Source organism: Stenotrophomonas sp. YJH_SMC_120, from assembly GCF_059368675.1.
The window spans coordinates 55,657-170,021 of the sequence record NZ_JCAFRY010000006.1 but is presented as its reverse complement, the minus strand read 5'-3'; the positions used below and the strand labels follow the sequence as shown (position 1 = coordinate 170,021).

Sequence of the window (114,365 nt, the reverse complement as noted above, 5' to 3'; positions counted from 1 at the left end):
TGTTGACCGCATCGGTGGCGGTGGTACCGGCTGCCACGTTGGTGACCTGGCGTTCGTTGCCTTCGCTGCCCACCGAGACCGTGTTGGCACGATCAGCGACCGAGCCCTGGCCCAGCGCCACCGCGTTCGCAGCGGTGGCATTGGCACCCTGGCCGATGGCGGTGGACGAGGCGCCGCTGGCCACTGCGCCGTCGCCCATGGCGACCGCGTTGAGGCCCGATGCCGGGGTGCCCACCGGGATGCCCGCGCCCGCCGCAGCAGCGGTCGGCGTGCCCTGCACGCGTGCGCTGCTGGCCGGTGCTGCATCGGCCGCAGCCGGTGCTTCGGCAACGCTGGCCAGTGCGCTTTCATCCAGGGAGGCACTCATTGCGCGCAGGCTGGCAGCACCTGCACGCGTGCCACCTGCAGTACGGCGGTCAATCTCACTGACCTTGCGGTCCAGCGCACCCAATGCATCGCCGACGTTGCTGTAGGTGGCGCCCTGGATCACATAGTTCGGTGCCACGAATACGCCCTGCATGCCGACGCTGGCACCGCCGCCGAGGAAGCTGGCGGCATCGCTGAGCGACTGGAACAGCTGGCCGCCATTGATCGCCTGGCGGCTGCCGGCGGCGATGCTGCCGGCACCGACGTTGTCTATGGTGGTGCCCTGGAAGCCGGACAGGGTCAGGCGGTCACGGCTGGCGTCGTCGTAGCCGACCGCACTGGCCGCCGTGGTCTCCACCGTGGCGATGCGCGAATCGAAATCACCGACGCGGGTTTCCACTGCGCCCACGCGCTGGTTGGTGACATTGAGCTGGGAGCCGGTCACTGCGTCACTGCTGCCGGCAGCGATGCGGCCATCGGCCACGTTGACGATGCGCCGGGTGGCCGGGCCATCGGTGGGGTTGCCACTGCCCACCGACACAACATTGGCATCCAGCGCACGCGCTCCAGCACCGATTGCAACCGAGTTGACGCCGACCGCTCCCGCACCGGCGCCAACGGCCAGTGCACCGGAGGCAGACACCGTGGCATTGGCACCCAGCGCGATGCTGCGTGCGCCCGCCGCATTGGCCACCGAGCCCATCGCTACCGAATCGGTACCGATGGCGTTCGCGGTTCCCGTGCCATTGGCGCGGAAATATCGGTTGGTGGTGTTGGCGGTGAACGCAACGGCGTCCAGCTGCCCGCGATTCACTGCGTCATTGATTTCGGTACCGTTGGCGACATTGGTGACCTGCCGGTTGTTGACGGCACTGCCGACGGACACGGTATTGGCACGATCGGCCACCGAGCCTCCACCCAGTGCGACACTGCCGGCAGCCGAAGCGTTGGCACTGACACCCACCGCCGTGGCATTCAAACCGGTGGCCTTGCTGCCGTAACCGACCGCAGTACCCAGGCGGCCGCTGGCTTCGGCATAGCTGCCCAGCGCCGAAGCGCCATCGGCCGAGGCACTGGCGCGGAAACCACTGGCCTGCGACTGCGTGCCGGTAGCCGTGGACTGCGCACCGTTGGCCGTGCTGTAGGGCCCCTTGGCCTGGGCCCCGGCGCCAGTGGCGCTGGCGCCGGTTTCGCTGGCGCTGGCGCCGCTGCCCAGCGCAACGCTGTCGACACCGCTGGCCTGCGCAGCATTGCCCAGTGCGGCAGCGTTGTTGCCGGTGGCCAGTGCATCGAAGCCGACCGCGGTGGCGTTGGCGGCCATGGCGTTGGCGCCGCTGCCCAGCGCAGTCGCACCGTTGCCGATCGCATTGGCCGCATTGCCTGCCGCCAGCGCATTTTCACCATCGACCAGTGCACCGGCCTCGCCATCGGCATTGCCGCTGGCCTGGAACTGGCGGCTGGTCTTGTCGGCCACGCTGGCAACGGCGTCGAGCTGGCCCTTGTTCACCGCATCGGTGGCTTCGGTACCGGCTGCAACGTGGGTGACCTGGCGTTCGCTGCCGGCCTTGCCAACGGCCACCGTGTTGTCACGGTCAGCCTTGGAACCGGCACCGAGCGCAACGCTGTTGCTGCCATTGGCGGTGGCATTGGCACCGAGCGCCGTGGCGTTGGCGCCTGCCGACCAGGCATTCCAGCCGATGGCGGTAGCGTAATCCTCGGTGGCCCATGCACCGGCACCGAATGCTGCCGCACCGGTGCCACTGGCGCGCGACGGAATCAGGCCGAAGAAGGTGCTGCCGCCGATCGCCACGCTTTCCGCACCGCTGGCTTCACTCGACTGACCCACCGCAACCGCGCCGGTGCCCGCCGCCGCGGCCCCGAAGCCCACCGCCGTGGTGTTGGCACCGCTGGCAGCCGAGCCGTAGCCGAGTGCGGTGCCAAGGCGACCGGTTGCTTCGGCATAGCCACCCACCGCTGTGGTGCCATCGGCGGAGGCCGCACTGCGGAAGCCGCTGGCAAGGGACTGTGCGCCACTGGCGTTGGATTCGGTACCGTTGGCGGTGCTGTAGACACCGCTTGCCTGTGCACGCGCGCCCGCCGCGCTTGTCCCCACTTCGCTGGCGCTGGCGCCGCTGCCCAGGGCCAGGCTGTCCTCGCCGGTGGCCTGTGCGGTGTTGCCCAGTGCCGCCGCGTTGGTGCCGGTCGCCAGCGCATCGATGCCGACGGCGGTGGCGTTGGCGGCCAGCGCATTGGCACCACTGCCGAGCGCAGTGGCACCGTTGCCGATCGCGTTGGCCGCATCACCTGCTGCCAGCGCATTGTCACCCTCCACCAGCGCGCCGGTTTCACCATCGGCATTGCCACTGGCCTGGAACTGCCTGCTGGTCTTCTCCGCAGCGGCGGCTACGGCATCGAGCTGGTTCTTGTTGACCGCATCGTTGCCCTGCGTGCCATCGGCCACGTTGGTGATCTGGCGGGTGTTGCCGCCGCCGCCCACCGATACGGTGTTGTCGCGGTCCGCAATCGAATCCGCACCGAGCGCCACGCTGTTGGCCGCGCGCGATTCCGCCGCGTTGCCCAGCGCGGTGCTGTTGATGCCCCCCGACCAGGCGCCACCGCCCACCGCCGTGGAGTAGTTGCCCGAGGCTTCGGTAGCCAGCACGCCGAACAGCGAGCCGCCGACGGCGACGCTGTTGGTGCCGGTGGCCATGCTCCCCTGGCCGGTGGCGGTGCTGTAGGCGCCGGACGCTTGCGAATCACCGCCCAGCGCCACGCTGTTGGAACCCGAGGCGTTGGCGAAGTTGCCGAAGGCGGTGGCATTGAAGGCCGAGGCCTGTGCGTAGCCGCCGATGGCGGTGCTGTAACCACCGGAGGCTTCGGCACCGATACCGAATGCTGCCGCAGCCGTGCCGCTGGCCACGCTCTCGCTGCCGACCGCGGTGGCACCACTGCCACTGGCATTGCTGAAGTAGCCCACGGCTACGGCTTCTTCGCCGGAGGCTTCGGACAAGGCACCGCTGGCGGTGCTGCCTGCGCCGCTGGCGATGCTGGCCGCGCCGAACGCTGCACTCTGCTCACCGCTGGCTTCGCTTTCCGCACCCTGCGCGGTGGCGTATTCGCCGGTGGCCTGTGCATTGGCGCCTACGGCACTGGCATTGGCGGCGGTCGCCAGCGCGTTGAAGCCGATCGCCTGCGCGTTGCCGGCCAGCGCATTGGCACCGCTGCCAAGCGCGGTGGCACCATTGCCGATGGCGTTGGCTGCATCACCTGCGGCCAGTGCGTTGTCGCCCTCCACCAGCGCACCCGCCACATCGTCGCCGTTGCCGCTGGCCTGGAAGAAGCGGCTGGTGGTTGTGGCGGTGCTTGCCACCGCGTCCAGCTGTGCCTTGTTCACCGCATCGGTGGCCTGGGTACCGGCGGCGACGTTGGTGACCTGGCGCTCGTTGCCACTGCTGCCCACCGACACCGTGCGTGCGCGGTTGGCGACCGAGCCTGCGCCGAGTGCAACGGCGTTGCTGGCACTGGCATTGCTGCCCGCACCCAGCGCGATCGCACTTTCGCCGCCGGCCACCGTGTTGGTGCCGATGGCGATGCTGTTGATGCTGTTGCCCAGCGCCTGGAAGCCCAGCGCCACGCTGTTGTCGCCATAGCCGAAGGCACCACGGCCGACTGCGGTGGCGCTGGTTCCGTTGGCCCAGCTGTTGTAACCGATCGACGTGGCGCCAGCGCCGCTGGCCCACGCCGCGTTGCCGAACGCCGAGGCATTGGTGGCGGTCGCCCACGCACCGGAACCAAAGGCGCTGGCGCCGCTGGCGGTGGCCCAGCTGTAGCCGCCCACCGCGGTACTGTCATCGCTGCTGGCAAACGCACTGTCACCCACCGCCACCGCATACGCGCCGGTGGCGCGCGACTTGCCGCCGGCGGCGAAGCTGTTGTCACCACTGGCCTTGGCCGCATTGCCGAAGGCGCTGCTGGCTGCACCGCTGGCCTGCGCAGCGCTGCCGACCGCCGTGGCATCGGCCACGGCCGTGGTACCCACCTGCTGCGCCTTGCCATCTGCACCGATGATGGGTTGGTTGAACTCGTCGTAGGCCTGGCCCAGGCCACCGATGGCGACACCGCCATTGCCGGTGGCCGTGCTGTTGCGGCCCACCGCCACGCTGTCATCGCCGATGGCCGACGCGGCCGCGCCATGTGCAACCGCGCCGGCACCGATCGCATTGCTCGACGAACCGGCCGCGATGGCACCCTCGCCTTCCACCAGCGCACCGGCATCACTGCCAGCTTCAGGCTGTGCCTGGAAGAAGCGCGCGGTGCTGTCGGCAGTGCTGGCCACCGCATCCAGCTGCGCCTTGTTCACCGCATCGGTGGCTTCACTGCCGGCTGCAACGCTGGTGATCTGCCGCTCGTTGCCGGCACTGCCGACGGCCACGCTGTTGGCACGCACCGCTTCGGAGTTCGCGCCCAGCGCGACGCTGTTGGCGCCGCGTGCCGTAGCGTAGTAGCCCACTGCGGTGCTCTGCGCACCACTGGCCCAGGTCTGCGCGCCAAGCGCGCTGGCGTTCTCGCCCGGCGCATAGGCGAAGTAGCCCACCGCGGTGGCTTCGGCGCCGGAGGCTTCGCTGAGGCTGCCGTTGGCCACGGCACGGTCGCCGCTGGCGATGGCGCCGGCACCCACCGCGGTCGCGGCTCCACCACTGGCCTGTGTCTGTACGAAGAAGCCCAGGCCGGGAATCAGGTCGGCCGGGCCACCAATGGCGACGCTGCTGGTGCCCGTGGCATTGCTCTGCGTACCCAATGCCGTGGAGTAATCACCGATGGCATTGGAGACCGCACCGAACGCCGACGCCTGCGCGCCGGACGCATAGGCCCCCACGCCATAGGACGACGCGGCAAAACCGCTGGCATCGGCACTGGCGCCGACGGCCGTGCCACCCACGCCGGCACTGATGGCGCCGGTGACCACCGGCACGCCACCACTGGTGATCAGCGGGTTGCCGTTGGCATCCACCGCAGCGCCACCGACGGCCACGCTGCCCGGTCCGTTGGCCTGCGCGTTGTTGCCGAATGCTGCGCTGTTCTGGCCCGAGGCCAACGCGTTGTTGCCCACCGCAGTCGCGTTCTGCGCAACGGCAGTGGCACCGGCACCGACCGCCGTGGTGCCAGTGCCGATGGCATTGGCGGCCTCGCCTGCGGCCAGCGCGTCGTCACCTTCAGCCAGCGCACCGGCATCGCTGTTGCTGCTGCCGGTGGCCTGGAAGCGCTTGGCGGTGGCATCGGCCACTGCGGCAACATCCTTCAACTGGCCAACGTTGACCGCATCGGTATCTTCGGTGCCGGCGGCAACGCTGGTGATCTGGCGGGTCAGGCCATATCCGGCGGCACCGACGGACACGGTATCGACACGGTCAGCCAGCGAACCGGCGCCCAACGCCACGCTGCCGGTAGCGACCGCGGCCGAATTGGAGCCCAGCGCGGTGCTGTATTCACCGACGGCCGTGCTGAACGCACCTACTGCAATCGAGGCTTCGTTGGCAGCCGTGGCGCCGCGGCCCAATGCGGTACTGCCGGGGCCCATCGCTACGGCACCGCCACCGACGGCGGTCGCGCCATCGGCGGTGGCTTCGGACAGTGCACCCAGTGCCGTTGCTGCACCGTTTTCGCTGGCGGCGTAGGCGCTGGCACCGACGGCGGTATCGCCAAGGCCGAACGCTGCTGCGCTTTGCCCGACCACCACGCTGGCATCGCCGATCGCTAGCGCGCCCTGGCCGAATGCGCTGGCGCCGATGCCTGCAGCAATGGCCTGGGTACCGATGGCAGTGGTGGCGTTGGCCAGCGACTGCGCACCGGCACCGGCGGCCAGTGCGCCCTCGCCCTCGATCTTCGCCGCGTCGCTGTCATCGCCTGCGCCGTCGGCCTTGAAGTAGCGGTTGCCGTCGGCGGCAACGTCGGCCAGCGCGGCCTGCGTGGCACGCGCCTGCGCGTCCAGCTGCGCCTTGTTCACTGCGTCGGTCGCCTGCGTGCCTGCGGCGACATTGGTGACCTGCCGTTCCTTGCCGGCATCGCCGACGGAGACGGTGTTGGCACGCGTGGCTTTGGAGCCGGCGCCCAGCGCCACGCTGTTGGCCGCACTGGCACTGCTGTTGCTGCCGATCGCCACCGCATTGCTGCCCTTGGCCGTGGCCGAGCCTTCGATCAGGCACTTTTCGAGCAGCTTGCCGCTGAATGCCACGCAGGTGGCGCTACCGCCGATCTGCACCGACTGTGCGGTGGCAGAGCCACTCATGCCCAATCCCAATACCAGGCCCAGTGCCACCGCCAGCAGTGCGGGCGTGGCCTGTGTCGCACCGCGGCGCTGGTCGACGACCCCACCGCTGCTGCTGTCGGAGGAAGCCAGTTCCGAGGCCACCACCAACTGACCCAATGCTTTGTTCCAGACCTTGCGATAAATCCGATTCATCGGTACGGCTCCTGATTGGACTGGTTTTGGGCAAAGCAACGCCACCGCTGGGCTTTCCGGCCCAACGTCCCCTGGGGGCGTTTATTCGCGTGATTTACTGCGGGGTATTGCCGAACGGCGCGCAGCGACAGAAAACCGAGCGCGTGCGCCAACCGGTTACTGCGAAATGAATGATTCTGAAACGGGGTTCAAGTGTTAACGGCAACTTTGCAGATCGTCAAGACTTTGACACGACAAATCCTATTGCCGTGAAGCAGTTCACTCTTTTCCCTGTTTATGAAAGGATTTTGTTAGCGACGCGTGACGCAACCCTGTAGCCTGAAAATCCATGTAACTCGCGGGTACATCAGGATTTTCACACGCGCAAAGAAAAAACCCGCCGATCAACGGCGGGTTTTTCCATACGCGACGGCATTGATGCCTGCGCGGTGTGGTGCGATCAGCCGCACCACACCCGCGCGTTGCGGAACATGCGCATCCACGGCGAATCACCCTGCCACTCCGCCGGGGCCCAGCTCATGTTGAGCGCGCGCGGGGTGCGTTCCGGGTGCGGCATCATGATGGTCACGCGGCCGTCGCTGCTGGTCAGGCCGGTGATGCCGTCCGGCGAACCGTTCGGATTCAGCGGGTACTGGCTGGCCACGTTGCCGTGGCCATCGATGTAGCGCAGCGAAACACGGGCCGCGGCCTGGTCGACCGCGTTGTCGAACACCGCCTGGCCTTCGCCATGCGCCACTGCCACCTGCAGGCGCGAACCGGCCATGCCACGCAGCAGGATCGACGGAGATTCCACCACTTCCAGCAGCGCGGTACGGGCTTCGAACTGCTCGCTGGCATTGCGGCGGAACTGCGGCCAGTGTTCGGCACCGGGAATGATGTCCTTCAGCTGGCTCATCATCTGGCAGCCGTTGCACACGCCCAGGGCGAAGCTGTCCTCGCGCGCGAAGAACGCGGCGAAGGCATCACGCAGCGCGCTGCGCTCCAGGATCGAGGTGGCCCAGCCACGGCCAGCGCCAAGCACGTCGCCGTAACTGAAGCCGCCGCAGGCGACCAGGCCGGTGAAGTCCTGCAGGGCGACGCGGCCTTCGATCAGGTCGCTCATGTGCACATCGAAGGGCCGGAAGCCGGCACGTTCGAAGATGTTCGCCATTTCGATCTGGCCGTTGACGCCCTGCTCGCGCAGCACGGCCACGCGCGGACGCGCACCGGTGCTGATGAACGGGGCGGCCACGTCTTCATTGATGTCGAAGCTGAGCTTGGGCTTCAGGCCCGGTGCGTTGAAGGCACGGGCGATCTCACGCTCGGCGTCGGCGTTGGCCGGGTTGTCGCGGCGCTTCTGCATCGCGTGGGTGACCGACCACCATGCGTCGAACAGCGACTCCCAGCGCCATTCAGCCAGGTTCTCGCCAGCCAGCGACACACGCACCACCGGTGCGGTGGTCGGCTTGGCGATGCGCTGCGCGCACTCGGTCAGTGCATGGCGCTCGACCAGGTCGGCGAACGCTGCGCGGTCTTCGCGTGCGATCTGCACCACCGCGCCCAGCTCTTCGTTGAACAGGCTGCGGAATGGATCGTCGCCCCAGGCATCGAGGGTGATGTCCAGCCCCAGGCGCGACGTGAAGGCCATTTCGCACAGCGCGGCGAAGGCACCGCCGTCGCTGCGGTCGTGGTAGGCCAGCAGCAGGCCGGCCTGGCGCGCATCGCGGATCAGCTCGAAGAAGCCACGCAGGCGCTGCGGGTCGTCCAGATCCGGGGCAGCGCCGGCGAACGCCGGCAGGTCACCGTGGTCGGCATGCACCTGGGCCAGGATGGAACCGCCCAGGCGCTGCTTGCCGGCGCCAAGGCCAATCAGCCACAGCTCGCTTTCCACGTCGCGGTCGAGCAGCGGGGTCAGCTGCTGGCGCACATCGGCGACCGGTGCGAACGCAGAGATCACCAGCGACACCGGCGACACGCTCTTGTGCGCTTGGCCCTGGTCGTGCCACTGCGCCTGCATCGACAGCGAGTCCTTGCCCACCGGAATGCTGATGTCCAGCTGCGGGCACAGTTCCATGCCCACGGCCTTCACCGCGTCGTACAGCAGCGCGTCTTCGCCGGGGGGGCCGGCCGCGGCCATCCAGTTCGCCGACAGTTTGATCTCATCCAGCGCATCGACCGGGGCCGCGCACAGGTTGGTCAACGCTTCGCCCACGGCCATACGTGCCGAAGCCGCCGCATCGAGCAGGGCCAGCGGGGTGCGCTCGCCGATCGACATCGCCTCGCCGGCCACGCCGTCGAAGTCGGCCACGGTGATGGCCACATCGGCCACCGGCAGCTGCCACGGGCCAACCATCTGTTCGCGTGCGGTCAGACCACCGACGCTGCGGTCACCGATGGTGACCAGGAAGTTCTTCGAGGCCACCGTCGGGTGCGCAAGCACGCGCAGGCCCGCTTCCTGCAGGTCCAGGCCCGCGGTCTTCAGCGCCGGCCAGCGCGGTGCCGGCGGGTGTGCGGTATCGCGGTGCATCTTCGGCGGCTTGCCGAACAGCACGTCCATCGGCAGGTCGATCGGCGCATCGGCCGGGGTGTGGCCCGGCACGGCGCCATAGGCCACCACCAGGTGTTCCTCGGCGGTGGCCACGCCGACCGCAGCGAACGGGCAGCGCTCGCGGGCGCACAGCGCGGCGAACTCGGCCAGGCGCTCCTGGGCGACGCCGAGCACGTAGCGTTCCTGCGATTCGTTGCACCACAGCTGCATCGGCGACAGCGACGGATCATCGGTGGGCACCTTGCCCAGATCGATCACGCCACCGACCTTGGAGTCGTGCAGCAGCTCGGGGATGGCATTGGACAGGCCACCGGCACCGACGTCGTGGAAGAACTTGATCGGGTTGTTGCTGCCCATCGCCACGCAGCGGTCGATGACCTCCTGGCAGCGGCGCTCCATCTCCGGGTTGTCGCGCTGCACGCTGGCGAAATCCAGGTCCTCGGCGCTTTCGCCGGAGGCCACCGAACTGGCGGCACCGCCACCCAGGCCGATCAGCATTGCCGGGCCACCGAGCACGATGACCGCATCACCCGCCTGCAGCTGGATCTTGTCGACCTGGATACGGTCGATGGCGCCGAGGCCGCCGGCCAGCATGATCGGCTTGTCGTAGGCGCGCACCAGGTCGGCGCCTTCAGGCAGCTCGAAGCTGCGGAAGTAGCCGAGCAGGTTCGGGCGGCCGAACTCGTTGTTGAACGCGGCGCCACCGAGCGGACCATCGGTCATGATTTCCAGCGCGGGCGCCATGCGCGGGTTCAGCGCGCGCGGCGCTTCCCACGGCTGCGGCAGCTCGGGAATGCGCAGGTGCGAGACCGAGAAACCGGTCAGGCCGGCCTTCGGCTTGCCGCCGCGGCCGGTCGCGCCTTCGTCGCGGATTTCACCACCGGCGCCGGTCGAGGCGCCCGGGAACGGTGCGATGGCGGTCGGGTGGTTGTGGGTCTCCACCTTGATCTGGAACGCGCTGGGCACCTGCGGTTCACGACGGTACTCGCCGCTGGCCGGATCCGGGCGGTAGCGCGACGCCGGATGGCCTTCGATCACCGCGGCGTTGTCGCTGTACGCGCTGAGCGTGTGCTGCGGGGTCTGCTGGTGGGTGTTCTTGATCATCCGGAACAGCGAGCGGTCCTGCTCCTGGCCGTCGATGGTCCAGCTGGCGTTGAAGATCTTGTGGCGGCAGTGCTCGGAATTGGCCTGCGCGAACATCATCAGTTCGACGTCCGACGGCGAGCGGCCCAGCGCGGTGAAGCGTTCGCGCAGGTAATCGATCTCGTCCTGGGCCATGGCCAGTCCGAGGCGCTCGTTGGCGGCCTCCAGCTGGTCCACCGGCACGCGTTCCAGTTCGCCGCGGGCGGGCGCCGAGAACAGCGCCTGGCCCTGCTTCACGGTCTCCAGCACTGACTGCGTCATCGGGTCGTGCAGTGCCTTGACCAGCGCCTGCTGCACGTCGGCATCGGCCGGCCAGCCCTGCACGTCGATGCGCAGGCCCCGCTCGACCCGGCTTACCGGCTGGCCGGCACCGCGCACCAGTTCGGTGGCCTTGCTCGACCACGGCGACAGCGTACCCAGGCGCGGCACCACGATGCGGCTGACCGCGCCGTCGGCCACGGCTTCTGCCTGCGGCGCAGCTTCGAGGATGCGGCACAGGGTGGCGAGGTCGGGAGCGGCGCTGCCTTCGGGCTGCACGAAGTAGACGTGCCAGGCACCGCTGATGCGCAGGGAGGGAGCGATGGACTGCAGGCGGGATTCAAGACGTTCGCGGCGGAACGGCGACAGGGCGGGCGCGCCCTCGAGGACCATCATGTCCGGGGAACCGTGGTTGGGAAACGGGCCCGACATTGTACCGGAAGCGGGGGAAGGGCTTTGGCCGGGCGGCGCCCGGCACCCGCCGAGGCCAGGGCAACAGCAACAGCAACGGCCAAAGCAAAAGCGGGGTTCCCGTGGGATGGCGGGGTGGGTCCGGTGGCGGGGGACGCCGTAAACCCGCCCCTGGGGGCTTGGCCGCGGCATCCATGCCGCGGACTGATCTGGCCGCCCGCCACCGGACCCACCCCGCCTCCGACAGATTTCCGCGATCTGCGGTAGATCCACGCCATGCGTGGATGCTCCCCGGTAGTGCCGGCCGCTGGCCGGCAATAAGGGGACGTCGGAAGTCAGGCATTTAAGAGCGCAGCGACCGGCTTCTGCTTTTGATTTTTTGTTCTGCCTTTCGTGGCTGACTGCGCAGGAACCTGTCCGTGGCCGGGCGGGTGGGCTGCGCAGGGGCGTGAGCCGCATGGATGCGGCGACCGAGCTTACATGGACGTACTTGCAGCGTCCCCTGCGCAGCCCACCCGCCCGGCCAACCCCCAGAAATCCGCTGTAAGCGACCCACCCCAGCCACGAGGGGCTCCGCCGATGGCCGCCGACCGCGCGCAGCGCCGCTCTCCATCCGAATCCCGGAACCATGCGCTTGCTCACGGATTGACCACGCGATTGATGACAACGTTGTCCCCACCTGGCGCCGGACTCTCTCCCCGGCCTCCCAGGTACCTCCGTCCGGCCCCACCCGTCGCCTTCCCGGGCGACGCCCGGACCTGCGTCACGCGCGGCGCCATCGGGGCCCGCGCGCCCTTTGATCGGAGACTTACCCATGTACGACCCGATTGTGCGCAGTGCCGAACGTGCGACCCGAAACTGTCGTCCCCGCCGCCTGGCCTGGCTGCTTGCCGTGGCCGCCGGTGCCGCTGCCCTGCCCGGCCTGGCGCAGGCCGCCAGCTGTGCCGGCGTGGCCCAGTGGGACCAGGCCAAGATCTACCGGGCCGGCGATACCCTGCAGAAAGGAGGTGTCCTCTATCGGGCGAACCAGGACATCTGGAACGCACCGCCGGACCATCCGGCCGGTGCGCCCTACTACACCAACCTCGGCGCCTGTGATGGCGGCGGCGCCAACCAGCCGCCGGTGGTCAGCCTGACCTCGCCGGCCAACGGCGCCACCTTCAGCGCCGGCAGCACGGTCAACGTGACCGCCACCGCCAGTGATCCGGACGGCAGCGTCGCCAAGGTCGAGTTCTTCCGCGATGGCAGCACGCTGGGCGTGGCCACCAGTGCGCCGTATGCGGCCAGCTGGACCAATGCCAGCGCCGGCAGCCACACCCTGCGCGCGGTAGCCACCGACAACAACAACGCCACCAGCAGCACCGCGACCATCACCATCACCGTCAACGCCGCCGGTGGCGATACCACCGCACCGAGCGTGCCGGGCGGACTGGCGGTCGGCACGCGTACCGCTAACAGCATCGCGCTCAGCTGGAGCCCGTCCACCGACAACACCGGGGGCAGCGGCGTGGCCGGCTATGACGTGTACCGCAATGGCAGCCTGGTCGGTTCACCATCCAGTGCCAGCTACGTCGATGGCGGCCTGACTGCATCGACCACTTACCGCTACCGTGTGCGTGCCCGCGACAACGCCGGCAACGCGTCCGCGCAGGGCACCGAGATCAGCGCCACCACGCTGGCCGGCGACGGCGGCACCAACGGCAAGCGGGTCATCGGCTACTTCACCCAGTGGGGCATCTACGGCCGCAACTACCGGGTCAAGAACATCGACAGCAGCGGTTCGGCCGCGCGCCTGACCCACATCAACTACGCCTTCGGCAACGTGCGCAACAACCGCTGCGAAGTGGGCGTCACACAGCCATCGGATCCGAACAGCGGTGCCGGTGGTGATGCCTTCGCCGACTACACCAAGGCCTTCAGTGCCGCCGAGAGTGTCAGCGGCAGCGCCGATACCTGGGACCAGCCGCTGCGCGGCAACTGGAACCAGCTCAAGCAGCTCAAGGCCAAGTACCCCGGCATGAAGGTGCTGATCTCGCTGGGTGGCTGGACCTGGTCGCGCGGCTTCTCCAGCGCGGCGCGCCCGGAAAACCGCCAGGCCTTCGTCGCCTCGTGCATCGATGCCTACATCAAGGGCAACCTACCGGTAACCGACGGTGCCGGTGGTGCCGGTGCCGCGCTGGGCGTGTTCGACGGCATCGACATCGACTGGGAATACCCGGTTGCGTGCGGCATCGAATGCGGCAAGCCGGAAGACAACGCCAACTTCACCGCGCTGATGGCCGAGTTCCGCCGCCAGCTCGATGCAGTGCGTCCGGGCCTGCTGCTGACGGTGGCGGTGGGTGCCGGCATCGACAAGATCCGCGTCACCGACCCGGCCGCGTACCACCCGTACCTGGACTACATCAACGTGATGACCTACGACTTCCACGGCGCGTGGGATGCGAAGACCAATCACCAGTCGGCGCTGTTTGATTCGCCGAATGATCCGTCCACCGGCGACCAGAAGCTGTACAACAGCAACGACGCCATCGAGGCCTTCATCAGCCGTGGCGTGCCTGCCGCCAAGCTCAACCTGGGCATCGGCTACTACGGGCGTGGCTGGACCGGTGTGGCCAACGCCAACAACGGCCTGTACCAGACCGCGACCGGCGCTGCCCCGGGCACGTATGAAGCCGGCATCGAGGACTGGAAGGTGCTGAAGAACCTGGCGTGGCCGGGCTACACCGACAACACCGCCGGTGCCACCTGGATCTACAACGGCAGCACGCTGTGGAGCTTCGACACCCCGGCCAACATCACCCGCAAGATGGGTTACGTGAAGACCCAGGGCCTGGGCGGCGCGTTCGTCTGGGAGTTCAGTGGTGATGATGCGCAGGGCACGCTGACCAAGGCGGTCAGTGATGGCCTGAAGTAAGAAAAAAGCCGGGGATGCGACACGCATCCCCGGCTCTACAGGAAAAGGTCGGCGCCGATCAGCGCTTGGCCGACAGTTTTTCCAGCGCCGCGCGCAGCTGCGCCGGCGGCAGGTAGCCCCCCAGCTGGGTGCCGTCCGGCGCGAAGATCGCCGGCGTGCCGTTCACGCCCAGCTGCTGGCCCAGTGCGTACTGCATCGCCACCGGGTTGGTGCAGTTCTTTGCCGGCACGTTGCCACCGCGCTTGGCGTTGGTCAGTGCCTGGCGGCGATCGGCCGCACACCAGACCGAGATCATGTCGGTGTAGTCCTTGCTGCCGAGGCCCATGCGCGGGAATGCCAGATACTCGACGGAGATACCGTTGCGGTTGAGCTCGGCGATGTCCTGGTGCAGCTTGCGGCAATAGCCGCACTCGATGTCGGTGAACACGCTGATGGTGTACTTGGCATTCGGCGCGGCGAACACGATGCGGTCGCCATGGTTGGCCTTGGCCAGCAGATCGCGGCGGTAGCCGAGCAGGCCTTCGCTGTTGGCCGGGCCCTTGGCACGGGTGTCGTAAGGCTGCGACTGGAACAGGTAGCGACCGTCGTCGGACACGTACAGCAGCTGGCCGGAAACGACCACCTCGCGGAAGCCGGGGAACGGCGCGGCACCGATGTAGTCCACCTTGAAACCGGGGTTCAGGGCAGTCAACGCGGCGCGCACGGCCTGGTCGGCTGGCGCGTTGGCGGCCGGGCCGGGCTTGGCAGCAGCGGCAGGCGCCTTGGCGGCTGGCGGGGCCGGCTGGGCGCAGGCAGTCAGGCTGAGCGCACCGAACACGGCGGCGATGGCAAATCGGAGCATGGAGCAGTCCGCGACAGAAGAAGACCCCGGATTCTGACACAGCCACCGGCACCGGGCCGCGACGCCGCGCACCGCCCGGGGCCGGGGTTCAGGACACGGCTCAGCCGCGCGGATGATGCCGGGCGTGCAGTTTCTGCAGGTGCTCGCGCGCCACCAGGGTATAGATCTGGGTGGTCGACAACGAGCTGTGGCCAAGCAGCATCTGCAGCGCGCGCAGGTCGGCACCGCGGTTGAGCAGATGGGTGGCGAAGCTGTGGCGCAGGCCGTGCGGGCTGATCCGCGCCGGGTCGATGCCGGCCACCTGCGCGTGGCGCTTGACCAGGTGCCAGAACGCCTGCCGGGTCAGCGCATGCAGCATCGGCTCGACAAACAACGGGGTCTGCCCATCGGCCAGCGCCTGCACCTTGCCCTTGCCGACCAGCAGCGGGCGCGATGCCTGTAGATAGCGCTCCAGCCAGTGCTGCGATTCCTCACCCAGCGGCACCAGCCGTTCCTTGCTGCCCTTGCCGGTGACCCGCAGCACGCCCTGGCGCAGGTTGACCGCGGTGGCCGGCAGCAGCACCAGCTCGCTCACGCGCAGGCCGGCGGCGTACATCAACTCCAGCATGGCGCGGTCGCGCAGGCCCAGCGGGCTGTCGATATCCGGCGCTGCCAACAGCGCGTCGATCTGGCTTTCGGCCAGCGCCTTGGGCAGCAATCGTGGCAGCTTGGGCGGATCCAGCAGCGCGCTGGGGTCCTCGCCGCGCTCGCCACGGCGCACGCCATCGGCGAAGAACGCCCGCAGCGCCGACAGCAACCGCGCATTGCTGCGCGGCGACCAGCCATGACGGGTGCGCCAGGCCAGGTAGTCGAACAACCCCGGGCGCTCGATGCCGGCCAGGCCACCATCGCGCCCATCCATCCAGCGAGCCAGCCCTTCCAGGTCGCGCCGGTAGCTGTCGAGGGTGGCGCGGGCCAGACCGTTCTCGGCCCAGATCGCATCGAGGAAGCGCTGGATGCGCATGCTGTCGTCGGCGCGCAGTTCAGGCAGTTGCTGGACCAGCTGGCGGCGTTCGGCGGGGGTGGAAACAAGGGCCATGCGTGCAGGATACGAGGGCCACTGCGGATGCGGCCAGCATTGCGTATGCTCGGCGCATGTCCCGCCCCGCCATTGATACGGCCCCTGCGGCCACTACCGAGCTGCCCCGCCCGCGTGCATTGCTGCTGTGGCGCGTGCTGGCGATGGTCTACGACGCGCTGCCGGTGCTGGCGCTGTGGATGTTGGCCGGCACCCTGTTCACCCTTGCCTACACCTTCAGCGGCCACGCCCAGCGCGAGAACATCGCACCGTTCAGCGCCTGGCAGTGGCTGCTGTGGGCGGTGTGCTGGCTGGTCACGGGGTGGTATGCCACGGCCAGCTGGCGCCGCGGTGGGCAGACGCTGGGCATGCGGCCGTGGCGCTTGAAGCTGGAATCGAGTGATGGCGCGCCCCTGCGACGCACGCAGCTTTGGCTGCGCTTCGTGGTGGGCACGCTGTCGCTGCTGCTGGGCGGCCTGGGATTCTGGTGGGCATGGGCTGACCGCCAGCGGCTGACCTGGCACGACCGCGCCAGCGGCACCCGCCTGCTGCGCATGCCGAAGCGGTAACGCATCACCTTTCAATCCGATCCTGCGCGGCGCTTGTGTAGAGTCGAGCCGAAGCTCGGTTGGCGGGCGGTGCGCGCAAAGCAGCCGAGCGTGGGCTATGCCTGCCGTCCCGGCCGGCACCCTTCAGGCCGTCGCCAGCGACGTTGGCAGCGGCTCCTGCCGCTACCTTCGGCTCTACAACAACGATGATCAGCCCGACTTGCGCCGGAACAGCAATCCCGATATCGCCAGCATCACGATCGGCGGCAACGCATAGGCAATGCGGTAATCGAACTTCAACGCGCCGGCCATGCGACCGAAGAACAGCTGCAGCAGCCAGAAGCCCAGCGCGAACAGGATGCCGAGGAACAGGCGCTTGCCCATGCCACCACTGCGCAGCGAGCCGAACGCGAACGGCACCGCCGCCAGGCACAGCGCCAGCACGTTCACCGGGTAGAACCAGCGGCTCCAGTACACATCCTCGTAGTCGCGCGCATCCAGACCGTTGCGCTCGCGGTATTCGATGCTGGTGCGCAGTTCGGCCACGCTGAGGTTGCGCGGCTTGGCGATGCCGGTGGCCAGCGCGCCGGCGTCCAGCTTGGAGTTCCACGGCTCGCGCGCCACTTCCTCGCGCGTGGCCGAACGTTCAGCGAAGGTATCGCGGCGCACGCCGGTCAGCACCCAGCCGTCACGGTCATGCTCGGCCGTGTCCGCATGGGTCAGCGAGGCGATCCGACCATCCTCGGCGATGCGATACAGGCGCACGTCACGCAGGATCAGCCGCGTGCCCTTGTCGCCCACCAGCTGCTCTTCGCCACCGGCGGCGCTGAGGAAGGTATCGCCCTCGCGCGCCCACAGGCCGGAATAGCGGGTGGTGGAGATGTCCCGCCCCCATTTGGCACTGGACTTCAGCGCATCGGCACGGTCCTGGCCCCAGGGGCCCAGCGTCTCGGCGCTGAGCACCATCACTGCGGTAAGCAACGACAGGGCGATGGCCACCGATACGCTCAGGCGCTTGCGCGACAGGCCCAGCGCACGCAGCGCGGTCAGCTCGGAGGTCGCGGCCAGCTGGCCCAGGCCCATCAGCGCACCGATCACCGCAGCGGTGGGGAACATGGTGTAGGCACGGCGTGGCACCGTATACAGCACCCAGGCGGCCGCATGCCCCAGGGTGTAGCCGTTCTTGCCGATGTCCTTGAACTCGCCGGAAAACGCCATCACCACGTCCAGGCCCACCAGTACGGCCCAGGTCAGCAGCACCGTGGTGAACACCGACTGGCCGAGATACAGGTCGAAACGCATCGGGCGCAGTCTCATGCGCGGGCTCCCTTCGGGCGGCCCAGGCGGCCATCACGTGCATACATCCAGATCGCCAGCGCCAGCAGCGGCAGGGTCAGCCACCACAGGCCAAGCGCAGGCGGAATCTTGCCATTGGCGATCCAGCCACTGCCGATGAACATCAGGTTGGTGCCCACCATGTAGGCCATCAGCGCCAGCATCATCCGCCCGTAGCGCTGCTGGCGCGGCGAGCTGCGGCCCAGCGGCACGGTCAGCAGCGCAAACGCCAGCGCGATCAACGGCGGGGCAAGGCGGCGATGCAGCTGTGCCTGCGCCTCGGGCCGGTCATCGCCGAACAGCTGCGTGGTCGGCATCAGTTCCGGATCATCGCCGGTACGGGTCTGCGCACCGTCGGGCAGGGCCACATCGTTGCGGGCGAAGGTGGCCAGACGGTAATCCAGCCCCCCGGCCACCGGTCCTTCCACCTGGTGGCCATCATCCAGCTCCAGGAAGCGCTGGCGGGCGCCTTCGAAGAACATGCGCCCCCCTGCGGCGGACACCACTTCCAGACGATCGTCCTTCTGCCGCTGCAGGAAGACCCGGCCCAGCTGGGTACCATCGGGCGAGATCGAGGACAGGTAGACCACGCCACCATTGGGCAGCTGGGTGAAGCGGCCCGGCTCCAGGCCCGCCATCAGCACGCTTCGATTGGCCTCGATGATCATCTGCTCGGCCACCCGGCCGGCCCACGGGCCCAGCCACAAGGAGCAGGCGCCGACCAGCGCCACCACCGGCACCACCAGCATCAGCAGCGGCCGCAGCAGGCGTTTGGGGCCCACGCCAATGGCAGTGATGACGGCCATTTCCGAGTCGCGGTAGAGACGGGCCACCGCCAGCAGCAGGCCCAGCATCAACGCCAGCGGCAGGATCAGTGGCAGGTAGGCGATGAACTGCAGGCCCAGTTGGGAGAACAGCAGCTTGGCCGGCAGGCGCCCGTCGGCGATGTTGCCGAGGATGTCCACCAGCACGCCGCCCACGCTGACCACCAGCAGGACGATCAGGGTAGCCAGGAAACTCTGGACGAAATCGCCCAGCAGGTATCGGTCGAGCTTCAGCATGGGGCGGTGGTTTAAACTCTGGGGTTCGTTCGCGGTGCCGCCCAGTCTACTGTCTGGGCGTAAACGGCCTGCGATTGTACGGACTCGCCAATGGAATCTGCTCAATGGCCCTCGAATTCACCCTGAACCACGTTGCTCCGGCCGCCGCCGCCGTTGATTGCCTGGTGGTCGGCGCGTATGCCGACCATACCCTGACCCCGGCCGCACAGGCCCTGGACGCCGCCAGCGGCGGCCGCCTGGCCTCGCTGGCCCAGCGCGGCGACCTGTCCGGCAAGACCGGCGCCACCACCCTGCTGCACGACCTGCCGGGCGTGTCCGCCCCGCGCGTGCTGGTGGTCGGTCTCGGCGACGCCGCCCGCTTCGGTGTACCGCAGTACCTGAAGGCCGTTGGCGACGCCGTGCGCGCGCTGAAGGCGGGCGCTACCCGCAGCGCACTGTTCACCCTGTCCGAAGTGGCCATCAAGGACCGCGACGCGGCCTGGGCGATCCGCCAGGCGGTGATCGCCGCCGATCACGCTGCCTACCGCTACACCGCCACCCTGGGCAAGAAGAAGGCCGACGACGCCGGCCTGGCCCAGCTGGCCATCGCCGGTGACGACGCCCAGGCCCTGGCCCAGGGCCAGGCCATCGCCGCCGGTGTCGAGTTCGCCCGCGAGCTGGGCAACCTGCCGCCGAACTACTGCACCCCGGCCTACCTGGCCGAGGTGGGCGTGAAGTTCGCCGGTGAGCATGACGGTGCCGAGGCCGAGATCCTCGACGAGCACCAGATGGAAGCGCTGGGCATGGGCTCGCTGCTGGCCGTGGCCCGTGGTTCGGCCAACCGCCCGCGCCTGGTGGTGCTGAAGTGGACCGGCGGCGGCGACGCCAAGCCGTACGTGCTGGTCGGCAAGGGCATCACCTTCGATACCGGTGGCGTCAACCTGAAGACCCAGGGCGGCATCGAAGAGATGAAGTACGACATGTGCGGTGGCGCCAACGTCATCGGCACCTTCGTCGCCGCGGTCAAGGCCAAGCTGCCGCTGAACCTGGTGGTGGTGGTGCCGGCGGTGGAAAACGCCATCGACGGCAACGCCTACCGCCCGTCCGACGTGATCACCTCGATGTCGGGCAAGACCATCGAAGTGGGCAACACCGACGCCGAAGGCCGCCTGATCCTGTGCGATGCGCTGACCTATGCGCAGCGCTTCGAACCGGCCGCGCTGGTCGACGTCGCCACCCTGACCGGTGCCTGCATGGTCGCCCTGGGCCACCAGACCGCCGGCCTGATGAGCAAGCACGACGACCTGGCCAATGAACTGCTGGCCGCCGGCGAGCATGTGTTCGACCGCGCCTGGCGCCTGCCGTTGTGGGACGAGTACCAGCCGATGCTGGATTCGACCTTCGCCGACGTCTACAACATCGGCGGCCGCTGGGCCGGCGCGATCACCGCGGGCTGCTTCCTGTCGCGCTTCACCGAAGGCCAGCGCTGGGCCCATCTGGACATCGCCGGCGTGGCCAGCGATGAAGGCAAGCGTGGCATGGCCACCGGCCGCCCGGTCGGCCTGCTGAGCCAGTGGCTGCTGGACCAGGCCGCCCGCGCCTGATGCCGTACCCGACCCTGGCCGGCCCCCGCTGGCCAGGGCCTCGCCCGGCACCGCCGGGCCCCTGCCTGACCCGGATCCTGCCATGCCCCGCGCCGACTTCTACCTGATCGCCAAGCCCCGCTTCCTGACCGAGCCGCTGCGCCTGGTCTGCGAACTGGCGCGCAAGGCCAACGACGCCGGGTTGTTCACCCTGGTGCTGGCCCGCGACCAGGCCCAGGCCGAGGAGCTGGACGAGCTGCTGTGGGCGTTCGACAACGATGCCTACATCCCGCACCAGATCGCCGGCGAAGACATGGACGAGGAAGAGGCCCTGGTGCTGATCGCAGTACCCGGCACCGACGCGCCGGCACGCCCGCTGGTGATCAACCTGCGCGATGAACCCTGGCTGGGCCAGTGCGAACGCGTGCTGGAAGTGGTCCCGGCCGATCCGGAAGCGCGCGAACCGCTGCGCGAACGCTGGCGCCAGTACAAGGCCGCCGGTTACGAGCTGAACAAGCACGACATGTAAGCGCGCCCCGGCCCCCTTGATGGGCCGCCGCCGCGCCCTGATCCTTCAACGATTACCTCCTGGTTCCCCCGCATGACCCAACTCGCCTCCAGCTACGACCCGAAGTCCTTCGAGACCGACCTCTACGAGGCCTGGGAGAAGGCCGGCCACTTCAAGCCGTCCGGCACGGGCGAGCCGTACACCATCCTGCTGCCGCCGCCGAACGTGACCGGCACGCTGCACATGGGCCATGCGTTCCAGCAGACCCTGATGGACGCGCTGGTGCGCTACCACCGCATGCGCGGCTACGACACGCTGTGGCAGGTCGGTACCGACCACGCCGGCATCGCCACCGAAATGGTGGTCAGCCGCAACCTGGCGCTGGAAGGCAAGGGCGAGACCCGTGATTCGCTGGGCCGCGAAGGCTTCATCGGCAAGGTCTGGGAGTGGAAGCAGCAGTCCGGCGATACCATCGAGCGCCAGATGCGCCGCCTCGGCACCTCCGCCGACTGGTCGCGCAGCACCTTCACCATGGACCCGCAGCCGTCGGCGGCAGTGAACGAAGCCTTCGTGCGCTGGTACGAGCAGGGCCTGATCTACCGCGGCCAGCGCCTGGTCAACTGGGACCCGGTGCTGAAGACCGCCATTTCCGACCTGGAAGTGGAGAGCGCCGAGGAAGACGGCTTCCTGTGGTCGATCGCCTACACGCTGGATGAGGGCCTGAGCTACGAGCACGTCGAGCGCGATGCCGACGGCGTGGAAACCCTGCGCGAAACCCGCGACTACCTGGTGGTCGCCACCACCCGCCCGGAAACCCTGCTGGGCGATACCGCGGTGATGGTGCACCCGGAAGACGAGCGCTACGCGCACCTGATCGGCAAGAGCGTGGTGCTGCCGCTGACCGGCCGCCGCGTGCCGGTGATCGCCGACGACTACGTGGACCGCGCGTTCGGCACCGGCGTGGTCAAGGTCACCCCAGCGCATGATTTCAACGACTACGAAGTGGGCGTGCGCCACAGCCTGCCGATGATCAACCTGTTCACCCCGGTGGCAGCGCTGAACGAAAACGCGCCGGAGCGTTTCCAGGGTCTGGACCGCTACGCCGCGCGCAAGGCCGTGCTGGCCGAACTGGAAGACCTGGGCATCCTGGTCGAGACCAAGGCGCACAAGCTGCAGGTGCCGCGCGGTGACCGCACCGGCCAGGTGATCGAGCCGTACCTGACCGACCAGTGGTTCGTGAAGATGGACGACCTGGCCAAGCGCGGCCTGGAACTGGTCGAGAATGGAAGCATTTCCTTCGTGCCGCCGAACTGGATCAACACTTACCGCCACTGGATGAACAACATCCAGGACTGGTGCATCAGTCGCCAGCTGTGGTGGGGCCACCGCATTCCGGCGTGGTTCGACGAAGCCACCGGCAGCTGCTACGTCGGTCGCAGCGAAGAGGAAGTGCGGGCGAAGCACAACCTGGCCAGCGACGTGGTGCTGAACCAGGAAAGCGACGTGCTGGAGACCTGGTTCTCCTCGCAGCTGTGGCCGTTCTCCACCCTGGGCTGGCCCAACGAGCAGGCCATGGCCGAGCGCGGCTTCGACCGCTACCTGCCGTCGTCGGTGCTGATCACCGGCTTCGACATCATCTTCTTCTGGGTGGCGCGCATGATCATGGCCACCGACAACCTGGTCGGGAAGATCCCGTTCAAGGACGTCTACTTCACCGGCCTGATCCGCGACGGCCAGGGCCAGAAGATGTCCAAGAGCAAGGGCAACGTGCTCGACCCGCTGGACATCATCGACGGCATCACCATCGACGACCTGGTCGCCAAGCGCACCGGCGGCCTGATGCAGCCGAAGATGGTTGAGAAGATCGAGAAGGCCACCCGCAAGGAATTCCCGGACGGCATCGCCGCCCACGGTGCCGATGCGCTGCGCTTCACCATCGCGGCACTGGCCACCCACGGCCGCGACATCAAGTTCGACATGAACCGCGCCGAGGGCTACAAGAACTTCTGCAACAAGCTGTGGAATGCCAGCCGCTTCGCGCTGATGAACACCGAGGGCGCGGCGTTCACCGGCGTGCCCAGGCCGCGTACCGATGCCGAGCGCTGGATCCTCGCGCGCCTGGCCGCCACCACCGCCGAAGCGCAGGGCCATTTCGCCGCCTACCGCTTCGACCTGCTGGCGCAGTGCCTGTACGAGTTCGCCTGGAACGCGTTCTGCGACTGGTTCCTGGAACTGAGCAAGCCGGCACTGAACGGTGCAGACGCCGCCGACGCCGAAAGCACCCGCCACACCCTGCTGTACGTGCTGGAAGCGCTGCTGCGCCTGCTGCACCCGCTCACGCCGTTCATCACCGAACAGCTGTGGCAGCAGCTGGCCCCGCGCCTGGGCCTGACCGAAACCACGCTGTCGCTGCGCCCGTACCCGACCGCCGCCGAGTTCGAAGGCGATTTCGCCCAGGCCGAGGCCGACGTGGAATGGCTGAAGGCGGTGATCAGTGCCGTGCGCCGCGTGCGCAGTGAGCTGAACGTCGCGCCGTCCAAGCTGGTGCCGCTGCGCCTGCAGGCCGGGCTGGAGCAGGACCGCGTGCGCATCGAACGCTTCAGCGCCTCGCTGTCGTTCCTGCTGAAGCTGGACAGCATCCAGTGGCTGGCCGAAGGCGAAAGCGCACCGCCGGCCGCCGCCGCGATCGTGGGCGAGCTGAAGCTGCTGGTGCCGCTGGAAGGCCTGGTCGATCTCGATGCCGAGCGCGTGCGCCTGGACAAGGAAATCGCCCGCGTCGAAGCGGAGAAGGAAAAGAGCGAGACCAAGCTGGCCAAGTTCACCGACAAGGTGCCGCCGGCCGTGGTCGAGCAGGAGCGCGTGCGACTGGCCGACTGGAACACCCAGCTGGCCGGCCTGCGCGAGCAGCGCGCGAAGCTGTAAGCGCCGCGCTCTGGTGCGTGCCAACCGGGGTTGGCACCTGCCCTGCCCCGCTCTGGTGGGTGCGGACCTTGGTCCGCACTGAGCGATGTGCCAACCAAGGTTGGCACCCACCAAACCCGGAACATTTGCCCCGCATGGCATCATCGCCCGATGCCTCTTTCCATTTTCCTGCTGGTCCTCGCGGCTGCGGCCCTGCATGCCAGCTGGAATGCGATCGTCAAACGCGGGCCGGACAAATTCCTCGGCACCGTGCTGGTCACCGGCAGCGCCGCGCTGCTGTCGGCGGCCGCCCTGCCCTTCCTGCCGTTCCCGGCCGCGCACAGCTGGCCCTGGCTGGCTGCATCCGTGCTGCTGCAGGTGACCTACTACGGACTGGTGGCACGCTGCTACCAGCAGGTCGACATGAGCCTGGCCTATCCGCTGATGCGTGGCAGCGCGCCGATCCTGGTTGCGCTGGCCGGCACCCTGCTGGGCGAGCAACTGCCCCCGGCGGCGTGGCTGGGCGTGGTGCTGGTGAGCACCGGCATCCTGTGCATGGCACTGGGCACACGTGGCGGCCAGCTGCGGCTGCCGCTGCTGACCGCGGCGATGATCGCCACCTACACCTTGGTCGATGCGCAGGGCGCGCGCCAGTCCGGCAGCGCGCTCAGTTACACGCTGTGGCTGTTCCTGCTGTCAGGCATCCCACTACCGCTGTGGGCGTTGTACACCCGCGGCGGCGCGGTGCTGGACTATGCGCGCCAGCACTGGCCGCTGGGACTGGCCGGTGGCGTCGGCACCACCGCCTCCTATGCGATGGCGTTGTGGGCCATGACCCAGGCGCCAGTGGCGATGGTCTCGGCGCTGCGTGAATCCTCGATCCTGTTCGCGTTGCTGATCTCGGTGTTCGTGCTGCGCGAGCGGATTCCGCGTGCGCGCTGGCTGGCGGCCGCGCTGATCGTCGGCGGTGTGTTGGCACTGCGGCTGGCGTGAGAAAAGCGTGCCAACCAAGGTTGGCACCTACCACGGCAGGTGACGTGTCGATGACAGCGGAGATCCACCGGTAGTGCCGGCCGCTGGCCGGCAACCCTTCTCCGTTACAGCGGCGGCATCGTCTGCAGGTCGCCGTCGACCAGTTCGATCGCCATCACCACCGCGTCTTCGCGGCCCTGTGCGGCCGGATAGTAGCGCGGACGACGGCCGATCTCGTTGAAGCCTTCGCTGTGGTACAGCGCCAGCGCCGGCGTGTTGGACGGACGCACTTCCAGGAACACACGCTGCGCACCGCGGTTGCCTGCCAGCTGCACCAGTGCGCGCAGCAGTTGGCGACCCAGCCCACGCGACTGCGCCAGCGGATCGATGCAGATGTTCAATACATGTGCCTCATCGGCGGCAATGCTGAGCACGCCGTAGCCGATCAGCTGGCCATCGCGCTCCATCGCCAGGCCGGGATAACCGGCACGCAGGCAATCAACGAAGATGCCGCGGGTCCATGGGAATGGATACCCACGCACTTCAATCGCCATCACCGCATTGAGGTCGCTCTCGCGCAATGCGCGCAGGCTGACCGGGCCGGGCTGGCTGACCGCACTCATGGTGCGCCCCGCTTGCGCAGGGCGCGCAGCTGCGGCCACAACGCGCGCTTGGCGGCCGGGTCCTGACGCAGCTGGTCCAGCGGCCAGCTGTCCATCAGCGCCTGCGTGGCAGGGTCGTTGGGATTACAGCCGGAGGCACGCAGCAATGCGATCTGCAGGCGATCCGGGAGCCGCACCACCGGCTGCCGCGCATTGCCACCCGGTAGCGGGCGGGCCGTTGCCGGTGCGGTATCCGGTGCGGTGACGGGGGTCTCGCGACGCGTAGGTGCCGGGCGTTCCTGGTGAGGAGCGGGTGCGGCTTCGGCAGGGTGTTCCCGCATGGAGGCCGAACCCGCCCGCACTTGTTCCGCCGAAGCCGCGGCAGCCGCATCGGCTTCGGCCACGCTCAACTGCAGCGCGGCATCCAGCTCCGCAGCCAACTGGCCGTCGTGATAGACGGTGTAGCCCATGGCCTGCAGCCAGGCCTGCTGGGCCGGTGACCACAGCACGGGCAGTTCCTGGCTCACGCGGCCTCGGGCTTCTTGCGCAGGCGCTGCACGGCCCACATCACCGGGCCGGACAAGGCGTACAGGATGCCGACCGCGAACAGCACGCGCGGCAGATCAATGACCGCGATGGCGATGGCGACCGGCACCAGGGCCAGCACCAGGAACGGCACGCGGTCGGAACGGGTGCCCTTGGCGCCGCCACCCTTGAAGCTCCAGAAACGGATACGGCTGACCATCAACAGCGCCGCGACGATCGTCACCGCCAACGCCACGTAGCGCAGCTGGTTGCCGTCCCAGCCCAGGTTGCCATCGGCGAAGGCCCAGACGAAGGACATCATCAGCCCGGCCGCGGCCGGGCTGGCCAGGCCGACGAACCAGCGTTTGTCGACCACCGCGACCTGGGTGTTGAAGCGGGCCAGGCGCAGCGCCGCGCAGGCGGCATACAGGAAGGCCACGGCCCAGCCGACGCGGCCGAGCAGCGGGTCATCGAACTTCAGCCACGACAGCGACCAGTGGTACATCACCAGCGCCGGGGCCATGCCGAAGCTGACCAAGTCGGCCAGCGAGTCGTACTGGACGCCGAACTCGCTACTGGTACCGGTCAGGCGCGCCACGCGCCCGTCCAGGCCATCCATCACCGCCGCCACGAACACGGCGATGCTGGCATTGACGAAATCCCCGTTGGCCGCGGCGATGATCGCGTAGAAGCCGGCGAACAGGCCGGCGGTGGTGAACAGGTTGGGCAGCAGGTAAATCGTGCGCGAACGCGGCGGCGGTGTGATCGGGTCCATGGAATCCAGTTTAATCGACTTGCCAGTGCTCGGCGCCAATGCTGCAATCGGCGTTCTACGCCCATTCCGCGGAGTTTGCCATGCGTGCCCTGTCCTGCCTTGGATGCCTGCTGCTGTTGGCCAGTGCCAACGCCGTGGCCGGCCCGGTCTATAAATGGAAGGACGCCCATGGCGTGACCCAGTATTCGGAGACCCCGCCGGCGGGCAAGAAGTTCGAGACCCGCGAACAGGCCCGCACCCCGCAGGCCGCGGCCAGCGCCGAAACCCCGGCCGCGCCGGTGCCGGAGCAGTGCAGCACCGCCCGTGCCAACCTGGCCCTGCTGGAAGGCTCCGGCCAGGTGATGCAGGACACCAATGGCGACGGCAAGGCCGATACCGCGTTGACCGCGGAACAGCGCAGCGCGCAGAAGGGATTGGCGGAGGCCGCCATCAAGGCTTACTGCCCGGCAGAGTGAGGGTTATCGGCAGGGCTTGCAGCCCTGCACCTGCTTCAAGCAACGGCAACGTCAAATGCCAAAGCGGCTCTGGTTTTCTACTGGTTTGGCGGGGCGGTGTGGGCTGGCAGGACACGCCGTAAACCCATCCCTGGGGGCTCGATGGCGCCATCCATGGCGCCAACGGTCCTGCCAACCCACACCGCCCCACCCCCGACAGGTTCCTGGTGACGGTGGTAGATCCACGCCATGCGTGGATGAAATCTGTCAGATCTCGAATTGAATCCGGGGTCAGATCCGTTTTCCTGCGGAAAACGGATCTGACCCCATCCGCATGTCCAACAGATCGCGGGGCCTGTCAATGGCGGGGTGGGTCCGGTTGCGGGAGTGTCCGCGGCATGGATGCCGCGGCCAAGCCCCCATGGATGGGTTTACGGCGTCTCCCGCAACCGGACCCACCCCGCCATCCCACGGGAAGCCCGCTGTTGCTTCGGCAGTTGCTTCTGAGGTTGCCGGCCAGCGGCCGGCACTACCGCGGGTGCAGGGCGCAGCCCTGCCGATACCCCTCTCCCCGGCCGGGCTGGCAGAATAGGCGTCTCTGCCGTTATCCGAAGCCGACGATGCGCCTCTCCCAGTTCCACCTGCACACCACCAAGGAAACCCCCAGCGACGCCGAGCTCACCAGCCACCGGCTGATGCTGCGCGCGGGCATGATCCGCAAGCTGGCATCGGGCCTGTACACCTGGTCGCCGCTGGGCCTGCGCGTGCTGCGCAAGGTTGAACGCATCGTGCGCGAGGAAATGGACCGCGCCGGTGCCGTGGAATTCCAGATCCCGACCATCCAGCCGAAGGAACTGTGGGAGCAGACCGGCCGCTGGCAGAAGTTCGGCCCGCAGCTGCTGAAGATCAAGGACCGCAAGGACCAGGTGTTCTGCTACAGCCCGACTGCCGAAGAAGCCGCCTGCGACTTCGCGCGCAGCGAGCTGTCCAGCTACAAGCAGCTGCCGGTGAATTTCTACCAGGTACAGACCAAGTTCCGCGACGAGATCCGCCCGCGCTTCGGCGTGATGCGTTCGCGCGAGTTCCTGATGAAGGACGCCTATTCGTTCCACCTGCACGATGAGTGCCTGGTGCGCGAATACGAGAACATGAAGTCGGCCTACAGCCGCATCTTCACCCGCCTCGGCCTGGACTTCCGCATGGTGCAGGCCGACTCCGGTGCGATCGGTGGCGATGCCTCGCAGGAATTCCACGTCATCGCCGATTCCGGCGAGGACGCGCTGGTGTTCTCCACCGGTTCGGACTACGCCGCGAACATGGAAGCGGCGATCGCCGCCGATCCGGCACCGCGTGCGGCTGCCAGTGAAGCCATGCGCAAGGTCGACACCCCTACCCAGAAAACCTGCGAGGACGTCGCGGCGCTGCTCGGCATCGAGCTGCAGCGCACGGTGAAGTCGGTGGCGCTGATCGCCGGTGAAGGCGAAGCACAGCAGTTCGTGCTGGTGCTGGTGCGCGGCGACCATGAGGTCAACGAGATCAAGCTGGCCAAGGTCGCCGGCCTGGACGAACAGCGCTTCGCCAGCGAGGCGGAAATCGCCGAGTACCTGGGCAGCGTGCCGGGCTTCCTCGGCCCGGTCGCCCCGGCCAAGGCCATCCGCGTGGTCGCCGACCGCGAAGTGGCCGCGATGTCCGACTTCGTCGTCGGCGCCAACGAGGCCGGTTTCCACCTGGCCGGGGTCAACTGGGGCCGCGACCTTCCGGAACCGGAAGTGGCCGACATCCGCAACGTGCGTGCCGGTGACCGCGCGCTGGACGGTGGCGAACTGAAGATCGCCCGTGGCATCGAAGTCGGCCACGTGTTCCAGCTCGGCCGCAAATATGCCGAAGCGCTGGATGCCACCGTGCTGGACGAGAACGGCAAGGCGGCGGTGATGGCGATGGGCTGCTACGGCATCGGTATCTCGCGCGTGGTGGCTGCCGCGATCGAACAGAACCATGACGATGCCGGCATCATCTGGCCGGACGCGATGGCGCCGTGGCAGGTGGTGGTGTGCGTGATCAACCCGAAGGGCGACGCCGCCGTGGCCGATGCTGCTGCCAGCCTGCTGCAGGAACTCCGCGACGCCGGCCTGGACGCGGCACTCGACGACCGCGGCCTGCGCCCGGGCGCGATGTTCGCCGACATGGAACTGATCGGCATTCCGCACCGCGTGGTGGTGAGCGAGCGCGGCCTGGCCGCCGGTACCTACGAGTACCGCTCGCGCCGCGCCAGCGAAGCGGAAAGCCTGGACAAGGCCACCCTGCTGCAGCGACTGCAGGGCTGATCAGGAGAAGACCGGGGCATGCCCCGGTCTTTTTTTTGCCTGTCGCCCAGTTGAGCAATATTGCAGCGGACATAATCCGGTCAAAATCGACGCAATGCAGCCGGGATGCTGCCAGGCCATGACCCGCCTGCATTTGTGCTGTGATTAATTCATCTCTATTCTGTCCCGCGACGCCATGGACTGGCTCGTCCCGTCCACATTTTAGTTTCCGGAGTAACCGTAAATGAGCATTGACCTGACCGGCCTGTCGGCACGCGAGCTGGGCGCCCTGATCCGTACCGCCAAGAAGCAGCAGACCATCGTCGCCAAGCGCCGGCCAATCACCAAGGTCCGGGCCCAGCTGACCAAGCTGGCCAAGACCGAGGGTTACACCATCGAAGAACTGTTCGGCGGCGCCCCGGCACCGCGCGCGCGCAAAGCCGCCCCGGCAGCCAAGGCACCGTCCAAGACCGCCGGCCGCAAGCTGGGCAAGGTTGCCCCGAAGTACCGCAACCCGGCCAACCCCAAGGAAACCTGGACCGGTCGTGGCAAGCAGCCGCGCTGGATGGCCGAGCTGACCGCCAAGGGCAACAAGAAGCCGGAAGATTTCCTGATCAAGAAGGCCTGAGGCCGGATCGGGATGCAATGAAAAACGCCGGCGGAAGCCGGCGTTTTTCATTCTTCGGTGTGCGGGCCAACGGTCCACACCTACAGCGTTTTGCGCGCCGGCATCAGCAGGTTGCCGAACAGCAGGCCGGCCACCAGCGCCATCACCACGTTGAGCACGGTGAGGAACACGCTTTGGCCCGCGCCAACGTCCTGCTGCTGGACCAGGGTCAGCACGCCGCGCAGGCTGGTGCTGCCGGGCACCATCATGATGATGCCGGGCAGGCGGATGATCGCTCCTGGGCGGCCAACGAGGCGGCCGAACAGATTGCCACCGGCGGTCAGCAGCATCGCTGACAGGAAGATGCCGGCCGGCGCGCCCCAGGCGTGCCCGCCGAACTTGGAGATCGCGTAACCCGCCACCGAGGCCGCGATCACCCACGGGTAATCGCGCCGGTTGGCCTTGAACAGCATCGCGAAGGCGAATGCCGCGGTCAGCAGCGAACCCCACTCCACCCACGGCCCCTGCGGCCGCGTGGCGCGGATCACCGGGTCCAGGCCGAGTACATCAGCCAGGGTCACCGCGATCATCGCTCCCACGCTGAGCTTCATGATGGTGGTCAACGCGCCGGCGAAGCGCGCGGTTCCGGAGACCCAATGCTGGCTGGCGAGTTCATTGACCGCATTGGTCAGCGACATGCCCGGCAGCAGCACCACCAGCGAGGCGATGATCACCGTGTTGAGGTTGAGTGCGCCAACAAAGGACGCGACCAGGGTTGCGACCATGCCGGCCAGCAGCGCCGCCAGCGCCTCGGCCGCTTCACGGGTGGCCGGGCGACGGTCGGTGACCATGCCGAGCAGGCCGATCATCAGGCCGATGACACCGGCGGTGGCGATGTCCAGCCACGGCAGCTTCCACATGCCGGCCACGCCGGCCGCGCCCAGGGTGAATGAAAGAATGGTGCGCAGCTTGCCGCGCCGGCCCGGATCCTTGTCCAACTGGCGCAGCGCGGTGTGGCCCTGGGCAATGCTCATCCGCCCGTTGGCCACTTCCTCGGCGATATGGTCGGCGACGCTGAGCTTGTGCAGGTCGTTCTCGCCGGGCGCCAGGCGGATCACGCGGGTGATGTCGCTGGAGCCGATCGCCTGTGCCGGATCGCTGAAACTGAGGATGATACCGGTGGGATTCGACCACGGTTCACAATCCAGATCGAGCTGGCGGGCCAGTGCCACCACCGCCGTTTCCAGGCGCTGGGCCGTGGTGCCGTAGCTGTGCAGGCGTCCGGCGATCTCGGAAACAAAGGCCACGCGCTGCGCGTAGGTGGCCTGGGGCGTGGGGATCGTGTGAGCGTCTGCGGACATGCGCCGTAGTATTACCTACTGCCGGGCCGCACTGGATAAATTCATCCGGGTTCGACGCGATGCCCCAGACAGAACGGTTATGCTGCGACCCGAATGGCCCAAGTGACCCCGAACCACGCCCCCCAGCTCGAACAGGATGCCCATGACCCGGGCCTGATCCGCCTGTCCGGCACCTGGACCTTGAAGACCGCGCTGGCCGCGGCCGAAGTCCTGCGCGGCGTTCCCGACACGCTGACCGGCATCGACGCCACCGGCATCGAGAAGATGGATTCGGCCGGCGTGCTGCAGGTACTGCGCGTAGCGCATCGCGCCGACCTTGGCGAGGACGCGTTGCAGTTCCGGCCGGACCACCAGGCGCTGGTCTGCACCATCGAGGAAGTGGCCGACGACCGGCCCCGGCCCAAGCGCGATTTCGGCGTGCTGGCGGCGCTGGAACGGCTCGGTGTCAGCGTCCATGCCACTGGCCACAACATCAAGGCGCTGTGCAGTTTCCTCGGCGAGAACCTGGTCAAAGCGGCGCGCCTGGTCAAGGAGCCCCGTCGCTTCCGCCTGACCGCCACCGTCCACCAGATGGAGCAGGTCGGGCTGGACGCAGTACCGCTGGTGGCGCTGCTGTCCTACCTGGTTGGCGCGGTGATCGCCTTCCTCGGCTCGACCATCCTGCGCGACTTCGGCGCCGAGATCTACGTGGTCGAGCTGGTCAACATTGCCTTCCTGCGCGAGTTCGCCGTGCTGCTGACCGCGATCGTGCTGGCCGGCCGCACCGCCAGTGCGTTCACCGCGCAGATCGGCGCGATGAAGGCGCGCGAGGAAATCGACGCGATGCGCACGCTGGGTCTGGATCCGATCGACCTGCTGGTGCTGCCACGCCTGCTGGCGCTGCTGGTCACCCTGCCCCTGCTGACCTTCATCGCGATGATCGCGGGCCTGGCCGGCGGCATCACTGTCGGCGCGTTCGACCTCGACATCCCGCCGCAGATGTACATCGCGCGCATGCACGAGACGATGGAAGTGCGGCACATGCTGGTCGGCCTGTCGAAGGCGCCGGTGTTCGCGCTGGTGATCGGCCTGATCGGCTGCCTGGAAGGGCTGAAGGTGGAAGGCACGGCGCAGTCGGTCGGTGAACGCACCACCTCCAGCGTGGTGCAGACGATCTCGCTGGTGATCATCATCGACGCCTTCGCGGCGTTGTGGTTCATGCACATGGACTGGTGACATGAGCACGCATCCGACCCCCGAAGACATTTCCATGCAGGACGACGACGGCCATGACCTGGCCATCCGCGTTCGCGGGCTGGTCAACCGCTTCGGCAGCCAGACCGTGCATGAAGACCTGGACCTGGACGTGCGCCGTGGCGAGATCCTGGGCGTGGTGGGTGGCTCGGGCACCGGCAAGTCGGTGCTGATGCGCTCGATCCTGGGCCTGCGCACGCCCGACGCCGGCCAGATCGAGGTGCTGGGCCGCGATGCGCGTGCCGACGACGCCGAGAGCCGCCTGCACATCGAACGCAATACCGGCGTGCTGTTCCAGGACGGCGCCCTGTTCTCTTCACTGACCGTGGGCGAGAACGTGCAGGTGCCCTTGAAGGAACACCACCGCGAATTGCCCGAGCGCTGGCACTACGAGCTGGCGCTGCTGAAGGTGAAGCTGGCCGGCCTTCCCGCCGATGCGATCAACAAACTGCCCTCGCAGCTGTCCGGCGGCATGCGCAAGCGTGCCGGCCTGGCCCGCGCGCTGGCGCTGGACCCGCCGCTGCTGTTCCTGGACGAACCGACCGCTGGCCTCGACCCGATCGGCGCGGCCGCGTTCGACCGCCTGATCAAGACCCTGCAGGAAGCGCTGGGCCTGACCGTGTTCCTGATCACCCACGACCTGGACACGCTGTACGCCATCTGCGACCGGGTCGCGGTGATCGCCGACCGCAAAGTGGTGGCCAACGCGCCGCTGCCGGACATCGAGAAACTGGATCATCCGTGGATCCAGGAATACTTCCACGGACCGCGTGCGCGTGCCGCGCGCGGCGAACAGATCGAGAGTGCCTGAGCCATGGAAACCAAAGCCAACTACGTGCTGATCGGCGCGTTCACCCTGATCACCGGCCTGGCCCTGCTGGCCTTCGGCCTGTGGGCGGCCAAGTACTCCTCCGACCGCACCTGGCAGGAATACCGCGTGGTGTTCCGCGAGGCGGTGACCGGCCTGTCGGTGGGCAGCCCGGTGCAGTACAACGGCATCGCGGTCGGTTCGATCATCGAACTGAACCTGGTGCCGGACGACCCGCGCCAGGTGGTCGCACGCATCCGCCTGAACTCGACCACCCCGGTCAAGACCGATACCCGCGCCAAACTGGCGATCACCAGCCTGACCGGCCCATCGATCATCCAGCTCAGCGGCGGCACGCCGCAGTCGCCGGCGCTGACCACGGTCAACAAGGACCCGGCGCCGATCATCCCGACCACGCCGTCGGCGCTGCAGAACATCACCGACGTCGCCAATCGCATTGTCGAGCGCATGGACCAGATCCTCAGCGATCGCAACGTGGCTTCGATCAACGCGACGCTGGCCAACCTGGAGACGATCAGCGGCGGCCTGGCCGACCGTGACCAGGGCACGCAGGCGCTGCTGCTCAGCGCGCGCGATGCCGCCCGCAGCCTGGACACCACGCTGAAGACCACCAACGGCACCATCGAGCGCCTGGACAGGAACCTGGTGCAGCAGCTGCCGGGCATCATCGACAAGCTGGACGGCACCCTGGCCAAGCTCGACTCGGCCGCCGGCAACGCCGATTCGATCCTTGGCGAGAACCGCGCCGCGATCAACAGCTTCGCCAATGATGGCCTCGGCCAGCTGGGCCCGACGCTGACCGAACTGCGCGGCCTGATCCGCGACCTGCGCCGGGTCAGCGACCGCCTCGAGAACAATCCCGCGCGCTACCTGCTGGGCCGCGACGCACCGAAGGAGTTCGAACCCAAATGAGCCCGATGCCCCTTCCGCGCCTGCTGCTGGCCGCTTCGCTGGTCACCCTGCTGGGCGGCTGCTCCATCCTTGGCAGCAGCGAGAAAACCGCAGTGACGCTGTACTCGCCCGCCGTGCAGGTGAAGGCCGATCCGGCGTGGCCGCAGGCCAGCTGGCAGCTGGTACTGGCCAAGCCCAGCGCCGCACGCATGGTCGACAGCCCGCGCATCAACGTGCGGCCGACCCCGTCGCAGCTGGAGATCTACAAGGGCGCCAGCTGGGCCCAGCCGGCCACCGACATGATCGAGGACACCCTGCTGCGCGGCTTCGAGGATTCCGGACGCATCCACGGCGTCGCCCGCAGCACCGCCGGCATCCGCGCCGACTACAAGCTGTCCACCGACGTGCGCCGCTTCGAGTCGGACTACCAGGGCCAGGCCACGCCGACCGTGGTGATCGAGGTCAACGCCAAGCTGATCCACGTCGCCGACCAGCGCGTGGTCGCCGACCGTACCTTCCGCCAGGCACAGCCGGTCGGCAGTACCGACGTGCCGGCGGTGACCGCCGCGTTCGAGCGCGGCCTGCAGCAGCTGGCGCAGGATGTGGTGGGCTGGACGCTGGTGAGCGGGCAGAACGACACCGTGGCGGCCAAGCGCTGATGCATCCCAGCTTTGCTCGCCGGGTATGGCCCGGCGCTACCGCCGCGCGAAACGGGTAGCGCCGGGCCATGCCCGGCGGCGCCGTATCAACGTGGCGCGATCCAGCGGAACGTCAGGTTGATCCGCTCGCCCTGCAGCCGCGCCATCTTCGGCAACGCGTGCTGGTAATGACGCTGGGTCTGCCCCGCCATCACCAGAAGGTCTCCATGGCCGAGCAGGTATTCCGCATTGCGCGCTGGATCATCACGCCGGCGCAGCAGGAAACGCCGTGCCGCGCCCAGGCTCAGCGAGGCGATCACCGGCGCCGGGCCCAGTTCGAGTTCGTCGTCGCTGTGCCAGCCCATGTAATCGCCGCCGCTGCGATAGCGGTTCAGCAGTACGCTGTTGAAGCGGCCGAGGCCATCGTCCTGCAGGCGCTCGCGCATGCCCTGCAGAGACGGCGGCCACGGGTGCGGCACGAATTCCGCCCCCGAGTAGCGATAACGCGCCTGCGGATCACCTATCCAGCAGCTCAACCGCGGCGAATCCACCCAGTGGCCGAACATGCGGATGCGATGGACCTCCCACGGCACGCCGGCCTGCAGATCACGCTGCAAGGCATCGGCTTCGGCAGGAGACAGCCAGGCCTGGCGGTGCTGGACGTCGGCATCGGGGAGGTCGTGGGGAAACAGCATGGCGGCACAGTAGCACCTGGTGGATTTGCCGTTGCAGCGGCGATTGCCGGAAAATGAGGGCAGTCCCGTTGCTGGCCCCGAACAATGCGCACTCTTTTCCTTGCCGGGCTTCATCGATGAGCGGTGCAGCGTCCGGAGTCCGGCAGCTCACCTTCTCGGTCCTGCGCGCACTGTTCCGTGCCCTGCCGATGCCGGCGTCGTTGCGTGATCGGCTGCGCAACCGGGGCCTGGACCGCATTGGCAGCTGGAGTCCGCCTCCGCCACGTGGTCGCATCGGCGCCGCTGCCGACGGCATCCGTCCACTGCAGCGCGCCGATGAACGTGCGATCGGCTACGCCGCCGCGGAAGAGGCGTCCCTGCCGGCAGCTCTGCCGGCCACATTGGTGGCCTTCTACCTGCCGCAGTTCCATCCGTTCGAAGAGAACGATGCCTGGTGGGGCAAGGGCTTCACCGAATGGCGCAACGTCAGCCGTGCCCTGCCGCAGTTCGAGGGGCATGTGCAGCCGCGCCTGCCCGGTGATCTGGGCTTCTACGACCTTCGTGTTGGCGAGACGCTGCGCGCGCAGGCACGGTTGGCAACCGACCATGGCATCGGCGCGTTCTGCTTCTATTTCTACTGGTTCAGTGGCCACACGCTGATGGAGCAGCCCCTGCGCCAATGGCTGGCCGACAGCACGATTGAACTGCCGTTCTGCCTGTGCTGGGCCAACGAGAACTGGACCCGGCGCTGGGATGGGCGCAACCAGGACGTACTGATCGGCCAACAGCACAGTGCCGAGGATGACCTGGCGTTCATCGCCCACGTTGCCGATTACCTGCGCGACCGGCGTGCGTTGAAGGTCGAGGGACGACCGGTGCTTTTGCTGTACCGGCCGCAGTTGCTGCCCGATCCCAAGGCTACGGCGGCGCGCTGGCGTGGCTGGTGCCGTGACAACGGCATCGGCGAGATCCATCTGGCCTACGTGCAGAGTTTCGAACGCCCGGATCCCCGCGATATCGGCTTCGATGCCGCAGTGGAATTCCCACCGAACATTGCCGCTCCGCGCCAGCTGAACACCACGCAGTTCCTGCTCAATCCAGATTACGAAGGCGACGTGCGCGACTGGCGTGAGCTGGCGGCGCAGATGCGCCGTGCACCGCTGGCGGACTATCCGTTGTATCCAGGCGTCAACCCGGGCTGGGACAACGAGGCGCGGCGGCCAGGGCGCGGACGCGTGCTGCTGCATGCTTCGCCGCGTGGCTACAGCGACTGGTTGCACGACACGGTGCACGAGCGGCTGCGCGATGTACCGCAGGCCCAGCGCTTGGTGTTCATCAACGCCTGGAACGAATGGGCGGAAAGCGCTGTTCTTGAACCGGATGCCCGTCTCGGCCATGCCTGGCTGCAGGCCACCCGGCGCGCGCTGGTCCCCGCGCAGGCCGCTCCGTCGCGTCCCTGCATCGTCATCCACGCGTGGTTCCTGGATGCGCTGCCGGAGCTGTTGCAGGCGGTGAAGGACAGCGGGCTACAGGCACGCCTGGTCATCACCACCACAGGGGAGCGTCAGGCACAGGTGCAGTCGATCGTCGATGCGCAGGGCCTGACCGCTGAAATCTGGGTCTACGACAACCACGGCCGTGACGTCCTGCCGTTCCTGCACGCAGCCGACCGGTTGCTGCAGCAGAATGAATCACTGGTGCTGAAGCTGCATACCAAACGCTCCAGCCATCGCGACAACGGCGACCAGTGGCGGCGCGAGATGGTCGACGCGCTGCTGGGCACTGCCCGGGCTGCCGCGAACCTCGCCCATCTGCAGGCCGATCCCCGCATCGGCCTGATGGCTCCGGCAGGCCACCTGCTGAAGGTGGCAGACTACATCGGCGGCAATGCACTGCGCATGGAGCGGCTCTGGGCATTGCTGGGCCTGGACAGCGCGCCTGGTGACGGGCAGTTCGCGTCCGGCAGCATGTTCTGGGTGCGCCTGCCGGCGCTGCGCCCGTTGCTCGATGCCCATCTGCTTCCGAGCATGTTCGACACCGAAGCCGGGCAGATCGATGGCACGCTTGCGCATGCCATCGAACGTGCGACCGGAGCCGTGGTGTCCGCTGCCGGGTTCACTGTGGCCGACACCTCCGAGGTGGAAGGCGCTCCCCCGCGTGCTTCCTCCTCGGAATATGCCTACGCCCGAGGACGCTGAGGCTGCGGCCTCAGCTGCGCGCAAACGCCACGCCGGTCTTCTCCTTCAGCTCCTCGTCGCCGACACCCGGCGCCGCTTCCACCAGCACCAGACCGGCATCGGTGACGTCGAATACGGCCAGGTCGGTGATGATGCGGTCGACCACGCCGACGCCGGTCAGCGGCAGCGTGCATTCGGCCAGGATCTTGTGCTCACCGTTCTTCGCGGTGTGCTCCATCAGCACCACCACGCGCTGCACGCCGGCCACCAGGTCCATCGCGCCGCCCATGCCCTTGACCATCTTGCCGGGCACCATCCAGTTGGCCAGGTCGCCCTTGTCGGTAACCTGCATGGCGCCGAGGATGGCCAGGTTGACGTGGCCGCCACGGATCATCGCGAAGCTGTCATGGCTGCCGAAATAGCTGGCACCGGCACGCGCGGTGACGGTCTGCTTGCCGGCATTGATCAGGTCCGCATCGACTTCGGCGTCGGTCGGGAACGGGCCGATGCCCAGCAGGCCGTTTTCCGACTGCAGCCACACGTCCACGCCCTCGGGGATGTGGTTGGCAACCAGGGTCGGCAGGCCGATACCCAGGTTCACATAGGCACCGTCGGTCAGCTCCTTGGCAGCGCGCGCCGCCATCTCGTCACGGGTCCACGCCATGTCAGTTGCCCTCCGCGCGGATGGTGCGCTGTTCGATGCGTTTTTCAGGATGCGCGTTGTGCACGATGCGGTGCACGTAGATGCCCGGCAGATGCACCTGGTCCGGATCAATGGCGCCGACCGGTACCACCTCCTCCACTTCCACGATGCAGACCTTGCCGGCCATCGCACAGGCAGGGTTGAAGTTGCGCGCGGTCTTGCGGAACACCAGGTTGCCAGCCTCGTCGGCCTTCCACGCCTTGACCAGCGCCACGTCGGCGCGCAGCGCGGTTTCCATCACGTAGTGCTTGCCGTCGAACTCGCGGGTTTCCTTGCCTTCGGCCACCACCGTGCCGTAGCCGGTGGCGGTGAAGAACGCCGGGATGCCGGCGCCACCGGCGCGCAGGCGCTCGGCAAGGGTGCCCTGCGGATTGAATTCGAGCTCCAGTTCGCCGGCCAGGAACTGCCGCTCGAACTCCTTGTTCTCACCCACGTAGGACGAAATCATCTTCCTGATCTGCCGCGTTTCCAGCAGCTGGCCGAGGCCGAAGCCATCGACTCCCGCATTGTTGGAGATCACGGTCAGGCCCTTGGCCCCGCTGTCACGCAGCGCGGCGATCAGCGCCTCGGGAATGCCGCACAGGCCGAAGCCTCCGACAGCCAGGGTCTGGCCATCGGCGACCACGCCCTCCAGCGCCTGCGCCGCCGTGGCAAAGCGCTTGCCGCGCCTGCCGGTGGAAGTCACGTGTTCCATTTCTACAGCCCCACACGGGAAGAATGAGCGCATTCTAGCGCTACACCTGCCTACCGCTGGGATGCGCCGCAGCATGACGCCACGGCGCGTTCCGGCTCAACGAGCGCGCGGCGTCTTCGCGGTGGCGCGATGTTCCAGCGCCAGCAGCACCGCAAACCCCAGCAGCAGTGTTACCGGCATGCGCACACGGTCGGCACTGGTGCGCAGGTGCCAGTCCAGGTCATGCGGTGTTCCCAGGTAGACCAGGAACAGCACCGCTGTGTACGCCAGCGCCGTCAGCACGGCAGCCGATGCCGCCGGAACCCGCAGCACCGGGCGCCAGAGCACCGCCAGCACCAGCAACGGCACCAGCACCCATATATCCAGCAGCAGGCGCCCGACGATCGGCAGGGTACCGCCCTCGCTGCCAAGCCGCGCCAACAGCTGCGTCTTCATGTCGCTTCCCGCGAGGTCATTGCCCACCCCTGCCTGCCCGACAGCCAGCTTCCATGCCAGCAGTGGCAGCAGGGCCACAACCGCAGCCAGGAGGATGCGCCAGCCCAGGCGACGCTCACGCAGCACGCCTTCGCCCAGCACCACGGCCGTCAACAAGGCCGCAAGCACGGCGCCCTCGTTCTTCAACATCGACAGTACGGCCACCAGCAAGGTGAATGCGACCAGCTCGCAGCTGCCACCATGCCCCGCGCGCGCGCGGTGACGCATCGCTGTCGCCACGGCAGCGACGGCGTAGACCGCCACCAGCGGGTCCATGTAGCCGTTGATCAGCATGTCCCGTGCCAGGCGCAGCAGCAGCACTGCGAACAGCACGCCGCACCAGCGCCAGCGGAAACTCGGGGCGATCAGCAGCAGTGCCGGCAGCAGCAGCAGCGGTGCCACCGCCTTGGGCAGCAGTTCGTTCCAGTGCCCGGCCAGGCCTGCTGCACAGGCCATCAACAACGGAACCAGCGCGGGATAGTCGTTGTGGCTCCACGGCGCGTAATCATCCAGCTGGGCGTACAACGTGCCCTCCAGGTAGATCCGCTTGGCATGGAAGAGCCAGATCGAACGCGGGTCCCAGCCATCGCTGGGGCTTCCCAGTGCGATCAACACCAGCACCAGCACGGCCAGGACCAGAGGAGCGGTACGCAGTTCACGCACGGCCGGCAGGGCGAGCAGCGCGCTGAGCACGACCGCGCCGAATGCCACCTGTACCGGCCAGCCCATCAGGCCCACGGCGGCCAGGCCGTAGCAGAGAAGAATAGAGACCAGCATGGCCAGCGCCGCACGGCGCCCTGGTTCAGCGGCAGTCGGCAAGAACGACATCTCCGCTCCTCCCCTGGACGTGGCACTGGTCAACCAGCGGATCACCGGCCCTCAGCAGGCGCTGCGGGGTATCGGTATCGCTGAACCGGACCGGATACAGCGCCTCCCACATGCGTTGCTGGATCAATGGGTCGTCCTTCAGCCCCTGCCCGAGTGAAAGCAGCGAGGGAGCGATCGGCTGCGCGCGCACCAGATCACGTGCATCCACCACCTCGCGTGGCACGGATGCCTCGAATCCCGCGTCCTCAGCGAAGGCCTGGCGCAGCAACGACGTCTGATAGTCCGATCGCTTGGCGACCGATACGAGGGAAGCAGCCAACAGCAGCACCAGGATCCCGGCAATCGCCAGGTCCCGGCGCGGAGTGCGCAGGGGGGGAGAGGTGGAGGTCATGTCATCCATGAAACGTTTCAGGAAACCAACGGAAGAATCAATACGCCAGCAGCGCCCGGGCTATCGGCAACGGTAGTCGGAGGGCATCCGGCTGTCGCGGAAGGGATCGGTGAGTGCATCGGTGTACTGCCCCATCAGCAGGCGGTGGGTCGGCAGCAGGTTCTGCCGGTAGAAGCGGCCGAACGATGCGAGACGCTCGCCGCGCGCGGTCAACCGCACACAACCATCATGGATCTGCACGGTTCCAGACTGCAGCTGCTCGGTCAGGCGCACTTCCACCAGGTGATGCTCGGGGACGTACTCTTCGATGAAGACCTGCCGGAAGGCATCCTCGCGGATGCCGCCACCACGCTGCTGCAGCTTCTCCAGGATGTAGAAGGACAGCGAACGATCGATGACGGTCGGGACCGAAATCGCGAACACGTAGCCTCCCAGCAGCCAGATGGCGGCCAGCTGGATCATTTCGAGGCGGCTGAAATCCCTGAACCACTTCAACGCGTACAGGCCCGCGAACACCACCACCACTGCGATCACTGCGTCGAGGATGCTGGCATACAGCACCACGTTAACGCGGAACTGGCGCATATGGACGTAGTAGACCAGCAGCAGGGTGGCAATGAACGCCAGGGTTGCCAGCGCGGCACGCAGATACTTGTTCATTTGAACACCAGGAATTTGTTGGCAACGAAGCTGAAAGCCATCTGCATCCCCGTGGCCATTACGAATCCGATGCGGTAGTCCAGACCCCATCGATCGGCCCAGACGTACATCACCAGCGCATGCAGCACGGCGATCACCGTGTAGATCAGCAGGAACAGCGAGCCCTGCCGTGCCAGGCTGCCCTGCCTGCCATGGAAAACGAAGTAGCGACTGCCGAGGAACGACACGGTGATGCCGAAGACCGCTGCAATCGCATTGGCCACTGCTGCCAGCGGGATGTGCAGCACCTCGATGTTGAAGTGCAGCACTCCATAGTGCACTGCGGTGGCGACCAGGCCATTGATCACGTAGCGGACAGCCTGTCCGCCCAGCGCATCCTTAGCCACTGCGGCGGCCGGCATGCAGGACCTCGTCGACGAACTCGCGATAGCTGCCCACGCTCATGACGCCACCGCCGCGCATCATCCCCGACAACATCAGGATGATCAGCGTCAATGCCGCGGTCTGCAGGAACACCAGCACCAGGATGCCGAACGCCAGCGAGAACCAGCCCTGCGAGGCAAAGCCCAGCATCTTCAGCCCGGTGGCGACGATGCCGCCGATGATCGACAGTGCCGCCACCATGGTGCAGGCGATGCCCACGCGTACCAGCACGTCCTCGGCAAACACCATCAGTGCACGGAATCCGTGCAGGGCCAGGCCAACGAAGTTCATCTTGCTGCGGCCGGCATAGCGCGGACCACGATCCAGCGCACAGGTCTGCACGCGCAACTTCGAGCCCAGCACGCAGGCGGCAACGTGGATCCACAGCTCCTGCATCGATGCCAGGCGGCGCACCGCCGGCATCTTCGCCGCCATGAAGTTGCCGAAGCTGATCTGGCGTCCGCTGAGCAGCGAGAACAGCAGCTTGTAGACGATGTAGAACGACTTGAACTTCAGCGATTCGACCCGGCTGCGACGACTGGCCACGACCACATCGACATCGGCCGAATCCAGGCCCGCCACCAGCTCGATGATGCTCTCCGGCGTATCCTCGCCATCGGAATCCATCACCACGACAATGTCATTGCCATCGAAGTGTTCGGCCACATAGCCCAGGCCGATGGCGATCGCACGCTGATGCCCGACATTGCGACGCAGGCGAATCACCACGCCCTCCAGCCCGGAGGCCTCCAGGGCGCTGATCGGCAATGGCTGCCGCACCGAGCCGTCGTCCACGGCCACCACATAGGTGTCCAGGCCCTGGGTGCGGGCGAGCTCGACGAACAGCTTCGAAGAGGCTTCCAGGTCCTCGTAGACCGGCATCACCACGATCTTGCGCATCGTCGCCACCTCAGGCCTGCAAGCGATGGCGGAAATAGGCGATGGTCTCCTTCAGGCCGTCCTCCAGGCCGACCTTGGGCTCCCAGCCCAGATCCGCTTTGGCCAGGCTGATATCCGGCTGGCGCTGGCGTGGATCATCCGACGGCAGCGGGCGGTACTCGATCTTCGACGTGCCGCCGACGAGACGGAGCACGGTCTCGGCCAGTTCCAGCATGGTGTACTCGGACGGATTTCCGATATTGATCGGACCGGTGAGATCAGCTGGCGAGTCCATCAGCCCCAGCATGCCTTCTATCAGGTCATCGACATAGCAGAAGCTGCGCGTCTGACTGCCATCACCATAGATGGTGATTGGCTCGCCCTTCAGCGCCTGCACGATGAAGTTGCTGACCACCCGGCCGTCATTGGGATGCATGCGCGGGCCATACGTATTGAAGATGCGCATGACCTTGATCTCCAGCTGGTGCTGGCGCCAGTAGTCGAAGAACAGCGTTTCGGCGCAACGCTTGCCCTCGTCATAGCAGCTGCGGATGCCGATCGGGTTGACCCGGCCCCAGTAGCCTTCCACCTGCGGGTGGATTTCCGGATCGCCGTACACCTCGCTGGTGCTGGCCTGCAGGATGCGCGCGCGCAGGCGCTTGGCCAGGCCGAGCATGTTGATCGCCCCATGCACGCTGGTCTTGGTGGTCTGCACCGGGTCCTGCTGGTAGTGGATCGGTGACGCCGGGCAGGCCAGGTTGAAGATCCGGTCCACTTCCACATAGAGCGGGAACGTCACGTCATGGCGCATGAGCTCGAACCGCGGGTGGCCCAGCAGCCCATCCACGTTCGCCTTGCTGCCGGTGTAGAAGTTGTCCACGCAGAGGACGTCATGGCCGCCCGCGATGAGCCGATCGCACAGATGCGACCCAAGGAAGCCCGCGCCACCGGTCACCAGCACGCGTTTCTGATCGTGAGTGAATTTCAAAGCAAACCTCGATCCTTCTGGAACAGCAGGCCAATCGGCGATGGCCACGCGGGCCATGTCCTCGGTCGTCAGCGCGCAATTGTATGCGAACTGCCTGCTGGCCATGGCCCATCGACGGGGAATCGGCCTGCCCCTCCCAAGTCAACGCTACTGGCCGGGCGCCCCTGGCTCACCGGCCGTTTGCAGACCCTCCCGCTATAATCAGGTTTCTCTATCCGGATGGACTGCTTCGATGCCCCTGCCCGCTTTCAAGGCCTACGATATCCGCGGCCGTGTGCCGGAAGAACTGAACGAGGACCTGGCCCGTCGCATCGGCGTCGCCCTGGCCGCGCAGCTCGCGCCGGGCCCGGTGGTCCTCGGCCACGACGTGCGACTGACCAGCCCGGCGCTGCAGGACGCGCTGGCGGCTGGCCTGCGCGGCACCGGCCGCGAGGTGATCGACATCGGCCTGTGCGGCACCGAGGAAGTCTATTTCCAGACCGACCACCTGGGCGCAGCCGGCGGCGTGATGGTCACCGCCAGCCACAACCCGATGGATTACAACGGCATGAAGCTGGTCAAGGAAAACGCACGGCCGATCAGCTCCGATACCGGCCTGTTCGCGATTTCCGACGCGGTCGCCGCCGATACCTCCGAGGCCCAGCCGCCGCGTGCCGGCCAGGTCGCCCAGCATGACAAGAGCGCCTACATCCAACACCTGCTGAGCTATGTCGATGCCGGCAAGCTGAAGCCGCTGAAGCTGGTGGTCAATGCCGGCAACGGCGGCGCAGGCGCCATCGTCGACCTGCTGGCACCGCACCTGCCGTTCGAGTTCATCCGCATCTGCCACGAGCCGGACGGCAGCTTCCCCAACGGCATCCCCAACCCGCTGCTGCCGGAAAACCGCGCCGCCACCGCCAATGCGGTGCGCGAACACGGTGCCGACTTCGGCATCGCCTGGGACGGTGACTTCGACCGTTGCTTCTTCTTCGACCACAGCGGCCGCTTCATCGAGGGCTATTACCTGGTTGGCCTGCTGGCCAAGGCAATCCTGGCGCGCCATCCCGGCGGCAAGATCGTGCATGACCCGCGCCTGGTCTGGAACACGGTGGACATGGTCGAGCAGGCCGGCGGTGTCGCGGTGCAGTGCAAGAGCGGCCATGCCTTCATCAAGGAAAAGATGCGTGCCGAAGACGCGGTGTACGGCGGCGAGATGAGCGCGCACCACTATTTCCGCGAGTTCGCCTACGCCGACTCCGGCATGATTCCGTGGCTGCTGATCGCCCAGCTGGTTTCCGAGAGCGGCCGTTCGCTGGCCGACTGGGTTGAAGATCGCATGGCCGCCTACCCGTGCAGTGGCGAGATCAACTTCAAGGTCGCCGATGCCAAGGCCGCCGTTGCGCGGGTGATGGAGCACTTCGCCGCGCAATCGCCCACACTGGACCACACCGACGGCATCAGTGCCGACTTCGGCAACTGGCGCTTCAACCTGCGCAGCTCCAACACCGAACCGCTGCTGCGCCTGAACGTCGAAGCACGCGGTGACGCTGCGTTGATGCAGGCGCGCACCGACGAAGTTTCCCGTCTGATCCAGCAGTAACCGAGGCCCGCATGAGCAGCATCCAGCCCGTCATCCTGTCCGGTGGATCCGGTACCCGCCTGTGGCCGCTTTCGCGCGAGGCGTACCCGAAGCAGTTCCTGCCCTTGGCGGGTGAACTGACGATGCTGCAGGCCACCTGGAAGCGTGTCGCGCCGATCGCCGCGCGTGGCCCGCTGGTGATCGCCAACGAAGAGCACCGTTTCGTCGCTGCCGAGCAGCTGCAGCAGGTCGGGGCCGAGCCTGCCGCGATCATCCTGGAACCAGTGGGCCGCAACACTGCACCGGCGATTGCCGTGGCCGCGCTGGAGGCCACCCGTGACGGTGCCGACGCGCTGCTGCTGGTGCTGCCCTCCGACCATGTGATCACCGACGAAGCGGCCTTCCGCAGTGCAGTGCAGGCCGCAGCCAGCGCCGCCGACGCCGGCAAGCTGGTGACCTTCGGCATCGTACCAACCGGCCCGGAAACCGGTTATGGCTATATCAAAGCCGCTGATGGACAGGGCGTGCGCGCAGTCGAGCGTTTCGTCGAGAAGCCCGACCTGGAGACCGCCACCGGCTACGTCAGCAGTGGCCAGTACTACTGGAACAGCGGCATGTTCCTGTTCAAGGCCTCGCGCTACCTGCAGGAACTGGAACGCTTCCAGCCGACGATGCTGGCCGGCAGCCGCGGGGCCTGGCAGCAGGCTCGCCGCGATGCGGACTTCACCCGCCTGGACAAGGACGCCTTCACCGCCGTGCCCTCGGACTCGATCGACTACGCGGTGATGGAAAAGACCGCCGACGCGGTGGTGATCCCGCTGGATGCTGGCTGGAACGATGTCGGCTCGTGGACCGCACTGCGCGATGTCTCGCAGCAGGACGGCGACGGCAATGCCCACCAGGGTGATGTGATCGCCATCGATTGCCGCAACACCTACGCCTATGCGCAGCGCCTGGTCGCACTGGTCGGGCTGGATGATGTGATCGTGGTCGAGACCGACGATGCGGTGCTGGTCGGCAAGGCCGACCGCATGCAGGAGGTCAAGACCGTGGTGGCGAAGCTGAAGGCTCAAGGCCGCAGCGAGGCGACGTGGCACCGCAAGGTGTACCGCCCCTGGGGTGCCTACGACTCGATCGACAACGGCGAGCGTTTCCAGGTCAAGCGGATCACGGTCAAGCCCGGCGGCACGCTCAGCCTGCAGATGCATCACCACCGCGCCGAGCACTGGATCGTGGTCAGCGGCACCGCGGAAGTAACCCGCGGCAACGAGGTGATCCTGCTCAGCGAGAACCAGAGCACCTACATCCCGCTCGGCGTGACCCATCGCCTGCGCAATCCGGGCAAGCTGCCGCTGGAACTGATCGAAGTGCAGTCGGGCAGCTACCTGGGCGAGGATGACATCGTGCGGTTCGAGGATACGTACGGGCGCAACTGACGCAGCGGCCGCTGGTGGGTGCCGACCGTTGGTCGGCACGTCGCCTACCGGGTCAGGCGATCTCCGCCATCACCCGCTTCAGGCCGTCCTGCCAGGTCGGCAGCACGATGCCGAAATCCTGCTGCAGCTTGCGGTTGTCCAGCACCGACCAGGCTGGGCGCTTGGCCGGGGTCGGATACTCGGAACTGGGAATCGCCTCGACGGTCGGCACCTTGGCGAGCACGCCAGTGGCCAACGCTTCGGCGAAGATCGCCTCGGCGAACCCATGCCAGCTGGTCTGGCCATTGGCGGTAAGGTGCCAGGTACCAGACAGCTGATCCGAATGCTGCAGCGCCTGCACGGTAACATCGGCGATCAGCGCGGCCGGGGTCGGCGTGCCGATCTGGTCGGCCACCACCCGCAACGCATCACGCTCGGCACCCACGCGCAGCATGGTGCGCAGGAAATTCGCGCCGTGCGAGGCATAGACCCAGGCCGTGCGGAAGATCAGGTGGCGACCACCGGCCGCACGTACGGCATCCTCACCATCTCGCTTGCTGGTGCCATATACACCCAGCGGCGCAGTCGGCTCATCTTCGCGGTACGGCGCGGCACCCTGGCCATCGAACACATAGTCGGTGGAGTAATGCACGAACGGCACGCCATGCGCCGCACACCATCGTGCGATCACCCCCGGAGCCTGCGCATTGGCCGCAAAGGCCGCATCGACCTCCTGTTCGGCACGGTCGACCGCAGTGTAGGCCGCGGCGTTGACCACGATCGAAGGCTGCAGACGATTCAGCAGGGTCGGCAGGCTGTCAGGCTGGCCGAAATCGGCGGTTTCGCAGGCGCTGCCATCCGGCAAAGTGCCGCTGCGCGTGGTCGCAACCACCTTGCCCAGCGGCGCCAGCACGCGCAGCAGCTCCTGGCCGACCTGGCCGTTGCCACCGAACACCAGCACGGTCATGGCACGTAGACCGGCAGGCGGTCTTCGGCGATGTCCTTCAGGAACGGCGCGTTCTCATCCTTGGCCGACAGCGTCGGCGCACTGATCGGCCAGTCCACGGCGATATCGGCATCGTTCCAGCGCACGCCGGCGTCGAAGTCCTTCAGGTAGACCTCGGTACACAGGTAGCTGAACACCGCCCGCTCGGACAGCACCGCAAAGCCGTGCGCGAAGCCTTCCGGAATCCAGAACTGCTTCTTGTTCTCCGCGCTCAGCACCACTGCTTCCCACTGGCCGAAGGTCGGCGAGCCACGACGGATATCCACGGCCACGTCGTAGACCTCGCCTTCCAGCACGCTGACCAGCTTGCCCTGCGGGCGCGGCCACTGGTAATGCAGGCCACGCAGTACGCCCTGCGCGGACGTGGACACGTTGCTCTGCACGAAACGGTCCGGCAGGCCCAGCGCGGCGAAGCGTTCGGCGTTCCAGGTTTCGAAGAAGTAACCACGGGCGTCGCCGAACACGGCCGGTTCGATCACCACGCAGCCCGGCAACTTGGTTTCAATCACTTTCACGGAACGACTCCACGCAGGGCGAGTTTGTGCAGGTATTGGCCATAGCCATTCTTGATCAGCGGGGCGGCCAGCGCCTCCAGCTGCTCAGCATTGATCCAACCGTTGCCGAAGGCGATTTCCTCCGGGCAGGACACCTGCAGGCCCTGCCGGGTCTGGATGGTCTCGATGAAATTGGACGCTTCCAGCAATGACTGATGCGTACCCGTATCCAGCCAGGCGTAGCCACGGCCCAGCGGCTCCAGATGCAGGGTGTTCTCGGCCAGGTACCGACGGTTCAGATCGGTTATCTCCAGCTCACCACGCGGCGAGGGCTTCAGCTCGGCAGCATGCGCGCTGGCGTCACCGTCATAGAAGTACAGGCCGGTCACCGCATAGTTCGAACGCGGGATCTCCGGCTTCTCCACCAGGTCGACTACCTTGCCACTCTTGTCGAACTCGGCCACGCCATAGCGCTCCGGGTCGTTCACCCAGTATCCGAACACGGTGGCGCCCTCCTTGCGTTCATCGGCCCGCTTGAGCACTTCGCGAAGGCCATGACCGTGGAAGATGTTGTCGCCCAGCACCAGGCAGCTCGGCTTGCCGGCGACGAAGTCCTTGCCGATCAGATACGCCTGGGCCAGCCCATCGGGGCTGGGCTGCACGGCGTACTGGATGTCCATGCCCCACTGCGAACCGTCTCCCAGCAGCTGCTGGAACAGAGCCTGTTCATGTGGAGTGTTGATGATCAGCACTTCACGGATCCCCGCCAGCATCAGCACGCTGAGCGGGTAGTAGATCATCGGCTTGTCATACACCGGCAGCAGCTGCTTGCTGACGCCCTTGGTGATCGGATACAAGCGGGTGCCGGAACCACCGGCGAGGATGATGCCCTTGCGTTGGGTCATGTCGTGTCCCTTGTTCAGACTGTGGTGCCGATGCGCTGCAGACGGTAGCTGCCATCCAGCACGCCGTTGACCCATGCCTGGTTGTCCAGGTACCAGTCGACGGTGAAGGTGATGCCCTGCTCGAAGGTATAGGCCGGTTCCCAACCCAGGTCGTTCTTCAGCTTGGAGGCGTCGATCGCGTAACGGCGGTCGTGGCCGGGGCGATCGGTCACATAGGTGATCTGGCTGCTGCGCGGCTGCCCATCCTCACGCGGGCGACGCTGGTCCAGCAGCGCGCAGATTGCCTGTACCACTTCGATGTTCTGCTTTTCCGAATTGCCACCCACGTTGTAGGTCTCGCCGACCTGGCCCTTGGCCAGCACGGTGCGGATCGCCTCGCAGTGGTCTGACACGAACAGCCAGTCACGCACCTGCTTGCCATCGCCGTACACCGGCAGCGGCTCGCCGGCCAGCGCCTTGGCGATCACCAGCGGAATGAGCTTCTCGGGGAAGTGGTACGGGCCGTAATTGTTCGAGCAGTTGGTGGTCAGCACCGGCAGCCCGTAGGTGTGATGGAACGCACGCACCAGGTGGTCCGAGGCCGCCTTGGACGCCGAGTACGGCGAATTGGGGGCATACGGGGTGGTTTCGCTGAACTTGCCGGTCTCACCCAGGGTGCCGTACACCTCGTCGGTGGACACGTGCAGGAAGCGGAACGCCGCGCCCTGCCCGGCCGGCAGCGCCTTCCAGTAGTCGCGCACGGCTTCCAGCAGGCCCAGGGTGCCCACCACGTTGGTCTGGATGAAGGCGCCAGGGCCGTCGATGGAACGGTCGACGTGGCTTTCAGCGGCGAAATTCAGCACCGCATCCGGTTGGTGCTCGGCCAGCAGGCGGGATACCAGCGCGCTGTCACCGATGTCACCCTGCACAAACACGTGGTGCGGGTTGCCGTCCAGGCTGGACAGCGTCTTCAGGTTGCCGGCGTAGGTGAGCACATCGAGGTTGATGACCTTGATACCGCGGGCGACGGCCTCGAGAACGAAGTTACCGCCAATGAATCCGGCGCCGCCGGTGACAAGCCATGTGGGCACTACGTGATCTCCTGTTCAATGTTGACGTCCACAGGCACCCACGGTGCCCGATATAGCGGCACAGAATACATCGAGGGGACCTTCACGACTGCTTGCATGACGTGAACGTGTCAGCGGGACGCGCTATCACGGCTTTTCGTGCTGCATTGCAATACTTTCCATACGCATTCGCATGGTCCCCCCAAGCCAGCTAGAATCAGGGTCCCACCCCCGAACCGGTTGCTGTCGCAGGACCGGATGATCTCCAGCAAATGTGAGCCGGCCAGCGGCCGGCGCTACAAGGACCCCGTACCAGATGAAAATCCTCGTCGCGTACAAGCGCGTGGTGGACTACAACGTCCGCATTCAGGTCAAGCCGGACGGTTCCGGCGTGGTCACCGACGGCGTCAAGCTGTCGCCCAACCCCTTCGATGAAATCGCGCTGGAAGAAGCCCTGCGCCTGCGCGACAAGGGCATCGCCAGCGAAGTGGTGGTCGCCACCATCGCTCCGGCCGATGCCCAGGCGCACCTGCGCAACGGCCTGGCCATGGGCGCCAACCGCGCGGTCCATGTGGTCACCGACCAGGCCATCCAGCCACTCACCGCCGCACGCACCCTGCTCAAGCTGATCGAGAAAGAACAGCCGGACCTGGTGATCCTCGGCAAGCAGGCCATCGACGATGACGCCAACCAGACCGGCCAGATGCTGGCCACGCTCTGGGGCCGCCCGCAGGCGACCTTCGCCAGCAAGCTCGAGGTCGCCGACGGCAAGGCCACGGTGACCCGCGAGGTCGACGCCGGCCTGGAAACGCTGGAAGTGGACCTCCCGGCGGTGGTCACCACCGACCTGCGCCTGAACGAACCGCGCTTCATCAAGCTGCCGGACATCATGAAGGCCAAGGCCAAGCCGCTGGAGACCCTGCAGCTGGCCGATCTGGGCGTTGAAGCCGCCGACACCTTCAAGACCACCCAGTACGCCGCGCCGTCCAAGCGCAGCAAGGGTGTGATGGTCAAGGACGCGGCCGAACTGGTTGCCGCACTCAAGCAGAAGGGGCTGCTGTAATGAGCAAGATTCTCGTCATCGCCGAACACCACGACGGCAAGCTCAACGCCGCCACCGCCAAGACCGTCAGCGCCGCCGCTGCCATCAGCGGTGCCAGCATCGATGTGGTGGTGCTGGCCGCCGATCCGGCCGCCGTCGCCGCTGAAGCCGCGAAGATCGCCGGCGTTGCCAAGGTCCTGACCGTGGCCAACGCCGCCAACGCCCAGGCCATCGCCCAGGTACTGGCCCCGCAGATCGCGCAGCTGGCCAAGGGCTATACCCATGTGTTCGGCCCGTCGACCACCTTCGGCAAGGACCTGATACCGTGCGTGGCCGCCCTGCTCGGCGTCAACCAGGTCTCCGACCTGATGACCGTCGAAGGCAGCCACACCTTCAAGCGCCCGATCTACGCCGGCAACGCGATCATCACCGTGGAAGCCCCGGCCGACCAGATCGTGGTCGCCACCGTGCGTGCCGCGTCGTGGCCGGAAGCCGCCCAGGGCGGCAGTGCCGCCATTGAAGCGGCCAGCGTCGATGCTGCGCTGCCGACCCACACCCGCTTCATCGGCCTGGCCGCCGGTGCCAGCGACCGCCCGGACCTGCAGAGCGCCAAGCGCGTGGTCTCCGGTGGCCGTGGCGTCGGTTCGGAAGAAAACTTCAAGGTCATCTTCCAGCTGGCGGACAAGCTTGGTGCCGCCGTCGGTGCCTCGCGCGCCGCCGTCGATGCCGGCTATGTGCCCAGCGACCTGCAGGTCGGCCAGACCGGCAAGATCATTGCGCCGGAACTGTACGTGGCTGTCGGCATCAGCGGTGCCATCCAGCACCTGACCGGCATCAAGGATGCCGGCACGATCGTGGCGATCAACAAGGACGGCGATGCGCCGATCTTCGAGATTGCGGATATCGGCCTGGTGGGGGATCTGTTTGCGATCCTGCCGGAGCTGGAAAAGGCACTGTAGGCGAACCGCTTGGCCACTCGCTCCCAATCAGGGGCGAGTGGCCCATTCGACCTTCCACACCTGGGCGCCAAACGCACGTGCGGCTGCAAGGCCCACGTCAGAGTCCTCGAACACCACGCACTCGTCGGCGCTTACTCCGAGCAATTGCGCAGCGCGCTGGAAAGGCTCTGGATCCGGCTTCTGCTTCTCAACGTCAGCGCTGGTCACCACCACCGAGAACAGGTCGTCAAGACCCTTCGCCTGCAGCAGCGGACCGACTGAACCCGGCGATGCCGCGGTCACCAGTGCGATACTCACGCGCGGTCGTAGCAGCCGCAGCGTTTCGACCAGCGCTTCATTGACACGAACCTGCGACGCCATGCCTGCATACAGACGGCGTTTGCGTTCAGCCACGCGTTCATGCACGCAAGGATGTCCTGGAAGCACCGACTGCAGCATGAGCCGCCACGCCAGGCGACCCACGGTCCGCTCCAGTGTGGCGTGATCGTAGGGCAGCCCCTCTTCGTCGAGCGCGAGGCGGTAGGCCGCCAGATTGACGGCGTGCGTGTCGACCAAGGTCCCATCGAGATCGACGAGGACAGCCCTGATCATGACGGGCGCGCCGGATAGGCGATCTGGAACTCGCGCACCAACAGGCAAAGGCCCCCGAAGAAAGCGAGGCCGGCCTCACGGTTCGCGCGCAACTGATAAGGAATCAAGCGCAGATAGTTGACCAGCTCATGCAGGTATACCTGCTGCATTCCATCGGCTCCGAGGCGCTGGGTAAGCCCGTCCACCACATGGCGATAGACACTCTCGTACTGGAAAGAACGATGCAACCCAACTGTCAGCCTGTTGCCAACGAGGCTGGCGCGGGGTGCTTTGTGCAACGCCTCGTAGCCCAGATGCAGGGACTGCATCAGCTTGGCAAAGTCGATCAACGGAGACTGGAAGCCATTGACTGGATTGGGATCGATCAGGAACCAGCGCCCAGGCTCCAGTACGGTGCCCTCGAGCATGATGTTCTCGATAGTAAGGTCGCCATGAATGCTGGACTGCCGACGGTCCGTCAGTCGACCGATGAACGCTTCGGGGTCCTCCATCATTTCCAGCTGGGCCAGGTCGAAAGGCTCGCCGTTGAGCTCAATCAAGCCCATATCGAGTATGTCCTGGAACTCCGCGCGAATGGTGCGATAGTTCGCCACCACCTTGGTGGCAATGTAATCGGCCACTACCGCATCCGACGCAGGTTCGCAGGCGCTGATGGCATGGAAGCTGGACATCCGCTCGATGACGTCGTCCAGCAAGGCCATGGACATGTTGACCGGCTCGGAGTGAATACCCTCATACAGGTCGCGGCTTCCTCCTATGAACGCCATGTCATAGAAATAGTCTTCGCCATCGGCACGGGTTTCGATAATGTCCACCAGCGGAAGATCGCCGCGATAATTCTGCAACCATTCACGCTGGATGCGCAGCTTGGCTCCAAGCGCACCCGTCGCGAACTTGCGGACACGCAGCGTCCCGGCAACTTCCACCAGCGCAGTGACGGCACCAGATCCACCGTGGAAGATCCGGTGCACGAGAACGTCATCGATTCCGCGCTGCTCGAACTCGGAAAGCAAGCCGCCGCGTCCACGATAGTGCCTATCCAGAAACGCATTGTATTGGCCAAGCGAATTGAACGTCTGCGATCTCGACCTCAACTGACCTCCGCCGTAGGCCTCAAGCCTGCTGATCGCGCGCAGGCCACCACGCAGACCTGCCAACGCATTGAATCCCGACAGGTAGGCGTACACCAGGATGATCGGCACCGGCAGAATCAGGTAAGCCAGCAACCACGGGCTCTTCAACACAGCAAGGGATGCCGGCTGGCCTTGAGTGGTATCTCCGTAGACCGCAAGGAAGGTGGTGGCAACGTCTTGATCTGCACCCATGGAGAACAACGCCAGCGACGCAAGCGCCGCTCCCCACATCGCGACGGTCAACGCCCAGAAGCGCCCACGCGCAAGCAGTGACGGCTGCAGCAGCAACTGTGTCACCAGATAGCAGAAATGCAGGATCGCGCTCTTCAGGCTGTCGTTGAACAGCGACGCCAACATCAACAGGGCGCGACGTGATGCAGCGGAACACAACAGCAACACGAAAAACGCGCCCAGCGCGAACAATGTGACCAGCGAACCCAGCACCAGCTGCGGGGCAGCCGGCCAGCCGGGCAGCACCACGAGAAGCAGAACGAGTATGGCCAGATCGATCAGGCGCTCAACGAAGACTGTCGCCAGGACCGTGGAAAACCGCGTTCGCACGGTATAGGACAGCAGTCCAGTTCTGACAAGCTCGCCCAGCCGCAGGGGCAGCAATGCATTGATGAGGTAGCCAACGCTGAGTGCCGCGAGCGGGCGCGTATTGGACACTTCCACCCCGGACCGGGAAAGGATGACCCGCCAGCGAATGGTTCGGACAATATGCGAGAAAAGCAACAGCAACACAGCTGCGACAAAAAAGCCCGGTTTCATTCCAGCGGCCCTTCCAGCCGCTGCAGCTCTTCGCTCCGGAGAAGCGCCTCGCGATACTCTTCCGGCGTACCAAACGGAATATGAGAGTCCAGATCGAAGCCGCGCACTTCGCCTCCGGATGCCACGATGTCATTGTACAGACCGCTGACGAACAGCTCCGGATAGGGACAGGTGCGCTCATACGAGCGTGCCGCCGTTTCGATCAGGTGCATGCTGCGGAAACCATACAGGCCGGCGATGGCACGGTCACTGATTGCGACCTTCTCCGCAGTACGCTGCAGTCGCCCCTCCGCATCGTAAGCTGCGAAGGAGAAGTGCGGAGTTGTCGAACGAAAATGGGAAAGGAAGCCATCAGCCCCCCGCTCCAGCGCAGTGATCGCCTGCTTCAGGCGCGAGTAGGAGAACGCGTGGTCGCAGTCGTTGACCAGCACCGGCCCCTCACCCGCCAGGGCCCCGACCTTCAGCACAGTTTCCAAGGCCCCGGAGGTAACCTCAGGGATGGCCAGCACCTGTGCGTCAGGAAAGTATCTCTTGACCTGCGCGTCGATGCCGAAGCCATCGATATGCTCCTGCAGCACCACGAACACCAAACGCGCATGCGGAAGCTCGCGTAGCACGCCGCGGGTCGCCCAGTAGAAGAACGGCTTGCCGCCCAACTGGATCATTGGCTTGGGCAAGGGCTCACCCTGCTGGGCGAACCGTGAACCACGGCCGGCCATCGGCATGATCATGCACGCATCAGTCATTGGCCACCACCTTCCATGAGTAACGGGAGATCACCCGCTGCCGATGCTCGGCAGACGGGAAGGACGAGCGGGCAATCATCGCTCTCAATGCGATGCCCAGCGTCTGGAAAGATTGACGAACCAGTTTGACATTGGAGACCTGGTCGTCTTCGCGCCAAGAAATAGGCATGAACCTTATCCGATCCCCGCGAATGACCTGCGCGCAGAGCATCACGCAGTTGAATGTGAGGTTATCCGGGTAGCGCAAGACCTCATTGATCCGCAGGCGATTCACCCGATACATGTTGAGGCCGGCTCCCAGATCGTGGATACGTCGGCGCAGGCACAGGGAATAGATCGCGTTGAAGACGAAGTTGCCAAAAATCCGGAACCGTGAATAGCCCGGCGAATGCGACCCGGCCATGAAACGGCTTCCGAGGACCGCGTCAACGTCGAGTGCATCGGGGCGCTCAAGCACACTCCGGAAGTCTGCGATGGTGCCTTGATCGTCCCCATGCAATACGACCACCCAGTCGAAGCCGTGCTCAAGTGCATACTGGAAAGCAACCTTGTGCGAACCGCCAAGACCGTAGTTGGCATCGTTGGTCACCAGGGAAATATAGGCATCGCCGCGCTTACGCGCATGCTCTGCGACAACGTGCCGTGTTGCGTCGGTACTGCCATTGTCAACGACGATCACCTGTGACACGCAAGAGCGCACCCAGCCATCTTCCAGCTGTGCCAGTACGCGTAGGACTTGCCGCTCGCAGTTGTAAGCCGGCACAAACACCAATGTCCTATTGCTCATCTGCCTTTTTCCCTGAGATCCAGCGGGTAACAAAAAAATTGCACGCCAACGAGAGAGGCGTCACCAGTATCTTGGCGGCAATTGCCGCCGTCGTTGACTGCAGCGTGTACGCGGAGGAGAGATGGAGTGCGATCGCCTCAATCGCCGCCGCCGACAGCAGAATATTCACCTCAGTGTAGAAGAAGTAACCCAGAATCGGCTTCACACCGCGGCGCGCTCCATCGAACAGCAGCACCCTCGACACCACGAACACCGCCATCGCCGCCGTCGTCGCGCTGACGAGATTGGCCAGCCCAGGCGGCAAGGCCAGTGCATGGACAAGTCCAAAGAACAGGCACATATCCAAACACCAGCCGAAGCCGGAGAACAGCACAAAGCCGAGCGCGCGCCGGGCTTCCTGCCACGCCGGCCAAGGCAGTTTCATCAGTTGCTCTCCAGGGGCTTATCCACACCAAGCGGTTCAGGATCCTCCGGAATCGCGCTCAACGTCTCCGCAGGAATCGCCTGGACGTCCTTGGCTTCCAGTCCGGCCTCCTTCAACCACGCTCCGTCCGCGATCCAGCGACGCTTGCCGTTCTTGACATAGAACCATCCATCCTGACGGCTTCCGTCCAGCGGGGCCCGGCGCACGATCTGCCCATCGTAGAGATCAGCAGTGCGGGTGGCTCCACCGTTGGTCGCAATGGGTCCAGTGTCGGCGGTGATCGGGCTGGGATTCTCCGCAATGGTCGCCAGCTCGGCAGCACTGATCTGCACAACATCAGCCGTTGTCAGCCCCTGCGTTTCCAGCCACTTGCCATCCAGTATCCAACGCCGCTTGCCTTCGGACACATAGAACCATCCATCGTCCTTGCCGCCACTCTGCGCCGGACGGCGCACCACCTGGCCTTCGTAACGGATGGCCGCCGCCGAAGGAGGCCTGTCAAGATCATCCGACACAACCGCCGAAATCAACGGAAGGTCGGCATAGGCCCTGGTTTCCGTCGCCGCGCAGCGCGCAAGCAGCGCAGCAGTCAGTTCTTCCTTCGGCACTTCGGTTGAAAAGCCCTCAGGCGCAAATGGAATGAAGGCGCGGGGACCATCGCGCATCGCGGTTTCGCAGATGCTCTTGGTCCACGTTGGAACGGAGTGCCAATGCATGGATGGGCTGTTCAATTCGAACCGTCCGGCGGAGGTCGCCAGCAACGGAACTGCCAATGCAGCTGCGACCGCCTGCCCCCACCTGCTGCGACAGGCCGTCAGCACCAGGCTGGTGAAGAACAGCAGATTCAGTCCAGTGAAGTAGCGGTCCGGGAACGTACTGCTGTAACCATCAAAGATCGCCGACAAGCCGGATCGCATGACCAGCATGGCGGCCAGGTTGACCAGCGTCGCCCCCCAGAACAGGTACAAGGGATAACCCGCTGAAACTGCTGGCAGCTCTGCAGACCTGCGCGTCCGCCACAACTGCGCAGCTACCGCGACCACCACTGCCACCACGATGAGCAATACGGAGGCATCTGTCAGCGAAGAATAGAACCAGAAAACAATCGGATACAGGAGCGATCGGGCCATTGCGAACTCTACCCACGCCTCAACCTTGACCGGCATGGAGGCAGCGCCTGTATCGCTGAAGGTCTGACTGGTCAACATCAGCAACGGCAGCAGCGCGGTAAGCCCCACCAGCATGGCCGCGACCAGATCGCCACGACGGCGTTCATGCATGAATCTCAGCAACAGCAACCCGCAGGCTACGCCCGCCACACCGATCCCCACCGGGAATGTGAGTCCCGATATCAAGGAGAATACGAGGCCTATGGCGATACCTACACGACGGCGACTGCCGGGCAGGAACAATGGCAGCAGCAGCAGTGTCTGCAGATAGGGGAACATGAATCCCAGGTTGAGGATCCGCCCATAGATCTCATTCGCGTCTCCACCTACAGGCAGAAGCGCGATTGAAAGTACGATGGCGGCAACTCCCCAGAACGGAAGGTGGCCGCGGAATACGCGCACAGCCACCAGCACCATGCCCGCACTGAACATGTTAGACAACACGAACAACACAAGAGGCAGATAGTAGAGATTGCCCCCCAGGAATACGTCGATTACCCAGCTTGCAATCTGCAGAAATATGATGAAACCAACGATCGGAAAGACTCTGGTATCGAACGCAGTGTCATAGAAACCGCGGGTCAACAGATCCCCGAACCAGGTGCCATCCTCGGCATACAATGATGGATAGGTGATGGGGTCCAGATTCCGCAGGCAGAACAGCGTGAAAGCCGCAATGAAGAGCAACGTCATCCCGATCAGCCGGAGTGCGTTCTTGTTTTTTGTCAATGGACTCTTCATATCTGCCGCGCTGTTGAACTGAAACGAATAGTAAAAACCGAGGCCGACCGCCTCGGTGATTTTTCAAACGACCGCATGCTGGGGCCGGGAGCAGATCGTGCTCCCGGCCCCCAGAACAGCAGCAGCCCCGTTACTGACCCAGCGGATTCGGATCCTCTGGAATCTGGGCAAGCTCGGCCGCGGGGATCTCGATTACTTCGGCCGGACTACGGCCGTGCTCGGCCAGCCAGGCGCCATTGCTGATCCACCGACGCTTGCCCTGCTCAACGAAGAACCAACCATCTTCTTTGCCACCGTCACTGGCAGGGCGGCGCACGATCTTGCCCTCGTACTTTTCAGCAACCGGGTTGGCAGCTGCCGGCGCAGGCTCCGCAGCCGGATTTTCCGCAGCTGGGGCCGGCTGGCCTTCGGCGGCCGCACGCTCAGCCGGAGACTTGCCGCATGCGGCAAGACCCAGCGCGATAGCCAGAACAACAACTCCATTCCTAATCTGATTCATCGAACCTGTTCCCCTTTGGATAGTGTTTTTCGAAAGCACTTGAATCGATCAACTCAGCGATTTGCCAACGCGTGGAACTGACTACCGATCGATGCAGCAGGCGGCGCGAAGACCGGCGCGTTCATGAAGCTGGCAACGCGGGCAAGGCTTTCATCCCAGCCCGAGCGCGCCTTCATTTCTTCCGCGGCAGTCCTGCGCATTCCCTCGAGGTTCGCATGGTTCTCCAGAGCGTAGACCAGCGTCTGCGCCAGGCAGTTTGCGGTGGGCGGTGAAAGCAGGCAATTGCTGCCATCGCGCAACAGCCACGTGTTGGCCTCGTTGTGGTTGGTAACCACGGTAGTACCGCAGGCCATCAACTCGAACGGCAGATACGAGGGATGCTTCGTCATCATCATGACGAAGCCCGCATGGCAACTGCGGTAGAGGTTACCGGTCTCACGATAGGGCAGAAGGCCCACGCTTTCCACCACCCCAACCAGATCGAATTCAGCCGGATCCCAGCCCGTACCCGCACAGATGATCTGCACGCGATCGCCCATTCGCGCCTTCACCTTGCGCAGCGCAGCAGCAGCAAGTTCGAACGCGTTGCGGGGCGTGCCCGGGCGCGCGTAGTAGAACAGGCGCTTCACTGATGCGTGGTCGTCGCGCTCACCCGCGCCCGGATGGAACACCGTCGTATCCACGCTTGGCTGCAGCAGCACCGCAGAACCACCGTACTGCTGCTCGTAGATTTCCTTGAGGGTCTGCGTGTTGCAGATGCCCAGGAAACCGAAGCTGTAGGTGAATTCAGCCTGTGCGTAAGTGCTGCCCGCCGGATAGAAGGCCGGTTCGAAGTCCTGCATCATGTAGAACTTCAACCCGGTGTTCTGCACACCCACCAGCACATAGGCGGTGGTCCACAGGGTCGCCACAGAATAGTCCGAAGGCGGTATCTGGGCGATCTTCTCGCCACTGTCGAGCACGATCACTTCCGAATTCGCCAGCCCCGGGAATGCCTTGCCCAGGCTTTCCTGCATGGCCACAGGATCGGCCTGGCCGCAGATCAGGAATCGCTGCTTCATCCCCGAGCTGCGGTGCAGACTCTCGGCCAGGCGGAGAATAGTCATCACCCCGCCATAGAATGGATTGTCGAAGTAAGGCAGATACCAGGCACAGACCCGTTGGGCAGGGTCGGCAGCAACCCGCTCGGGGTGCTGCTGCTGTTGCGACAGACTTGCCACATCGAGATCGATGATCTGGGCCAGGGCCAATGCATCGCTGGTGTAGCCCGCCCAGATGGAAGCATTGGCGGGGACGACACGATCACCACGGAGTGCGCGAACGGCCGAAAGAATCCTTCTTTTCATTTGTTGAGCCTCAGGGGACTGACTTGCCGGAACGCCGGATTGAAGTACGGGTCAGCTCGATACTTTTCGCCGTCGTTAGACCAGGCAGCCTGCGCGCCAGAAGGCATGTAGACCACAGCAAAGGGATCGATCAAGCCTCTTCCGCCGCCCGATTCGATGCTCCCAGTGCAGATACGCGTGAATGCCTGCTGCATTTCCACGTCTCCGCAAGGAAAACGTGACACAGTTTGGAACTTCGTCATCTTAAACGCAATCGCGAACGGTGAAGCAGCCCGCATGTTTCGGTACCACTGCGCACCGCCAAACCAGCCATACTCGTGCGGATGTGCGCCGTGAAACAGTGGCGCACTGCTGCCGTCAGCGGCGACAACCCGCCCAGCCTCTTCCACTCGACCGTCCTCGCGGACCGCCAACGCGGAGGTCCAGGCGATATCCGGATGGTGGTGGACCCATCCCAGCAGTTCATTCAGCAATCCTTCCGACAAGCCTACAGCCCGGCCATCAATCATCACGACGCCCGCCGATGCAGCATCCAGCCAATCGGCCACGGCCAACCAGCTAAACGCATCCTGCCGGCGGAGCACGAACCGGCTGTCGGGCAGATTCGCAAATGCCTGCAGTTCGGCACTCGCCTCACCCACGTGAACAGCATGAATGTGCTTGATGCTGGAAAGGTCGGAGACCAGAAGAAGGTTCAGCGTATGCACGAGCTGTTGCGTGGTGCCGGTCTGGATGACAACCACCTCGGAAGCCGATGCAAGCGGCGGCCAGGAGATGTGGAACAACCCCTGATCGGTTCGCTTCACCTGCGCAGGCAGCCCGCGGCTTGCAAAATAGTTCTTCTGCGCGCGCAACTGGCCCATGATCGCGTACGGCTTGGTCTGCAGCCCGGATGCGGTCGACGTCGGCAGGATGCGCCAATGGTAGTGAATGGACGGGACATGCAGGATCCTGCGTGCCGCAGAAGTCACGCGGAAGAAAATGTCCCAATCCTGGGCGCCATCGGTTTCCTTGTTCCATGCACCTGCCTGGCGGACCACCGAGGTCCGCATGAGGTTCAGATGGGTCAGATAGTTGACCGAATGCAGCATCTCCGGACTCCACTGCGGCTTGAACAGTGCGTTCATCCGGCACGTCCCGTCAGCGTTGATGGAGTCCTTGTCCGAGTACAGGAAATCGACTTCGGCGCCCCCTTCCTGCATCGCCGCTACCATGTCGAACAGCGCCCAGGGCGTAATCGTATCGTCGTGATCGAGCAACGCCACGAACTCGCCCTCTGCGTGTTCGAGAGCGGCATTGGAGTTCTCTGAAATACCGCCGTTGGCGGCCAAGAGTATCGCCTTGTGCCGCGGGTCGGAGACACAGCGCTGCTTCAACCATTCCCATCCTTCCAGGTCGTCCACATCGGCCCATGCCAGGCAGGTTTCCCACTCACCGTAGGTCTGCAGTTCGACACTCTGCAGTGTCTCCTCCAGTACTTGGCGCGGAACCTTGTAGATCGGAATGATCAGCGACACCCGCGGGCGGTAGCTGAACGCCTGCGCGGCAGAGGCCTGCTCGGCCAATGCCTGCGGAGACAACTCGGTCACAGCGATGTAGTCGGCCAGATCCTGACAATCCGCACGCAGTGCAGGATTGAAACCTGCCTGCGGCCGGGTCAATGCAATTCCTTCGGCAGAGCGCTGCTGACGGCCCAATGCACGGGCATGACGCGCCTCAGCCTTGCGGATACCCCAGTTCAGCGCGCGCGCGCGCAAGCCTCCCTGAGCATTCCAACGCTGGTAGATCCGCTCAAAGGCGCGCCCTGCTTTGGCGCCAATCGTCTCAGACCGCTGCTGCGCCTGGTACAGATCCCGTGTCAGCGCAGCAATAAGATCGTCGCGGTCTTTGATGTCGCCGATCAGCCGCTGACGGCGAACGCCCACTTCCAGCAGCCCCTGCTCGCGCTCCCGCAAGCGCTGGGCCGACTCGCTTTCGTGCACTGCGATCGAACGCTGGTGGGCAGCGCGCTCCGCCTCAAGGCTGGCGATGATCGCAGCGCGCAATTCACGCTCGTGAGCGATCTCCGCTTCCATGGTGGCCCGAGCTGAAACCTGCTCCGCTTCAAGCGCAGCCAATGCCGTCACCGCTGCGCGACACTCGACCTGAGCGGCGATGGTCCGCTCACGCTCCTTGCCGAGTTCATGCGAGATCTCATCTACCTTCAGCCGCAGCACCTCCCGCTCTGATTCGGCACTCTCCAGTTCCGCCTCCAGTGCGGCGATGGCAGTTGCCAGTTCATGCCGCCCATGGGAGTCCTCGGCGGCGCTCTGCAGTGCCACCAGCTGCTCATTGGCGTGATGCAACTGTTGGCTTTTCTCGTTCACCGTGACGATGCTGCGCTCGTGCTCCGCGCGCACATAGGCAAGGTCGCCCTCAAGGTTGGCCACCTTGCCGCCAAGCACATGCACCTCGTTCTGCCACCAGTCCCGCGCGTAGGCCAGCGCCACGGCGTGGCCCAGCGCTGCGAACAGATGGGCAACGAGGTTGCGCTGATCGCCATCAAGCGTTCCGAGCCTCTTTACCCCTTCTGGAGCGTTCTCACCGACCACCAGGACACCCAGCCCATGAGAGTGGCTGAACTCAAAGGACGGGTACTGGGAAGAGAGCTCAGCCCACAGGCGCCAGACCCCGAAATCGCCCTGCCGCTCCTGCGTGTCATGGAACAGGACCACGGCACGGTCGGACAGCTTCGGCATCCAGCTTTCAAAGTCGTGACGTACCGCCTCGTAGGTATGCAGGCCATCAATATGCAGCAGATCGACACTGCCGTCGTCGAACTTTTCCAGTGCCTGATCAAACGTGCAGCGCAGCAGCTTGGAGAAATCGTTGTACTTTCCATCATGGTATTCACTCAGCCCTGCATAGACCGAGTTTCCATAGAACGCAGCGTGCTCATCGCCCTCCCACGTGTCCACGGCATACGCGCGCGTGCCAAGGCCCAGCTCCTGGATCGTCTGGCAGAAGCTGAGATAGGACGCGCCATAGTGGGTACCCAGCTCAACGAACATCGCCGGACGCAGTGCCTCGACTATCCAGCCAGCGAAGGGAATATGCCCGTGCCAGGCGCTCGGCGGCAGCTTCAACGGCCTGATGAAAGCAGAGTTGTTCAGTTCGATCATCGTCCGTTCTCCTGTTCTTCTTTGCTCTGCGCGCTGGCAATGAACTGCTCTACGGACCCACCGCAGAGCAATGGGACCATCTCGGAAATCTTTTCAAGCGGCCAGTTCCACCACTCGATCCGCTGCAGAGCCTGGATCTGGGCATCGTCGAAGCGGTAACGCACCACTCGGGCCGGATTGCCCACCACTACAGCGAAAGGCGGCACGTCCTTCGCCACAACAGCCCTCGCGCCGATGATGGCGCCATTGCCTACAGTCACTCCTGACATGATCGTGGCGCCATGTCCTATCCAGACGTCGTTGCCGATGCGGGTCGGGCCGCGCGTGGCCGGATGACCGTCGGCATGCGCATCCGGGTGGCCAAGCGCGATCCGCAAGGGAAACGTCGTGACCCACTGCGCGTTGTGCTCACCGCCGCCAAAGATCGCAACCTCGTCGGCAATGGAACAGAACGCACCAATGCTGATCGATTCATGCTCGGCCCATATGCGGAAGTTCGGGCTGCCATAGGTGAACCGACCGATCTGGATGCGCGGATCGTGAACCACCGTTTCAGGAATAAGGGAACCGGTCATGCGGACTCCCCGCTGGTGCCCAGCGACTTGACGGCCACACGCTCGAACGGGACGCCAACCAGGCCATAACGCAGCTTGGTCGATGCGACCTTTATCAGCACGGCATCGTGCAGCCAATGATGCTGGACATTGTCCCAGGGATTGCCTTCCGCGATCGAGACCGTCATCGAGTAGTCCCCGTCAGGCAGAAGCGGAATGGTGAAATCGAACTCGGCTTCCAGCGTTTCTCCTGCGGCCATGGAGCAAGGCTGAGGGACGTATGTATAGGTGTGCTCACCGAAAAGGGACTGCCCCAGGCGATCCTTGACGAAGAAACCGATAATGGTGCTTTCGAGTGCACGTACCGCCGACGCCCGTATCCGCAGCGTCACCTGTTCGCCGCCACGGAATACGTTCAGCGGGCTCAGACCACGGTCCAGCAGCTCGACCGATTCGATGCGGGCCGCCTCGGACGTCCAACCATCGGAATTGTGGATGTTGGAGAACAATGTGAGCTTGGTTTCTTCCTCAACCTGGCTTGCCTCCCTGCGCTCGGGAACCACCTGCTCCTTGGGTCGCTCGCCCTTGATGCTCTTCAGCTTTACTGCTTCGCCATAGACTTCCTGCGCGCAATACTCGATGTACTCAGTCACAACATCCTGCGCCGATGCATGCATGCGCACGTGACCCTTATCCAGCCAGATGGCGCGGTCACAGAAGTTCAGGACCGATCCGGTATCGTGGCTCACAAACAACAAGGTTCCACGCTCGCGGAACGAGCGCAGGAAGCGCATGCATTTCTGCACGAACACGCTGTCGCCAACAGCCAGCGCCTCGTCTACGATCATGATGTCGGCATCGACATGGGCAATTACCGCAAAGGCAAGCCTCACATACATGCCGCTTGAGTACACCTTCACCGGCTGGTTGACGAAATCACCGATATCGGCGAACGCAAGAATGTCCTCGTAGCGTTCGTCGATCTCCTGGCGCGTGAGGCCCAGCAGGGTGGCACTCATGTAGACGTTTTCGCGGCCGGTGAACTCAGGATTGAAGCCAGCACCCAGCTCAAGCAGTGCTGCTACGCGTCCGTGGATATGGGCACTTCCGGTCGTCGGCGTCAGCGTCCCGCAGATGAGCTGCAGAAGCGTTGATTTTCCCGCGCCGTTGCGGCCGACGATGCCGACAGCTTCCCCCCGACGCACGTCAAAGCTGACGTCCCGCAATGCCCAGTATTCGCGGAAATAGTCACGTCGTGCCCGACCCATAAGTCCCGAGACACGCGGAAGGATGAACTGTTTCAGTCGATCGCGCGGATGCTCATAGATCTGGTAAAGCTTGGAGAGCGACTCCACGTGGATGGCCACAGGCCGCTCTTGCGGCACCTGCACATTGCCCGTTGCATTGGCGTCAGAGGACATCTGCAAATCCTCGTCGGGTTTTCTGGTAGACATAGAAAGCTACGCTCAAAAGTACCAACGCAGCCGCCATCGTGATGAACCACCCTGAGAGCTCCGGAATTTCACCGAAAATCAGCAGCTTGCGCGCCTGCTCTACCGGGTAGGTGATGGGACTGAACCGGATCCAGGCGCGGAACTGCTCCGGCAGGCTCGAGGTGGGGTAGACGATGGGAGACAGGAAGAAGAGCACCGTAGTGATCATCACCGTCAGCTGGCCGATGTCCCGAAGATAGACACCGATGGCGGCGAAGAGATAGGTGAATGCCACCGTCATCAGCAGGAGGGGCAGCAGCAGCAACGGCAGCAGGAGAGCAGTCCAGGGCAGATACTGGACCATGGCGAACTGCACAACCAACAGCACGACAACGCTGATTGCAAGGTGGAAAAGCGCCGAGGCAACGGAAACCCATGGAAGGATTTCCAGCGGGAAGACAACCTTTTTCACGTAGCTGACATTGGACAGGATCAGGGACGGCGCGCGATTGATGCAATCGGCGAAGAACCCGTGAATCATCAAGCCAACGAACAGGATCAGGGCAAACTCACCCGTGGATTGCGCCGCACCACCTGCCCAGCGGACCTTGAATATCGAGGAAAACACCAGCGTATAGACCGCGAGCATCAATAGCGGATTGAAGAACGACCACGCAACTCCAGCCAAAGAACCACGATATCGGGCGATGACTTCACGCTTGGCCAATTGATAGATCAACGAACCGTGTTTTGCCAACGAGGCCAGAAGAGCGCCGGGCCCTGCTGATTGGGTATGCATGTCAGTCATGAATTCGTATTGGGTTCGCGCGGCCGACTTGAACGGAACAACGGGGTGTAGCAGTTTCCAGAAGAAGTTCGTTCACACCAGCGCCCTCTCCAGATCCACCTGCAGATCCCCCAGATCCTCAACACCCACGCTCAGCCGCACCAGCGCATCGCTGATGCCCAGCTGCTCGCGGCGCGCGACCGGAATCGAGGCATGCGTCATCACCGCCGGGTGGTTCACCAGGCTTTCCACGCCGCCCAGCGACTCGGCCAGGGTGAACAGCTCGGTCTTCTCGCAGAAGCGCTTGGCCGCCTCGAACCCGCCCTTGAGCACGATCGAGACGATGCCGCCGTAACCAGCCATCTGCTTGCCGGCCAGTTCATGCTGCGGGTGCGACGACAGGCCCGGGTAGATCACCTTCTCCACCGCCGGGTGCTTTTCCAGCCACTGGGCCAGGGCCAGCGCGTTGGCGCAGTGCGCCTTCATGCGCAGCGGCAGGGTCTTCAGGCCGCGCAGGGCCAGGAAGCTGTCGAACGGGCCCTGCACGCCACCCACCGAGTTCTGCAGGAAAGCCATCTGCTCGGCCAGTTCGGCGTTGTCGCCAACCACCACCATGCCGCCGACCATGTCCGAGTGGCCGTTGAGGTACTTGGTGGCCGAATGCAGGACCAGGTCCGCGCCCAGCTCCAGCGGGCGCTGCAGCATCGGCGAGGCGAAGGTGTTGTCGACCACCACGATCAGGCCATGGCGCTTGGCAATGGCGGCCACAGCGGCGATGTCCACGATCTTCAGCATCGGGTTGGTCGGGGTCTCGATCCACACCATCTTCGTCTTCGGCGTGATGGACGCTTCAAACGCAGCCAGGTCGGTCAGGTCGACGAAGCTGAAATCCAGCCCGGCGGTGCGGCGGCGCACGCGCTCGAACAGGCGGAAGCTGCCGCCGTAGATGTCATCCATCGCCACCACGTGGCTGCCGGCGTCCAGCAGCTCGATCACGGTCGAGCTGGCCGCCATGCCCGAAGCGAAGGCAAAACCGCGGGTGCCGCCTTCCAGCGACGCCACGCAGCGCTCGTAGGCGAAGCGGGTCGGGTTGTGGGTACGCGAGTACTCGAAGCCCTGGTGCGCGCCCGGGCTGGACTGCGCATAGGTCGAGGTGGCGTAGATCGGCGGCATCACCGCGCCGGTGCTGGGGTCGGGCGACTGGCCGCCGTGGATGGCCAGCGTGGCCAGGGCCAGGGCGCGATCCTGGGAAGTAGCGTTGGACATGTTCTTTCCTGAGGGGCGCCGAAGCTCGGCGCCGTCGAAGGTGCGGAAGTCTATCAGCGCGGCCTTAACGACCTTTGACGCGGATAAACCGGGATTCAGCAGCGAACGTCTGCGATCAACGGCTTACTGCACGCGACGGCGCAGATAGTTCAGCAGGTCGATACGGGTGATCAGGCCCAGGAAGGCATTGCCGTCCATCACGATCGCCACCTGGCCGCGGTCGAACACCGGCAGCAGCGCCTCGATCGGCGACTTCACGTCCAGCCGGTCCAGCTTGCTGACCATCGCCGTGGCGACGGTGTCGCGGAAGCGTGCTTCGTCACCATAGACATGCAGCAGCACGTCGCTTTCGTCGACGATGCCGACCAGCTGGTCACCGTCCATCACCGGCAGCTGCGACACGTCGTACAGCTTCATGCGCTGGTAGGCGGTGGTCAGCAGGTCGTTCGGTCCGATCACGACAGTGTCGCGCTGGCCATACGGGCGCAGGATCAGGTCGCGCAGGTCGCCGTGCTGCGGGCGCTCCAGGAAGCCGTTGTCCAGCATCCAGTAGTCGTTGTACATCTTCGACAGGTACTTGTTGCCGGTATCGCACACCAGCACCAGCACCTTCTTCGGCGCGGTCTGCTCCTTGCAGTACTTCAGCGCAGCGGCCAGCAGGGTGCCAGTGGACGAGCCACCGAGGATACCTTCCTTGCCCAGCAGTTCGCGCGCGGTGTGGAAGCTCTCGGCGTCGCTGATGGCATAGGCCTTCTTGACGCGGCTGAAGTCGGAGATCGACGGCAGGAAGTCCTCGCCGATGCCTTCCACCAGCCAGCTGCCCGACTTGTCGTTCAGATTGCCGTCGTTGATGTACTCGGCCAGGATCGAGCCGACCGGATCGGCCAGCACCAGCTCGGTCTTCGGCGACAGCTTGGCGAAGGCGCGCGACAGGCCGGTCATGGTGCCGGAGCTGCCGCAGCCGAACACGATGGCGTCGAGGTCGCCGCCCATCTGCTCCAGGATCTCCGGGCCGGTACCGAATTCATGCGCGGCCGGGTTGTCCGGGTTGCCGAACTGGTTGATGAAGTAGGCGCCCGGGGTCTGCTCGGCGATGGTCTTGGCCAGGTCCTGGTAGTACTCCGGATGGCCCTTGGCCACGTCCGAGCGGGTCAGGCGCACTTCGGCGCCCATCGCCTTCAGGTTGAAGATCTTCTCGCGGCTCATCTTGTCGGGAACGACCAGGATCAGCTTGTAGCCCTTCTGCTGCGCGACCAGGGCCAGGCCCAGGCCGGTGTTGCCGGCGGTACCTTCCACCAGGGTCGCACCCGGCTTCAGGTCGCCACGCTGCTCCGCCGCCTCGATCATCGACAGGCCGATGCGATCCTTGATCGATCCGCCCGGGTTGGCGCTTTCGAGCTTCAGGTAGAGCTCGCAGACGCCGGTGTCCAGGCGCTGGGCCTTGACGATCGGGGTCTGGCCGATGAGTTCGAGGACGGAAGAATGAATGGGCATTCGGAGGACTTTCGGTTCGCGCCGCAGGGGGCCGGACCGATGATTATCCGTCGGATGGCGATGAATGTCAGGTCGGCGCGGAGACGGGCCGCAAGCCCGCAGAAAGAGATGCGGACGGCCCCGGATCGACGAGGAGACCGGTACCGCCCGCATCGGTGAGTTGTGCCTGCAGGCCAAGGCACCACCGCCTGTGGTGCCTTGGCGCGGCCGCCTCATCGGCGGTGCCGCGATGCCGGGGCAGGAGCGCCCGGCGGGGCCATCGATGGCCGGGTCACGCCGTTCCGGGCGTGACGGGGTGCGTCAAAGCGTGGGGGACGTCGTTGGGAGCGGTGTTTCGTACATTCGCAGAAGTCGTTGCTTGGCCAGCAGCTTCTCGCGCTTCATGCGACCCAGGGTGACATCATCGATCGGGAGTACACCCAACTCCGCGTCCATGCACTTCTTGTTCAACTTGCGGTGCTGGTCATGGAGTGCCCTGAACTCCGGATCACGCGCGCGACGTGCGTCGATCTCGCTCTGGGGCTGATCTTCAAACATGATGGACCTCCTTCGACAGATACACGAACGCCCCAGCCGCAAGGCACGGGGCGTTGTTCATGGAGGAGCGCCGGTCGATGGCCACCTGGACGCATGCAACGACCTGCGGCACTGGCCTGCGCACGTCGATCTGCTGCGGTTCGCGCCCTGCTTGCATCGGCCCGGCCCTCCCATCGTCCGGTCCGCGGCATTGCGTCCCGGACGATTGACCCTACGCCTGCTAAAGGCGGGGTACAAGACCCCTGCGTCAAAAAGACCGAACCCCGCCGGGGCGGGGTTCAGGCTGAATGCTCATCACAACGAAAAACAAACAATATCAAGCAATTACGGGGCGATGATGACCTCGGCCGAACGTGCCTGGGTGGAGGCCGCCTTCTTGCCGGCAAGCTGGATCCGGTTGCTCGCGACACCCGCCGCAACCAGGGCGTCACGCAGGGCCTCTGCACGCTTCTGGCCTACGCCGTTGGCACTGTCGTAAGCCTCGATGCGCAGGCGGCCCTTCTTGCCGATGTTCAGGTATTCGGCCAACGCCTTGGCCTGGTTGCGGGCGCCGCCGGACAGGCTGGAGGCGCCGGCGGCAAACGCATCGCCACGGAAGGTGAAGACCTCGCCGCGGCCATCGAACTTCGAGCCCGGCAGCTTCTGACCGGACACCAGCTCGGCTTCCTCGCGGGCCAGCTTGGCGGCATTCTGCTGGGCGGCGCTGAGGCGCTGCTGCTGCTTGCCGGCGACGCTGGTCAGGGCGTTCTCGGCGTCCTGGCGGGCCAGGGTCTCGGCCTCGGCGGCCTGGCGCAGGCGTTCAGCCTCCTCGGCCTGCATCTGTGCCTGCATGCGCAGCTGTTCGGCTTCCTGGCGGGCACGCGCGGCATCGCGGCGGCTGGCCTCGATCAGCAGGTCGCTGCGGGTCCGCTCCAGGCGGTCGACCTCGCGGGCGGCCAGCGCGGTACGCACCGCCGTCTCGGCGATCTCCACCCGGCGCTCGGCCAGGTAGGTGGCCAGCTCCTGGTCGCGGCGCTTGGCCTTGTCCAGGATGGCGATGGCCTGCTGGGCCTGCATGCGCTCGAAGGCGCCCAGCTCAGCGGTATCCGGGTTGGCCTGGATGGCCATCAGGCGCTGGCTCAGCTGCGCCACCATCGGGTTGTCGGCGGCCACGGCCAGGGTCGGCAGCGCCAGCAGCGCGGCCAGGGTTGCGGCAGTCATCGGCTTCACCGGCGATCCTCCCCGGTCGACAGCTGGCGTTGCAGCTGATTGACCTCGTTGCGGCGCAGCTGCAGCTGCGCGGTCACGGTGGCTTCCTCGCTGCGCACGCGGGCCAGGTCGGCATCGGCGGCGGCACGCAGGGCCATGGCCGGGGCATTCTTGCGCTCGCGGCGGTCGCCGGCGGCGCGCTGGGCCTGCTCCAGCCCCTGCCGGGCCAGCCCGATCAGGTCCGGGGCGTACTGGTCGGCATCGGCCTGGGTGGCCTTGTCGACCGCCTGCCGGGCCTGGGCCAGTTCCATCGCGCCATCCTGCGCCCAGGCGGGGGCAGACAGTGCGAATGCAAACGCCATCACATACAGGCTGTGGCGCATTCGTGCGAAGCTAAGTCGTTTCATTGGGGAGGCCGTACCGGTTGTCGGTTCACGGCCATTGTCGTCAAGCCGACACCGTGCTGGCAACGGGCGTCGGCCGTTTCGTTGGGGAAAATTCGCAATGGATATCGGCTACTTCCTGAAGCTGATGACCGAAAAGAACGCTTCGGACATGTTTCTGACCACCGGGGCACCGGTCTACATCAAGATCGAGGGGAAGCTCTATCCGCTGGGCAACACCGGCCTGCCGCCGGGCATGGTCAAGAAGATCGCCTACTCGCTGATGGACGAAGGCCAGGTGCCGCAGTTCGAGCGCGAGCTGGAACTCAACATGGCCATCGCCCTGCCCGATGCCGGTCGCTTCCGCGTCAATGTGTTCAAGCAGCGCGGCGAAGTGGGCATGGTCATCCGTGCCATCCGCAGCCGGATTCCGAGCATCGAGGAGCTGAACCTGCCGCAGGTGCTGAAGGACGTCATCATGACCCCGCGCGGGCTGGTACTGGTGGTGGGGTCCACCGGTTCCGGCAAGTCCACCTCGCTGGCGTCGATGATCGACCACCGCAACAGCACCACCACCGGTCACATCCTCACCATCGAAGACCCGATCGAATACCTGCACAAGCACAAGATGTCGATCGTCAACCAGCGCGAGGTCGGGCTGGATACCCATGCCTTCCACAACGCGCTGAAAAACGCGATGCGTGAGGCGCCGGACGTGATCCTGATCGGCGAGATCCTGGACGCAGAGACGATGGAAGCGGCGATCGCCTTCGCCGAAACCGGCCACCTGTGCCTGGCCACCCTGCACTCCAACAACGCCGACCAGACCATCGAGCGCATCCTCAACTTCTTCCCGGAAAGCGCGCACAAGAACGTGCTGATGAACCTGGCGCTGAACCTGCGTGCGGTGATCAGCCAGCGCCTGGTGAAGAACAAGGAAGGCCGTCGCCTGCCGGCCACCGAAGTACTGCTCAACACGCCGATGATCCGCGACCTGCTGCGTCGCGGCCAGGTGCACGAGATCAAGGCGGCGATGGAAGCATCGCTGGAAGAGGGCATGGAGAGTTTCGACCAGTGCCTGTTCCGGCTGGCCAAGGCCGGCACCATCGAACAGGAGGAAGCGCTGCGCGCGGCCGACTCGCGCGATGGCCTGGCGCTGAAGTTCCGCCTGTCCGAAGGCAGCAGCGGCGAGCATGACCCGTACGCAGATTTCTCGGCCGGCGCCCCCAGCATCACCCACGGCTTCTGACCGCACGAAAAGGGGGACGGAGGGGATTAAGTCGTATATGCACTTACGACTTGATCCCCTCCGTCCCCTTTTCCTGAAGAATTCAGGGGCCGTCTCATCCAATGAGACCCCTCATCCGTAGGTTTCCTCAATGGAAACCATCCGCAAGCTGGCCATTCTGGCCGATGCCGCCAAATACGACGCCTCCTGCGCCTCCAGCGGCTCGGGCAAGCGCGATTCGCGCGCCAGCGGCGGTATCGGCAGCACCGAGGGCATGGGCATCTGCCACAGCTATACGCCCGATGGCCGCTGCGTATCGCTGCTGAAGATCCTGCTGACCAACTTCTGCGTCTACGACTGCGCCTATTGCGTCAATCGCGTGTCCAGCAATGTGCCACGCGCGCGCTTCAGCGTGGACGAGGTGGTCACGCTCACCCTGGACTTCTACAAGCGCAACTACATCGAGGGCCTGTTCCTCTCCAGCGGCATCATCCGCAATGCGGACTACACCATGGAGCAGATGGTGGAGGTGGCCCGGCAACTGCGCGAAGAACACCGCTACGCCGGCTACATCCACCTCAAGACCATTCCCGAGGCCTCGCCGGAACTGCTGGCCAGCGCCGGGCGTTACGCCGACCGCCTGTCGATCAACGTCGAACTGCCCACCGAAGCCGGGCTGAGTGCCTTGGCGCCGGAGAAGACGGTGCAATCGATACGCGGCGCGATGGGCGAACTGCGTTGGCGCATCGAGGAAGCCAAGGAGGCGCGCAAGGCCCCCGCAGCGGTGGCGCCGACGGCCAGCCGCAGCGCACGCCCGCGCCCTCCCCGTTTCGCCCCGGCCGGGCAGAGCACGCAGATGATCGTCGGCGCGGACGGGGCCAACGACCAGCAGATCCTGGCCAGCGCCGACAGCCTGTACGGCAGTTACCGGATGCGCCGGGTCTACTACTCCGCATTCAGCCCGATTCCCGATGCCAGCCGGCAGCTGCCGCTGCAGCCCCCACCCCTGCAACGCGAGCACCGGCTGTACCAGGCCGACTGGCTGTTGCGCTTCTATGGCTACGGCGTGGACGAGATCACCGACACCACCCAGGGCGGAATGCTCGATCTGGATATCGATCCGAAGATGGCCTGGGCGATCCGCCATCCCGAACGCTTCCCGGTCGATCTGAACCGTGCACCGAAGGAAATGCTGCTGCGGGTGCCCGGCCTGGGCGTGCGCAATGCAGAGCGCGTGCTGATGGCGCGCCGGCACGGGCGCCTGCGCGTGGCGGACATCGCCCGCCTGAAGGCGCCGATGAGCAAACTGCTACCGTTCGTGCTGTTGGCCGACCATCACCCGCGCAAGGCATTGGATGACCCGGCCGCGCTGCGAGCACAACTGGCCCCGCCGCCGCGCCAGGGATCACTGTTCGATGCACCGCCGGCAGCCTGACGCGCCGCGCTGGTCGCAGCGGGTGGATCCGCCGTGGTCGCTGCAGGCCTGGCGCGACGGCGCGCGTGATGCGCTGCTGCGGGGCGTGCGGCCCGAGCAATTGGACTGGCTCGAAGGCGGCGAGGCTTCGCTGCTGGATGCGCCGCCGGTGCAGCAGGCACCGGTGGCGGCACAGGCAAGCGTTCCCGGCGTCCCGCGCGAATTCCTGGAACTGGCCGACACCTGCCTGTGCCATGGCGAACCGCAGCGCCTGTCACTGCTGTACCGGCTGCTGTGGCGGATCACCCATGGCGAACGCGCGGTGCTGACCAATCCCGCCGATGCCGATGTGCTGCGTGCGATGACATTGGCCCAGGCCGTCCGCCGTGACACGCACAAGATGAAGGCATTCGTGCGCTTCCGCGAGGTGCCTGGCCAACCTGATGCGTTCATCGCCTGGTTCGAGCCACAGCACCACATCGTCGACCGGGTCGCGCCGTTCTTCGCACGCCGCTTCACCGGCATGCGCTGGGCGATCCTCACTCCTTCGCGCAGCGTGGCGTGGGATGGACAGGCGCTGACCTTCGGCCCCGGCGCACGCCGCGAGGACGCCCCGGCCGAGGATGCGCGCGAGGCCCTGTGGCAGACCTATTACGCCAGCATCTTCAATCCGGCCCGGCTCAACACCCGGATGATGATGCAGGAGATGCCGGCCAGATACTGGCGCCACCTGCCCGAGGCGCAGCTGCTGCCGCGCCTGGTGCGCGATGCGGGCGATCGCGTGCAGGAAATGCATGACCGGCCCGCGCAGGCACCCCAGCGCAGGATTCCCATGCGTGGGGACGCTGCGGCAGCGCGCCCAGATACCGCCAGCCTGCAGACGCTGCGACAGCAGGCCAGCGCCTGCCGCCAGTGCCCGCTGTGGGAGACCGCCACACAGACGGTGTTCGGCCAGGGGCCGGCCGATGCGCGGGTGATGGTGATCGGCGAGCAGCCTGGCGATACCGAGGATCTGCGCGGCCAGCCGTTCGCCGGCCCTGCCGGCCAGTTGCTGGACCGCGCATTGGCCGAGCTGGGAATCGATCGCGCCACGCTGTACCTGACCAACGCGGTGAAGCACTTCCACCATGAGCGGCGCGGCAAGGTAAGGCTGCACAAGCGGCCGGAAAGCCGCCACATCCAGGCCTGCCGGCCGTGGCTGATGGGCGAGATCGCGCGCGTGCGGCCGCAGCTCATCGTCTGCCTGGGCGCAACCGCGGCAGCCTCGGTATTTGGCCGTGATTTCAATCTGTCGCGCGACCGTGGACGCTGGCACACGCTGGAGGAAGGCACCCGCGGCTACGCCACCGTGCACCCGGCGTGGGTGCTGCGGCAAGGCGATGGCGCGCGCCGCGAACGGGCTTATGCACTGTTCCGCGATGATCTCGCGCAACTGCTGCAAAAAGGGGACGGAGGGGACTAAGTCGTGAATGCACTTGCGACCTGATCCCCTCCGTCCCTCTACTTTCAGGCTGCGTCGGGCTGGTTTTCCGGGCGCGCGCGGTCGAAGGCGTCCAGCGCCTGGCAGGCGGCCTCGATGCGGCGAAGGGTCGGGTACGGCGCAAGGTCCAGGCCGAAACGATGGGCGTTGTACAGCTGCGGCAGCAGGCAGAGGTCGGCCAGCCCGGGGCGGTCACCGTGGCAGAAGGTGCCGGTGTCGCGGCTGTTGGCCAGCATCGCCTCCATTGCCGCGAAGCCCTCGGCCATCCAGTGCAGGGTCCACTGCATACGGGCATCGGCCGGCAGCTGCAGACTGCGTTCCAGGTACTGCATCACCCGCAGATTGTTGATCGGGTGGATGTCGCAGGCCACCAGCTGGGCCAGTGCCCGCACCCGCGCGCGGCCGGCGGCGTCGGCCGGCAGCAGCGGTACCTGCGGAAAGCGCTCGTCCAGGTATTCAAGGATCGCCAGCGACTGGGTCAGCACATGCCCCTCATGCAGCAGGGTCGGCACCTGCTGCTGCGGGTTGAGCGCGCGATAGGCGTCCAGGTGCTGCTCTCCGCCGTCGCGCGCCAGATGCACCGGCCGGGCCTCCCAGGCCAGGCCCTTCAGCTCCAGGCCGATGCGCACGCGGTAGGCGGCGCTGGATCGCCAGTAGGTGTACAGCACGATGCCGTCGTCGACCGGAATCTCCATGGCCGCCTCCATGCTCAGGGCTTGGCGGCCTGTTCGATGCGCTGCTCGATCGCACCGAAGATGCTGTTACCGGCGGCATCGAGCATCTCGATGCGGACCACGTCGCCGAACGACATGAACGGCGTGCTCGGCTTGCCGTCGCGCAGGGTTTCGACCACGCGCTGCTCGGCGAAGCACGAGGCACCCTTGCTGGTGTCTTCATTGGCGATGGTGCCCGAGCCGACGATGGTGCCGGCGCCCAGCGGACGGGTCTTGGCCGCATGCGCGACCAACTGGGCGAAATTGAACTGCATGTCCACGCCCGCTTCCGGTGCACCGAACCACTTGCCGTTGATGTGGGTCAGCAGCGGCAGGTGCACCTTGCTGTCCTGCCACGCAGCGCCCAGTTCGTCGGGGGTGACGAACACCGGCGACAGCGCCGAGCGCGGCTTGGAATGCAGGAAGCCGAAGCCCTTGGCCAGCTCGCCCGGAATCAGGTTGCGTAGCGACACATCGTTGACCAGGCCGACCAGCTGGATGTGGCCCGCAGCCTGTTCCGGGGTGGCCGCCATCGGCACGTCGTCGGTGATCACCACGATCTCCGCTTCCAGGTCGATACCGTACTCCTCGCTGACCACCTTGACCGCATCGCGCGGGCCGTAGAAGCCGGCACTGGTGGCCTGGTACATCAGCGGATCGGTGTAGAAGCTCTCCGGCACCTCGGCGCCACGGGCGCGGCGCACGCGCTCGACGTGCGGCAGGTAGGCACTGCCGTCGACGAATTCATAGGCGCGCGGCATCGGCGCGGCCAGGGCCTGCGGGTCGAGGTCGAACACGCCGTCGGCGTCGCCGGCATTGAGCGATTCGTACAGGGCGTTCAGGCGCGGCGCGATGTGGCTCCAGTCTTCCAGAGCCTGCTGCAGGGTGGCGGCAATGCCGGTGGCGCGCACGCCGTGGCGCAGGTCACGCGAGACGACGATCAGGGTGCCGTCGCGGCCGCCTTCCTTCAAAGAACCAAGCTTCATGGGTGGGTGTCCGGAGTCGTGGGCAAACAAGTTTCAAGTGTAATCAAATCTGCGGCGGCGCCAAGCTGCAGCGCGGCATCGGCCCACCCTACCGTAGTGGGGGGTTCGGCAGGGCTTGCAGCCCTGCACCTGCAGAAGCAACGGCAACGTCAAAAGCCTGCATTCCGTGGGATGGCGGGGACGTGTGAGTGGACAGGACACGCCGTAAACCCATCCGTGGGGGCTCGATGGCGCCATCCATGGCGCCAACGGTCCTGCCCACCCACACCGCCCCACCCCCGACAGGTTCCCAATGACTGATCGAACATCCACATCATTCATCGTCGAGATCCGTCAGACACCGAAATTGATCGAATGAGATTCGACAGATCGCGGAAAACTGTCGAAGGCGGGGTGGGTCCGGTGACAGGGGCGTGAGCCGCATGGATGCGGCGACCGAGCTTACATGGACGTACTTGCAGCGCCCCCTGCCACCGGACCCACCCCGCCTACCCACAGGAACCCGGCCTTTGACGTTGCTTCAGCCTCTGCGGGTGCAGGGCGCAGCCCTGCAGAGAGAACCCCTACCTGAACAGGTCTTTTTGCGTGAAGTCTCAAACATCGTTTAGACTTGCACGGTCTGCAGCGGCCGTCCGTTTCCCTCCGGGATCGCCGGCGACCAGGATCCGCCCTCTTCGCCCGCCCCCACTCCGACGCCGTTCGTCACGCATTCCAGCCTGCGCTTCGTGCCGGCTGCACCCAATTCTCGCAGCGCGGTTCACGGGAACGCTCCGAGTCAGCCGATCAGTTTGATCTGCCCCCGTCTGTCCGTTCGGACAGGCGTTTCTTGTACTTGGAGCAAACTCAATGTCTTTTGAATCGCTGGGCCTGGCGCCCTTCCTGCTGCGTGCGCTTGCCGAGCAGGGCTACGAAAACCCGACCCCGATCCAGCAGCAGGCGATCCCGCTGGCACTGGCCGGTCGTGACCTGCTGGCCGGCGCACAGACCGGCACCGGCAAGACCGCCGCCTTCGGCCTGCCGCTGCTGCAGCACCTGGGCACCGCCTCGCAGGAAGTGCGCAGCGGCCCACGCAAGCCGCGCGCGCTGATCCTGGCACCGACCCGCGAACTGGCCACCCAGGTGCACGACAGCCTGCGCGGCTACAGCAAGTACCTGCGCATTCCCAGCGCCTGTATCTACGGCGGCGTCGGCATGGGCAACCAGCTGGACATCCTGCGCCGTGGCGTGGACCTGCTGGTGGCCTGCCCGGGCCGCCTGATCGACCACCTGGAGCGTCGCAGCATCGACCTGTCCGGCATTGAACTGCTGGTGCTGGACGAAGCCGACCGCATGCTCGACATGGGCTTCCTGCCGTCGATCAAGCGCATCCTGGCCAAGCTGCCGAAGCAGAACCGGCAGACCCTGCTGTTCTCGGCCACCTTCGAGGACAACATCCGCCAGCTGGCGCTGGAGTTCATGCGCAACCCGGAACAGATCCAGGTGACGCCGAAGAACACCGTGGCCGAAACCATCACCCACCGCGTGCACCCGGTCGATGCCGGTCGCAAGCGCGACCTGCTGCTGCACCTGCTGGCGCAGGACAGCCGCGAGCAGACCCTGGTGTTCGCCCGCACCAAGCATGGCAGCGACAAACTGGCCTCGTTCCTGGAAAAGTCGGGCATCAAGACCGCGGCGATCCACGGCAACAAGAGCCAGGGGCAGCGCCTGCGTGCACTGGGTGACTTCAAGGCCGGCCGCGTGACCGTGCTGGTGGCGACCGATATCGCTGCGCGCGGCATCGACATCAACGAGCTGCCGAAGGTGATCAACTTCGACCTGCCGATGGTGGCCGAGGACTACGTGCACCGCATCGGCCGTACCGGCCGCAACGGCGCGACCGGCCAGGCGATTTCGCTGGTGGCACAGGATGAAGTGAAGCTGCTGCGTGCGATCGTGCGCCTGCTGGGCCGCGACATGGACATCCGCGATGTGCCGGGCTTCGAGCTGCAGGTGCCGATCCGCTGGGGCAACAGTGCGCCGGGCAAGGCCGAGCACGATACCGGCGAGCGCGCACCGCGCAAGAGCCATGCGCGCCGTCCGCACGGTGATGCGCCGCGCCACGCGCACGCAGGCCCGAAGAAGGCCGGCGGTGGCCGCCGCGAAGGCGGTGGCAATGGCCAGCAGCGTGCAGGTGCCGGCCAGGGCCAGCGCCGTGGCGGTGGTGGCAATGGTGGCGGCCGTGGTCGTGGCCAGGGTGGCGGCGGTGGTCGCGCCGGCTGATCCCAGCTGACATCGAGGGTGCTTCCCGCTGCGCGGAGGCTATCGAGGGACGGCGCTGACGCGCCGTCCTTTTTTGTTGCGGGCTACCGGGTGATAAAGCACGCGGTGGCAGTACCGAGGGCGAATGGGCATGGGGGCAGCGCAGAACACGCTGTAAATACGTCCATGTAGCTCGATGGCGCCATCCATGGCGCCAACGGTTCTGCGCTGCCCCCATGCCCATCCGCTTCAAGCATTGCCTGCGCCTTCTTGTCCCGCCGGGTAGCCGGGAGAAGAAAGATCAAATTCAAATTTTCAAAGGCAAAAGCCGAAGTCGCAATTCCTGGCTTTGCTTTTGCTTTTGCTTTTGCTTTTGTATTTGCCCTTGCTCCCGCCTTGGGATCTGATGCGTCCGCGCCCGCAGGAAACTGTCATGGGAGGCAGGGGGTCTCAGCCAGGACCGTTGGCGCCAAGGATGGCGCCATCGAGCCCCCATGGATGGGTTTACGGCGTGTCTTGGCTGAGGCCCCCTGCCTCCCAAGCACAACAGAAACTCGGCGCCAAACACCTCAACCCCGCGCTTTACTCGGATTCACCAGATTCCCGAAGAAGATCGCGTTGATCAGCAGTCGGTCCGTTCCGTGCCAGTACTTGCGGTGTGCCGGGTCATCGGCAAACAGCACCACGTTGCCCTGCCCCTGCGCCGACACCAGCAGCCACGCACTACCCGCCACCCGCGTGCGGTTGCGCTCGGACAGATAGCCATTCACCCGCGGCGGCGTGTCGATGCGCACCACCGTGGAAAACGGGTTCGCGCTCGGCTGCAGCGTCACTGTGTTCTCCTTGTTGATCGCCAGCTGCCGGCGCGGCACGCCGAACGCCAACGGATGGCTGGTGTCCACATCGGCACTAAGGATGTTGCCGCTGACCCGCTCGATCGCAGCGATGTCGCGCTGGTCGCCAAACGCGCGGCGACTTGCATCAGCAGCCTCTTCTTCCTTGCCGAGCTTTTCGCCGTCGGCCAGCTTCTGCTCGATCGCCCACTTCGAGGCACTGCCGTAGGTCACCAGTGAACCACCGGCCTGCACCCAGCGCTTCAGTGCAGCCACCGCCGTGGCATCGACGCCCGTGTAGGTGCCACCGGACAACACGATCGTGGTGTAGCGGTCCAGCGGTACCTTGCCCAGCTGCTGCGGATCCAGCTTGCTGGCCGGCAACTGCAGCTGCTGGTCGAGCAGGAACCACGCCGATCCGATTTCGGTGGCGGCCACGCCCTCGCCCATCACCAGTGCCACCGCAGGCTTGCGCAGCGCCTTGACGCCGTCACTGCCGAGGTCGATGCCTTCGCGGCTGCGGCCGCTGGACAGCGCGTGGCCCTGTACGCCCGCCTCGCGCGCGGCCGATGTCACTGTCTCGAGCAGCGCCGCGCCCTGCAGCGATTGCCCGGCAACCGGAATGACCAGGCTGCCGGCGGCGAAGCTGATGTCGCCCTGCGCGGTCGCGGTGGTGAACGGCTGGAATGCCGCGCGTGCATTCACGCCCTTGCCCTGCAGCGCGGCCAGCGCGCGCCCGGCGTTGTAGTCGCGCCAGTCGATGGCGTAGGCGAATCCGGCCTCGCCGCCCAGTACCGCGCCCTGCTCCACCGGCAGCGCGGCCACGCGTGCGCCGCCTTCGATGCGGCTGCCCGCAAAGGTCACGCCGTAGGCCGGTGCGATCGCATAGCTGGTGCTGCCGTAGAACACATCACCCTTGATCGGCGGCGTCTCGGCAAAGATCGAATGCACCAGGCGGAACTGCGCCTGCTGCACCGGCACCACGTAGGCGCTGCCGGCATCGAAGCGCTGCCCATCGACAGTGACGGCACGGTCCAGTGCGCGCACTTCGATCCGGTGCAGCAGCAGCAGTTCCAGCAGGCGCCGGGTCAGGGCCGGGTCATGCGCGTCGCCGAACACGAAGCTCTTCACCGGCTGCTGCGCAGCCTGCTTCAGCGCGCTCTGGAAGAACTGCTTCTGCAGGTCGAACAGGCCGCTGCGCTCGGTCACCGCGCCACGCACCGTGCCCAGCCCGGTGGCGACCTGGTTGCGGATGGTGAAGGGGAAGGTCAGCAGGCCATTCACCGATTCCTGCACGCGGCCGCGCGAGCTGGCCTGCTCGACGGTAACCCCGACAGCGCCATGGAAGTCCGGATAGGTGGAACCGTACACCGGCGAGAAGTTGTCGAAATTCTCGCCGGTGTAGTACAGCGAACCCAGGGCATCCAGCGCCTGCGCGTGGTACTTGGCGAGGGTCTTGTTGAATTCATACGACGCCGCCGGAATCAGCGGACTGTGCATGCTCTTCGGCGAGGGCTCGAAGTAGTAGGTGCTGTCCTTGCCCATTTCGTGGAAGTCGATCTGCACGTTCGGGTACCACTGGTGGAACACCTCCACCTTCGGCCGTGAGTCCTGCTGGGTGAGGGCCAGCCAGTCGCGGTTGAGATCGGTGAAGTAGTGGTTGGTACGACCCTGCGGGAAAGGCTCGACGTGTTCCTTGTCGGCGGGGTCGGCAGAAGCTGGGTCGGAGGCCCAGGCGTTGTGCCAGTTGGCAGCACGGTCACGACCATCCGGATTCTGCGCTGGATCGAACAGCACCACCGCCTGCTGCAGCCATTGCTGGGTTTCTGCGTTGCGGTTGGCCACCAGGTAGTACGCCGTCAGCATCGCTGCCTCGGCACTGGAGGTCTCGTTGCCGTGGACGCTGTAGCCCAGCCACACCACCACCGGGCTGTCACCGGCGGCGCTGCGCGGCTGCGCCGGATCGGCCAGGGTCGCGTGCTGCTGGCGGATCTGTTCCAGCCGCGCATGATTGCCTGCAGCGGTGACGGTGGCGATCAACAGCGGGCGGCCTTCATAGCTGCGGCCGATCTCGCGCACGCTGATCTTGTCCGAGCGTTTCGCCAGTTCCTGGAAGTACGCCACCAGCTGGTCGTGCCGGGTGTAACGGCTGCCGATCGGGTAGCCGAGGAACTGCTCCGGCGTCGGCACCGCTGCATCGAACGCCGCTGCGTCAGTGACCTGCGGAAAGAAGTACGCGCTCTGTGCCTGCGCCGGCTGCGGCAAGGACAGTGCGGTAGCGGCGGCAAGCAGCAACGGAAGAACGGCACGGCGATGCAAGGACACGGTGACTCCCCTGGAACACAACGGCAGACGATCGCGCGGCCGGTCCCCTCAGGTGACCGGCCGCGGCGGATGGATCAGAAGCGGTAATCGAAGCCCAGCGTGAAGTAGCGGCCACGCAGGTCGTACTGGCTGAAGTCGTACGGCGCGCGGATGCCCGGGAACGAGGCGTCGTACGGCGGCGTCTTGTCGGCCAGGTTCTGCACCTTGGCATACACGGTCAGCTTGTCGATGCCGGTGTAGGCCAGGTACAGGTCGTACTGGCTGTAGCTGCCGACGCGCTGCTGCACGGCTTTGGCGGCGGTGCTGGCCTCCTGGCGGTAGCTGCTGGTGTAGTACCAGGTCACGGCTGCGTTGAAATCACCGTACTTCCAGTCCAGCGTGGTGGTGGCCTTGTCCTTGGGCAGGGTCGCGCCCAGGTTGCTGCCGGCGTAGTCGACCAGCGGCCCACCGACCACGGTCGGGCGACGGTAGTCGCGCACGTGGGTGTAGGCCGAGGACACGGTGAAATCACCCAGTGCCGCGGTCGGGATGCGCTGGCGCAGCTCGACATCGATGCCCGAGGTCTTCAGCTCGCTCAGGTTCTGGTAGCGGTTGTAGACCGCCTGCAGCTTGCCGCGCTCATCGCGCTGCACGGCGCCGGCCACGTTGTCGTTGACCAGGGTCTGGGTGTTGTTGGTGCCGACCAGGTTGTCCAGCTGGATGCGGTAGTAGTCCACGCTCAGGTTGGTGTTGGCCCACGGCGACAGCACCACACCGAAGTTGACGCTCCTGGTGCGCTCCGGCTTCAGTTCGTTGTTGCCGACGGTGAAGAAGGTGGGGTTCTGGCGCGAGCCCGGCACGTCCGGATCACGCGGGTCGACCACGCTGCCGTAGGCGATGCTGGTGCTGTTGGAGTTTTCCGACAGTGACGGTGCCCGGAAGCCCTTGGACGCCGAGGCGCGCACCAGCAGGACGTCGAGCGGCTGCCAGCGCAGGCCGATCTTCGGCGAGAACGCATCGCCGAAGTCGTCGTAATGGTCGGCACGCGCAGCGGCGGACAGCTCCAGCGTCGAGGCCAGCGGCACGTTCACTTCGGCGTAGGCGGCACTGACCTGGCGCTTGCCGTGTACTTCAGCAATGGCCGGGCGCACCTGCAGGCCGGCATCGATCTGCCACGGATTGTTGGAGTCGAGCTTTTCGCGGCGCCACTCGGCGCCGGCGGCGAAGCCGATCTCGCCGGCCCAGGTATGGCCCAGGCTGCCGGAAATCTTCGCATCGATGCCCTGCAGCTTGGATTCGGCCGGACGCAGCGTGGCGATGTTGATCGAATCACGCACCGACTGCGGCGTGGCCGCCGGGTTGAGCAGGTTGTAGCTGCCCGTGGCCAGCGCGTCGGCCAGCGCCCAGCGGTTGGCGAAGCCACCGGACACGCTCTCGCGCTCGCTGCTGCGTGCACCGAACGCGGCCACTTCCCAGTCCCACGACGCGGTGGTGCCACGCAGGCCGAACACGCCGCGGTAGGCGGTGGAACGGTTGGTCTTGATCGTGCCGCCCAGGTCGAAGAAGGTGTACTCGATCGGGATCGCGCGGCCGTACGGGTTGTACGGATTGTTGGCCGGCAGCAGCGACGACACCGGCTCTGCCAGGCCGCTGTTCGCGTTCAGTGCGAAGCGGCCGCTCTCCAGGGTGAAGAACGGGCTGCTGCCGAACCACGCGGCACTCTTGATCTGGCTGTACAGCACTTCGCCGAATGCTTCGACGTTGTCGTTCAGGCGGAAGGTACCGTTGGCGTAGGCCTGGTAGCGCTTGGTCGAGGGGATCAGTGTGGTGAACGGTGCCTGGTTGAAGCCGCAGGTGTCGCCGGCCAGGCCGTCGATCGGTGCGCTGGCGACGCGGGTGGTGCCGGTCGGGCAGTTACCGTTGGCATCGAGCATCGGCACCGAGACGCCGTTGACCAGGTAGCGCGCGCCCTTGGCCGACCAGCCGTTCCAGCGGCCACCCGGCTTGTCGGTATAGATGCCGCTCTTGGTCAGGTTGCGTTCGTCCTGGTCCAGGCGCTCGCGGTTGTACCCCTGCAGGCTGAAGAGGATGTTGTAGCCATCGGTGTCGAGATCACCCAGGCCGCCGACGAACTTCAGGTTCTGCTCGTGCAGGCCGCCCTGGTCGGCACCACCGAAGCTGCCGCCGATCTCGGCGCCTTCGAAGTTCTGCCGGGTGATGATGTTGACCACGCCGGCCACGGCGTCGGAGCCGTACACCGCCGAGGCGCCGTCCTTGAGCACCTCAATGCGCTCGACCGCGACCAGCGGCAGCGCATTGAGATCGACGAAGGTGTCGGACAGGCCACCGGCCGGGAAGCCGTAGTTGGCCAGGCGACGGCCGTTGAGCAGCACCAGCGTGTTTTTCTGCGACAGGCCACGCAGGCCGATGCCGGCCGAGCCGGACGCCCAACCATTGTTGGTGGTTTCGTTGCTGGCGTTGCCGGTGTTGGCCGAGATCGAACGCAGCACATCGGCCACGGTGGCCTTGCCGGTCTGTTCCAGCTGCTGGCGGCCGATCACCTGCACCGGGTTGGAGGCCTCGATATCGGTGCGCTTGATGTTGGAACCGGTGACGCGCACGGCGGCCAGGGTACTGGCTTCGCCACTGGCATCGGCGGAGGTTTCGGCGGCGGCGGACAAAGGCGCGGCCAGAGCGACGGCCAGGGCCGCCACGAGCAGGGTGTGCTTTGGCATGACGATGTGGGGGAGGTGGAAAGGGCGACGTAGTTCCGCAGTAGTCCATGCCTGGCCGGGATGCGGCCAATAACATCTTTTCATACAGATATAAGAGAAACTATCATCTCTTCATCCGGATGGAAAGAGTTACTTCACGAAAGCCCAACATCCGCTCAGGATGGCCGGCCACCTGCGGCGTACAATCGCGCCATGGAAATCTTCAAAGTCTTCATGCTCGAGGCGGCGCACCGCCTCCCCAACGTGCCGCCGGGGCACAAGTGCGCGCGCCTGCATGGCCACTCGTTCCGGGTGGAACTGAAGGTCGAGGGCGAGCCGGGGGCGCAGACCGGCTGGATCATGGACTTCGGCGACGTGAAGGCGGCCTTCCAGCCGATCTACGACCGCCTGGACCATCACTACCTCAATGACATCCCCGGCCTGGAGAACCCGACCAGCGAGAACCTGGCGGTGTGGATCTGGAACGAACTCAAGCCCAGCCTGCCGGCGCTGAGCGAGATCACCGTGCACGAAACCTGCACCTCCGGCTGCCGCTACCGCGGCCCGACGGCCTGATCAACCCATTGATCTGAAAGGTGTTTCAAAGGCGCCTTGGGCGCCTTTGTTATTTTTGTTGCATTGCCGCATCAACGGCGTATGCTGCAATGCATCAAGCCACTCCCTGATGCCCCATGGCCGCCGCCTTCAGCGATCGCTTCAGTGATGCCACCCGCCAGCTCGCCGCCGCAGCAACCCGCGCGAACCGGTTGGCGTTGGAGAACGCGGAAAGCATGTTCGGCGTGCAGCTGAAGGCGATGGAGCGCAACCTGACCGCGACCGGCGGCTGGTTGGGTGAACTGGCCCGTAGTGACGACACGGCCGGGATGCTCAACAAGGGCGCACAGCTGTGGCAGGACAACCTGCAGCGGCTGGGCCAGGCCCAGCAGGACGTGGTCGGTCTCGGCCTGCAGGCCGGTAAGGCCTGGTCCGAACTGGTGCAGGGCTACAACGAATCAACGGCGGACGCGAGCAACCACTGACGCGACGCAACGCTCATTGCGTGGGTCCCTCCCCCCACGCAATCCGGACCCGGCAGATCCCTCCCTCTGCCGGGTCTTTTTTTGCCTGGCGTTTGGATACCGAAGTGCGTCTTAGCCCGACGTCTCTGCGAGCTGAAGGGCCCCGTCGGGGCAGGCAGGGGCCTGGGCAAATGTCCCCCGGCGCCGGCCGTTGGCCGTCACCTCCTCCTTTACTTTGCCCAAACCCCTGCCCGCCCCGACGAGGCTCGGCGTGCGGTGAGGAAAGCGCAGCACGCGGCCGCCTTTCAAGGAAGCGCCGACGAACTCCGAACGCAGGGCGTAGGCCCTTGCGTACGAAGTAAAGGGGGAGGTGACGGCCAACGGCCGGCGCCGGAGGACATTCGTACGCAAGGGCATCCGCCCGGCGCCACGCAGAATGAATCCGCCACACGCGTGTCTTCGTCCCGATTCCCCGCGAACTGACGGGCCCCGCCGAGACAGGCATGGGCCTGGGCAAATGTCCCCCGGCGCCGGCCGTTGGCCGTCCCCTCCTCCTTTACTTTGCCCAACCCCCTGCCCGCCTCGACGAGGCTCGGCTTGCGGCAGGAAAGGAAAAGCGCAGCGCTCGCGGCGCCTTTCAACGAGGCGTCGACGAACTCCGAACGCAGGGCGTAGGCCCTTGCGTACGAAGTAAAGGGGGAGGTGACGGCCAACGGCCGGCGCCGGAGGACATTCGTACGCAAGGGCCTACGCCCTGCCCCGCGCAGAACACACCGCGAAGCAACTTCAACGCCCGCGATTGACGTGCCAGTGCTGGTGCCACGCCTGGAACATCAGCACGTTCCACAGGTGCGTGTGCCACTTGCGCTCACCCCGCAGGAACGCTTCCCAGATGCCGCGCACGCGTGCCGCATCGAAGCAGCCCTGGTTGCGCAGCAGCTGCGGGTCCAGCAACGCCTCCGCCCAGTCGCGCAGCGGGCCCGCCAACCAGCGCGCCATCGGCGGTCCGAAGCCGCGCTTGGGGCGATACACCAGCGGCTCCGGCAGATAGCGTGCCAGCAGATGCTTGAGGATCCGCTTGTGCTCCCCATCGTGGTACTTCAGGTGCTGCGGCAGGCGCCAGGCCAACCGCACCACCTCCATGTCCAGCAGCGGCGCGCGCGTCTCCACGCCCGCCGCCATGCCCGCGCGATCGACCTTGGCGAGAATGCCCTCGGCCAGGTCCATGCGGAAATCCAGCAGCTGGATGCGGGCCTCGGCCGGCAGCGCCGTGTCCTGCTGCTGGAAGATCGTCATCGGCTCGCGTGCACCCAGAACCACCTGCGCCGGCTGCCGCCAGCGCGTCACGCGCTGCAGGTAGTGACCTTCCACGTCGTTGGCGGCGACTTCCGCCACCAGTGCGCGCCAGCCGCCCAGGCGGCCGCGCTCGACATTCATGCGGTTGCCGCTGCGCCGCGCCAGATCACGCACCCAGTCCGGCAGGCCACCGCACAGGCGTGCATTGCGCAGCGCGCGGCCATAGCTGGGGTGGCCGAAGAACAGTTCATCGCCGCCGTCGCCGGTCAGCGCCACCGGCTTGCGCGCGCCCAGCAGTTCGCTGGCCAGCAGGGTCGGCAGCTGCGAGGCATCGGCGAACGGTTCGCACCAGACCTGCGGCAGCCGCTGCAGCAGATCCAGGCCTTGTCGCGCGTCCATCCGGTGCAGATGATGCTGCACGCCCAGATGCCGCGCGACCTGCGAGGCCCAATCGCTCTCGTCATGGCCGGGATCGTCGAAGCCAACCGTCCACGCTTCGATCGGAAGCGTCGACTGTGCCTGCATCATCGCCGTCACCAGCGAGGAATCGGTGCCGCCGGACAGGAACGCACCGCAGGCCAGCGGCGAATGCATGCGTGCGGCGATGGCCTTCTGCAACACAGTTTCCAGCTGGTCGGTCGCCTGCTCCAGGCTCGGCGCCGGCAGCAGCGGTTCCTGCAGTGCGCTCTGCATCGCATCGCGTGCGCACCAGTAGCGTGAACCACCCTGTGCGGCCTGGCTGGAGCCGCCAGCCGCATGGTCATTCAGATCGATGCGCAGCATCGCGCCTGCCACCAGCTTGTGGATGCCGCGGTAGATGGTGTGCGGTGCCGGCACGTAGTCATGGCGCAGCAGCAGGCTCAGCGCATCCTGGTCGATGCTCGGGGCAAAACCGGCAAAGGCCTGGAGTGCCTTCATTTCCGAGGCGAACAGGAACCGGCCCTGGTACCAGCCGTAGTACAGCGGCCGCTCGCCAACCGGGTCGCGGGCCAGCCACAGTTCGCGCGACTCGCGGTCCCATACGCTGAAACCGAACGCGCCCTCGATGCGGGAAAGCGCCCGTTCCACGCCCCATTCGATGATCGCCTGCAGCAGCAGCCGCGCATCGCTGCAGCTGCGTGGCAGATCGCGCAGCTGCGACTGCAGGTCGGCCCGGTTGTACAACCGGCCATCCAGGCACAGCACGTAACGGCCACAATCCGAACTCAGGGGCTGCAACGGCGTATCGGTTGGCGCCCGGCAGTGGCCCAGCGCCAGGCCGGCCTCGGCGTCGGTCCAGTAGCCGATGCGCCCCCGGCCGCGCTGCTGCAGGGCGCGCAGCATTGGCGCCAGCTGCTGCAGCAGGTGTTCGTCCTCGGCGGGCGGCAGCCAGGCCCCGACCACGCCGCTCATCGGGCACCTCCGCAGCGGCAGCGGCGGGACGGGTTCAGCAGGCAGGCGGCGGCGGGCGACATGGGAGCGACACGCGGAGCGGAGGAGACTCCATGCTCGGCCCGCCCCCGGCCCTGCGTCAGTCGCTTTGCTGTCAGCGATGGTCACCGTGCGTATCACGAAGGTAACGTTTTGTAACAGCATCAGGCTATGCTGGACGCCAAGTTGTTGCCAGGCCTGAGGCCCGGCCCGTGCGCCAGCAACCCCGGCTGAATGGCGCCCGCCCCCGGGACCCGGGCGGCCCGAAGGCTGGGATAGCATCGCCGCGCTCGTGCCGTGGCGGTACGTGTGCGTCCACGGAGGCCTTGAAAATGCTGGATATCGTACTGGTCGAAGACGATGCCCGCCTGGGTACGATGGTCAGCGACTATCTGCAGCGGCATGGCTACCAGGTGGCCCACGAGCGCAGCGGTGAGCGTGCGGTGGCCCGGATCCTGGCCGACAAGCCCGCCCTGGTCCTGCTCGATGTCGGCCTGCCCGACCAGGATGGTTTCGAAGTGTGTCGGCAGATCCGTCCCCACTATGACGGCATCATCTGCGTGCTGACCGCCCGCACCGACAACATCGACCAGGTGCTGGGACTGGAACTGGGCGCCGATGATTACATCGGCAAGCCGATCGAACCACGGGTGCTGCTGGCCCGCCTGCGCGCCCACCTGCGCCGCCACCGCCGGGTCGAACCACGCGACGGCAGCCTCCGCTTCGGCGAGCTGAGCATCGACCCGTCCACCCGCAACGTGCACCTGCAGGGCGCGCTGCTGGAGCTCACCACTGCCGAGTTCGACCTGCTGTTCCTGCTGGCCAGCAATGCCGGCCAGATCCTGGACCGCGATGCGCTGCTGCGCGGCCTGCGCGGGATCGCCTTCGACGGCCTTGACCGTTCGATCGATGCACGCATCTCGCGCCTGCGCCGCAAGCTGGGCGACAGCCCAGAGCAGCCGGAACGGATCAAGACCGTGCGCGGCCGCGGCTACCTGTTCAGCCGCTCGGCATGGGGATGAAGCGCACGCCCTCGGCGATGCGCGGCCACGCCTTCCACTTCCTGCGCTACGGCATCGGCTTCCTGGTCGCCCACCTGCTGCTGATCGTGCTTGGCCTGTGGGCCTGGGATGCGCTGCTGGAAGACCGCACCGAAGCCGGACTGCTGGCCGAGATGCGCGGTACCCATGCCCTGCTGCAGCACCGCTTCGCCGAAACCCCGCGCGAGCAGTGGCCGACGCTGGCGCGCGAACTGGACGCCGACTTCGCCTATGCCCTGCGCATGGTGCCGTTGGCAGAGGCGATGAAGGCGCTGCCGGCCAGCCAGCGCCCCCCCTTCAGCAACGGCCGGGTGCAGATCGACCTGGAGCACATGCGCAGCCTGCAGCGGATCGGCGACAGCGACTACGCGGTGATGCTGGGGCCGTTGGACGAAGCGCTGCCTGACGAGGGCTGGCAGGACAGCGAAGTGTCAGGCGTGGCGATCCTGCTGCTGATCCTGATGGTGGCCGTGGCGCTGCCGATGTACGTGATGGTCTACCGCCTGTGGCGCGACGTCTCGCAGCTGGCCCAGGCCGCCCGGCAGATGCGCGACGGCCAGCTGGATACCCGCGCGCCGCGCGCCGGAACCGCGCTGGTGCGGCCGCTGGCCAATGCCTTCAATCACATGGCCGAGCAGCTGCAGCAGCTGCTGGAAAGCCAGCGCGTGCTGGCGCAGGCAGTGGCGCACGAAGTCCGCACGCCGCTGGCGCGGATGCGTTTCGGCCTGGCCGACCTGGAGGACACCGCGCTGGACGAGATCCAGCGTGATGCCTTGGGCGGCCTGCGCACTGATGTCGATCGGCTGCAGCACCTCACCGATGCCGGCGTCGAGTACGCCGCGCTCGGCCGCTGCCATCAGCTGACCCGCCAGCGCCTGCAGCTGGCGGCACTGGTACGTGGCGTGGTGGCCCAGTTCGCACCGCTGCCGATGCCGGTACAGCAGGTGCTGTCGCCGGCGGGCCTGGTCAACGTCAACCGGCACATGCTGGAACTGGCATTGCGCAACCTGCTCGGCAATGCCCTGCGCTATGCGCGGCGGCAGATCCGTATCGCCAGCACGGTCAACGACGGCTGGCTGTGCCTGCAGGTGGAGGACGATGGCCCCGGCATCGCACCCGAACTGCGCGGCCAGGTGCTGCAACCCTATGTGCGGCTGGATCCGGGCAGCCCCGGTTTCGGCCTCGGACTGGCGCTGGTGCAGGTGGTGGCCGACAAGCATGGCGGCCAGGTCGAAGTAACCGATTCGGAGCTGGGTGGTGCCTGCATCCGACTGCACCTGCCGCTGGAAAGCGGCGCTGCCGTCGAGTGCGATGCGGCCTGCTAGGCCGCTGGTTCCGCACGCGGCAACGCAAACGCGAACAACGCGCCGCGCTCGCTGTCACGCAGTTCGATGCGACGGCCGTGCAACTGCACAATGCGCTGCACGATCAGCAGGCCCAACCCGCCGTTCTCTCCACGTCGCGCGCCCAGCGCGGCCGGTGCCTGGAACAGCTGCGTGCGCAGTGCAGGGGCAACACCAGGTCCATCATCGGCCACGCTCACTTCCACGCTGTCCGGCGTCGCGCGCAGGCACACCTCGATCCGCCCACCGTCGGGCGCATGCCGCAGCGCGTTGTCGAGCAGGTTGGTCAGCACCCGCTCGACCAGGCCCAGATCGGCGCGCACCAGCGGCAGGCCGGGCGGGAAGTCCGCGTGCAGGTACTGGTTGCGAGCCTGCGCCGCCAGCTCGAATTTCTGCAGCACGTCCTGCAGCAGCTCCGGCAATGCGAACACCTCCCACTCCAGGCGCACTTCGCCATGTTCCAGCCGCGCCAGCTCGAACAGCGCACGCGCAAGCCGGCCAACCTTGGCGCTCTGCGCCAGCGCGATACCGAGGTAGCGGCGGCGCTCGTCCGGCGACAGCGTGGCGTCCTTCAGCGCCAGCGTTTCCAGATAGCCGTGCAGCGACGACAACGGCGTGCGCAGGTCATGCGAGATGTTGGCGACCAGCTCGCGGCGCTGCAGGTCCTGCTGGCGCAGCTGCTGCCACTGCTCGCCCAGCCGCTGCGCCATCTGCGCGTGTGCGTGCTCGAGGATCACCAGCTCGTCGCGCTCACCGGGGCGCAGCGGCTCCGGCGGCGGCAACGGCGTGGGTGCGTCGATGTCGAAGGCCTGGATGCGCCGGGTCAGCCGCCGCAGCGGGCGCGTCACCCAGTAGAAGGCCACCAGCCCGGCCAGCAGGCCCAGGCTGCCGACAAGCATCACCGACCACAGCGTGGTGTTCCACTGGCTGCCGGCGGCAAGGTCGTCGGACAGCATCTGACGGTGTTCGCCGACCAGCACCACGTACACATAACCGGCCTGGCGACCCTGCACGATCAGCGGCGCGGCACTGAACACCTTGCGGCCGTCCGTGCTGCGCGGGTCATCGCCCAGGATCGGCAACGGCGCACCGGCCAGCAGCCGGCGCAGCGGTGCCACGTCCACCCGGTTGCGCACCAGATGGCCTGTCGGCGCATCGTGGCCGAGGATGCGGCCCTGGTCGTCCAGCAGGTAGACCTCGACGCTGGGGTTGACCGCCATCAGCTGGCCGAACAGCGCGCGCACGGCGGCATCACGCATGCCGCTGGTGTCCATCAGTTCGCTGCGCTGGGCAATGTGCTCGGCCAGGCCCAGCGACAACCGCTGCACCACTTCCTGCTCGTGGCGGGTGTTGGCGCGCATCTGCAGCGCCAGCAACGCCATGCAGCACATCAGCATCAGCGCAGCGATCACCGCCGCCAGCTTCTGCCACAGGTTCGGCTTGATCATGGCGTCGCCCCGGCAGGATCGACCAGCTTGTAGCCACGGCCCCACACCGTCAGCAGCCGCCGTGGATTGGCCGGGTCCCGCTCGATCTTGCTGCGCAGGCGATTGATGTGGGTGTTGACCGTGTGCTCGTAGCCATCGTGCTGGTAGCCCCAGACCTGGTTGAGCAGTTCCATGCGCGCGAACACCTGGTCCGGATGACGGGCGAAGAACAGCAGCAGGTCGAACTCGCGCGGGGTCAGCTCCAGTGCGTTGCCATCCACCGAGGCGGTACGCGCGACCGGGTCCAGCTGCAGACCGCCCAGCTCGATCGCGCCGGCATCGATGCGCGCGCTCTGCGCCATCGCCTCGGCCCGGCGCAGCAGCGCACGCACACGGGCCACCAGTTCCGGCATCGAGAAGGGCTTGGCCAGGTAATCATCCGCACCCAGTTCCAGGCCGACGATGCGCTGCGTTTCGCTGCCACGCGCACTGATGATGATGATCGGCACATAGCGCGCCATCGCGCGTGCACGCTGGCAAACCTGCAGGCCGTCCACGCCGGGCAGCATCACGTCCAGCACCAGCGCATCCCATGGCCCTTCCTGCTCGAGCAGGCGCAGGCCGGCATCGCCGCTGGCGGCATGGGCGACGTCGTAGCCCTCATCGCCCAGATGCATGCGCAGCAGGTCGGCGATGTGGGCATCGTCTTCAACGATCAGCACGCGTTTGGTGGACATCGGCAGCTCGGGGCCAGTGGGGAGGCTGGCTGCATTGTGGCGCGGGATGGCCGCCGATACCTCACGAAAAATTGAATCCTGCGTGAGGATTCGTTGACCCGGGCGGGCGCAGCATGGCCCCGTCGCCCCTTCCCGGAGTCCGCCATGTCCCTTACCCGACGCCATCTGCTGGGCCTGGGCGGTGTTGCCACCGCCGCCGGCCTGCTCGGCCTAGGGGCCTGCAGCCGTGCCGCCCCGGCCGCCGCTGAAGCGCGCCCGTCGCGACAGTTCGAGGTCATGCGCAGCGATGCCGACTGGCGCCAGCGCCTGACCCCGGCGCAGTACGCAGTGCTGCGCCAGCAGGCGACCGAGCGCCCGTACAGCAGCCCGCTCAACAGGGAACACCGGCAGGGCACGTTTGCCTGCGCCGGCTGTGCGCTGCCGCTGTTCTCCTCCTCCACCAAGTTCGAGAGCGGCACCGGCTGGCCCAGCTTCTGGGCGCCACTGCACAACGCCATCAGCGAAGACCGCGACGTCACCTTCGGCATGCTGCGGGTGGAGGTGCACTGCCGTCGCTGCGGTGGCCATCTCGGCCATGTGTTCAACGACGGGCCTCGCCCAACCGGACTTCGCTACTGCATGAACGGCGCGGCGATGGTGTTCGTTCCCGGTGCCGCTGAGGGCGGTACCGCCGATGGCTGGCGGGTGCCGGTCGGTTCTTCCCCTGCTTCCGGAGCCTGACGATGCTGCTGTTGCTGCTTGCCTACCTGGGGGGCGCGCTGACCCTGCTCAGTCCCTGCATCCTGCCGGTGCTGCCGTTCGTGTTCGCCCGTGCCGACCGCCCCTTCCTGCGCAGCACGCTGCCGCTGCTGCTGGGCATGGCACTCACCTTCACCGTGGTCGCCAGCCTGGCTGCGGTGGGCAGCCAATGGGTGGCACAGGCCAACCAGGTCGGACGCTGGATCGCCGTGCTGCTGATGGCGCTGTTCGCACTGGCATTGCTCTGGCCACGACTGGCCGACCACCTGCTGGCGCCGTTCCAGCGCGTGGGTGCCCGCTTGAGCGCGCGTGCCGATGCGGCCGACGCAGCGGGGCGTGGCGGCGCATGGACCTCGCTGCTGATCGGTATCGCCACCGGCCTGCTGTGGGCGCCGTGCGCCGGGCCGATCCTCGGCCTGGTGCTGACCGGTGCCGCGCTGCATGGCGCCAGCGTGGGTACCACTACCCTGCTGCTGGCATATGCGCTGGGCGCGATCACGGCGCTGGCCCTGGCCGTGTGGGTGGGCGGCCGCGTGTTCCGTGCGCTGCACGCGCGGCTTGGCCTTGGCGATGTGCTGCGCAAGGTGCTGGGCGTGGCCGCCTTGCTGGCGGTGGTGGCGATCGCCCTGGGCTGGGATACCGGCCTGCTGACCCGTCTTTCCACGGTCAGCACCGCGCGTATCGAGCAGGGCCTGCTGGATGCGGTACCCGGCGCGCAGCCGGCAGCTCCGCCGATGATGATGGCCGGTGCCAACGCCGCTGCCGATGCACCGCTGCCGGTGGAAGGCACCCTGCCCGCGCTGGATGGTGCCACCGGCTGGCTCAACAGCCCGCCGCTGACGGCCCAGCAGCTGCGCGGCAAGGTGGTGCTGGTCGATTTCTGGACGTACTCGTGCATCAACTGCCTGCGCGCGATGCCGTTCGTGCACGAATGGGAGCGCCGTTATCGCGACCACGGCCTGGTAGTGGTCGGCGTGCACACCCCGGAGTTCGCCTTCGAGCGTGACCCGCGCAACGTCATGAAGGCGGTGCAGCAGCTGAAGGTCGAGTACCCGGTGGCGCTGGACAACCAGTACACGATCTGGCGCGCGTTCAACAACCGCTACTGGCCGGCGCAGTACTTCGTCGATGCGCAGGGCAACATCCGCGGCCACCAGTTCGGCGAGGGCAACTATGCGCGCTCGGAACAGGTGATCCGTCGCTTGCTGACCGAGGCCGGCCAGACGAACCTGCCGCCGCCGGCCGATCCGGCCGCCGCCGATCTGAAGGGCGTGGCTGCGCAGGCCGACATGGGCAATCTGCGCTCGCCGGAAACCTATCTGGGCCACGCCCGTGCCGAGCAGTTCGCCTCGCCCGGTGGGCAGCGCAGCGACACCGCGTTCGACTACACATTGCCGGCCACCCTGGCGTTGAATCAGTGGGGCCTGTCCGGACGCTGGACCGTTACCGACGAGGCTGCGCAGGTGCAGCAGGCCGGTGGCCGCATCGCCTTCCAGTTCCATGCGCGCGACCTGCACCTGGTGCTGGCACCAGGCCAGGAAGGAAAGCCGGTGCACTTCCGCGTCCTGCTGGATGGCAAGCCATTGCCGGCCACCGATGCCGGCACTGATGTCGGCGCCGATGGCAGCGGCGTGGTCGACGAGCACCGCCTCTACCAGCTGGTGCGCCAACGCGGCACGGTCAGCCCGCACCGCTTCGAGATCGAATTCCTCGATGCGGGCGTGCAGGCCTATGCCTTCACCTTCGGTTGAACCGGGAGGACACGATGAAATTCTCCTTTGAGCAGGGCATTGCCGCTGGCGTTGCCGGACTGGTGGCCACGGCACTCATCGCCGGCGTGCTGCTCGTTGACCATGGCGCCATCGCGGCACCGGTCGAAGCCAGCGCGCAGACCGGCGCGCTGCCAGCACCCAGCGGCGATGCCGCGTTCCGCGATGACGCCACCCACGCCAGCGTGGTGTTCGCCGGCGGTTGCTTCTGGGGCGTGCAGGGCGTGTTCCAGCATGTCAAAGGCGTGAGTAATGCGGTGTCCGGCTACATCGGTGGCAGCGCTGCCAATGCCCGCTATGAGCGGGTCAGCAGCGGTCAGACCGGTCATGCCGAAGCGGTGAAGGTCGACTACGACCCACGCCAGGTCAGCTATGGGCAGTTGATGCAGGTGTTCTTCTCGGTGGTGCACGACCCGACCCAGCTCAACCGTCAGGGGCCCGACCACGGCAGCCAGTACCGGTCGGCGATCTTCACTGACGACGCCCGCCAGCAGGCGGCCAGCCGCGCCTACATCGCCCAGCTCGGCCAGGCCGGCAGCTTCCGCGCGCCGATCGTCACCCAGCTGGTCAGCGGCCAGCGCTTCTACCCGGCCGAGAGCTACCACCAGAACTACATGACCAATTACCCGCAGGCCGCCTACATCCGCTACTACGACGCGCCGAAGCTGGCCGCCTTGGGCAGGCAGTTCCCGGGGCTGTACCGGCGCGATGCAGCGCTGGTGCCGATGCGCTGACGGCATTTCCGTGGGGCCGGCTGGCGCTCGGTGCGGCTCCTGCCGATGCGGTAACGCCCCGGGTAGTGCCGGCCGCTGGCCGGCTCTTGCGGTTCCAGGGATTGCCGGCCAGCGGCCGGCACTACCAAAAAGGGATTGCCGGCCAGCGGCCGGCACTACCAAAAAAAGACGCACGGCCATCCAGCCGTGCGCTTGGAAAGTACCGGCCGTGCCCCGATCAGGCCCGGCCGACAACGACATGCTAGGCTCGCCGTCATCATGGGTACAGCACCAGATGGCGGGAAACTCGATGGATACAGATGATCAGAGCGCAATGATCCCCCCCCGCTACCAACGGCTGTCCGACGAACTGGCCGAGGCCATCCACGGCGGACGCCTTCCGGTAGGCAGCCGCCTGCCCTCGCTGCGGCAGATGGCCCTGCAGCGCAGGCTCAGCCTGAACACGGTGATCGCCGCCTACCGCCAGCTGGAAGACGCTGGTCTGGTCATTCCGCGGCCCAAGGCCGGCTTCGAGGTCGCGCCGCGGCTGTCGGTGCCGGAACGTTCGCTGCGCGACACACCTTCTGCGCCCACCGCGCCGCTGCAGCAGGTACTGATGGCCCGCGTGCTGGAAGCACAGCGCCGCCCCGGCGTGATCGACGTGGCCTTTGCCGGCCCGCGCGGTCGCCAGTTCTACCCCGGCGCGCAGCTGGCCAAGCACACGGCGCAGGTACTGCGCCATGGCCAGCAGACCGTGGAGACCTACGCACGCCCCAACGGCTCGCCACGGCTGCTGGCGCAGATCGTGCGCCGCGGCCCGCGCATGGGCCTGCATACCCACAGCGAACGCCTGCTGCTGACCCACGGTGCGATGGAAGGCCTGCAGCTGGCACTACGCGCGGTCACCCAGCCCGGTGATGCGGTCGGCATCGAGGCGCCGTCCTACTTCAACCTCTACCCGTTGCTGGCCAACCTCGGCCTGCAGGCCATCGAACTGCCCACCCACCCGCAGCTCGGCCTGGATGTGGATGCGCTGGATGCGCTGCTGGAGCACACGCCGCTGGCCGCACTGGTGGTGATGCCGACCGTGCACAACCCGCTCGGCTGCACCATGCCGACCACCGCCAAGCAACGCCTGGCCGAACTGGTCAACGCACGCCAGCTGCCGCTGATCGAAGATGCGGTGTATGCAGAACTGCAGTTCTGCGAACCGCCGGCACCGCTCCTGAAGGCCTTCGATCGCGATGGCTGGGTGATGGTGGTCGGCGGCTTTTCCAAGACGCTGGCGCCGGATTACCGCATCGGCTGGCTCGATGGCGGCCGCTTCGCCGAGCGCATCGCGCTGCTGAAATTCCAGTCCACCGGCGGCGAGCCGCAGCTGCTGGGCGACGCGGTGGCGGCCTATCTGGAAGCGGGCAGCTACGAGCACCATCTGCATCGCATGCGCCGGCTGTACCGCGAACAGGTCGGACGGCTGCGCCAGCTGGTGGCCGAACACTTCCCGGCCGGCACCCGCGCCACCGAACCGCAGGGTGGCTTCCTGCTGTGGCTGGAACTGCCGGGCGTGGACACGCGCGAGCTGTTCGAGCGTGCACTGCAGGAGGACATCGTGTTCATGCCCGGCCAGGTGTATTCACGCGGCGCGCGGTATCGCCATTGCCTGCGGCTGTCGTGCTGCCAGACGCTGGATGCACGCTTCATCGGCGCGGTGGAGCGGTTGGGTGCGATCGCGCGGGAGCTGGCGGCCGCAGCACGGTAGTGCCGGCCGCTGGCCGGCAACTGCACGCAGGTGGATACATCGAGGTTGCCGGCCAGCGGCCGGCACTACCCCAAGTCAATCGAGCAGATGCGCGCTCAACGCTTCGCCATCCGCTCCCGGCAGATGTGGCAGCCGCCCCCAGCACGGCATCGGCAGGCGCTGCTGCAGCGTTGCGATGTTCTCATCCTGGCGCTGCATCGCCGGGTCGATGTGGTTGCCGATCCAGCCCAGGCACTCCACGCCGCTGGCCTGCAACGACTGCGCGGTCAGTCGCGCGTGGTTGACGCAGCCCAGCCGCATGCCCACCACCAGCAACACCGGCAACCGCAATGCGCGCACCAGGTCGAGCTGGTCGAGCGTGGCCGAGACTGGTGCCAGCCAACCGCCAACCCCCTCGACCACCACGACATCGGCCTGCGCGCGCAGCCGCTCGAACGCTGCCATGATCGGCGCCAGCTCCACCTGCACGCCGTCCGCGGCAGCGGCCAGCTCCGGTGCCAGCGGCTGGCGCAACGCATATGGGTTCAGATCGGCATAGTCCGGTACCGGCCAGCTGGCCGCCTGCAGCGCCAATGCGTCTTCGTTGCGCAGGCCCTGGCCCAGGTCTTCGCTGCCGCTGGCCACCGGCTTCATGCCCACCGCACGCAGGCCGCGCCGGCGCAGTGTGTGCAGCAGCGCGGTGCTGGCCGCGGTCTTGCCGATCTCGGTATCGGTGCCGGTGACGAACAGGGCGGGCGGCAGCGTGGCGGGCAACGGCATCGACGGGCTCCAACAGGGCAACAGTGTGTGCATTATCGCTGGCCCGGCACGCTTGCTAGACTGCTGGCATGTTCGCCAATGCCTCGCTCACCGGCAGCAAGCCGGAACAATACGCCCAGCTGCTGGAACAGGCCCGTGGCCTGGTCTACGCCGAGTCCGACCGCATCGCCAACGCGGCCAACCTCTCGGCCCTGGTCTACCACGCCCTGCCCGACCTGAACTGGGTGGGCTTCTACCTGTACGACGGCAAGGAACTGGTGGTCGGCCCGTTCCAGGGCCTGCCGGCCTGCGTGCGCATCCCGCTGGACAAGGGCGTGTGCGGTGCCGCCGCCAGCCAGCGCGTGACCCAGCGCGTAGAGGACGTCGACGCCTTCCCCGGCCACATCGCCTGCGATTCGGCCTCGCGCTCGGAACTGGTAGTGCCGCTGCTGCGCGGCGATGAACTGATCGGCGTGTTCGACATCGACAGCCCGAAGGTCGGCCGCTTCGATGCCGACGACCAGGCTGGCCTGGAAGCCATCGCCCGCGTGTTCGTTGAGGCGCTGGGATGAGCGCACCGAAGCTGCGCAACATCGGCCCGAAAAGTGCGGCGTGGCTGCGCCAGGTCGGCCTGCGCAGCCGCGACGACCTGGTCGCGATCGGAGCCGTCGGCGCCTTCGTCAAGGTCAAGCGCGCCGGCTTCAAGCCCAGCCTGAACCTGCTGTACTCGCTGGAAGGCGCGTTGCTGGACTGCCATTGGCAGGAGCTGAGCGAGCCACAGCGTGAAGCACTGGTGCAGGATTACGAAGCACGCATCGCTGCGCATCCGCTGAAGGCAGCCGGCCCGGCATCGGGCCCGGTGCATGAGCAGCGCTTCGATGCCGACGATGACGCTGAAGACAGCGTGGCCGAGGGCGCGGACGAGGATTGAGGCCTCCGCGTTCCTGGGGATGCCGGCCAGCGGCCGGCATTACCAGTGTGATGCGGGATCGGTAGCGCCGGGCCATGCCCGGCGAGTGCGCTCAGGGCTGCTGCAGCTCCAGCAACTCACCCACCAGCCCGATCTCGCCGCGCTCCAGCCACACCCGCAGGCGCGTGCCGTGGTCGATGCGCAGCGCCCAGCACAGCGACATCGGCAGGCCGCAGACCTGCGACAGCACCATGCGCAACGGGCCGCCATGGCTGACCACCAGCGTCGGCACCGGATCGTCATCATCGAGCAGGCGATCCAGCGCGCGCGCGATGCGCCGCTCGAAGTGGCCCCAGCTCTCGCCATTGGGCGGCGGGAACGCGTGCGGGTCGGCATGGAAGGCCGCCAGTGCATCCTCCGGCAGGTCGAACAGCGACCGCCCGTCCCAATCGCCGAAGTCCAGTTCTTCCCATTCCTCGTCCGCTTCCACGTCCAGCCCACGCGGCGTGGCCAGGGCCATCGCCGTATGCAGCGCGCGCAACCGCGGTGAACTGATCACCCGCTCCCAGCGTTGCCCGGCGTAGGCCTCGACCAGCTCCTGTGGCAGGCCGGCCAGCTGCGGTGGGTCGCTGCGGCCATCAAGGAACTCATCACGGCCATTGCCGGCATGGCGGACCAGGTCGAGGATCATGCGCGCGTCCCGGACGGGCGACGCAGGTACAGCGGAAAACGGGCGGACATCGGCAACGGCACCACGGGATCGAGCAACCATTCTAAAGGCACAGCAAAGGCAGTCGCGCAGGCGCGACGCAACGGGACGGCCTGCGATGCCGTAGACTGCGCCCACTTCCAGGTGACCTGCGGCCATGGCCGGCAGGTTGAAACGGGAAGCCGGTGACGCGTGATTCCACGCCAGGCCGGCGCTGCCCCCGCAACGGTAAGCACGTCAGTTCCAGGCAACACCGCCACTGTGCCGCAGGCATGGGAAGGCGCCTGGACGGTGGCCTCGCGCCACCCGGCGGCAAGCCCGGAGACCGGCCCGGAAGCCTCAGGTCGCGATGCGGTGGGCATGGCGCTGGATGACCGTGGCGTGCGCTGCGGCATCGGCGCACGCCTGCCTTCGCGGCTCCTCCCCTTCGCCACGCGGGCGTGCGTGGCACCCGGAGTCCCCCATGAAGCTGCAGTCCCGAATGCTGTCCCTGGCCGTGCTGGCCGCCCTGCCCGCGCTGGCCCAGGCCGCCAATGACACCACCGCGCTCGACCAGATCCTGGTCACTGCCACCCGCACCCCGATCGCCCTGCAGGACAGCATCGCGCCGGCGCAGGTGATCGACCGCGCCCAGATCGAATCCAGCCAGGCCACCTCGCTGCAGGAACTGCTGCGCGGTCGCGCCGGCATCAACCTGGCCAATGCCGGCGGCCTCGGCAAGCAGAGCTCGCTGTTCCTGCGCGGTACCAATTCCGGCCACACCGTAGTGCTGGTGGACGGCGTGCGCATCAACAGCGCCGACCTCGGCCTGGCCATGTACCAGGACCTGCCGCTGGCGCAGATCGAGCGCGTGGAAATCGTGCGCGGCCCGCAGTCGAGCCTGTACGGCGCCGACGCCATCGGTGGCGTGATCCAGATCTTCACCCGCCGCAACCAGGGCGATTTCGCTCCGCACTTCCAGCTTGGCGGTGGCAGCAACGGCCTGCGTGAAGCAAGCGGTGGCATTGGCGGCGGTACCGAACGCGGCTGGTTCGGTGCGGATATCGCCTACCAGCATTCCGATGGCATCGATGCCTGCCGCGGCTCGGCCACGCTGTTCGCCGGCTGCTTCGCCGACGAGCCCGACCGCGACGGCTACCGCAACCTGTCCAAGAGCCTGCGCGGTGGCTACACCTTCAACGAGCAGTGGAACGTGGAAGGCAGCGCCCTGCGCGCCGACGGCAGGAACCATTACGACGGTTACTACAACTATTCGGAAACCCGCCAGCAGGTGCTGGCCGGCAAGGTGCGCTACACCCCGTCCGAGCGCCTGGCATTCACCGCCAACGTCGGCCGCAGTGACAACGAGTCGGACAACTTCGGCGACTTCGGTGCACGTGGCAGCGCACAGACCCACCGCGACAGCGCCTCCCTGCAGGGCGATTTCGGCGTGGCCGAGGGCCAGCTGCTGAGCGCAGGCGTTGACTGGAGCGAAGACAACCTGGATGGCAGCAGCGCGGGTTACCTGGTCGACAGCCGCCGCAACACCGGCGTGTTCGTGCAGTACCAGGGCCGCTTCGGCCGCCACCAGCTGCAGGCCAGCGCACGCAACGACGACAACCAGCAGTTCGGCAACCACGCCACCGGCAGCGTTGGCTGGGCGATGGAGCTGGGCCACGGCCTGCGCCTCAACGCCAGCTATGGCACGGCGTTCAAGGCACCGACCTTCAGCGATCTGTACGACCCGTGGAGCGGCGTGCCGACGTTGAAGCCGGAGAAGTCCAAGAGCGCCAACCTCGGCGTTTCGCAGCAGGGCCAGGGCTGGCACTGGGGCCTGGACGTGTATGAAACCCGCATCGATGACCTGATCACCTACGATGCGGCAACCTTCAAGATGCAGCAGGTGGAGAAGGCCCGCATCCGCGGTGCCGAGCTGACCGGTGGCGTGCTGCTGGCCGGCTTCGACATCAACGCGCAGCTGAGCTACACCGACCCGCGCAACCGCACCGGCGGCAGCACCCAGTTCGACAACTGGCTGCCACGCCGCGCGCAGCAGACCGCGCGCCTGGACATCGACCGTCGCTTCGGCGATTTCCGCGCAGGCCTGACCGTGCAGGGTGCCGGCAAGCGCTACGACGATGCCGCCAACACGGTGAAGGTGGGAGGTTACGGCACGCTGGACCTGCGCGCCGAGTACGCACTGACGCCATCGTGGTCGCTGCTGGCACGCGCCGCCAACGTCTTCGACCGTCGCTACGAAACGGTGGCATGGTTCAACCAGCCCGGCCGCGAGTACCAGTTGAGCGTGCGTTACCAGCCGAAGTGAGCGCAACGTTCATGGTAGTGCCGGCCACTGGCCGGCAACATCATGACCTTCGGCAACGCATTCCGGGTTGCCGGCCAGCGGCCGGCACTACCCCTCTGCTTCAGCCCCGCAACCCCGGCAGTTCACGCAGGTCGTCGATCACCGCCACCGCATGCGCGGTGGCCAGGTCCAGGCCGCGCGGATAGCCGTAGCGCACCAGCGCGATCGGCATGCCGGCCTCTTCGGCGGCGCGGTAGTCGGTCAACGAATCACCCACCATCAGGCAGGACTCCACCGGCAGCCCGAAGTGCGCGGCGATGTGCCGCAGTGGCTCGCCACTGGGCTTGCGCTGCGGCAGCGAATCCCCCCCCAGTACCAGCGCGAATGCATCACCGATACCCAGGTGCTGCAGCAGCGGCGGCACCAGTGCTTCGGGCTTGTTGGTGCAGATCGCCAGCGGCACGTTGCGCGCACGCAGTTGCGCCAGCGCTTCGCCCACGCCGTCGAACAGTCGCGGGCTGCGCAGCAGGCACTCACGGTAGTGCACCATGAACACCGGCATCACCTCGGCCAGGTCCACCTCGCGGCCGGCGGCCTGCACCGCCTGCTCGACCAGACGACGCACACCGTCACCGATCCAGCCCAGCACGGTGGCTTCCGGCACACGCGCCACGCCGATGTCCTCCAGCGTGCGGTTCAGCGCTTCGGCAATATCGGCAGCGCTGTCGACCAGCGTGCCATCGAGGTCGAACACGACCAGCGGATAGGGATACGACAAGGGAACGGCACCTGTGCGACGTGGGACCGTCCATTGTACGCCGCTGGTTTTTGCACCGATCCGCCTCAACCGATCCGGCGCGCGCGGGTAGCCAGGAAGGTGGGCAGATAGCGGTCGATCAGGAAGCGCGGCTGCGGCTGCCAGTCTTCCATGAAGCGATCGATGACGAAGCCGGCATCGAGCTGGCCACCGATCAGTTCGGTCAGGCTGTGGCCGAAGGTCAGCGCATCGCCCCGCGCCAGTTTCGCCTCGCGCTCGGCCGGTGGCAGGTCTTCCAGATCCGAATAGGGAATGGCGTACTGCGGCCGGATCAGGCCCTGTGCATCCAGCTGCGGATCGCGTGCACCGACGAACAGCACCGGGTTGTAGAAGCTGGCCATCAGCATGCCATCGCGCGCCAGCACGCGGCGGCATTCGGTCCACACCGGCCGGACGTCGGGCACGTACAGGTTGGATATCGGGTGGAACACCACATCGAAGCTGTCGTTGGCGAAGGCGTGCAGATCGCGCATGTCGCCCTGCACCGTGCGCAGTTGCAGGCCATCACGCGCCGCCACCTGACGATCCTGCTCGAGCTGGCCATCGGACAGATCGAACACGGTCACCTCCGCCCCGGCCGCCGCCAGCACCGGGGCCTGCTGGCCACCGCCCGAGGCCAGGCAGAGGATGCGGCGGCCGCGCACATCCCCCAGCCAGTCCAGCGGCAGCGCGCGCGGGGTCAGGTGCACCTGCCAGCGGCCATCGCGCGCGGCGGCAATCGTTGAGCTTTCCACCGGGCGCGACCATTCGCGCACTTCGCTGGCCTGGCGGTCCCAGGCAGCACGGTTGTGGTCGATCAAGGCCTGTCCGTGGTTCATGTGTTCTCCTTGCCCGGTGGGCGCCAATCCAGATCCTGGAAGGCCGGGCTGGCGAAACACTCGGCCAGGAAGTCCAGGAATCGCCGCATGATAGCGGGCTGCTGGCGCCGTGATGCGTACACGGCATGAATGCCGAGTTCGTCCAGACTGAACTCGGGCAACAACTCGATCAGCTCGCCACTGCGCAGCAGTGGCGCCACCTGGTAGGTCGGCAGCATCGCGATGCCGGCGCCCGCACGCACCGCTTCCAGCAACAGCGACGCTTCGTTGGCGCTGATGTTGCCGCCCACAGCCACCGACAGCGAACGGCCATCGCGGTGCAGCTGCCACAGGCTCTTGCCCACGTAGTGATGGGTCAGGCAGTTGTGCCCGGCCAGGTGTTCCGGGGCGGTAGGCGTACCGCGCGCGTGCAGGTACGACGGCGTCGCGCACAGCACCGAGCGGCAGGTGGCCAGCCGTCGTGCGATCAGGCTGGGATCGATCTGGCGGGCGATGCGCACGGCAAGGTCCACCCGCTCTTCCACCAGGTTCACCATGCGGTCGACCAGCAGCAGTTCGATGCGCGCCGCCGGATGGCGTGCGACGAAACCGGCCACCGCACGCGCCAGGTGGCTCTGCCCGAACGACACGCTGGCGGTCACCCGCAGCGTGCCATGCGGTTCGGGATCGTCGCTGGCCAGCTCACCCTGCAGTTCCTCGCCGATGGCCAGCATCTGCCGGAAGCGCGCCAGCGCCGCCTCGCCGGGGCCGGTCAGGCTGACCCGGCGCGTGGTCCGGTGCAGCAGGCGCGCGCCCAGCCAAGCCTCGACCTCGGCCAGGTAGCGGCTGACCATCGCCCGCGACATGTCCAGCACCTCGGCGGCGGCGGTGAGGCTGCCGCGCTCGGCCACCTCGACGAATACGGTCATGGCGGTCAGTCGGTCCATATGCTCGATCCATGCAACAAACAAGCGCGTTATACGCTGTTTTTCGAGCGACTGCAGCGGCCTAGAGTGGCCCCATTCCCACCCCACACCGCCCCACGGAGTCCTGCCATGAAGATCGCCCTCGTTGGTTCCACCGGCAACATCGGCCGCCAGATCGCCCGCCACGCGCTGGCCAACGGCCACGAACTCACCGTCATCGTGCGCAGCGCGCAGGATCTTCCGGCCGAACTGGCCGGTGCCCATCCGGTGATCGCCTCGCTGGATGACCAGGATGCCCTGGTCGCCGCCATCGCCGGCCACGACGTGCTGGCCAGCGCCTATGGCCCGCGTTCGGGCGATGACATCGGCCGCGTCGGCGAAGTGGCCGCGCAGCTGGCCGCCGCCGCGCGCAAGGCCGGTGTACCGCGCCTGGTGGTGGTCGGTGGCGCCGGCAGCCTGGAAGTCGCGCCGGGCGTGCAGCTGGTCGATACCCCCAACTTCCCGGAGGCCTACAAGCCGTACGCGCTGGCCCATCGTGAAGCCTTCAATCGCCTGCAGGCGCTGGACGACCTGGACTGGACCTTCTTCTCGCCGGCCGCCGAAATCGGCCCGGGTGAAGAGCGCGGCCAGTACCGCGTGCAGCCCAAGGCCTTCCTCGCTGATGCCAGCGGCCACAGCCGCATCAGCTATGCCGACTACGGCGCCGCGTTCGTCGCCGAGCTGGAAGCGCACCAGTACCCGAAGCAGATCATCACCGCGGCGTACTGATCGACGCGCGTGCCCTGTAGAGCCGAAGGCAACGGCAGGAGCCGTTGCCAACGTCGCTTGCGACGGCCCGCAGAGGCCCGGGCAAGGACGCCCGGCATAGCCCACGTTCGGCTCCCCATTCGACACAAGGAATTTCCCATGCGCACCGCTGCCCTGCTGCTTCCCCTCGCGCTGGCCGCCGCCTTCGCCAGTGCTCCGCTGATGGCCGCTTCGGCCACGCCGACGCCGGCCACGGCGACCAGATCCCAGCTGCACCTGCAGACCTTCCATCCGGGACCGCAGGCGATGTTCTCGGTGTCTTCGGTGCTGATCGAAGGCCGCCATGACGCGATCCTGGTCGATGCGCAGTTCGGCGCCAGCGACGCGCGCAAGCTGGTCGAGCTGATCCGCGCCAGCGGCAAGCAGCTGACAACGATCTACATCAGCCACGGTGATCCGGACTATTACTTCGGCCTGGCTACCCTGCAGGACGCGTTCCCGCAGGCACGCATCGTCGCCACCGCGCAGACCGTTGCCCATATCCAGCAGAGCCAGGCCGGCAAGCTGGCCTACTGGGGGCCGAAGATGGGCGCAGACGTGCCGGCGCGCATCGTGGTGCCGCAGGTGCTGGACGGCGACGCCCTGCAGCTGGAAGGCCAGCGCCTGCCGCTGATCGGCCTGGACGGCCCAACCCCTGATCGCACGGTGTTGTGGGTGCCGTCGCTGCGCGCGATCGTCGGCGGCATTCCGGTTGTGGCCGGTGAACACGTGTGGATGGCCGACACGCAGACGCCGAAGTCGCATGCCGACTGGCTGCAGACCCTGCAGCGGTTGCAGGCGCTGAAGCCGAAGGTGGTGGTGCCGGGGCATTACGCGCCGGGTGCCGCACTGGATGCCAGTGCGCTGGTGTTCACGGCGGACTACATCCGCGCGTTCGATGCCGAGACGGCAAAGGCCAAGGACAGTGCGGCGCTGATGAAGGCGATGCAGGCGCGCTATCCGAAGCTGGCGGGCGTGGCGTCGCTGGAACTGAGTGCGAAGGTGGCCAAGGGCGAGATGCAGTGGCCGTGAGGTAGGGAGTTTTCTTTTTGCAGGGCTGCGCCCTGCACCCGCAGAGGCAACAGCAACAGCAACAGCAACAGCTGGCTATCCGTGGGATGGCGAGGTGGGTCCGGTTGCGGGGGACGCTGCAAGTCCCCCTCCGGGGCCCGGCCCAGCCGCTGGCGGCTGTGCGTTCGGGCGCTTGCGAAGCAGTGCTTCGCAAGCAAAGCGCCCTCACCCATGTAAGCTCGATCGCGGCTTGCTCGTGTGCGCTGTCCTGCGCACACGGCAAGACCGGGGTTGGGCGTCCTGCCCAACCCGCCCGAGGCATGCCTCGGGCCCATGCGGCTCACGCCCCCGCAACCGGACCCACCCCGCCTTCGACAGTTCTCCGCGATCTGCCTGGGTGGCATGTCTGCGCACGGGGTCGGATCCCGTTGCTGCGCAACGGGCTCTGACCCCACTGTTTGATGATTAGGTATCTGTGGGATTGATCATGTCGTGCTCGAACAGTTCCCCCTGCACCACCGCCTCCTTTTCGCGGAAGCCACCAAGGCCGACGCCGACCAGGCGGTAACGGGTCTCCGCCGGCAGGTCGACGCGGGCGCGCAGCGACAGGGCGATGTCACGCAGCTCTTCCATCGATTCCGGCGGGCGCTCCGGGGTGAAGCTGCGGGTGAGGATGCGGAACTGCGCGGTCTTCAGTTTCAGCACCACGGTGTGGCCGATGCGCTCGGTCTTGCGCGTGGCGTTCCAGGTCTTCCCTGCCAGCTGCACGATCGCCTCGGTCAGGTCTTCCAGCAGCAGGTCTTCGGCGAAGGTGTCCTCCGAGGAGATCGACTGCACCTGCTGGTCCGGTTCCACCGGCCGCTCGTCGATGCCACGTGCGCGGTTGTACAGGCTGCGGCCGAAGCTGCCGAATGCCTCTTCCAGATCGATCAAGGCCCACTGCCGCAGGTCGCCGCAGGTGACGATGCCGCGCGCGGCCAGCTTGCCTTCCATGACCTTGCCGACGCCGGGCACGCGGTTCACCGGCAGCGGCGCCAGGAACGCATCCACGCGCTGCGGCGGAATCACGAACTGGCCGTCGGGCTTGCGCCAGTCCGAGGCGATCTTGGCCAGGAACTTGTTCGGCGCGATCCCGGCTGAAGCAGTCAGGTTCGTTTCCTCGCGGATCTGCGCGCGGATGGTGCGGGCGATGTCGGTGGCCAGTTCGATGCCACTCTTCGGCTCGGTCACGTCCAGGTAGGCCTCGTCCAGCGACAGCGGCTCGACCAGGTCGGTATGGCGCAGGAAGATCGCGCGTACCTGCTGTGACACCGCCTTGTAACGCGCGAAGTCCGGTGGCACGAAGATCGCGTCCGGGCACAGGCGCTCGGCACGCACGGCGGGCATCGCCGAACGCACGCCGAACACGCGCGCCTCGTAGGACGCCGCGCATACGACCGAGCGGGCACCACGCCATGCCACGACCACTGGCTTGCCACGCAGTGACGGATCGTCGCGCTGCTCCACCGACGCGTAGAACGCGTCCATGTCAACGTGGATGATCTTGCGCAGTCGGGTCATGTCAGCTGGGAAAGGCGGGGCCGGGCCGGGTGGGCCACACGCCGAAGTATGGTCGTTGCACATCAACAGGATGCGCGTATTCCCTTGAAAACACTACGGTTGCGTACGGTTGAAATGTTTGATCGGCGCAGTTTCCACGGGCATTCTCGGGCGCTTGTTTCCCTGTTCTTCGCTTCCAGGATTGTGCTTCATGACCCGTCTCCACGCGTTCAACCGCGAACAGCTGCTGGCCAGCGCACGCGGTGAACTGTTCGGCACCGCTGCCGGCCGTCTGCCCAACGACCCGATGCTGATGTTCGACCGCATCACCGACATCCGCGAGGACGGCGGACCGCATGGCAAAGGCATGGTACGCGCCGAACTGGATATCCGCCCGGACCTGTGGTTCTTCGGCTGCCATTTCATTGGCGACCCGGTGATGCCCGGCTGCCTGGGCCTGGACGCCATGTGGCAGCTGACCGGCTTCTTCCTGACCTGGCTGGGCGCCCCCGGCAAGGGCCGCGCGCTGGGCTGTGGCGAAGTGAAGTTCACCGGCCAGGTGCTGCCGGAAGCCAAGCTCGTGCGTTACGAGATCGACATCAGCCGCGTCATCAACCGCAAGCTGGTGATGGCCCAGTCGGACGCCCGCATGTACGTGGATGACCGCGAAATCTACAGCGCGCGCGACCTGCGCGTCGGCCTGTTCACCGAAACCGGGAGCTTCTGATGCGTCGCGTCGTCATCACCGGCATGGGCATCACGTCCTGCCTCGGCAATGATCTGGATACCGTTTCGGCCGCGCTGCGCGAAGGGCGCTCGGGCATCACCGCCCTGGCCGACCACGCCGAAGCGGGCCTGCGCAGCCAGGTCGGCGGTCGTGTCGACCTCGATCTGGAGGCGCTGATCGACCGCAAGCAGAAGCGCTTCATGAGCGATGCAGCGGCCTTCGCCTATCTGGCCATGCGCGATGCCATCGCCGATGCCGGGCTCAGCGCCGAGCAAGTCAGCAGCCTGCGCACCGGCCTGATCGCCGGTTCCGGTGGCGGCTCCAGCGAATGGCAGATCGGCGCGGTCGACCTGCTGCGCGAACGTGGTGTGCGCAAGGTCGGCCCGTACATGGTGCCGCGCACGATGTGCTCGACGGTCTCGGCCTGCCTGGCCACGGCCTACCAGATCAAGGGCGTCAGCTATTCGCTGTCGGCCGCCTGCGCGACCTCGGCGCACTGTATCGGCGCGGCCGCGGACATGATCCGCCATGGCGCGCAGGACATCATGTTCGCCGGTGGCGGTGAAGACCTGCACTGGTCGATGAGCGTGATGTTCGATGCGATGGGCGCGCTGTCGACCAGCTTCAACGAAACCCCGGCCAGCGCCTCGCGTCCGTACGACAAGGACCGCGACGGCTTCGTCATCGCCGGTGGTGGCGGCATGCTGGTGCTGGAGGACTACGACCACGCCGTTGCGCGCGGCGCGCACATCCACGCCGAACTGATCGGCTATGGCGTGACCTCCGACGGCGCCGACATGGTCGCTCCGTCCGGCGAAGGCGCGGTGCGCTGCATGAAGATGGCGCTGCAGGGCGTCGATCGCCCGCTGGACTACCTCAACACCCACGGCACCTCCACGCCGCTGGGCGACGTCACCGAGCTCAATGCGATCCGCGAAGTGTTCGGCGATGCGGTGCCGCCGCTGTCCTCGACCAAGGCGCTGTCCGGCCATTCGCTCGGTGCGGCGAGCGTGCACGAGGCGATCTATTGCCTGCTGATGATGCGCGATGGCTTCGTTGCCGGTTCGGCCAACATCGGCGAGCTGGACCCGAAGGTGGAGAGCTTCCCGATCCTGCGCGAAAGCCGCGAGCAGCAGCTGGATACGGTGATGTCCAACAGCTTCGGCTTCGGTGGCACCAACGCCGCGCTTGTGTTCGGGCGGGTGTGATGGGACAGGTGTGCCGACCAACGGTCGGCACCCACCAGGGCAGTAAAGAGTGCCGACCAAGGTTGGCACCCACCGGGGCATTGGGGTCTGCCGACCAACGGTCGGCACCTACCGGTTACCTCGGCAACAACGGCAGCAGGAGCGCGTGCGCGTCCACCAGCGAGCCGACGATGCGGTGGCCCAGTGCGCGCAGTTCTTCGTCAGGATGCACCAGGTCAGGCACCTGGATCACGGTCATGCCGGCCGCCAGCGCCGCTCGCGTACCGGCCGGTGAGTCTTCCAGCGCCAGGCAGCGTTCCGGCGCCTGGCCCAGCCGCTGCGCGGCCAGCAGGTAGATATCCGGCGCCGGCTTCGGCCGCGCCACGTCGCCACTGGTGATCACCGCATCGAAGTACGGCAGCAGGCCAGCGGCCGTCAGCTTGCGGTTGGCCCGCGGCTGCCGCGTGGTGGTTGCCACCGCACGCGGTACCGCGTGCGCCTTCAACAGCTCCAGCAGCTCCAGGATGCCCGGCCGCAGCGGCAGGCCGGTCTGGGTGCGTGCTTCGTACAGCTCATGGCAGCGTGCAGCCACCGCCTCGATCACGCTGTCCTCGATCCCCTGCGCACGCAGCAGCGCGTGCGTGTCGCGGTCACCGAGGCCGACCATGCGCAGGAACACGGCCTCGTCCAGGCCCAGTCCGAATTCGTCGGCGGCCTCGCTCCAACAGGCCAGCGAGACCCGCTCGCTGTCGATCATCAGGCCGTCCATGTCGAAGATGACGGCGTCGGGGAGGAACGGCAGCGCAGCGATGGTGGTCATGGAGCGAACAGCGTATCCAGGTCGGTGGAGGTGAGCTGCCGCCATTGCCCTTCGTCCAGCCCCTGCAGGTCCAGCCCGCCGACGCGGCTGCGGTGCAGGGCCTGCACGTGGTTGCCGGTGGCGGCGAACATGCGGCGTACCTGATGGTAGCGGCCTTCGTGCAGCACCAGGCGCGCGTGGCGCGCATCCAGCACTTCCAGTTCAGCCGGCAGCAGGGGCGTCTTCTCGGACTCCAGCATCAGCGTACCGCTGGCGAACAACGCGACCTCGTCGCCGCGCAGGTCGTCGCTCAACTCGACCTCATAGACTTTCGGCAGCTTCGACTTCGGCGAGATGATCCGGTGCAGCAGGCCGCCATCGTCGGTCAGCAGCAGCAGGCCACTGGTCTCGCGGTCGAGGCGGCCCACCGTGGACAGCACCGGATCGCGATCGCGGAAGCGCGGCGGCAGCAGATCGTAGATCAGGCGGCCGGTGTCCTTGGTCGAGCAGGTGTAGCCGGCCGGCTTGTGCAGCGCGATCGACAGGCCCACCGGCGGGTCCAGCGGCTCGCCGTCGACACGGATCGCCTCATGCGGCACCTGGTCGTCGGCATACAGCACCTCGCCATCGGCGTCGGTGACGCGGCCTTCGCGGAACATCCACTGCACCTGCTTGCGGCTGCCATAGCCCAGGTTGGCGATGAGCTTGACCAGCTTCACTTGCCCTTCCCCTTCACCGCTTCCACCAGCTTGAAGCCATCACGCTCGGCGATCACGCGCACCGCGCCAAAGCTCTCGTTGAGCGTGTACTCGTACGGCAGGTGGCGGTTGGCCACCACGTACAGGCGTCCGCCCGGGCGCAGCGCCTGCGCGGCCACGGCGATGAAGCGCTGGCCGATGTCCGGGCGATCGGCGCGCGACGGCGTGTGGAACGGCGGGTTGCTGATGATGACGTCGTAGCCCGGTTCGATGCCGGCGGTGACGTCCTGCCACAGGAAGCGCAGCGGCAGCGGGCGCGGCGGCGGCGCCAGATTGAGTTCGGCCAGTGCCAGCGCGCGCTGCTCGGCTTCGTACAGGTCCAGCGCGGTGATCTTCGGGCAGCGTTCCAGCAGCTCGCGCGACAGGTAGCCGTAGCCCGCGCCGAGGTCGGCGGCACGCCCGGCCAGGTCGGCCGGCAGGTGTTCGGCCAACAGCGCCGACGCCGGGTCGATGCGATCCCAGGCGAACACGCCCGGGCGGCTGAGGAAACGGCCCCCGACAATCGGGCGCACTGCATCCAGCGCCGACCAGCGCTTGGCCAGGTCGGCGTCGTGCTGGCCCTGCATCGGCGCGGTCCAGTACACGCGGCAGTGATTCTTGGTCAGGCTGCCGCCGAGGCCGGTCAGCTGCTTGAGGTCACCCTCGCCCGAGCGTGCGCCTTCGTTGTTGGACTGGCAGGCAACGATGCGGCCGCCGTCGGCGACCAGCGCCAGCGCGCGGGCGAACAGCGCGCGGGCTTCTTCACGCTGGCGCGGCGGCAGCACCAGCACCAGCGGGTAGCGGCCCTTGCCGGCCACATCATCCAGCTGGCCGCTGACGGTCCAGCCAGCGGCCTGCTGCAGCGGCTGCGCGAACGGGGCGAAGCTCTGCTCGCAATGCACCTCGCGGTTGCCGGCCACTTCGCGCAGCGGCCAGCCGTCGCGGGCCCGCAGGAAAGCCACGGGGCCTTCCGGCCAGCGCAGGGCGCCTTGGGAGAACGGCAGGAACAGGGTCTGCAGGGGGGCGTCGTCGCTGGAGGCCATCGGCGCGGGTACTTCAAGCGTGAGGGCCGTCCATTGTACCGGCTTGACCGGGCCGGCCCCGGCAGCCGCTTTGCGAAACCCGAACGGGGCCTTGATCTGCCAGCAACATTGGAACGTTCAGGGTAGAGGCTCCCCCGGAAACCCAGGAGAACCTGCATGCGAGCCTTGTTCGTCGGTGGCGTGGTCGACAACAGTGAAATGGACCTGGAAGGCAGCCATCCGCCCGTGCATTACCCCGAGGACACCGGCGGCGGCCACTCGCGCTACCGGCTGCACCAGGTCGGTCATGGTGCCGACGGCAGCGTGGCCTATGCGGTGTATGGCGCGCCGGACCTGGCCGATGACGAGGTGGCGAGGGTTGCGGAGGAGCGGGCGTATGCACGCCGGTTCGAGGCGACGCCGACCCTGTTCGAGCACTGAGCGCAGCAGCCACGCATGGCGTGGCTCTACTGCAACCTCTGGTAGATCCACGCCAAGCGGGGATGGACCCGGCAGGTTGCCGTCAAACCCTCGGCGGCAACCTGCGGATGCTGGCGATCTCGTCCAACCACACATGGTGCTGCTGCACCGGCGTGTCGTAGTCATCCAGGCGCAGCTGGCCGTTGCTGCCTTCATCACCAGCGACGTTGCGGTATTGCTGCACGGTTGGCCTCACGGCCACCGTGCCGAGCAGGCGGCGGCCATCGTGCAGAATCAGTTCCACCTGCGTTTCGCCATCCAGCTGCGGCAGCAGGGCTTCCAGGCGCGCGATCTGCGCCGGATCGGTGTGGATACGTGGAGCGATACGGGACATCGGCGACCTC

At 66.5% G+C, this 114,365-nt stretch carries 95 protein-coding genes and 1 riboswitch (1 of these 96 running past the window's edge); of the genes, 38 read left to right on the top strand and 57 right to left on the bottom strand.

Annotation, left to right across the window (positions count from 1 at the left end):
- Together AC5P60_RS10550 and purL are read right to left on the bottom strand one after the other, a co-directional pair.
- A protein-coding gene (locus AC5P60_RS10550; protein WP_483693471.1) for an ESPR-type extended signal peptide-containing protein crosses the window boundary here: on the bottom strand, positions 1-6,826 show its 5' portion. The gene continues 356 nt to the left of window position 1, outside the view; only the first 6,826 of its 7,182 coding nucleotides appear in the window; it begins with the start codon at positions 6,824-6,826; the stop codon falls past the left edge of the window.
- Between the two features lie 439 nt (positions 6,827-7,265).
- Positions 7,266-11,150, bottom strand: coding sequence for a phosphoribosylformylglycinamidine synthase (gene purL, locus AC5P60_RS10545; RefSeq protein ID WP_483693470.1), 3,885 nt, complete (start codon positions 11,148-11,150; stop codon positions 7,266-7,268).
- A gap of 829 nt (positions 11,151-11,979) precedes the next feature.
- On the opposite strand from purL, the gene AC5P60_RS10540 reads away from it, so the two are divergent.
- A complete protein-coding gene (locus AC5P60_RS10540) occupies positions 11,980-14,079 on the top strand; it encodes a glycosyl hydrolase family 18 protein (protein ID WP_033834375.1) in 2,100 nt (699 codons plus the stop codon).
- A 58-nt stretch (positions 14,080-14,137) separates the two neighbouring features.
- On the opposite strand, the gene AC5P60_RS10535 is transcribed toward AC5P60_RS10540, so the two are convergent.
- Both AC5P60_RS10535 and xerD read right to left on the bottom strand, forming a co-directional pair.
- Positions 14,138-14,920 carry a DsbC family protein gene (locus tag AC5P60_RS10535; protein WP_005408019.1) on the bottom strand — a complete coding sequence of 261 codons (783 nt, stop codon included), beginning with the start codon at positions 14,918-14,920 and terminating at the stop codon, positions 14,138-14,140.
- A 100-nt stretch (positions 14,921-15,020) separates the two neighbouring features.
- A complete protein-coding gene (xerD, locus tag AC5P60_RS10530; protein ID WP_049453430.1) occupies positions 15,021-15,998 on the bottom strand; it encodes a site-specific tyrosine recombinase XerD in 978 nt (325 codons plus the stop codon).
- Between the two features lie 56 nt (positions 15,999-16,054).
- Here xerD and AC5P60_RS10525 point away from each other — a divergent pair, with 56 nt between their 5' ends.
- Positions 16,055-16,546, top strand: a complete 492-nt coding sequence (locus AC5P60_RS10525; protein ID WP_033834373.1) for an RDD family protein — start codon at positions 16,055-16,057, stop codon at positions 16,544-16,546.
- 189 nt (positions 16,547-16,735) lie between these two features.
- Here the strand turns inward: AC5P60_RS10525 and lptG are convergent, their stop codons facing one another.
- Positions 16,736-17,842, bottom strand: coding sequence for an LPS export ABC transporter permease LptG (gene lptG / locus AC5P60_RS10520; protein WP_033834372.1), 1,107 nt, complete (start codon positions 17,840-17,842; stop codon positions 16,736-16,738).
- Positions 17,839-18,921: an LPS export ABC transporter permease LptF gene (gene lptF, locus AC5P60_RS10515; protein ID WP_005408014.1), complete on the bottom strand. Its 1,083-nt coding sequence runs from the start codon at positions 18,919-18,921 to the stop codon at positions 17,839-17,841. Before lptF ends, lptG begins: the two co-directional genes overlap by 4 nt.
- 104 nt (positions 18,922-19,025) lie before the next feature.
- On the opposite strand from lptF, the gene AC5P60_RS10510 reads away from it, so the two are divergent.
- The 4 genes from AC5P60_RS10510 (at position 19,026) to AC5P60_RS10495 (ending at position 24,885) form a co-directional block, all read left to right on the top strand.
- Positions 19,026-20,504, top strand: coding sequence for a leucyl aminopeptidase (locus tag AC5P60_RS10510; protein WP_005412193.1), 1,479 nt, complete (start codon positions 19,026-19,028; stop codon positions 20,502-20,504).
- A gap of 82 nt (positions 20,505-20,586) precedes the next feature.
- Positions 20,587-21,012, top strand: a complete 426-nt coding sequence (locus AC5P60_RS10505; RefSeq protein ID WP_005408012.1) for a DNA polymerase III subunit chi — start codon at positions 20,587-20,589, stop codon at positions 21,010-21,012.
- Positions 21,013-21,084: 72 nt separating this feature from the next.
- Positions 21,085-23,913, top strand: a complete 2,829-nt coding sequence (locus AC5P60_RS10500; protein ID WP_111173201.1) for a valine--tRNA ligase — start codon at positions 21,085-21,087, stop codon at positions 23,911-23,913.
- Between the two features lie 150 nt (positions 23,914-24,063).
- Complete coding sequence (locus AC5P60_RS10495) at positions 24,064-24,885, top strand: EamA family transporter (protein WP_049402246.1); 822 nt, start codon at positions 24,064-24,066, stop codon at positions 24,883-24,885.
- Positions 24,886-24,989: 104 nt separating this feature from the next.
- Here the strand turns inward: AC5P60_RS10495 and rimI are convergent, their stop codons facing one another.
- From rimI to pssA, 3 genes are read right to left on the bottom strand one after another with little or no spacing between them, the layout of a single operon-like run.
- Positions 24,990-25,487 (bottom strand): ribosomal protein S18-alanine N-acetyltransferase, encoded by a 498-nt coding sequence (gene rimI, locus AC5P60_RS10490; RefSeq protein ID WP_032964690.1) that lies wholly within the window; start codon positions 25,485-25,487, stop codon positions 24,990-24,992.
- A complete protein-coding gene (locus tag AC5P60_RS10485; RefSeq protein ID WP_049454429.1) occupies positions 25,484-25,993 on the bottom strand; it encodes a hypothetical protein in 510 nt (169 codons plus the stop codon). The genes rimI and AC5P60_RS10485 overlap by 4 nt, the downstream gene beginning before the upstream one ends.
- Complete coding sequence (gene pssA / locus AC5P60_RS10480; RefSeq protein WP_005408007.1) at positions 25,990-26,766, bottom strand: CDP-diacylglycerol--serine O-phosphatidyltransferase; 777 nt, start codon at positions 26,764-26,766, stop codon at positions 25,990-25,992. Before pssA ends, AC5P60_RS10485 begins: the two co-directional genes overlap by 4 nt.
- An 80-nt stretch (positions 26,767-26,846) precedes the next feature.
- On the opposite strand from pssA, the gene AC5P60_RS10475 reads away from it, so the two are divergent.
- The 3 genes from AC5P60_RS10475 to AC5P60_RS10465 all read left to right on the top strand — a co-directional run bounded on the left by AC5P60_RS10475 (position 26,847) and on the right by AC5P60_RS10465 (position 30,131).
- Positions 26,847-27,221, top strand: coding sequence for a DUF4124 domain-containing protein (locus AC5P60_RS10475; RefSeq protein ID WP_005408006.1), 375 nt, complete (start codon positions 26,847-26,849; stop codon positions 27,219-27,221).
- A 599-nt stretch (positions 27,222-27,820) separates the two neighbouring features.
- Positions 27,821-29,524 (top strand): proline--tRNA ligase, encoded by a 1,704-nt coding sequence (locus AC5P60_RS10470; RefSeq protein WP_005408005.1) that lies wholly within the window; start codon positions 27,821-27,823, stop codon positions 29,522-29,524.
- 223 nt (positions 29,525-29,747) lie between these two features.
- Complete coding sequence (locus AC5P60_RS10465; protein ID WP_005408004.1) at positions 29,748-30,131, top strand: H-NS histone family protein; 384 nt, start codon at positions 29,748-29,750, stop codon at positions 30,129-30,131.
- 80 nt (positions 30,132-30,211) lie between these two features.
- Here the strand turns inward: AC5P60_RS10465 and AC5P60_RS10460 are convergent, their stop codons facing one another.
- Entirely contained in the window at positions 30,212-31,471 is a 1,260-nt protein-coding gene (locus AC5P60_RS10460; RefSeq protein WP_005408003.1) for a threonine/serine exporter family protein, read from the bottom strand.
- A gap of 93 nt (positions 31,472-31,564) precedes the next feature.
- On the opposite strand from AC5P60_RS10460, the gene AC5P60_RS10455 reads away from it, so the two are divergent.
- From AC5P60_RS10455 to AC5P60_RS10440, 4 genes are read left to right on the top strand one after another with little or no spacing between them, the layout of a single operon-like run.
- Positions 31,565-32,686 (top strand): ABC transporter permease, encoded by a 1,122-nt coding sequence (locus AC5P60_RS10455; protein ID WP_005408002.1) that lies wholly within the window; start codon positions 31,565-31,567, stop codon positions 32,684-32,686.
- Between the two features lies 1 nt (position 32,687).
- On the top strand, positions 32,688-33,515 hold the full coding sequence (locus tag AC5P60_RS10450) for an ABC transporter ATP-binding protein (RefSeq protein WP_033835490.1): 828 nt from the start codon (positions 32,688-32,690) through the stop codon (positions 33,513-33,515).
- A gap of 3 nt (positions 33,516-33,518) precedes the next feature.
- Positions 33,519-34,445, top strand: coding sequence for an MlaD family protein (locus AC5P60_RS10445; RefSeq protein WP_005408000.1), 927 nt, complete (start codon positions 33,519-33,521; stop codon positions 34,443-34,445).
- The gene (locus tag AC5P60_RS10440) at positions 34,442-35,083 is read left to right on the top strand and encodes an ABC-type transport auxiliary lipoprotein family protein (protein ID WP_483693469.1); all 642 of its coding nucleotides are present in this window, start codon (positions 34,442-34,444) and stop codon (positions 35,081-35,083) included. The genes AC5P60_RS10445 and AC5P60_RS10440 overlap by 4 nt, the downstream gene beginning before the upstream one ends.
- 86 nt (positions 35,084-35,169) lie before the next feature.
- Here the strand turns inward: AC5P60_RS10440 and AC5P60_RS10435 are convergent, their stop codons facing one another.
- Positions 35,170-35,757 carry an alpha-ketoglutarate-dependent dioxygenase AlkB family protein gene (locus AC5P60_RS10435; protein ID WP_483693468.1) on the bottom strand — a complete coding sequence of 196 codons (588 nt, stop codon included), beginning with the start codon at positions 35,755-35,757 and terminating at the stop codon, positions 35,170-35,172.
- A 116-nt stretch (positions 35,758-35,873) separates the two neighbouring features.
- Here AC5P60_RS10435 and AC5P60_RS10430 point away from each other — a divergent pair, with 116 nt between their 5' ends.
- Positions 35,874-37,934, top strand: a complete 2,061-nt coding sequence (locus tag AC5P60_RS10430) for a glycoside hydrolase family 99-like domain-containing protein (RefSeq protein WP_033835486.1) — start codon at positions 35,874-35,876, stop codon at positions 37,932-37,934.
- Positions 37,935-37,944: 10 nt separating this feature from the next.
- Here AC5P60_RS10430 and AC5P60_RS10425 read toward each other — a convergent pair whose 3' ends face one another.
- The 8 genes from AC5P60_RS10425 to AC5P60_RS10390 form a co-directional block, all read right to left on the bottom strand.
- Complete coding sequence (locus AC5P60_RS10425; protein WP_033835485.1) at positions 37,945-38,577, bottom strand: CoA transferase subunit B; 633 nt, start codon at positions 38,575-38,577, stop codon at positions 37,945-37,947.
- A gap of 1 nt (position 38,578) precedes the next feature.
- The gene (locus tag AC5P60_RS10420) at positions 38,579-39,310 is read right to left on the bottom strand and encodes a CoA transferase subunit A (RefSeq protein ID WP_033835484.1); all 732 of its coding nucleotides are present in this window, start codon (positions 39,308-39,310) and stop codon (positions 38,579-38,581) included.
- A gap of 96 nt (positions 39,311-39,406) precedes the next feature.
- The gene (locus AC5P60_RS10415; RefSeq protein ID WP_111173438.1) at positions 39,407-40,612 is read right to left on the bottom strand and encodes a hypothetical protein; all 1,206 of its coding nucleotides are present in this window, start codon (positions 40,610-40,612) and stop codon (positions 39,407-39,409) included.
- Positions 40,587-41,012, bottom strand: a complete 426-nt coding sequence (locus AC5P60_RS10410) for a hypothetical protein (protein ID WP_033835483.1) — start codon at positions 41,010-41,012, stop codon at positions 40,587-40,589. The genes AC5P60_RS10415 and AC5P60_RS10410 overlap by 26 nt, the downstream gene beginning before the upstream one ends.
- A gap of 51 nt (positions 41,013-41,063) precedes the next feature.
- Positions 41,064-41,663, bottom strand: coding sequence for a hypothetical protein (locus AC5P60_RS10405; protein ID WP_049397559.1), 600 nt, complete (start codon positions 41,661-41,663; stop codon positions 41,064-41,066).
- On the bottom strand, positions 41,660-42,064 hold the full coding sequence (locus AC5P60_RS10400) for a GtrA family protein (protein ID WP_049397558.1): 405 nt from the start codon (positions 42,062-42,064) through the stop codon (positions 41,660-41,662). Before AC5P60_RS10400 ends, AC5P60_RS10405 begins: the two co-directional genes overlap by 4 nt.
- Positions 42,042-42,986, bottom strand: a complete 945-nt coding sequence (locus AC5P60_RS10395) for a glycosyltransferase (RefSeq protein WP_033835480.1) — start codon at positions 42,984-42,986, stop codon at positions 42,042-42,044. Before AC5P60_RS10395 ends, AC5P60_RS10400 begins: the two co-directional genes overlap by 23 nt.
- 10 nt (positions 42,987-42,996) lie before the next feature.
- Entirely contained in the window at positions 42,997-43,953 is a 957-nt protein-coding gene (locus AC5P60_RS10390) for a UDP-glucuronic acid decarboxylase family protein (protein ID WP_033835479.1), read from the bottom strand.
- 232 nt (positions 43,954-44,185) lie between these two features.
- Here AC5P60_RS10390 and AC5P60_RS10385 point away from each other — a divergent pair, with 232 nt between their 5' ends.
- Positions 44,186-45,532 (top strand): phosphohexomutase domain-containing protein, encoded by a 1,347-nt coding sequence (locus AC5P60_RS10385; RefSeq protein ID WP_033835478.1) that lies wholly within the window; start codon positions 44,186-44,188, stop codon positions 45,530-45,532.
- 11 nt (positions 45,533-45,543) lie between these two features.
- Positions 45,544-46,947: a mannose-1-phosphate guanylyltransferase/mannose-6-phosphate isomerase gene (locus tag AC5P60_RS10380; protein ID WP_033835477.1), complete on the top strand. Its 1,404-nt coding sequence runs from the start codon at positions 45,544-45,546 to the stop codon at positions 46,945-46,947.
- Between the two features lie 52 nt (positions 46,948-46,999).
- Here AC5P60_RS10380 and rfbD read toward each other — a convergent pair whose 3' ends face one another.
- Genes rfbD through rfbB form a run of 4 tightly spaced genes read right to left on the bottom strand, consistent with a single transcriptional unit; the run spans position 47,000 to position 50,401 of the window.
- Positions 47,000-47,893 (bottom strand): dTDP-4-dehydrorhamnose reductase, encoded by an 894-nt coding sequence (gene rfbD / locus AC5P60_RS10375; protein ID WP_033835476.1) that lies wholly within the window; start codon positions 47,891-47,893, stop codon positions 47,000-47,002.
- Positions 47,890-48,447 carry a dTDP-4-dehydrorhamnose 3,5-epimerase gene (rfbC, locus tag AC5P60_RS10370; protein WP_033835936.1) on the bottom strand — a complete coding sequence of 186 codons (558 nt, stop codon included), beginning with the start codon at positions 48,445-48,447 and terminating at the stop codon, positions 47,890-47,892. The genes rfbD and rfbC overlap by 4 nt, the downstream gene beginning before the upstream one ends.
- Entirely contained in the window at positions 48,444-49,331 is an 888-nt protein-coding gene (gene rfbA, locus AC5P60_RS10365) for a glucose-1-phosphate thymidylyltransferase RfbA (protein ID WP_033835935.1), read from the bottom strand. The genes rfbC and rfbA overlap by 4 nt, the downstream gene beginning before the upstream one ends.
- 14 nt (positions 49,332-49,345) lie before the next feature.
- Complete coding sequence (gene rfbB, locus AC5P60_RS10360) at positions 49,346-50,401, bottom strand: dTDP-glucose 4,6-dehydratase (protein ID WP_033835594.1); 1,056 nt, start codon at positions 50,399-50,401, stop codon at positions 49,346-49,348.
- Between the two features lie 295 nt (positions 50,402-50,696).
- On the opposite strand from rfbB, the gene AC5P60_RS10355 reads away from it, so the two are divergent.
- Positions 50,697-51,443 (top strand): electron transfer flavoprotein subunit beta/FixA family protein, encoded by a 747-nt coding sequence (locus AC5P60_RS10355; RefSeq protein ID WP_033835593.1) that lies wholly within the window; start codon positions 50,697-50,699, stop codon positions 51,441-51,443.
- The gene (locus AC5P60_RS10350; protein WP_033835592.1) at positions 51,443-52,381 is read left to right on the top strand and encodes an electron transfer flavoprotein subunit alpha/FixB family protein; all 939 of its coding nucleotides are present in this window, start codon (positions 51,443-51,445) and stop codon (positions 52,379-52,381) included. Before AC5P60_RS10355 ends, AC5P60_RS10350 begins: the two co-directional genes overlap by 1 nt.
- 27 nt (positions 52,382-52,408) lie before the next feature.
- Here AC5P60_RS10350 and AC5P60_RS10345 read toward each other — a convergent pair whose 3' ends face one another.
- From AC5P60_RS10345 to AC5P60_RS10265, 17 genes are all read right to left on the bottom strand, one after another.
- Positions 52,409-52,972, bottom strand: a complete 564-nt coding sequence (locus AC5P60_RS10345; RefSeq protein ID WP_049397552.1) for an HAD family hydrolase — start codon at positions 52,970-52,972, stop codon at positions 52,409-52,411.
- Positions 52,969-54,876, bottom strand: a complete 1,908-nt coding sequence (locus AC5P60_RS10340; RefSeq protein WP_483693466.1) for a lysylphosphatidylglycerol synthase transmembrane domain-containing protein — start codon at positions 54,874-54,876, stop codon at positions 52,969-52,971. Before AC5P60_RS10340 ends, AC5P60_RS10345 begins: the two co-directional genes overlap by 4 nt.
- Positions 54,873-55,607, bottom strand: a complete 735-nt coding sequence (locus AC5P60_RS10335; protein WP_483693465.1) for a glycosyltransferase family protein — start codon at positions 55,605-55,607, stop codon at positions 54,873-54,875. Before AC5P60_RS10335 ends, AC5P60_RS10340 begins: the two co-directional genes overlap by 4 nt.
- A 7-nt stretch (positions 55,608-55,614) precedes the next feature.
- Entirely contained in the window at positions 55,615-56,409 is a 795-nt protein-coding gene (locus tag AC5P60_RS10330; protein ID WP_033835588.1) for a glycosyltransferase family 2 protein, read from the bottom strand.
- Complete coding sequence (locus AC5P60_RS10325; protein ID WP_033835587.1) at positions 56,399-56,833, bottom strand: GtrA family protein; 435 nt, start codon at positions 56,831-56,833, stop codon at positions 56,399-56,401. Before AC5P60_RS10325 ends, AC5P60_RS10330 begins: the two co-directional genes overlap by 11 nt.
- Positions 56,833-58,695: a hypothetical protein gene (locus tag AC5P60_RS10320; RefSeq protein WP_049402807.1), complete on the bottom strand. Its 1,863-nt coding sequence runs from the start codon at positions 58,693-58,695 to the stop codon at positions 56,833-56,835. Before AC5P60_RS10320 ends, AC5P60_RS10325 begins: the two co-directional genes overlap by 1 nt.
- A gap of 178 nt (positions 58,696-58,873) precedes the next feature.
- The gene (locus tag AC5P60_RS10315; protein WP_051188019.1) at positions 58,874-59,242 is read right to left on the bottom strand and encodes a hypothetical protein; all 369 of its coding nucleotides are present in this window, start codon (positions 59,240-59,242) and stop codon (positions 58,874-58,876) included.
- Positions 59,243-59,295: 53 nt separating this feature from the next.
- Positions 59,296-60,588, bottom strand: a complete 1,293-nt coding sequence (locus tag AC5P60_RS10310; RefSeq protein WP_483693464.1) for a glycosyltransferase family 4 protein — start codon at positions 60,586-60,588, stop codon at positions 59,296-59,298.
- A complete protein-coding gene (locus AC5P60_RS10305; protein ID WP_495201738.1) occupies positions 60,585-63,749 on the bottom strand; it encodes a class I SAM-dependent methyltransferase in 3,165 nt (1,054 codons plus the stop codon). The genes AC5P60_RS10310 and AC5P60_RS10305 overlap by 4 nt, the downstream gene beginning before the upstream one ends.
- Positions 63,746-64,324 carry a CatB-related O-acetyltransferase gene (locus AC5P60_RS10300; RefSeq protein WP_033835933.1) on the bottom strand — a complete coding sequence of 193 codons (579 nt, stop codon included), beginning with the start codon at positions 64,322-64,324 and terminating at the stop codon, positions 63,746-63,748. Before AC5P60_RS10300 ends, AC5P60_RS10305 begins: the two co-directional genes overlap by 4 nt.
- Complete coding sequence (locus AC5P60_RS10295) at positions 64,321-65,724, bottom strand: ABC transporter ATP-binding protein (protein ID WP_049397550.1); 1,404 nt, start codon at positions 65,722-65,724, stop codon at positions 64,321-64,323. Before AC5P60_RS10295 ends, AC5P60_RS10300 begins: the two co-directional genes overlap by 4 nt.
- A complete protein-coding gene (locus AC5P60_RS10290) occupies positions 65,714-66,544 on the bottom strand; it encodes an ABC transporter permease (RefSeq protein ID WP_080240930.1) in 831 nt (276 codons plus the stop codon). Before AC5P60_RS10290 ends, AC5P60_RS10295 begins: the two co-directional genes overlap by 11 nt.
- Before the next feature lie 72 nt (positions 66,545-66,616).
- Positions 66,617-67,789, bottom strand: coding sequence for a cystathionine gamma-synthase (locus tag AC5P60_RS10285; protein ID WP_495201737.1), 1,173 nt, complete (start codon positions 67,787-67,789; stop codon positions 66,617-66,619).
- 123 nt (positions 67,790-67,912) lie between these two features.
- The gene (locus AC5P60_RS10280; protein ID WP_483693460.1) at positions 67,913-69,283 is read right to left on the bottom strand and encodes a pyridoxal-phosphate dependent enzyme; all 1,371 of its coding nucleotides are present in this window, start codon (positions 69,281-69,283) and stop codon (positions 67,913-67,915) included.
- Between the two features lie 300 nt (positions 69,284-69,583).
- Positions 69,584-69,820: an HP1242/YdcH family protein gene (locus AC5P60_RS10275; protein WP_005407964.1), complete on the bottom strand. Its 237-nt coding sequence runs from the start codon at positions 69,818-69,820 to the stop codon at positions 69,584-69,586.
- Between the two features lie 324 nt (positions 69,821-70,144).
- Positions 70,145-71,029, bottom strand: coding sequence for an OmpA family protein (locus AC5P60_RS10270; protein ID WP_080240928.1), 885 nt, complete (start codon positions 71,027-71,029; stop codon positions 70,145-70,147).
- Positions 71,026-71,391 carry a DUF4398 domain-containing protein gene (locus AC5P60_RS10265; RefSeq protein WP_005407961.1) on the bottom strand — a complete coding sequence of 122 codons (366 nt, stop codon included), beginning with the start codon at positions 71,389-71,391 and terminating at the stop codon, positions 71,026-71,028. The genes AC5P60_RS10270 and AC5P60_RS10265 overlap by 4 nt, the downstream gene beginning before the upstream one ends.
- Before the next feature lie 121 nt (positions 71,392-71,512).
- Here AC5P60_RS10265 and AC5P60_RS10260 point away from each other — a divergent pair, with 121 nt between their 5' ends.
- The 3 genes from AC5P60_RS10260 (at position 71,513) to AC5P60_RS10250 (ending at position 75,495) form a co-directional block, all read left to right on the top strand.
- Positions 71,513-72,640, top strand: a complete 1,128-nt coding sequence (locus tag AC5P60_RS10260) for a PilT/PilU family type 4a pilus ATPase (protein WP_004141526.1) — start codon at positions 71,513-71,515, stop codon at positions 72,638-72,640.
- A 130-nt stretch (positions 72,641-72,770) separates the two neighbouring features.
- Complete coding sequence (locus tag AC5P60_RS10255) at positions 72,771-74,054, top strand: putative DNA modification/repair radical SAM protein (protein WP_024957358.1); 1,284 nt, start codon at positions 72,771-72,773, stop codon at positions 74,052-74,054.
- Complete coding sequence (locus tag AC5P60_RS10250) at positions 74,035-75,495, top strand: UdgX family uracil-DNA binding protein (protein ID WP_059036186.1); 1,461 nt, start codon at positions 74,035-74,037, stop codon at positions 75,493-75,495. Before AC5P60_RS10255 ends, AC5P60_RS10250 begins: the two co-directional genes overlap by 20 nt.
- Positions 75,496-75,539: 44 nt before the next feature.
- On the opposite strand, the gene maiA is transcribed toward AC5P60_RS10250, so the two are convergent.
- Both maiA and AC5P60_RS10240 read right to left on the bottom strand, forming a co-directional pair.
- Entirely contained in the window at positions 75,540-76,208 is a 669-nt protein-coding gene (gene maiA, locus AC5P60_RS10245) for a maleylacetoacetate isomerase (protein WP_049452839.1), read from the bottom strand.
- A gap of 14 nt (positions 76,209-76,222) precedes the next feature.
- Positions 76,223-77,212, bottom strand: coding sequence for a fumarylacetoacetate hydrolase family protein (locus AC5P60_RS10240; RefSeq protein WP_483693459.1), 990 nt, complete (start codon positions 77,210-77,212; stop codon positions 76,223-76,225).
- Between the two features lie 846 nt (positions 77,213-78,058).
- On the opposite strand from AC5P60_RS10240, the gene AC5P60_RS10235 reads away from it, so the two are divergent.
- Complete coding sequence (locus AC5P60_RS10235; protein ID WP_005412154.1) at positions 78,059-79,471, top strand: DEAD/DEAH box helicase; 1,413 nt, start codon at positions 78,059-78,061, stop codon at positions 79,469-79,471.
- A 548-nt stretch (positions 79,472-80,019) separates the two neighbouring features.
- On the opposite strand, the gene AC5P60_RS10230 is transcribed toward AC5P60_RS10235, so the two are convergent.
- Positions 80,020-82,608 (bottom strand): M14 family zinc carboxypeptidase, encoded by a 2,589-nt coding sequence (locus tag AC5P60_RS10230; protein ID WP_495201736.1) that lies wholly within the window; start codon positions 82,606-82,608, stop codon positions 80,020-80,022.
- A 74-nt stretch (positions 82,609-82,682) separates the two neighbouring features.
- Positions 82,683-85,322, bottom strand: coding sequence for a TonB-dependent receptor plug domain-containing protein (locus AC5P60_RS10225; protein WP_483693457.1), 2,640 nt, complete (start codon positions 85,320-85,322; stop codon positions 82,683-82,685).
- Positions 85,323-85,514: 192 nt separating this feature from the next.
- On the opposite strand from AC5P60_RS10225, the gene queD reads away from it, so the two are divergent.
- Together queD and AC5P60_RS10215 are read left to right on the top strand one after the other, a co-directional pair.
- The gene (gene queD, locus AC5P60_RS10220; protein ID WP_005407953.1) at positions 85,515-85,877 is read left to right on the top strand and encodes a 6-carboxytetrahydropterin synthase QueD; all 363 of its coding nucleotides are present in this window, start codon (positions 85,515-85,517) and stop codon (positions 85,875-85,877) included.
- Between the two features lie 116 nt (positions 85,878-85,993).
- Positions 85,994-86,341, top strand: coding sequence for a phasin family protein (locus tag AC5P60_RS10215; protein ID WP_049402253.1), 348 nt, complete (start codon positions 85,994-85,996; stop codon positions 86,339-86,341).
- Between the two features lie 765 nt (positions 86,342-87,106).
- Here AC5P60_RS10215 and asnB read toward each other — a convergent pair.
- Entirely contained in the window at positions 87,107-89,008 is a 1,902-nt protein-coding gene (gene asnB / locus AC5P60_RS10210) for an asparagine synthase (glutamine-hydrolyzing) (RefSeq protein WP_049460755.1), read from the bottom strand.
- 350 nt (positions 89,009-89,358) lie between these two features.
- On the opposite strand from asnB, the gene AC5P60_RS10205 reads away from it, so the two are divergent.
- Together AC5P60_RS10205 and AC5P60_RS10200 are read left to right on the top strand one after the other, a co-directional pair.
- Positions 89,359-90,048, top strand: a complete 690-nt coding sequence (locus AC5P60_RS10205) for a winged helix-turn-helix domain-containing protein (RefSeq protein ID WP_049432963.1) — start codon at positions 89,359-89,361, stop codon at positions 90,046-90,048.
- The gene (locus tag AC5P60_RS10200; RefSeq protein ID WP_043033912.1) at positions 90,045-91,391 is read left to right on the top strand and encodes an ATP-binding protein; all 1,347 of its coding nucleotides are present in this window, start codon (positions 90,045-90,047) and stop codon (positions 91,389-91,391) included. Before AC5P60_RS10205 ends, AC5P60_RS10200 begins: the two co-directional genes overlap by 4 nt.
- Here the strand turns inward: AC5P60_RS10200 and AC5P60_RS10195 are convergent.
- A complete protein-coding gene (locus tag AC5P60_RS10195) occupies positions 91,388-92,857 on the bottom strand; it encodes a sensor histidine kinase (protein WP_005407948.1) in 1,470 nt (489 codons plus the stop codon). The two genes, AC5P60_RS10200 and AC5P60_RS10195, sit on opposite strands and share 4 nt — an antisense overlap.
- Positions 92,854-93,573 (bottom strand): response regulator transcription factor, encoded by a 720-nt coding sequence (locus tag AC5P60_RS10190; protein WP_483693455.1) that lies wholly within the window; start codon positions 93,571-93,573, stop codon positions 92,854-92,856. Before AC5P60_RS10190 ends, AC5P60_RS10195 begins: the two co-directional genes overlap by 4 nt.
- 144 nt (positions 93,574-93,717) lie before the next feature.
- On the opposite strand from AC5P60_RS10190, the gene msrB reads away from it, so the two are divergent.
- The 4 genes from msrB to AC5P60_RS10170 all read left to right on the top strand — a co-directional run bounded on the left by msrB (position 93,718) and on the right by AC5P60_RS10170 (position 98,552).
- Entirely contained in the window at positions 93,718-94,293 is a 576-nt protein-coding gene (msrB, locus tag AC5P60_RS10185) for a peptide-methionine (R)-S-oxide reductase MsrB (RefSeq protein ID WP_483693454.1), read from the top strand.
- Between the two features lie 2 nt (positions 94,294-94,295).
- Entirely contained in the window at positions 94,296-96,062 is a 1,767-nt protein-coding gene (locus AC5P60_RS10180) for a cytochrome c biogenesis protein DipZ (protein WP_483693453.1), read from the top strand.
- A 14-nt stretch (positions 96,063-96,076) separates the two neighbouring features.
- The gene (msrA, locus tag AC5P60_RS10175; RefSeq protein WP_483693452.1) at positions 96,077-96,814 is read left to right on the top strand and encodes a peptide-methionine (S)-S-oxide reductase MsrA; all 738 of its coding nucleotides are present in this window, start codon (positions 96,077-96,079) and stop codon (positions 96,812-96,814) included.
- A 289-nt stretch (positions 96,815-97,103) separates the two neighbouring features.
- Complete coding sequence (locus AC5P60_RS10170; protein WP_495201735.1) at positions 97,104-98,552, top strand: aminotransferase-like domain-containing protein; 1,449 nt, start codon at positions 97,104-97,106, stop codon at positions 98,550-98,552.
- A gap of 75 nt (positions 98,553-98,627) precedes the next feature.
- Here the strand turns inward: AC5P60_RS10170 and bioD are convergent, their stop codons facing one another.
- The gene (gene bioD / locus AC5P60_RS10165; RefSeq protein WP_005407941.1) at positions 98,628-99,311 is read right to left on the bottom strand and encodes a dethiobiotin synthase; all 684 of its coding nucleotides are present in this window, start codon (positions 99,309-99,311) and stop codon (positions 98,628-98,630) included.
- Positions 99,312-99,379: 68 nt separating this feature from the next.
- On the opposite strand from bioD, the gene AC5P60_RS10160 reads away from it, so the two are divergent.
- Positions 99,380-99,862: a GAF domain-containing protein gene (locus AC5P60_RS10160; RefSeq protein WP_005407940.1), complete on the top strand. Its 483-nt coding sequence runs from the start codon at positions 99,380-99,382 to the stop codon at positions 99,860-99,862.
- The gene (locus tag AC5P60_RS10155) at positions 99,859-100,221 is read left to right on the top strand and encodes a TfoX/Sxy family protein (RefSeq protein ID WP_005407939.1); all 363 of its coding nucleotides are present in this window, start codon (positions 99,859-99,861) and stop codon (positions 100,219-100,221) included. Before AC5P60_RS10160 ends, AC5P60_RS10155 begins: the two co-directional genes overlap by 4 nt.
- A gap of 91 nt (positions 100,222-100,312) precedes the next feature.
- Here AC5P60_RS10155 and AC5P60_RS10150 read toward each other — a convergent pair whose 3' ends face one another.
- Positions 100,313-100,891 carry a histidine phosphatase family protein gene (locus tag AC5P60_RS10150; RefSeq protein ID WP_005407938.1) on the bottom strand — a complete coding sequence of 193 codons (579 nt, stop codon included), beginning with the start codon at positions 100,889-100,891 and terminating at the stop codon, positions 100,313-100,315.
- A 143-nt stretch (positions 100,892-101,034) separates the two neighbouring features.
- Positions 101,035-101,257: riboswitch (cobalamin riboswitch) on the top strand.
- 115 nt (positions 101,258-101,372) lie between these two features.
- Here AC5P60_RS10150 and btuB point away from each other — a divergent pair.
- A complete protein-coding gene (gene btuB, locus AC5P60_RS10145; protein ID WP_262225794.1) occupies positions 101,373-103,214 on the top strand; it encodes a TonB-dependent vitamin B12 receptor in 1,842 nt (613 codons plus the stop codon).
- Positions 103,215-103,314: 100 nt separating this feature from the next.
- Here the strand turns inward: btuB and gph are convergent, their stop codons facing one another.
- The 3 genes from gph to AC5P60_RS10130 form a co-directional block, all read right to left on the bottom strand.
- Positions 103,315-103,971: a phosphoglycolate phosphatase gene (gene gph / locus AC5P60_RS10140; RefSeq protein WP_262225795.1), complete on the bottom strand. Its 657-nt coding sequence runs from the start codon at positions 103,969-103,971 to the stop codon at positions 103,315-103,317.
- A 65-nt stretch (positions 103,972-104,036) separates the two neighbouring features.
- Positions 104,037-104,828, bottom strand: coding sequence for a class I SAM-dependent methyltransferase (locus tag AC5P60_RS10135; protein ID WP_005412139.1), 792 nt, complete (start codon positions 104,826-104,828; stop codon positions 104,037-104,039).
- Positions 104,825-105,754, bottom strand: a complete 930-nt coding sequence (locus AC5P60_RS10130) for a LysR family transcriptional regulator (protein ID WP_197614720.1) — start codon at positions 105,752-105,754, stop codon at positions 104,825-104,827. Before AC5P60_RS10130 ends, AC5P60_RS10135 begins: the two co-directional genes overlap by 4 nt.
- A gap of 108 nt (positions 105,755-105,862) precedes the next feature.
- Here AC5P60_RS10130 and AC5P60_RS10125 point away from each other — a divergent pair, with 108 nt between their 5' ends.
- Together AC5P60_RS10125 and AC5P60_RS10120 are read left to right on the top strand one after the other, a co-directional pair.
- Complete coding sequence (locus AC5P60_RS10125; RefSeq protein ID WP_197614719.1) at positions 105,863-106,501, top strand: NAD(P)-dependent oxidoreductase; 639 nt, start codon at positions 105,863-105,865, stop codon at positions 106,499-106,501.
- 138 nt (positions 106,502-106,639) lie between these two features.
- Entirely contained in the window at positions 106,640-107,551 is a 912-nt protein-coding gene (locus tag AC5P60_RS10120) for an MBL fold metallo-hydrolase (RefSeq protein WP_483693451.1), read from the top strand.
- A gap of 444 nt (positions 107,552-107,995) precedes the next feature.
- On the opposite strand, the gene dinB is transcribed toward AC5P60_RS10120, so the two are convergent.
- Positions 107,996-109,090 carry a DNA polymerase IV gene (dinB, locus tag AC5P60_RS10115; protein ID WP_111188501.1) on the bottom strand — a complete coding sequence of 365 codons (1,095 nt, stop codon included), beginning with the start codon at positions 109,088-109,090 and terminating at the stop codon, positions 107,996-107,998.
- A gap of 190 nt (positions 109,091-109,280) precedes the next feature.
- Between dinB and fabA the strand changes: the two genes are divergently transcribed.
- Together fabA and fabB are read left to right on the top strand one after the other, a co-directional pair.
- The gene (gene fabA, locus AC5P60_RS10110; protein ID WP_005407930.1) at positions 109,281-109,796 is read left to right on the top strand and encodes a 3-hydroxyacyl-[acyl-carrier-protein] dehydratase FabA; all 516 of its coding nucleotides are present in this window, start codon (positions 109,281-109,283) and stop codon (positions 109,794-109,796) included.
- Complete coding sequence (gene fabB / locus AC5P60_RS10105; protein WP_088428693.1) at positions 109,796-111,004, top strand: beta-ketoacyl-ACP synthase I; 1,209 nt, start codon at positions 109,796-109,798, stop codon at positions 111,002-111,004. The genes fabA and fabB overlap by 1 nt, the downstream gene beginning before the upstream one ends.
- Before the next feature lie 115 nt (positions 111,005-111,119).
- Here fabB and AC5P60_RS10100 read toward each other — a convergent pair whose 3' ends face one another.
- From AC5P60_RS10100 to AC5P60_RS10090, 3 genes are read right to left on the bottom strand one after another with little or no spacing between them, the layout of a single operon-like run.
- Positions 111,120-111,803, bottom strand: coding sequence for an HAD family hydrolase (locus AC5P60_RS10100; protein ID WP_164208260.1), 684 nt, complete (start codon positions 111,801-111,803; stop codon positions 111,120-111,122).
- On the bottom strand, positions 111,800-112,501 hold the full coding sequence (locus AC5P60_RS10095; protein ID WP_049402679.1) for a pseudouridine synthase: 702 nt from the start codon (positions 112,499-112,501) through the stop codon (positions 111,800-111,802). The genes AC5P60_RS10100 and AC5P60_RS10095 overlap by 4 nt, the downstream gene beginning before the upstream one ends.
- Positions 112,498-113,562, bottom strand: coding sequence for a class I SAM-dependent methyltransferase (locus AC5P60_RS10090; RefSeq protein WP_049395664.1), 1,065 nt, complete (start codon positions 113,560-113,562; stop codon positions 112,498-112,500). The genes AC5P60_RS10095 and AC5P60_RS10090 overlap by 4 nt, the downstream gene beginning before the upstream one ends.
- A gap of 156 nt (positions 113,563-113,718) precedes the next feature.
- On the opposite strand from AC5P60_RS10090, the gene AC5P60_RS10085 reads away from it, so the two are divergent.
- Positions 113,719-113,982 carry a hypothetical protein gene (locus AC5P60_RS10085; RefSeq protein ID WP_005407925.1) on the top strand — a complete coding sequence of 88 codons (264 nt, stop codon included), beginning with the start codon at positions 113,719-113,721 and terminating at the stop codon, positions 113,980-113,982.
- 82 nt (positions 113,983-114,064) lie between these two features.
- Here the strand turns inward: AC5P60_RS10085 and AC5P60_RS10080 are convergent, their stop codons facing one another.
- The gene (locus tag AC5P60_RS10080) at positions 114,065-114,355 is read right to left on the bottom strand and encodes a DUF3247 family protein (protein ID WP_024957100.1); all 291 of its coding nucleotides are present in this window, start codon (positions 114,353-114,355) and stop codon (positions 114,065-114,067) included.
- Positions 114,356-114,365: the final 10 nt, after the last annotated feature.

Excerpts from the sequence above, each read along its gene's own strand:
- AC5P60_RS10090 (WP_049395664.1), bottom strand. The coding sequence starts at position 113,562 with ATGGCCTCCAGCGACGACGCCCCCCTGCAGACCCTGTTCCTGCCGTTC.
- AC5P60_RS10320 (WP_049402807.1), bottom strand. The coding sequence starts at position 58,695 with ATGACGTTGCTCTTCATTGCGGCTTTCACGCTGTTCTGCCTGCGGAAT.
- AC5P60_RS10100 (WP_164208260.1), bottom strand. The coding sequence starts at position 111,803 with ATGACCACCATCGCTGCGCTGCCGTTCCTCCCCGACGCCGTCATCTTC.
- AC5P60_RS10150 (WP_005407938.1), bottom strand. The coding sequence starts at position 100,891 with ATGATCCTCGACCTGGTCCGCCATGCCGGCAATGGCCGTGATGAGTTC.
- AC5P60_RS10235 (WP_005412154.1), top strand. The coding sequence starts at position 78,059 with ATGTCTTTTGAATCGCTGGGCCTGGCGCCCTTCCTGCTGCGTGCGCTT.
- AC5P60_RS10415 (WP_111173438.1), bottom strand. The coding sequence starts at position 40,612 with ATGTCGTTCTTGCCGACTGCCGCTGAACCAGGGCGCCGTGCGGCGCTG.
- AC5P60_RS10315 (WP_051188019.1), bottom strand. The coding sequence starts at position 59,242 with ATGAATCAGATTAGGAATGGAGTTGTTGTTCTGGCTATCGCGCTGGGT.
- rimI (WP_032964690.1), bottom strand. The coding sequence starts at position 25,487 with ATGAGTGCGGTCAGCCAGCCCGGCCCGGTCAGCCTGCGCGCATTGCGC.
- AC5P60_RS10410 (WP_033835483.1), bottom strand. The coding sequence starts at position 41,012 with ATGGATGACATGACCTCCACCTCTCCCCCCCTGCGCACTCCGCGCCGG.
- AC5P60_RS10355 (WP_033835593.1), top strand. The coding sequence starts at position 50,697 with ATGAAAATCCTCGTCGCGTACAAGCGCGTGGTGGACTACAACGTCCGC.
- AC5P60_RS10380 (WP_033835477.1), top strand. The coding sequence starts at position 45,544 with ATGAGCAGCATCCAGCCCGTCATCCTGTCCGGTGGATCCGGTACCCGC.
- AC5P60_RS10190 (WP_483693455.1), bottom strand. The coding sequence starts at position 93,573 with ATGTCCACCAAACGCGTGCTGATCGTTGAAGACGATGCCCACATCGCC.
- btuB (WP_262225794.1), top strand. The coding sequence starts at position 101,373 with ATGAAGCTGCAGTCCCGAATGCTGTCCCTGGCCGTGCTGGCCGCCCTG.
- AC5P60_RS10445 (WP_005408000.1), top strand. The coding sequence starts at position 33,519 with ATGGAAACCAAAGCCAACTACGTGCTGATCGGCGCGTTCACCCTGATC.
- AC5P60_RS10350 (WP_033835592.1), top strand. The coding sequence starts at position 51,443 with ATGAGCAAGATTCTCGTCATCGCCGAACACCACGACGGCAAGCTCAAC.
- rfbD (WP_033835476.1), bottom strand. The coding sequence starts at position 47,893 with ATGACCGTGCTGGTGTTCGGTGGCAACGGCCAGGTCGGCCAGGAGCTG.
- AC5P60_RS10135 (WP_005412139.1), bottom strand. The coding sequence starts at position 104,828 with ATGAACCACGGACAGGCCTTGATCGACCACAACCGTGCTGCCTGGGAC.
- AC5P60_RS10495 (WP_049402246.1), top strand. The coding sequence starts at position 24,064 with ATGCCTCTTTCCATTTTCCTGCTGGTCCTCGCGGCTGCGGCCCTGCAT.
- lptG (WP_033834372.1), bottom strand. The coding sequence starts at position 17,842 with ATGAGACTGCGCCCGATGCGTTTCGACCTGTATCTCGGCCAGTCGGTG.
- AC5P60_RS10435 (WP_483693468.1), bottom strand. The coding sequence starts at position 35,757 with ATGCTGTTTCCCCACGACCTCCCCGATGCCGACGTCCAGCACCGCCAG.
- AC5P60_RS10080 (WP_024957100.1), bottom strand. The coding sequence starts at position 114,355 with ATGTCCCGTATCGCTCCACGTATCCACACCGATCCGGCGCAGATCGCG.
- xerD (WP_049453430.1), bottom strand. The coding sequence starts at position 15,998 with ATGGCCCTTGTTTCCACCCCCGCCGAACGCCGCCAGCTGGTCCAGCAA.
- purL (WP_483693470.1), bottom strand. The coding sequence starts at position 11,150 with ATGATGGTCCTCGAGGGCGCGCCCGCCCTGTCGCCGTTCCGCCGCGAA.
- AC5P60_RS10300 (WP_033835933.1), bottom strand. The coding sequence starts at position 64,324 with ATGACCGGTTCCCTTATTCCTGAAACGGTGGTTCACGATCCGCGCATC.
- AC5P60_RS10130 (WP_197614720.1), bottom strand. The coding sequence starts at position 105,754 with ATGGACCGACTGACCGCCATGACCGTATTCGTCGAGGTGGCCGAGCGC.
- AC5P60_RS10265 (WP_005407961.1), bottom strand. The coding sequence starts at position 71,391 with ATGCGCCACAGCCTGTATGTGATGGCGTTTGCATTCGCACTGTCTGCC.
- AC5P60_RS10440 (WP_483693469.1), top strand. The coding sequence starts at position 34,442 with ATGAGCCCGATGCCCCTTCCGCGCCTGCTGCTGGCCGCTTCGCTGGTC.
- AC5P60_RS10155 (WP_005407939.1), top strand. The coding sequence starts at position 99,859 with ATGAGCGCACCGAAGCTGCGCAACATCGGCCCGAAAAGTGCGGCGTGG.
- dinB (WP_111188501.1), bottom strand. The coding sequence starts at position 109,090 with ATGACCCGACTGCGCAAGATCATCCACGTTGACATGGACGCGTTCTAC.
- AC5P60_RS10260 (WP_004141526.1), top strand. The coding sequence starts at position 71,513 with ATGGATATCGGCTACTTCCTGAAGCTGATGACCGAAAAGAACGCTTCG.
- AC5P60_RS10295 (WP_049397550.1), bottom strand. The coding sequence starts at position 65,724 with ATGTCCTCTGACGCCAATGCAACGGGCAATGTGCAGGTGCCGCAAGAG.
- lptF (WP_005408014.1), bottom strand. The coding sequence starts at position 18,921 with ATGCTGAAGCTCGACCGATACCTGCTGGGCGATTTCGTCCAGAGTTTC.
- AC5P60_RS10125 (WP_197614719.1), top strand. The coding sequence starts at position 105,863 with ATGAAGATCGCCCTCGTTGGTTCCACCGGCAACATCGGCCGCCAGATC.
- AC5P60_RS10290 (WP_080240930.1), bottom strand. The coding sequence starts at position 66,544 with ATGACTGACATGCATACCCAATCAGCAGGGCCCGGCGCTCTTCTGGCC.
- AC5P60_RS10455 (WP_005408002.1), top strand. The coding sequence starts at position 31,565 with ATGGCCCAAGTGACCCCGAACCACGCCCCCCAGCTCGAACAGGATGCC.
- AC5P60_RS10250 (WP_059036186.1), top strand. The coding sequence starts at position 74,035 with ATGCACCGCCGGCAGCCTGACGCGCCGCGCTGGTCGCAGCGGGTGGAT.
- AC5P60_RS10215 (WP_049402253.1), top strand. The coding sequence starts at position 85,994 with ATGGCCGCCGCCTTCAGCGATCGCTTCAGTGATGCCACCCGCCAGCTC.
- AC5P60_RS10195 (WP_005407948.1), bottom strand. The coding sequence starts at position 92,857 with ATGATCAAGCCGAACCTGTGGCAGAAGCTGGCGGCGGTGATCGCTGCG.
- AC5P60_RS10310 (WP_483693464.1), bottom strand. The coding sequence starts at position 60,588 with ATGAAAAGAAGGATTCTTTCGGCCGTTCGCGCACTCCGTGGTGATCGT.
- AC5P60_RS10170 (WP_495201735.1), top strand. The coding sequence starts at position 97,104 with ATGGATACAGATGATCAGAGCGCAATGATCCCCCCCCGCTACCAACGG.
- fabA (WP_005407930.1), top strand. The coding sequence starts at position 109,281 with ATGACCCGTCTCCACGCGTTCAACCGCGAACAGCTGCTGGCCAGCGCA.
- AC5P60_RS10525 (WP_033834373.1), top strand. The coding sequence starts at position 16,055 with ATGTCCCGCCCCGCCATTGATACGGCCCCTGCGGCCACTACCGAGCTG.
- AC5P60_RS10475 (WP_005408006.1), top strand. The coding sequence starts at position 26,847 with ATGCGTGCCCTGTCCTGCCTTGGATGCCTGCTGCTGTTGGCCAGTGCC.
- AC5P60_RS10280 (WP_483693460.1), bottom strand. The coding sequence starts at position 69,283 with ATGCCCATTCATTCTTCCGTCCTCGAACTCATCGGCCAGACCCCGATC.
- AC5P60_RS10405 (WP_049397559.1), bottom strand. The coding sequence starts at position 41,663 with ATGAACAAGTATCTGCGTGCCGCGCTGGCAACCCTGGCGTTCATTGCC.
- AC5P60_RS10500 (WP_111173201.1), top strand. The coding sequence starts at position 21,085 with ATGACCCAACTCGCCTCCAGCTACGACCCGAAGTCCTTCGAGACCGAC.
- AC5P60_RS10305 (WP_495201738.1), bottom strand. The coding sequence starts at position 63,749 with ATGATCGAACTGAACAACTCTGCTTTCATCAGGCCGTTGAAGCTGCCG.
- AC5P60_RS10180 (WP_483693453.1), top strand. The coding sequence starts at position 94,296 with ATGCTGCTGTTGCTGCTTGCCTACCTGGGGGGCGCGCTGACCCTGCTC.
- AC5P60_RS10385 (WP_033835478.1), top strand. The coding sequence starts at position 44,186 with ATGCCCCTGCCCGCTTTCAAGGCCTACGATATCCGCGGCCGTGTGCCG.
- AC5P60_RS10425 (WP_033835485.1), bottom strand. The coding sequence starts at position 38,577 with ATGGCGTGGACCCGTGACGAGATGGCGGCGCGCGCTGCCAAGGAGCTG.
- AC5P60_RS10395 (WP_033835480.1), bottom strand. The coding sequence starts at position 42,986 with ATGCGCAAGATCGTGGTGATGCCGGTCTACGAGGACCTGGAAGCCTCT.
- AC5P60_RS10205 (WP_049432963.1), top strand. The coding sequence starts at position 89,359 with ATGCTGGATATCGTACTGGTCGAAGACGATGCCCGCCTGGGTACGATG.
- AC5P60_RS10085 (WP_005407925.1), top strand. The coding sequence starts at position 113,719 with ATGCGAGCCTTGTTCGTCGGTGGCGTGGTCGACAACAGTGAAATGGAC.
- AC5P60_RS10240 (WP_483693459.1), bottom strand. The coding sequence starts at position 77,212 with ATGAAGCTTGGTTCTTTGAAGGAAGGCGGCCGCGACGGCACCCTGATC.
- AC5P60_RS10400 (WP_049397558.1), bottom strand. The coding sequence starts at position 42,064 with ATGCCGGCCGCCGCAGTGGCTAAGGATGCGCTGGGCGGACAGGCTGTC.
- AC5P60_RS10255 (WP_024957358.1), top strand. The coding sequence starts at position 72,771 with ATGGAAACCATCCGCAAGCTGGCCATTCTGGCCGATGCCGCCAAATAC.
- fabB (WP_088428693.1), top strand. The coding sequence starts at position 109,796 with ATGCGTCGCGTCGTCATCACCGGCATGGGCATCACGTCCTGCCTCGGC.
- AC5P60_RS10420 (WP_033835484.1), bottom strand. The coding sequence starts at position 39,310 with ATGGAACACGTGACTTCCACCGGCAGGCGCGGCAAGCGCTTTGCCACG.
- AC5P60_RS10340 (WP_483693466.1), bottom strand. The coding sequence starts at position 54,876 with ATGAAACCGGGCTTTTTTGTCGCAGCTGTGTTGCTGTTGCTTTTCTCG.
- AC5P60_RS10160 (WP_005407940.1), top strand. The coding sequence starts at position 99,380 with ATGTTCGCCAATGCCTCGCTCACCGGCAGCAAGCCGGAACAATACGCC.
- AC5P60_RS10535 (WP_005408019.1), bottom strand. The coding sequence starts at position 14,920 with ATGCTCCGATTTGCCATCGCCGCCGTGTTCGGTGCGCTCAGCCTGACT.
- AC5P60_RS10460 (WP_005408003.1), bottom strand. The coding sequence starts at position 31,471 with ATGTCCGCAGACGCTCACACGATCCCCACGCCCCAGGCCACCTACGCG.
- AC5P60_RS10330 (WP_033835588.1), bottom strand. The coding sequence starts at position 56,409 with ATGAGCAATAGGACATTGGTGTTTGTGCCGGCTTACAACTGCGAGCGG.
- AC5P60_RS10200 (WP_043033912.1), top strand. The coding sequence starts at position 90,045 with ATGAAGCGCACGCCCTCGGCGATGCGCGGCCACGCCTTCCACTTCCTG.
- AC5P60_RS10120 (WP_483693451.1), top strand. The coding sequence starts at position 106,640 with ATGCGCACCGCTGCCCTGCTGCTTCCCCTCGCGCTGGCCGCCGCCTTC.
- queD (WP_005407953.1), top strand. The coding sequence starts at position 85,515 with ATGGAAATCTTCAAAGTCTTCATGCTCGAGGCGGCGCACCGCCTCCCC.
- msrB (WP_483693454.1), top strand. The coding sequence starts at position 93,718 with ATGTCCCTTACCCGACGCCATCTGCTGGGCCTGGGCGGTGTTGCCACC.
- AC5P60_RS10450 (WP_033835490.1), top strand. The coding sequence starts at position 32,688 with ATGAGCACGCATCCGACCCCCGAAGACATTTCCATGCAGGACGACGAC.
- AC5P60_RS10335 (WP_483693465.1), bottom strand. The coding sequence starts at position 55,607 with ATGATCATGCCGATGGCCGGCCGTGGTTCACGGTTCGCCCAGCAGGGT.
- AC5P60_RS10470 (WP_005408005.1), top strand. The coding sequence starts at position 27,821 with ATGCGCCTCTCCCAGTTCCACCTGCACACCACCAAGGAAACCCCCAGC.
- AC5P60_RS10325 (WP_033835587.1), bottom strand. The coding sequence starts at position 56,833 with ATGAAACTGCCTTGGCCGGCGTGGCAGGAAGCCCGGCGCGCGCTCGGC.
- AC5P60_RS10275 (WP_005407964.1), bottom strand. The coding sequence starts at position 69,820 with ATGTTTGAAGATCAGCCCCAGAGCGAGATCGACGCACGTCGCGCGCGT.
- AC5P60_RS10345 (WP_049397552.1), bottom strand. The coding sequence starts at position 52,972 with ATGATCAGGGCTGTCCTCGTCGATCTCGATGGGACCTTGGTCGACACG.
- AC5P60_RS10540 (WP_033834375.1), top strand. The coding sequence starts at position 11,980 with ATGTACGACCCGATTGTGCGCAGTGCCGAACGTGCGACCCGAAACTGT.
- AC5P60_RS10505 (WP_005408012.1), top strand. The coding sequence starts at position 20,587 with ATGCCCCGCGCCGACTTCTACCTGATCGCCAAGCCCCGCTTCCTGACC.
- AC5P60_RS10430 (WP_033835486.1), top strand. The coding sequence starts at position 35,874 with ATGAGCGGTGCAGCGTCCGGAGTCCGGCAGCTCACCTTCTCGGTCCTG.
- AC5P60_RS10225 (WP_483693457.1), bottom strand. The coding sequence starts at position 85,322 with ATGCCAAAGCACACCCTGCTCGTGGCGGCCCTGGCCGTCGCTCTGGCC.
- msrA (WP_483693452.1), top strand. The coding sequence starts at position 96,077 with ATGAAATTCTCCTTTGAGCAGGGCATTGCCGCTGGCGTTGCCGGACTG.
- AC5P60_RS10285 (WP_495201737.1), bottom strand. The coding sequence starts at position 67,789 with ATGTCCAACGCTACTTCCCAGGATCGCGCCCTGGCCCTGGCCACGCTG.
- maiA (WP_049452839.1), bottom strand. The coding sequence starts at position 76,208 with ATGGAGATTCCGGTCGACGACGGCATCGTGCTGTACACCTACTGGCGA.
- pssA (WP_005408007.1), bottom strand. The coding sequence starts at position 26,766 with ATGGACCCGATCACACCGCCGCCGCGTTCGCGCACGATTTACCTGCTG.
- rfbA (WP_033835935.1), bottom strand. The coding sequence starts at position 49,331 with ATGACCCAACGCAAGGGCATCATCCTCGCCGGTGGTTCCGGCACCCGC.
- bioD (WP_005407941.1), bottom strand. The coding sequence starts at position 99,311 with ATGCCGTTGCCCGCCACGCTGCCGCCCGCCCTGTTCGTCACCGGCACC.
- asnB (WP_049460755.1), bottom strand. The coding sequence starts at position 89,008 with ATGAGCGGCGTGGTCGGGGCCTGGCTGCCGCCCGCCGAGGACGAACAC.
- AC5P60_RS10465 (WP_005408004.1), top strand. The coding sequence starts at position 29,748 with ATGAGCATTGACCTGACCGGCCTGTCGGCACGCGAGCTGGGCGCCCTG.
- AC5P60_RS10510 (WP_005412193.1), top strand. The coding sequence starts at position 19,026 with ATGGCCCTCGAATTCACCCTGAACCACGTTGCTCCGGCCGCCGCCGCC.